Origin of the sequence: Serratia inhibens (assembly GCF_003591175.1) — a bacterium.
In the GTDB taxonomy this organism is placed as follows: domain Bacteria; phylum Pseudomonadota; class Gammaproteobacteria; order Enterobacterales; family Enterobacteriaceae; genus Serratia; species Serratia inhibens.
This window is the reverse complement of record NZ_QYYG01000011.1, coordinates 1-115,343: the sequence shown is the minus strand read 5'-3', so window position 1 is coordinate 115,343 and position 115,343 is coordinate 1. Positions and strand designations below refer to the sequence as shown.

At 55.7% G+C, this 115,343-nt stretch carries 103 protein-coding genes, 4 tRNA genes, 1 other RNA gene, 2 pseudogenes and 1 other annotated feature (1 of these 111 running past the window's edge); of the genes and pseudogenes, 68 read left to right on the top strand and 42 right to left on the bottom strand.

What is annotated here, in order from left to right:
• Window positions 1-1,192 carry the 5' portion of a glutamate-1-semialdehyde 2,1-aminomutase gene (gene hemL / locus D4100_RS23530; protein ID WP_006317635.1) on the bottom strand. The gene continues 98 nt to the left of window position 1, outside the view, so 1,192 of the gene's 1,290 nt are visible here — the first part of the coding sequence; it begins with the start codon at window positions 1,190-1,192; its stop codon lies off the left edge, out of view.
• A 108-nt stretch (window positions 1,193-1,300) separates the two neighbouring features.
• Between hemL and D4100_RS23525 the strand changes: the two are divergent.
• Together D4100_RS23525 and erpA are read left to right on the top strand one after the other, a co-directional pair.
• A pseudogene (locus D4100_RS23525) lies at window positions 1,301-1,549 on the top strand (chloride channel protein); the annotation flags it as partial.
• 89 nt (window positions 1,550-1,638) lie between these two features.
• Complete coding sequence (erpA, locus tag D4100_RS23520) at window positions 1,639-1,983, top strand: iron-sulfur cluster insertion protein ErpA (RefSeq protein WP_004950184.1); 345 nt, start codon at window positions 1,639-1,641, stop codon at window positions 1,981-1,983.
• 117 nt (window positions 1,984-2,100) lie between these two features.
• Here the strand turns inward: erpA and D4100_RS23515 are convergent, their stop codons facing one another.
• Genes D4100_RS23515 through mtnN form a run of 3 tightly spaced genes read right to left on the bottom strand, consistent with a single transcriptional unit; the run spans window position 2,101 to window position 4,224 of the window.
• Window positions 2,101-2,715, bottom strand: a complete 615-nt coding sequence (locus D4100_RS23515) for a TRIC cation channel family protein (protein ID WP_006317637.1) — start codon at window positions 2,713-2,715, stop codon at window positions 2,101-2,103.
• Window positions 2,715-3,521, bottom strand: a complete 807-nt coding sequence (btuF, locus tag D4100_RS23510) for a vitamin B12 ABC transporter substrate-binding protein BtuF (protein ID WP_006317638.1) — start codon at window positions 3,519-3,521, stop codon at window positions 2,715-2,717. The genes D4100_RS23515 and btuF overlap by 1 nt, the downstream gene beginning before the upstream one ends.
• Window position 3,522: 1 nt before the next feature.
• The gene (mtnN, locus tag D4100_RS23505; protein ID WP_006317639.1) at window positions 3,523-4,224 is read right to left on the bottom strand and encodes a 5'-methylthioadenosine/S-adenosylhomocysteine nucleosidase; all 702 of its coding nucleotides are present in this window, start codon (window positions 4,222-4,224) and stop codon (window positions 3,523-3,525) included.
• Between the two features lie 129 nt (window positions 4,225-4,353).
• On the opposite strand from mtnN, the gene dgt reads away from it, so the two are divergent.
• The 3 genes from dgt to D4100_RS23490 all read left to right on the top strand — a co-directional run bounded on the left by dgt (window position 4,354) and on the right by D4100_RS23490 (window position 8,831).
• Complete coding sequence (gene dgt / locus D4100_RS23500; RefSeq protein WP_006317640.1) at window positions 4,354-5,871, top strand: dGTPase; 1,518 nt, start codon at window positions 4,354-4,356, stop codon at window positions 5,869-5,871.
• Window positions 5,872-6,062: 191 nt separating this feature from the next.
• Window positions 6,063-7,493: a serine endoprotease DegP gene (degP, locus tag D4100_RS23495; protein WP_006317641.1), complete on the top strand. Its 1,431-nt coding sequence runs from the start codon at window positions 6,063-6,065 to the stop codon at window positions 7,491-7,493.
• Between the two features lie 180 nt (window positions 7,494-7,673).
• A complete protein-coding gene (locus D4100_RS23490; RefSeq protein ID WP_006317642.1) occupies window positions 7,674-8,831 on the top strand; it encodes a CdaR family transcriptional regulator in 1,158 nt (385 codons plus the stop codon).
• A gap of 1 nt (window position 8,832) precedes the next feature.
• Here the strand turns inward: D4100_RS23490 and garD are convergent, their stop codons facing one another.
• Window positions 8,833-10,389: a galactarate dehydratase gene (garD, locus tag D4100_RS23485; protein WP_119805369.1), complete on the bottom strand. Its 1,557-nt coding sequence runs from the start codon at window positions 10,387-10,389 to the stop codon at window positions 8,833-8,835.
• A gap of 596 nt (window positions 10,390-10,985) precedes the next feature.
• Here garD and D4100_RS23480 point away from each other — a divergent pair.
• The 6 genes from D4100_RS23480 (at window position 10,986) to D4100_RS23455 (ending at window position 18,010) form a co-directional block, all read left to right on the top strand.
• Entirely contained in the window at window positions 10,986-12,332 is a 1,347-nt protein-coding gene (locus tag D4100_RS23480; protein WP_006317644.1) for an MFS transporter, read from the top strand.
• A 10-nt stretch (window positions 12,333-12,342) separates the two neighbouring features.
• The gene (locus D4100_RS23475; RefSeq protein WP_119805368.1) at window positions 12,343-13,680 is read left to right on the top strand and encodes an enolase C-terminal domain-like protein; all 1,338 of its coding nucleotides are present in this window, start codon (window positions 12,343-12,345) and stop codon (window positions 13,678-13,680) included.
• 21 nt (window positions 13,681-13,701) lie between these two features.
• The gene (gene gudD / locus D4100_RS23470) at window positions 13,702-15,042 is read left to right on the top strand and encodes a glucarate dehydratase (protein ID WP_006317646.1); all 1,341 of its coding nucleotides are present in this window, start codon (window positions 13,702-13,704) and stop codon (window positions 15,040-15,042) included.
• Window positions 15,043-15,085: 43 nt separating this feature from the next.
• Window positions 15,086-15,856 (top strand): 2-dehydro-3-deoxyglucarate aldolase, encoded by a 771-nt coding sequence (gene garL / locus D4100_RS23465; RefSeq protein ID WP_006317647.1) that lies wholly within the window; start codon window positions 15,086-15,088, stop codon window positions 15,854-15,856.
• Entirely contained in the window at window positions 15,750-16,769 is a 1,020-nt protein-coding gene (garR, locus tag D4100_RS23460; RefSeq protein ID WP_276330841.1) for a 2-hydroxy-3-oxopropionate reductase, read from the top strand. Before garL ends, garR begins: the two co-directional genes overlap by 107 nt.
• Before the next feature lie 101 nt (window positions 16,770-16,870).
• Window positions 16,871-18,010: a glycerate kinase gene (locus D4100_RS23455; protein ID WP_006317655.1), complete on the top strand. Its 1,140-nt coding sequence runs from the start codon at window positions 16,871-16,873 to the stop codon at window positions 18,008-18,010.
• A gap of 29 nt (window positions 18,011-18,039) precedes the next feature.
• On the opposite strand, the gene barA is transcribed toward D4100_RS23455, so the two are convergent.
• Window positions 18,040-20,766, bottom strand: a complete 2,727-nt coding sequence (barA, locus tag D4100_RS23450; RefSeq protein WP_006317657.1) for a two-component sensor histidine kinase BarA — start codon at window positions 20,764-20,766, stop codon at window positions 18,040-18,042.
• 67 nt (window positions 20,767-20,833) lie between these two features.
• Here barA and rlmD point away from each other — a divergent pair, with 67 nt between their 5' ends.
• From rlmD to D4100_RS23405, 9 genes are all read left to right on the top strand, one after another.
• Entirely contained in the window at window positions 20,834-22,183 is a 1,350-nt protein-coding gene (gene rlmD, locus D4100_RS23445; protein WP_119805366.1) for a 23S rRNA (uracil(1939)-C(5))-methyltransferase RlmD, read from the top strand.
• 9 nt (window positions 22,184-22,192) lie between these two features.
• Window positions 22,193-24,424, top strand: a complete 2,232-nt coding sequence (gene relA / locus D4100_RS23440; RefSeq protein ID WP_006317661.1) for a GTP diphosphokinase — start codon at window positions 22,193-22,195, stop codon at window positions 24,422-24,424.
• Between the two features lie 127 nt (window positions 24,425-24,551).
• A complete protein-coding gene (gene mazG / locus D4100_RS23435; RefSeq protein WP_006317663.1) occupies window positions 24,552-25,346 on the top strand; it encodes a nucleoside triphosphate pyrophosphohydrolase in 795 nt (264 codons plus the stop codon).
• A gap of 375 nt (window positions 25,347-25,721) precedes the next feature.
• Entirely contained in the window at window positions 25,722-26,585 is an 864-nt protein-coding gene (locus D4100_RS23430) for a hypothetical protein (protein WP_119805365.1), read from the top strand.
• Window positions 26,586-27,065: 480 nt separating this feature from the next.
• Window positions 27,066-28,703 (top strand): glutamine hydrolyzing CTP synthase, encoded by a 1,638-nt coding sequence (gene pyrG, locus D4100_RS23425; RefSeq protein ID WP_006317667.1) that lies wholly within the window; start codon window positions 27,066-27,068, stop codon window positions 28,701-28,703.
• Window positions 28,704-28,784: 81 nt separating this feature from the next.
• Window positions 28,785-30,080, top strand: a complete 1,296-nt coding sequence (gene eno, locus D4100_RS23420) for a phosphopyruvate hydratase (RefSeq protein WP_006317669.1) — start codon at window positions 28,785-28,787, stop codon at window positions 30,078-30,080.
• 306 nt (window positions 30,081-30,386) lie between these two features.
• On the top strand, window positions 30,387-31,577 hold the full coding sequence (locus D4100_RS23415) for an NAD(P)/FAD-dependent oxidoreductase (protein WP_119805364.1): 1,191 nt from the start codon (window positions 30,387-30,389) through the stop codon (window positions 31,575-31,577).
• Window positions 31,574-31,957, top strand: a complete 384-nt coding sequence (locus D4100_RS23410) for a hypothetical protein (RefSeq protein WP_006317673.1) — start codon at window positions 31,574-31,576, stop codon at window positions 31,955-31,957. The genes D4100_RS23415 and D4100_RS23410 overlap by 4 nt, the downstream gene beginning before the upstream one ends.
• A gap of 36 nt (window positions 31,958-31,993) precedes the next feature.
• On the top strand, window positions 31,994-33,184 hold the full coding sequence (locus tag D4100_RS23405; protein WP_119805363.1) for a methionine gamma-lyase: 1,191 nt from the start codon (window positions 31,994-31,996) through the stop codon (window positions 33,182-33,184).
• Between the two features lie 30 nt (window positions 33,185-33,214).
• Here the strand turns inward: D4100_RS23405 and D4100_RS23400 are convergent, their stop codons facing one another.
• The 4 genes from D4100_RS23400 to D4100_RS23385 all read right to left on the bottom strand — a co-directional run bounded on the left by D4100_RS23400 (window position 33,215) and on the right by D4100_RS23385 (window position 39,656).
• Complete coding sequence (locus tag D4100_RS23400; RefSeq protein ID WP_006317677.1) at window positions 33,215-34,606, bottom strand: amino acid permease; 1,392 nt, start codon at window positions 34,604-34,606, stop codon at window positions 33,215-33,217.
• Window positions 34,607-34,706: 100 nt separating this feature from the next.
• Complete coding sequence (hutH, locus tag D4100_RS23395; protein ID WP_119805362.1) at window positions 34,707-36,242, bottom strand: histidine ammonia-lyase; 1,536 nt, start codon at window positions 36,240-36,242, stop codon at window positions 34,707-34,709.
• A complete protein-coding gene (hutU, locus tag D4100_RS23390; RefSeq protein ID WP_006317681.1) occupies window positions 36,239-37,930 on the bottom strand; it encodes a urocanate hydratase in 1,692 nt (563 codons plus the stop codon). The genes hutH and hutU overlap by 4 nt, the downstream gene beginning before the upstream one ends.
• A gap of 388 nt (window positions 37,931-38,318) precedes the next feature.
• Complete coding sequence (locus D4100_RS23385; protein ID WP_119805361.1) at window positions 38,319-39,656, bottom strand: MFS transporter; 1,338 nt, start codon at window positions 39,654-39,656, stop codon at window positions 38,319-38,321.
• A gap of 323 nt (window positions 39,657-39,979) precedes the next feature.
• Between D4100_RS23385 and queE the strand changes: the two genes are divergently transcribed.
• Together queE and D4100_RS25640 are read left to right on the top strand one after the other, a co-directional pair.
• Window positions 39,980-40,651 carry a 7-carboxy-7-deazaguanine synthase QueE gene (gene queE, locus D4100_RS23380; protein WP_006317683.1) on the top strand — a complete coding sequence of 224 codons (672 nt, stop codon included), beginning with the start codon at window positions 39,980-39,982 and terminating at the stop codon, window positions 40,649-40,651.
• Window positions 40,652-40,763: 112 nt separating this feature from the next.
• Window positions 40,764-41,195 carry a hypothetical protein gene (locus D4100_RS25640; RefSeq protein ID WP_147417767.1) on the top strand — a complete coding sequence of 144 codons (432 nt, stop codon included), beginning with the start codon at window positions 40,764-40,766 and terminating at the stop codon, window positions 41,193-41,195.
• 208 nt (window positions 41,196-41,403) lie between these two features.
• Here D4100_RS25640 and queD read toward each other — a convergent pair whose 3' ends face one another.
• Window positions 41,404-41,763 carry a 6-carboxytetrahydropterin synthase QueD gene (gene queD, locus D4100_RS23370; RefSeq protein ID WP_004950240.1) on the bottom strand — a complete coding sequence of 120 codons (360 nt, stop codon included), beginning with the start codon at window positions 41,761-41,763 and terminating at the stop codon, window positions 41,404-41,406.
• Window positions 41,764-42,322: 559 nt separating this feature from the next.
• Here queD and cysJ point away from each other — a divergent pair.
• The 3 genes from cysJ (at window position 42,323) to D4100_RS23355 (ending at window position 46,640) form a co-directional block, all read left to right on the top strand.
• Window positions 42,323-44,122 carry an NADPH-dependent assimilatory sulfite reductase flavoprotein subunit gene (gene cysJ, locus D4100_RS23365; protein WP_119805360.1) on the top strand — a complete coding sequence of 600 codons (1,800 nt, stop codon included), beginning with the start codon at window positions 42,323-42,325 and terminating at the stop codon, window positions 44,120-44,122.
• Window positions 44,122-45,837: an assimilatory sulfite reductase (NADPH) hemoprotein subunit gene (gene cysI, locus D4100_RS23360; protein WP_119805359.1), complete on the top strand. Its 1,716-nt coding sequence runs from the start codon at window positions 44,122-44,124 to the stop codon at window positions 45,835-45,837. The genes cysJ and cysI overlap by 1 nt, the downstream gene beginning before the upstream one ends.
• Before the next feature lie 68 nt (window positions 45,838-45,905).
• Window positions 45,906-46,640, top strand: a complete 735-nt coding sequence (locus D4100_RS23355) for a phosphoadenylyl-sulfate reductase (protein WP_006317694.1) — start codon at window positions 45,906-45,908, stop codon at window positions 46,638-46,640.
• Window positions 46,641-46,703: 63 nt separating this feature from the next.
• Here the strand turns inward: D4100_RS23355 and D4100_RS23350 are convergent, their stop codons facing one another.
• Entirely contained in the window at window positions 46,704-47,774 is a 1,071-nt protein-coding gene (locus D4100_RS23350) for an aminopeptidase (protein WP_119805391.1), read from the bottom strand.
• A 263-nt stretch (window positions 47,775-48,037) separates the two neighbouring features.
• On the opposite strand from D4100_RS23350, the gene cysG reads away from it, so the two are divergent.
• The 13 genes from cysG (at window position 48,038) to rpoS (ending at window position 59,876) form a co-directional block, all read left to right on the top strand.
• Window positions 48,038-49,468, top strand: a complete 1,431-nt coding sequence (gene cysG / locus D4100_RS23345) for a siroheme synthase CysG (protein ID WP_119805358.1) — start codon at window positions 48,038-48,040, stop codon at window positions 49,466-49,468.
• Between the two features lie 9 nt (window positions 49,469-49,477).
• The gene (gene cysD, locus D4100_RS23340; protein ID WP_004950261.1) at window positions 49,478-50,386 is read left to right on the top strand and encodes a sulfate adenylyltransferase subunit CysD; all 909 of its coding nucleotides are present in this window, start codon (window positions 49,478-49,480) and stop codon (window positions 50,384-50,386) included.
• A gap of 11 nt (window positions 50,387-50,397) precedes the next feature.
• Window positions 50,398-51,843 (top strand): sulfate adenylyltransferase subunit CysN, encoded by a 1,446-nt coding sequence (gene cysN, locus D4100_RS23335; protein WP_199685735.1) that lies wholly within the window; start codon window positions 50,398-50,400, stop codon window positions 51,841-51,843.
• A 1-nt stretch (window position 51,844) separates the two neighbouring features.
• Window positions 51,845-52,474: an adenylyl-sulfate kinase gene (gene cysC / locus D4100_RS23330; RefSeq protein WP_006317698.1), complete on the top strand. Its 630-nt coding sequence runs from the start codon at window positions 51,845-51,847 to the stop codon at window positions 52,472-52,474.
• Window positions 52,475-52,559: 85 nt separating this feature from the next.
• A complete protein-coding gene (locus tag D4100_RS23325) occupies window positions 52,560-52,877 on the top strand; it encodes a DUF3561 family protein (RefSeq protein ID WP_006317699.1) in 318 nt (105 codons plus the stop codon).
• Window positions 52,878-53,313: 436 nt separating this feature from the next.
• Complete coding sequence (gene ftsB, locus D4100_RS23320) at window positions 53,314-53,634, top strand: cell division protein FtsB (RefSeq protein WP_006317700.1); 321 nt, start codon at window positions 53,314-53,316, stop codon at window positions 53,632-53,634.
• Between the two features lie 3 nt (window positions 53,635-53,637).
• On the top strand, window positions 53,638-54,345 hold the full coding sequence (gene ispD, locus D4100_RS23315) for a 2-C-methyl-D-erythritol 4-phosphate cytidylyltransferase (protein WP_119805357.1): 708 nt from the start codon (window positions 53,638-53,640) through the stop codon (window positions 54,343-54,345).
• A 10-nt stretch (window positions 54,346-54,355) separates the two neighbouring features.
• Window positions 54,356-54,829 (top strand): 2-C-methyl-D-erythritol 2,4-cyclodiphosphate synthase, encoded by a 474-nt coding sequence (ispF, locus tag D4100_RS23310; protein ID WP_004950274.1) that lies wholly within the window; start codon window positions 54,356-54,358, stop codon window positions 54,827-54,829.
• Window positions 54,830-54,832: 3 nt separating this feature from the next.
• Window positions 54,833-55,879, top strand: a complete 1,047-nt coding sequence (gene truD / locus D4100_RS23305; protein ID WP_119805356.1) for a tRNA pseudouridine(13) synthase TruD — start codon at window positions 54,833-54,835, stop codon at window positions 55,877-55,879.
• Between the two features lie 250 nt (window positions 55,880-56,129).
• Complete coding sequence (gene surE / locus D4100_RS23300; protein ID WP_043912118.1) at window positions 56,130-56,891, top strand: 5'/3'-nucleotidase SurE; 762 nt, start codon at window positions 56,130-56,132, stop codon at window positions 56,889-56,891.
• Window positions 56,885-57,511 carry a protein-L-isoaspartate(D-aspartate) O-methyltransferase gene (locus tag D4100_RS23295; RefSeq protein WP_006317705.1) on the top strand — a complete coding sequence of 209 codons (627 nt, stop codon included), beginning with the start codon at window positions 56,885-56,887 and terminating at the stop codon, window positions 57,509-57,511. Before surE ends, D4100_RS23295 begins: the two co-directional genes overlap by 7 nt.
• Window positions 57,512-57,836: 325 nt before the next feature.
• Complete coding sequence (nlpD, locus tag D4100_RS23285) at window positions 57,837-58,823, top strand: murein hydrolase activator NlpD (RefSeq protein WP_043912121.1); 987 nt, start codon at window positions 57,837-57,839, stop codon at window positions 58,821-58,823.
• Between the two features lie 54 nt (window positions 58,824-58,877).
• A complete protein-coding gene (gene rpoS / locus D4100_RS23280; protein ID WP_119805355.1) occupies window positions 58,878-59,876 on the top strand; it encodes an RNA polymerase sigma factor RpoS in 999 nt (332 codons plus the stop codon).
• An 80-nt stretch (window positions 59,877-59,956) separates the two neighbouring features.
• Here rpoS and mutS read toward each other — a convergent pair whose 3' ends face one another.
• Complete coding sequence (mutS, locus tag D4100_RS23275; protein ID WP_006317707.1) at window positions 59,957-62,512, bottom strand: DNA mismatch repair protein MutS; 2,556 nt, start codon at window positions 62,510-62,512, stop codon at window positions 59,957-59,959.
• Window positions 62,513-63,400: 888 nt separating this feature from the next.
• On the opposite strand from mutS, the gene D4100_RS23265 reads away from it, so the two are divergent.
• From D4100_RS23265 to chbG, 5 genes are all read left to right on the top strand, one after another.
• Window positions 63,401-63,718, top strand: coding sequence for a PTS sugar transporter subunit IIB (locus D4100_RS23265; protein WP_006317708.1), 318 nt, complete (start codon window positions 63,401-63,403; stop codon window positions 63,716-63,718).
• An 11-nt stretch (window positions 63,719-63,729) separates the two neighbouring features.
• Window positions 63,730-65,091 carry a PTS N,N'-diacetylchitobiose transporter subunit IIC gene (gene chbC / locus D4100_RS23260; RefSeq protein WP_006317709.1) on the top strand — a complete coding sequence of 454 codons (1,362 nt, stop codon included), beginning with the start codon at window positions 63,730-63,732 and terminating at the stop codon, window positions 65,089-65,091.
• A gap of 48 nt (window positions 65,092-65,139) precedes the next feature.
• Complete coding sequence (locus tag D4100_RS23255; RefSeq protein WP_119805354.1) at window positions 65,140-66,525, top strand: glycoside hydrolase family 1 protein; 1,386 nt, start codon at window positions 65,140-65,142, stop codon at window positions 66,523-66,525.
• The gene (chbR, locus tag D4100_RS23250; protein ID WP_119805353.1) at window positions 66,525-67,388 is read left to right on the top strand and encodes a transcriptional regulator ChbR; all 864 of its coding nucleotides are present in this window, start codon (window positions 66,525-66,527) and stop codon (window positions 67,386-67,388) included. The genes D4100_RS23255 and chbR overlap by 1 nt, the downstream gene beginning before the upstream one ends.
• Before the next feature lie 153 nt (window positions 67,389-67,541).
• Complete coding sequence (chbG, locus tag D4100_RS23245) at window positions 67,542-68,303, top strand: chitin disaccharide deacetylase (protein ID WP_119805352.1); 762 nt, start codon at window positions 67,542-67,544, stop codon at window positions 68,301-68,303.
• 34 nt (window positions 68,304-68,337) lie between these two features.
• Here chbG and D4100_RS23240 read toward each other — a convergent pair whose 3' ends face one another.
• Window positions 68,338-69,723: an MFS transporter gene (locus tag D4100_RS23240; protein ID WP_006317713.1), complete on the bottom strand. Its 1,386-nt coding sequence runs from the start codon at window positions 69,721-69,723 to the stop codon at window positions 68,338-68,340.
• Window positions 69,724-69,972: 249 nt separating this feature from the next.
• Between D4100_RS23240 and pncC the strand changes: the two genes are divergently transcribed.
• The 14 genes from pncC (at window position 69,973) to luxS (ending at window position 79,801) form a co-directional block, all read left to right on the top strand.
• Window positions 69,973-70,461 (top strand): nicotinamide-nucleotide amidase, encoded by a 489-nt coding sequence (pncC, locus tag D4100_RS23235; protein WP_006317714.1) that lies wholly within the window; start codon window positions 69,973-69,975, stop codon window positions 70,459-70,461.
• A gap of 112 nt (window positions 70,462-70,573) precedes the next feature.
• Window positions 70,574-71,638 (top strand): recombinase RecA, encoded by a 1,065-nt coding sequence (recA, locus tag D4100_RS23230; RefSeq protein WP_004950320.1) that lies wholly within the window; start codon window positions 70,574-70,576, stop codon window positions 71,636-71,638.
• 64 nt (window positions 71,639-71,702) lie between these two features.
• Window positions 71,703-72,209, top strand: a complete 507-nt coding sequence (recX, locus tag D4100_RS23225) for a recombination regulator RecX (protein ID WP_006317715.1) — start codon at window positions 71,703-71,705, stop codon at window positions 72,207-72,209.
• A gap of 132 nt (window positions 72,210-72,341) precedes the next feature.
• A complete protein-coding gene (gene alaS / locus D4100_RS23220; protein WP_006317716.1) occupies window positions 72,342-74,969 on the top strand; it encodes an alanine--tRNA ligase in 2,628 nt (875 codons plus the stop codon).
• Window positions 74,970-75,221: 252 nt separating this feature from the next.
• Window positions 75,222-75,407 carry a carbon storage regulator CsrA gene (gene csrA, locus D4100_RS23215; protein WP_004950328.1) on the top strand — a complete coding sequence of 62 codons (186 nt, stop codon included), beginning with the start codon at window positions 75,222-75,224 and terminating at the stop codon, window positions 75,405-75,407.
• Between the two features lie 310 nt (window positions 75,408-75,717).
• Window positions 75,718-75,810 (top strand) — tRNA-Ser (locus D4100_RS23205).
• A gap of 3 nt (window positions 75,811-75,813) precedes the next feature.
• A tRNA-Arg gene (locus D4100_RS23200) sits at window positions 75,814-75,890 on the top strand.
• Window positions 75,891-75,951: 61 nt separating this feature from the next.
• Window positions 75,952-76,028, top strand: a tRNA-Arg gene (locus D4100_RS23195).
• Window positions 76,029-76,079: 51 nt separating this feature from the next.
• Window positions 76,080-76,156, top strand: a tRNA-Arg gene (locus D4100_RS23190).
• A gap of 28 nt (window positions 76,157-76,184) precedes the next feature.
• Window positions 76,185-76,307: non-coding RNA, RtT sRNA (locus D4100_RS23185), on the top strand.
• A gap of 175 nt (window positions 76,308-76,482) precedes the next feature.
• Window positions 76,483-77,049, top strand: a complete 567-nt coding sequence (yqaB, locus tag D4100_RS23180) for a fructose-1-phosphate/6-phosphogluconate phosphatase (protein WP_065505883.1) — start codon at window positions 76,483-76,485, stop codon at window positions 77,047-77,049.
• A complete protein-coding gene (locus D4100_RS23175; protein ID WP_065505884.1) occupies window positions 77,046-77,474 on the top strand; it encodes a YqaA family protein in 429 nt (142 codons plus the stop codon). Before yqaB ends, D4100_RS23175 begins: the two co-directional genes overlap by 4 nt.
• Window positions 77,475-77,556: 82 nt before the next feature.
• Window positions 77,557-79,119, top strand: coding sequence for a glutamate--cysteine ligase (gene gshA / locus D4100_RS23170; RefSeq protein ID WP_065505885.1), 1,563 nt, complete (start codon window positions 77,557-77,559; stop codon window positions 79,117-79,119).
• 166 nt (window positions 79,120-79,285) lie between these two features.
• Window positions 79,286-79,801, top strand: a complete 516-nt coding sequence (luxS, locus tag D4100_RS23165; protein WP_065505886.1) for an S-ribosylhomocysteine lyase — start codon at window positions 79,286-79,288, stop codon at window positions 79,799-79,801.
• A 67-nt stretch (window positions 79,802-79,868) separates the two neighbouring features.
• Here the strand turns inward: luxS and D4100_RS23160 are convergent, their stop codons facing one another.
• Together D4100_RS23160 and D4100_RS23155 are read right to left on the bottom strand one after the other, a co-directional pair.
• Complete coding sequence (locus D4100_RS23160) at window positions 79,869-81,158, bottom strand: HlyC/CorC family transporter (protein WP_065505887.1); 1,290 nt, start codon at window positions 81,156-81,158, stop codon at window positions 79,869-79,871.
• Between the two features lie 41 nt (window positions 81,159-81,199).
• Window positions 81,200-81,991 (bottom strand): cytochrome C assembly family protein, encoded by a 792-nt coding sequence (locus tag D4100_RS23155; protein ID WP_065505888.1) that lies wholly within the window; start codon window positions 81,989-81,991, stop codon window positions 81,200-81,202.
• 169 nt (window positions 81,992-82,160) lie between these two features.
• On the opposite strand from D4100_RS23155, the gene ffh reads away from it, so the two are divergent.
• The 5 genes from ffh to rplS all read left to right on the top strand — a co-directional run bounded on the left by ffh (window position 82,161) and on the right by rplS (window position 85,785).
• Window positions 82,161-83,522, top strand: a complete 1,362-nt coding sequence (gene ffh / locus D4100_RS23150; protein WP_062790301.1) for a signal recognition particle protein — start codon at window positions 82,161-82,163, stop codon at window positions 83,520-83,522.
• Window positions 83,523-83,738: 216 nt separating this feature from the next.
• The gene (rpsP, locus tag D4100_RS23145; protein ID WP_004932501.1) at window positions 83,739-83,987 is read left to right on the top strand and encodes a 30S ribosomal protein S16; all 249 of its coding nucleotides are present in this window, start codon (window positions 83,739-83,741) and stop codon (window positions 83,985-83,987) included.
• An 18-nt stretch (window positions 83,988-84,005) separates the two neighbouring features.
• Entirely contained in the window at window positions 84,006-84,554 is a 549-nt protein-coding gene (rimM, locus tag D4100_RS23140) for a ribosome maturation factor RimM (protein ID WP_065505889.1), read from the top strand.
• 52 nt (window positions 84,555-84,606) lie between these two features.
• Complete coding sequence (gene trmD, locus D4100_RS23135) at window positions 84,607-85,374, top strand: tRNA (guanosine(37)-N1)-methyltransferase TrmD (RefSeq protein ID WP_119805351.1); 768 nt, start codon at window positions 84,607-84,609, stop codon at window positions 85,372-85,374.
• 54 nt (window positions 85,375-85,428) lie between these two features.
• Window positions 85,429-85,785 carry a 50S ribosomal protein L19 gene (gene rplS, locus D4100_RS23130; RefSeq protein WP_004950372.1) on the top strand — a complete coding sequence of 119 codons (357 nt, stop codon included), beginning with the start codon at window positions 85,429-85,431 and terminating at the stop codon, window positions 85,783-85,785.
• Between the two features lie 165 nt (window positions 85,786-85,950).
• On the opposite strand, the gene D4100_RS23125 is transcribed toward rplS, so the two are convergent.
• From D4100_RS23125 to D4100_RS23025, 21 genes and pseudogenes are all read right to left on the bottom strand, one after another.
• Complete coding sequence (locus D4100_RS23125; RefSeq protein WP_065505891.1) at window positions 85,951-86,169, bottom strand: DNA-binding transcriptional regulator; 219 nt, start codon at window positions 86,167-86,169, stop codon at window positions 85,951-85,953.
• Window positions 86,170-86,258: 89 nt separating this feature from the next.
• Window positions 86,259-87,413: a contractile injection system protein, VgrG/Pvc8 family gene (locus D4100_RS23120; protein ID WP_065505892.1), complete on the bottom strand. Its 1,155-nt coding sequence runs from the start codon at window positions 87,411-87,413 to the stop codon at window positions 86,259-86,261.
• A complete protein-coding gene (locus D4100_RS23115) occupies window positions 87,410-87,871 on the bottom strand; it encodes a phage tail protein (protein ID WP_065505893.1) in 462 nt (153 codons plus the stop codon). Before D4100_RS23115 ends, D4100_RS23120 begins: the two co-directional genes overlap by 4 nt.
• 12 nt (window positions 87,872-87,883) lie before the next feature.
• Window positions 87,884-89,941: a phage tail tape measure protein gene (locus tag D4100_RS23110; RefSeq protein ID WP_119805350.1), complete on the bottom strand. Its 2,058-nt coding sequence runs from the start codon at window positions 89,939-89,941 to the stop codon at window positions 87,884-87,886.
• Window positions 89,934-90,068 (bottom strand): GpE family phage tail protein, encoded by a 135-nt coding sequence (locus D4100_RS23105; protein ID WP_013811556.1) that lies wholly within the window; start codon window positions 90,066-90,068, stop codon window positions 89,934-89,936. The genes D4100_RS23110 and D4100_RS23105 overlap by 8 nt, the downstream gene beginning before the upstream one ends.
• A gap of 20 nt (window positions 90,069-90,088) precedes the next feature.
• Entirely contained in the window at window positions 90,089-90,376 is a 288-nt protein-coding gene (locus D4100_RS23100) for a phage tail assembly protein (RefSeq protein ID WP_012005306.1), read from the bottom strand.
• 63 nt (window positions 90,377-90,439) lie between these two features.
• Window positions 90,440-90,949 (bottom strand): phage major tail tube protein, encoded by a 510-nt coding sequence (locus D4100_RS23095; protein WP_006323695.1) that lies wholly within the window; start codon window positions 90,947-90,949, stop codon window positions 90,440-90,442.
• A 13-nt stretch (window positions 90,950-90,962) separates the two neighbouring features.
• On the bottom strand, window positions 90,963-92,132 hold the full coding sequence (locus D4100_RS23090; RefSeq protein WP_065505895.1) for a phage tail sheath protein: 1,170 nt from the start codon (window positions 92,130-92,132) through the stop codon (window positions 90,963-90,965).
• 141 nt (window positions 92,133-92,273) lie between these two features.
• Window positions 92,274-92,828: a tail fiber assembly protein gene (locus D4100_RS23085; protein WP_065505896.1), complete on the bottom strand. Its 555-nt coding sequence runs from the start codon at window positions 92,826-92,828 to the stop codon at window positions 92,274-92,276.
• A gap of 1 nt (window position 92,829) precedes the next feature.
• Complete coding sequence (locus D4100_RS23080; protein WP_119805349.1) at window positions 92,830-94,494, bottom strand: phage tail protein; 1,665 nt, start codon at window positions 94,492-94,494, stop codon at window positions 92,830-92,832.
• A gap of 2,768 nt (window positions 94,495-97,262) precedes the next feature.
• A pseudogene (locus D4100_RS26040) lies at window positions 97,263-97,784 on the bottom strand (phage tail protein I); the annotation flags it as partial.
• Window positions 97,777-98,685, bottom strand: a complete 909-nt coding sequence (locus tag D4100_RS23070; protein ID WP_119805347.1) for a baseplate assembly protein — start codon at window positions 98,683-98,685, stop codon at window positions 97,777-97,779. The pseudogene D4100_RS26040 and the gene D4100_RS23070, both read right to left, overlap by 8 nt.
• A 4-nt stretch (window positions 98,686-98,689) precedes the next feature.
• Entirely contained in the window at window positions 98,690-99,040 is a 351-nt protein-coding gene (locus D4100_RS23065; RefSeq protein WP_065505900.1) for a GPW/gp25 family protein, read from the bottom strand.
• Window positions 99,037-99,672 carry a phage baseplate assembly protein V gene (locus D4100_RS23060; RefSeq protein ID WP_065505901.1) on the bottom strand — a complete coding sequence of 212 codons (636 nt, stop codon included), beginning with the start codon at window positions 99,670-99,672 and terminating at the stop codon, window positions 99,037-99,039. The genes D4100_RS23065 and D4100_RS23060 overlap by 4 nt, the downstream gene beginning before the upstream one ends.
• 89 nt (window positions 99,673-99,761) lie before the next feature.
• Window positions 99,762-100,226: a phage tail protein gene (locus D4100_RS23055; protein WP_065505902.1), complete on the bottom strand. Its 465-nt coding sequence runs from the start codon at window positions 100,224-100,226 to the stop codon at window positions 99,762-99,764.
• Window positions 100,227-100,295: 69 nt separating this feature from the next.
• Window positions 100,296-100,808: a lysozyme gene (locus D4100_RS23050; RefSeq protein WP_065505903.1), complete on the bottom strand. Its 513-nt coding sequence runs from the start codon at window positions 100,806-100,808 to the stop codon at window positions 100,296-100,298.
• A complete protein-coding gene (locus tag D4100_RS23045; protein ID WP_065505904.1) occupies window positions 100,792-101,010 on the bottom strand; it encodes an HP1 family phage holin in 219 nt (72 codons plus the stop codon). The genes D4100_RS23050 and D4100_RS23045 overlap by 17 nt, the downstream gene beginning before the upstream one ends.
• Window positions 101,011-101,013: 3 nt before the next feature.
• Window positions 101,014-101,220: a tail protein X gene (locus D4100_RS23040; protein WP_081303984.1), complete on the bottom strand. Its 207-nt coding sequence runs from the start codon at window positions 101,218-101,220 to the stop codon at window positions 101,014-101,016.
• Window positions 101,221-101,419: 199 nt separating this feature from the next.
• Complete coding sequence (locus D4100_RS23035) at window positions 101,420-101,605, bottom strand: hypothetical protein (protein WP_071919879.1); 186 nt, start codon at window positions 101,603-101,605, stop codon at window positions 101,420-101,422.
• Window positions 101,606-102,102: 497 nt separating this feature from the next.
• Window positions 102,103-102,324, bottom strand: coding sequence for a TraR/DksA C4-type zinc finger protein (locus tag D4100_RS23030; protein ID WP_065505907.1), 222 nt, complete (start codon window positions 102,322-102,324; stop codon window positions 102,103-102,105).
• Between the two features lie 75 nt (window positions 102,325-102,399).
• Window positions 102,400-102,705: a hypothetical protein gene (locus D4100_RS23025; protein ID WP_065505908.1), complete on the bottom strand. Its 306-nt coding sequence runs from the start codon at window positions 102,703-102,705 to the stop codon at window positions 102,400-102,402.
• A gap of 230 nt (window positions 102,706-102,935) precedes the next feature.
• On the opposite strand from D4100_RS23025, the gene D4100_RS23020 reads away from it, so the two are divergent.
• A complete protein-coding gene (locus D4100_RS23020; RefSeq protein ID WP_065505909.1) occupies window positions 102,936-103,832 on the top strand; it encodes a phage repressor protein CI in 897 nt (298 codons plus the stop codon).
• Between the two features lie 46 nt (window positions 103,833-103,878).
• Here D4100_RS23020 and D4100_RS23015 read toward each other — a convergent pair whose 3' ends face one another.
• Entirely contained in the window at window positions 103,879-104,643 is a 765-nt protein-coding gene (locus tag D4100_RS23015; RefSeq protein WP_004950379.1) for a DUF481 domain-containing protein, read from the bottom strand.
• A 565-nt stretch (window positions 104,644-105,208) separates the two neighbouring features.
• Between D4100_RS23015 and D4100_RS23010 the strand changes: the two genes are divergently transcribed.
• Window positions 105,209-106,282 carry a 3-deoxy-7-phosphoheptulonate synthase gene (locus D4100_RS23010; RefSeq protein WP_065505910.1) on the top strand — a complete coding sequence of 358 codons (1,074 nt, stop codon included), beginning with the start codon at window positions 105,209-105,211 and terminating at the stop codon, window positions 106,280-106,282.
• Window positions 106,283-106,288: 6 nt separating this feature from the next.
• The gene (tyrA, locus tag D4100_RS23005) at window positions 106,289-107,410 is read left to right on the top strand and encodes a bifunctional chorismate mutase/prephenate dehydrogenase (RefSeq protein ID WP_065505911.1); all 1,122 of its coding nucleotides are present in this window, start codon (window positions 106,289-106,291) and stop codon (window positions 107,408-107,410) included.
• Window positions 107,411-107,451: 41 nt separating this feature from the next.
• On the opposite strand, the gene pheA is transcribed toward tyrA, so the two are convergent.
• The 4 genes from pheA to bamD form a co-directional block, all read right to left on the bottom strand.
• Window positions 107,452-108,609, bottom strand: coding sequence for a bifunctional chorismate mutase/prephenate dehydratase (gene pheA, locus D4100_RS23000; RefSeq protein ID WP_065505912.1), 1,158 nt, complete (start codon window positions 108,607-108,609; stop codon window positions 107,452-107,454).
• Between the two features lie 41 nt (window positions 108,610-108,650).
• Window positions 108,651-108,776: a sequence feature (Phe leader region), on the bottom strand.
• Window positions 108,728-108,775, bottom strand: a complete 48-nt coding sequence (locus tag D4100_RS25830) for a hypothetical protein (protein ID WP_193378397.1) — start codon at window positions 108,773-108,775, stop codon at window positions 108,728-108,730. Its footprint overlaps the feature before it by 48 nt.
• A 124-nt stretch (window positions 108,777-108,900) precedes the next feature.
• Window positions 108,901-109,242: a ribosome-associated translation inhibitor RaiA gene (gene raiA, locus D4100_RS22990; RefSeq protein ID WP_004950387.1), complete on the bottom strand. Its 342-nt coding sequence runs from the start codon at window positions 109,240-109,242 to the stop codon at window positions 108,901-108,903.
• A 312-nt stretch (window positions 109,243-109,554) separates the two neighbouring features.
• The gene (bamD, locus tag D4100_RS22985; protein WP_065505913.1) at window positions 109,555-110,286 is read right to left on the bottom strand and encodes an outer membrane protein assembly factor BamD; all 732 of its coding nucleotides are present in this window, start codon (window positions 110,284-110,286) and stop codon (window positions 109,555-109,557) included.
• Window positions 110,287-110,417: 131 nt separating this feature from the next.
• On the opposite strand from bamD, the gene rluD reads away from it, so the two are divergent.
• The 3 genes from rluD (at window position 110,418) to clpB (ending at window position 114,830) form a co-directional block, all read left to right on the top strand.
• Window positions 110,418-111,395: a 23S rRNA pseudouridine(1911/1915/1917) synthase RluD gene (gene rluD, locus D4100_RS22975; protein WP_065505914.1), complete on the top strand. Its 978-nt coding sequence runs from the start codon at window positions 110,418-110,420 to the stop codon at window positions 111,393-111,395.
• Complete coding sequence (yfiH, locus tag D4100_RS22970) at window positions 111,395-112,126, top strand: purine nucleoside phosphorylase YfiH (protein ID WP_065505915.1); 732 nt, start codon at window positions 111,395-111,397, stop codon at window positions 112,124-112,126. The genes rluD and yfiH overlap by 1 nt, the downstream gene beginning before the upstream one ends.
• 130 nt (window positions 112,127-112,256) lie before the next feature.
• Entirely contained in the window at window positions 112,257-114,830 is a 2,574-nt protein-coding gene (gene clpB, locus D4100_RS22965; protein ID WP_006323719.1) for an ATP-dependent chaperone ClpB, read from the top strand.
• The last annotated feature ends 513 nt before the right edge of the window (window positions 114,831-115,343 follow it).

The following is a 115,343-nucleotide window of genomic DNA, read 5'->3' as shown; positions in this document are numbered from 1 at the left end:
GCGCCAGATAAACCCCCTCATCCAGCATCAGGTGGAAGAAGCGCTTAAAGCGTTCCACATCGCACTGCATCACGTCCTGGTAGCAGGTCACCGCCGGTGCATCGGTAAAGAACAGGCCGAACATGCCGCCGACATGGTTGACGACCAGCGCGACGTTTTCTTCTTTGGCTGCATCCAGCAGGCCTGCCGCCAGCATATCGGTCAATTCGGTCAGCGTCTGGTGGATACCGACCTGCGAAACCTCGGTCAGGCAGGCATAACCGGCCGCCATCGCAATCGGGTTACCGGACAGCGTCCCCGCCTGATAGACCGGGCCGGTTGGCGCCAATGCCGCCATCACTTCGCGACGGCCGCCGAACGCACCGACAGGCATGCCGCCGCCGATGATTTTGCCCAGGCAGGTAAGGTCGGGTTTCACATCGTAATAGGCCTGTGCCCCGGCCAGCGCGACGCGGAAGCCGGTCATCACTTCATCGATAATCAGCAGTGCGCCGTATTTGTCGCACAGCGTACGCAGGCCGGGCAGGAATTCCGGCAGCGGTGGCACACAGTTCATGTTGCCGGCGACCGGTTCGACGATGATGCAGGCGATCTCGGAAGGGTACTGCTCGAAAGCGGTACGGACCGACTCCAGATCGTTATAGGTGCAGGTCAGCGTGTGCTTGGCGAAATCGGCCGGCACGCCCGGCGAGTTCGGCTGGCCCAGAGTCAGCGCGCCGGAACCGGCTTTCACCAGCAGGCAGTCGGCATGGCCGTGGTAGCAGCCTTCGAACTTGATGATCTTATCGCGGTTGGTATAGCCGCGTGCCAGGCGGATGGCGCTCATGGTGGCTTCGGTGCCGGAATTCACCATCCGCACCATATCCATGGTTGGCACCAGTTCGGTCACCAACTCCGCCATTTTGACTTCCATCTCGGTGGGGGCGCCAAAACTCAGGCCGCGCTGTGCCGCTTCGATGACCGCGTTGCGGATCGCCGGGTGGTTGTGACCCAGCACCATTGGGCCCCAGGAACCGACGTAGTCGATATAGGCTTTGCCGTCGACGTCGAACAGGTAAGCCCCGTCCGCCCGCTCGATAAACAGCGGCACACCGCCAACGCCGCTGAATGCGCGCACCGGAGAGTTAACCCCACCTGGGATAACCTGTTGTGCCTGGGCATACAGACTTTCGGACTTGCTGTGTAAGCTCATAAATCGGCTCCTGGATTCTCTTTTGAATGATTCGACGGCGCTATTCTAGTGAAGTGTTCGCTGATATGAAACGATCACAGTCAGATACCTATTTTGGGATGGCACACCTTTGCCGCTACGTTGCCTGCACCCTTGACCGGGATCGTGCTGGTGTCGGAGATGACCGATAATTATCAGCTCATACTGCCAATGATCATTACCTGCCTTGGTGCTACGCTGGTGGCGCAGTTCCTCGGGGGTAAGCCGTTGTATTCGTCGATATTGGCCCGTACGTTGCAACGGCAGGAAGCGCTGCAGGCGCGTGAAGCGGCAGATAAAACAGGTAAAGAAAATACAACAAATGCGGTGAATACTTGAACGCAGCACTCAGGTATTGGATAATCAAAAACATTAATCAGGCTGCCATTGTAGCGGTCTGATGCAGAACAATGTTGGGAGTAAAGAGTATGAGTGATGAAACAGCACTGCCCCTGCAATTTACCGAGGCAGCAGCAAGCAAGGTTAAGGTCCTGATTGCTGACGAAGAAAATCCGAATCTGAAGTTGCGGGTTTACATTACCGGTGGCGGCTGCAGCGGATTCCAGTACGGCTTCACTTTTGACGACAAGGTCAACGACGGTGATATGACCATCGAGAAGCAGGGCGTTGCGCTGGTGGTTGACCCAATGAGCCTGCAATATCTGGTAGGCGGTTCGGTCGATTATACCGAAGGGCTGGAGGGTTCACGTTTCGTGGTGACCAACCCTAACGCCAAAACCACCTGCGGCTGCGGTTCTTCGTTCAGCGTCTGATCCCGCCGGCAGCAGCATAAAACCCGCCAACCTTACCGGTTTGCGGGTTTTTTTATGCCTGCCATTTTACTCTGGCCCGAGCCGGATCCGCTTGGTTTCGATTTCGGCCGGCAATCGCTACTGTTCGAGGATAAACGCCGGCAGTTTCAGGTGCCAGCGGATGGCCGCCAGCCGGATCGCCAGCGTGATGCCCATGCCAAGCATCATCGCCTGCTGCAACGGCATACCTAAGGTGGCGAATGCGGTAACGTGCACGATGCCGCCGACAATACAGGCGGTGGCATAAATCTCGGTTCGCAGGATCATCGGAATTTCCCGTGCCAGCACGTCACGGATAATGCCGCCGCCAACCCCGGTAATGACACCCATGCAGACCGCCACCAGCGGGCCGGTATCGGCGGCGAAGGCTTTATTGACGCCGATGCCGACGAACACCGCCAGCCCGACGGCATCCAGCACCGGCAGGATCCATTTCGGCAGGCGTCGCGGCTGGCGTACCAGCAGCAGCGTCAGCACGCAGGTGATCATCGCCACCACCAGATCGGTCGGGTCTTTCACCCAAAATACCGGGCCATTGGCCAGCGCCATATCGCGGATGGTGCCGCCGCCGACCGCAGTGACCACGCCGAGTACCAACACGCCGAACGGATCCATGCGCAGCTTGCCGGCCAGCAATACGCCGGAGATGGCGAAAACTGCGGTGCCGAGAATATCCAGCCAAAACACCAGCATTAATGTGTCTCCGCCAGTTGGCTGCACAGCTGCTGCGCGGCCAGCATGATACGTGGGCCAGCGCGGTTGAACCAGTCGCCGTTCAATGCAATCACCGGCACTTGCAGCTGTGGCGCCCAAAAGGCCTTCACGCTGGCAATCTCTTTTGCGTCGCCGGTAATCACTACGGCCTGAGGTTGGCGAGCCAGCACCTGCTCACGGCTGATTTGCGGCCATGGCATGCGGCTGTCGGCAAAGATATTCTCCGCTCCGCACAGCGACAGCACCTGGCTTTGCAGGGTAGCGCCGGAGCTGGTGAACAGCGGCTGGGTGCCAAACTGCAACAAGACCCGGCGCGGCTGGTTGTGCGGGTATTTTGCTTTCAGCGCGGCGATCTGTTGGCGCATGGTGCCCGCCGCCTGGTGCGCCTGCTCCGGATGTGGGCTGTATTTGGCCAGATCATCCAGCGACTGGGCGATGTCATCGAGCGTGGTGGCATCCGCATAAAAAATCGGGATGCCGAAGGCGGCGAGCTGATCCAGCACCCGCTGCGGATTGCCGCCGCGCCAGGCGAGGATCAGATCCGGCTTCAGCGCCAGCACCCGCTCCAGGTTGATCCCCTGCCAGGAAGCCACCTGTTCCAGCTTCTTGGCCGCCGGCGGGTAATCGGAAAAGGCACTGACTGCCAGCAGGGTATCGCCCATGCCGGCGGCATAGGCAAGCTCGGTGGCATTGGGTGCCAGGCTGATCACGCGTTGAGCGGCGCTGGCAGGCAGAGCGGCCCAGAGCGCGAGCAGCCACAGCAGGGCTGAAAAGCGGGGTTTCACATCAACCGCGCTTGGCCAGGGTTTGCAGCATCGCGTTGACCATCAGCGTTGATTGCTGGGCGGCCACCACAAGGAACTCGTCAAAGCTCATGTGCGATTCACTGTCGGCGACGTCAGAGATGGCGCGCACCACCACAAACGGCGTGCCGAACAGGTGGCAAACGTGGCCGACGGCGGCGGCTTCCATTTCAACCGCGGCAACGGTCGGGAAGGTGGTGCGGATGCGCTCCAGCGGTTCTGCGCCGTTAATGAAGGCGTCACCGCTGCAGATCAGGCCGCGCACCGCGTTAAGATCCAACTGCCTGATGCAGCTTTCCGCCAGCGCAATCAGTGCTTCGTCCGCCACGAAGGCCGCCGGGCAACCGGCCATCTGGCCTGGCTCGTAACCAAAGGCGGTGACGTCGGCATCGTGATAGCGCACTTCTTCGGACACCACGATATCACCCACTTTCAGCGTGGCGGCCAGGCCACCGGCGGAACCGGTATTGATCACCAGATCCGGCTTGCAGTGTTCCAGCAGCAGGGTGGTGCCCATTGCCGCAGAAACTTTACCGATACCGGATTTCAGCAACGCCACGTCAACGCCACCGATCTGGCCGGTATAGATTTCACAACCCGCGCGTTGAATGGTTTGACGGTTTTCAATTTGTTCGCGCAGCAGGGTAACTTCCTGCTCCATGGCGCCGATGATGCCTACTTTCATAAATAACACTCGCTGATTGGGTGTGGGAATTGCGCCATAGTCTATCATGGCTCTCATAGAGAGATAATCCGTTGCATATGCCGTCGGGAATTGTTATCACGGGGGCTGGGCGCAACGGGGGAGAAACAGATGTCCGGGATCGACTTTAAGCAAAAAATCAGCTTCCAGCGGCCTTTCAGTAAGCCTATCGAGGCTGAGGAAGAATATGACATCGTGCGGCAGTTTGAGAGCGATCGCGGGCGTATCGTCAATTCAGCCGCCATTCGCCGTCTGCAGCAAAAAACCCAGGTGTTCCCGCTGGAGCGCAACGCCGCGGTGCGTAGCCGCCTGACGCACTCGATGGAGGTGCAGCAGGTCGGGCGGCACATTGCCAAAGAGATCCTCAACCGTTTCAAACAGGAACGGCGGATCGACGCGCTCGGCCTGACCAAACTGCTCGATCCTTTTGAAAGCATAGTTGAGATGTCCTGCCTGATGCATGACATCGGCAACCCGCCGTTTGGGCATTTCGGCGAGTCGGCGATTAACGACTGGTTTTCCCAGCGGCTCGATCCCGCCAGCTGCGGGAGCGAGCCCGCCAGCAACGATCGTTGCCAGATCGGCGTGCTGCGCCTGCACGAAGGCGAAGGCGATCTCAACCGCCTGCGCAGCCGCATCCGCCACGATCTCAGCCATTTCGAGGGCAATGCCCAGGCGATTCGGCTGGTGCATACGTTACTGAAGCTCAACCTGACCTATGCGCAGGTGGGCTGCATTCTGAAATATACCCGTCCGGCATACTGGGCGAGCGAGATCCCCGCCAGCCACAGCTACCTGATGAAAAAACCGGGCTTTTATCTGGCGGAAGAGGCATTTGTCGATCGCTTGCGGCGCGAGCTGAATATGGGCGAGTTCGATCGCTTCCCGCTGACTTATATCATGGAGGCGGCTGACGATATTTCTTACTGCGTCGCCGATCTGGAAGACGCGGTGGAAAAAAACATTTTCACCGTTGAACAACTTTATCAGCATTTAACCCAGGAATGGGGCGAGGTATCGCCGGGCGATTTGTTTGATAAAACCGTGGCCAGCGCTTTTCGCAAGATCGACCGCGGCGGCGCGCGGCGCAGCAGCGAAGATCAGTTCTTCATGTATTTGCGGGTGTTCACCGTGGCGCGGCTGGTGCCGCATGCGGCGCAGCGTTTTATTGATAATCTGGATGCGGTTTATCGGGGCAACTTTAATCAGGCGTTGCTGGAAGACTCCAGCCCGGCGTACCAACTGCTGAAGATTTTCAAGAATGTGGCCTTCAAGCACGTGTTCAACCACCCCGAAGTGGAGCAGCTTGAGCTGCAGGGCTACCGGGTGATCAGTGGTTTGCTGGATATCTACAGCCCCTTGCTGGCGATGTCGCTGGCGGATTTTACCCGGCTGGTGCAGGAAGACAGCCATCGCGCTTACCCGATCGAAACGCGGCTGTTCCACAAGCTTTCCACCAAACATCGGTTGGCGTATGTCGAAGCGATTGAAGGGTTGCAGCACCTGTCGCCGGAGCAACTGGCGATCCGGGAATACTATTTTCGCGCACGTTTGCTGCAAGATTATATCAGCGGCATGACCGATCTTTATGCCTACGACGAATATAGAAAATTAATGGCAGCTGAATAATTAATTCAGTTAATAAATATTATTTGAACGCTTGCGTTGCAGGTTACAGTGAATATTTCGAGTTTTGTAAAGACGGACAATATTTGTTTACTATTACCAATAACCTGCGCCGGAACTTCGGGCTATTAATAAGCTCTGACTATCCACAAAGAACGCAATACTTTCTGAACGACTTTATAAGAGACACACAGATGAAAAAAACCGCATTAGTTCTTAGCGCCCTGGCTTTCAGTATTGGTATGGCAATGGGCCCGATGACGGCCGGCGCCGCAGAAACCGCCTCTTCAAGCACTCAACAACTGCCAAGCCTGGCGCCGATGCTGGAAAAAGTGATGCCCTCCGTGGTGAGCATTAACGTTGAAGGCAGCACCACCGTCAACGCGCAGAAGATGCCGCCGCAGTTCCAGCAGTTCTTCGGCGAAGATTCACCTTTCTGCCAGGACGGTTCGCCGTTCCAGGCTTCGCCGATGTGTCAAGGCGGCGGGCCGGGCGCACCTGGCCAGGGCACCCAGGAAAAATTCCAGGCTCTGGGCGCCGGTGTGGTGATTGACGCCGCCAAAGGCTATGTGGTGACCAATAACCACGTGGTGGATAACGCCAGTAAAATTCAGGTGCAACTGAGCGACGGCCGCAAGTTCGACGCCAAGGTGATAGGCAAGGATCCGCGTTCCGATATCGCGCTGATCCAACTGAAAGATTTTAAAAACCTGACGGCAATCAAGATGGCGGATTCCGAGCAACTGCGCGTCGGCGATTACACCGTGGCGATCGGCAACCCGTACGGATTAGGCGAGACCGCGACTTCCGGCATCGTTTCCGCGTTGGGCCGCAGCGGGTTGAATATCGAAAACTACGAGAACTTTATCCAGACCGATGCGGCGATTAACCGCGGTAACTCCGGTGGCGCGCTGGTTAACCTGAACGGTGAACTGATCGGCATTAACACCGCGATCCTGGCGCCGGACGGCGGCAACATCGGCATCGGTTTCGCCATCCCGAGCAACATGGTGAAAAACCTGACGGCGCAAATGGTTGAGTTCGGCCAGGTGAAACGTGGCGAGCTGGGCATTATGGGCACCGAGTTGAACTCCGAACTGGCGAAAGCGATGAAGGTGGACGCCCAGCGCGGTGCCTTTGTCAGCCAGGTAATGCCGAAATCCTCCGCCGCCAAGGCGGGCATCAAGGCCGGTGACGTTATCGTCACCATGAACGGTAAAGCCATCTCCAGCTTTGCCTCGTTCCGTGCGGAAATCGGCACGCTGCCGGTCGGCAGCAAAATGTCGCTGGGTATCATCCGCGATGGCAAACCGGTAACCGTGGACGTCACGCTGGAGCAAAGCGCCCAGACTCAGGTTGAATCCGGCAATATCTACACCGGTATTGAAGGGGCCGAGCTGAGCAATGCCCAGGTCGGCAGCCAGAAAGGCGTGAAGGTGGATAACGTCAAAGCCGGCAGTGCCGCTGCGCGTATCGGCCTGAAAAAAGGCGATATTATCCTCGGGGTTAACCAGCAGCCTATCCAGAACCTGGGCGAACTGCGCAAAATTCTCGACAGCAAGCCGTCGGTGCTGGCGTTGAACATCCAACGCGGCGATACCCAGCTGTATCTGTTGATGCAGTAATTTCTTCCCGGTCTCCGCTCTCCAGGCACGCCACGGCGTGCCTTTTTTACGTCGTGAAAACTGTGAACCTCGCCGCAACTTCAGCAATGGTCACCAAGCTTTGTGCAACTGCACAATGTGCCTGAGGATCGCCGTCGGTATGCTGAAGAATTGGCACCTTTCCGGGCAGGAGAAGACGGCATGTCGGAATACCATCTCGATGGCAAGCTGGCGCAAGAGATCGTTGCGCGCACCATGCAAATCATCGACAGCAATGTCAATGTGATGGATGCGCGCGGCAAGATTATCGGCAGCGGCGATCGTGAGCGGGTGGGGGAACTGCACGAAGGTGCGCTGCTGGTGCTGTCACAGGCGCGGGTGGTGGATATTGACGAAGCGGTGGCGCGTCACCTGCATGGCGTGCGGCCCGGCGTTAATCTGCCGCTGCGCATTGACGGGCGCATCGTCGGGGTCATCGGCCTGACCGGTAACCCTGGCCAACTGCGGCAGTATGGCGAGCTGGTTTGCATGACCGCCGAAATGATGCTGGAGCAGGCTCGGCTGCTGCATATGCTGGCGCAGGACAGCCGGCTGCGGGAGGAGTTGGTGCTGAACCTGATCCGTACCGACGAACTTACTCCGGCGCTGATGGAGTGGGCGCAGCGGCTGGGGATCGATCCCAACCAGCCACGGGTCGCGGCGGTGGTGGAGGTGGACAGCGGCCAGCTTGGCGTTGACAGCGCAATGGCCGAACTGCAGCAATTGCAGACGCTGCTGACCATGCCGGAGCGCGACAACCTGATCGCCATCGTTTCGTTGAGTGAAATGGTGGTGCTGAAACCTGCGCTCAATGGCCATGGGCGATGGGATGCGGAAGATCACCGGCGACGGGTGGATAATCTGTTGTCGAGGATGAATGAGAGCAGCCGACTGCGGGTGCGCATCGCGCTCGGCAATTACTTCACCGGGCCGGGCAGCATCGCCCGTTCCTATCGCACCGCGCGCACCACCATGATGGTCGGCAAGCAGCGGATGGGGGAGCAACGCACTTATTACTATCAGGATCTGATGTTGCCGGTATTGCTGGATAGCCTGCGCGGCGGCTGGCAGGCGGATGAGCTGGCCCGCCCGCTGATGAAGCTCAAGGCGATGGACGGCAACGGCCTGCTGCGCCGCACGCTGGCTGCCTGGTTTCTGCATAACGTACAACCGACCGTCACCGCCAAGGCACTGTATATTCACCGTAATACGCTGGAATACCGGCTCAACCGCATTGCTGAACTGACCGGGTTGAACCTCGCCAGTTTTGACGATCGCCTGCTGCTGTATATCGGGCTGCAACTGGATGCTGATGCCTGATCTAGGTCACCGGCGCCGGATTAAATACCGCCAGCGCGTTATGCAGCCCCCATTGATCCGACCAGGTTTTCTTGCGCCCGCTGGCGATATCCAGAATCAGTTCAAACAGCTGCCAGCCCACCTGTTCAATAGTGGCTTCGCCGGTGGCGATAGTACCGGCGTTGATGTCCATTAAATCGTACCAGCGATCCGCCAGTGCGCTGCGGGTCGCCATTTTAATCACCGGCACCGCCGTCAGGCCGTAGGGCGTACCGCGTCCGGTGGTGAACACCTGGATAGTGATGCCGGAGGCCAGTTGCTGGGTGCCGCAGACAAAGTCGCTGGCGGGCGTGGCGGCGTAGATCAGGCCGCGCTTGGTGGGGCGCTGGCCGGGGGACAGTACCTCTACAATAGCGCTGGTACCTGATTTGGCGATCGACCCCAATGCTTTTTCCACCACGTTGGCCAACCCGCCTTTTTTATTGCCGGGAGACGGATTGGCGCTGCGATCGCTTTGCCCGGCCTCGAGATAGGCATCGTACCAGGCCATCTCCTCCAGCAAGCGCTTGCCAACCTGTTCATCCGCCACTCTCGGCGTCAGCAGATGCACCGCATCGCGCACTTCAGTGACTTCAGAGAACATCACCGTCGCGCCGCAGCGCACCAGCAGATCGGAAGCGAAACCCACCGCCGGGTTGGCCGTCACGCCGGAAAACGCATCGCTGCCGCCGCACTGCATGCCGACCACCAATTCTGAGGCTGCGCAGCTTTCGCGCTGGCGGCGATTCAGGCGTTGGAGGTGGCGCTCGGCGAGCGTCAGGATGTCGTCAACCATCGATCTGAACCCCCGATGCTTCTCGTCTTGCAAACGGACAATCTGGCTCTCGTCGAGCGAGATCGCCTGCACGTCCGGTGTGCCTTGCAACAGGCGCTCCGGCTGCAGTTTTTCGCAGCCCAGGCCGACCACCATCACCTCGCCGCCAAAATTGGGATTCAGCGCCAGATTATGGATAGTGCGGATCGGCACCACCGCCGCCGGCGCGTTGATCGCCACTCCGCAACCGTAAAGATGGTTGAGGCCGACCACGCCATCCACATTGGGGTAGCGCGGCAGCAGATCGCGTTCAATGATTTTCACCACGTAGTCAACCACGCCGGCGACACATTGCACGCTGGTGGTAATGCCGAGCAAGTTTTTGGTGCCGACGCTGCCGTCGGCGTTGCGGTAGCCCTCGAAGCGGTAACCCTCGAGTGGCGGCAGCGGGGCGGGAACCTTATTGGCCAGTGGCAGGCACTGCAGCTCGGGGGCCTCCGGCAGTGATACCAGCGATTCATCGATCCAGCAGCCGCGCAAAATGGCACGTTGCGCATGACCGATGATCTCGCCGTAGCGGACAATCTCGCCGCCGGCGGCAATGTTTTTCAGCGCTACCTTGTGCCCCTGCGGTACATGTTCCAGTAATTGCAGCCCGCAGGAAAATAATGCGCCTTTCGGCAAGCCGCGATCGTTTACCACGATGGCGACGTTATCCGAGTCGTGAACCTTAATATAAAGCGGCGTCTCGTTTATATCGGACATGCTTATTATCCTGAGTCGATTTATTTTGGGTTGGCTGTAGGTAATAACCGGCACGGTTGCTCATTAAGCAGTATATGTGCGGTACGGCCGAGGGGCATTATGCAAATGACCGGGATTAGCGGGTATTCGGCATGGATTATTTGGCATCGGACCAGTCTGCTGTGAGGCGGCTCACGGATACCCCTTCACCTCCAGGTGGCGGCCGGGTTGCAGATTGAAAGCCAGAGGGCAGGAAAGCTTCGTGGGCGGCGTTTCGTGAGCCAGTCGCCACTGCATTGGGCAAATGCCATAAATTACCCGTGATATCCCCGTAATCCTTGTTGTATTGCCTGATGAGATATGAATTTACGGCGCATATACTTTTCTGCGTAGTGAAATTCATTGGATTTAAATATTGCCGCTGGCGTATTAACCGCACCGCTCATTGTTGGCGCAATCTAATTTAATCGATTTCGTTCTGAGATATTTACATGCCCGTTGTATTTCAATTGCATGGGATGTGCGAATGGGCCGATTGGCGGCCAATTGAAATCCATAGGGGATATATCTGTGGTTCAGGATGAATATAGCAAGCCGCTATCATTCAGGAGAACACAATGTCTACCATCAGCTCCGCAACGAGTTCGATTAAAAGAACCCATGCGCGTTACTGGATCGTGGTGATGCTGTTTATCGTTACCTCGTTCAACTACGGCGATCGCGCTACTCTGTCGATCGCCGGCTCGTCGATGGCCAAGGATATCGGTCTGGATCCCGTTGGGATGGGCTATATCTTCTCTGCTTTCTCATGGGCTTACGTAATCGGCCAGATCCCCGGCGGCTGGTTGCTCGACCGCTTCGGGTCGAAGCGCGTCTATTTCTGGAGCATCTTTATTTGGTCGCTGTTCACCCTGTTGCAGGGGTTCGTGGATATCTTCAGCGGTTTTGGCATCGTGGTGGCGCTGTTCGCCCTGCGTTTCCTGGTGGGGCTGGCGGAGGCGCCGTCCTTCCCCGGCAACAGCCGCATTGTCGCCGCCTGGTTTCCGGCGCACGAGCGCGGCACGGCGGTGTCGATCTTTAACTCGGCGCAATACTTCGCCACGGTGATCTTCGCGCCGATCATGGGCTGGCTGACTCACGCTGTGGGCTGGTCACACGTGTTCTTCTTTATGGGCGGGCTTGGCATCGTGCTCAGCTTCATCTGGCTGAAAGTGCTGCACAATCCCAAGGAGCATCCCGGCGTAAACCAGGCTGAGCTGGACTATATCGAGGCCGGCGGCGGTTTGATCAACATGGATCAACCGCGGTCGCAGCAGGTAAAAGTGAAAGGCGAGAAGTGGCACCAGATCAAACAGCTGCTGCAGTCGCGCATGATGGTCGGGGTGTATATCGGCCAATACTGCATTAACGCACTGACCTATTTTTTCATCACCTGGTTCCCGGTCTATCTGGTGCAGGCGCGCGGCATGTCGATCCTTAAGGCCGGGATGGTGGCTTCGGTGCCGGCCATCTGCGGTTTTGTCGGCGGCGTGCTCGGCGGCGTGATCTCCGACTACCTGATGCGCCGCACGCAGTCACTGACCTTCGCCCGCAAGGCGCCGATTGTGCTGGGCATGCTGTTGTCGATGTCGATGGTGTTCTGCAACTACGTCGACACCGAATGGATGGTGGTCGGCATTATGGCGCTGGCGTTCTTCGGCAAAGGGGTGGGGGCGCTCGGCTGGGCGGTCATGGCGGATACCGCGCCAAAAGAGATCAGTGGCCTGAGCGGCGGGCTGTTCAATATGTTCGGCAACGTTTCCGGCATCGTCACGCCGATCGCTATCGGCTACATCATCGGCACCACGGGATCCTTTAACGGCGCGTTGGTGTATGTGGGTATCCACGCCCTGCTGGCGGTGGCGAGCTACCTGTTCATTGTCGGTGAAATCAAACGCATCGAATTGAAACCGTTGCACGGGTGAGGAAATCAACATGATCAACACGCAAAGCACGCCGGTGATCACCGAGATGCGCGTGATCCCGGTGGCCGGGTACGACAGCATGCTGCTGAATATCGGTGGCGCGCACGGGGCCTGTTTCACCCGCAACGTGGTGGTGCTGACCGACAGCGCCGGGCATACCGGCGTCGGGGAGGCGCCGGGCGGCGAAGTGATTTATCGCACGCTGATGGAGGTTATTCCCCGGGTCATCGGCCAGCAGGTGGCGCGCATGAACCGGTTGATGCACGACATTCACAGCGGCAATCAGGAAGCCGATTTTAACGCCTTCGGCCGGGGGGCCTGGACCTTTGAGTTGCGGGTGAACGCGGTGGCGGCTTTGGAGGCCGCGCTGCTCGATCTGCTCGGCCAGTTCCTCGGCGTGCCGGTGGCGGAACTGCTCGGGCCCGGCAAGCAGCGTGAGGAGGTGGCGGTGCTTGGCTACCTGTTTTATATCGGCGACGCCGGGAAAACGGATTTGCCCTATCAACCCGCTCAACGCGGCCGGCACCCCTGGTACCAACTGCGACATCAGCAGGCAATGGACACGCCGGCGATCGTCGAACTGGCCGCAGCAGCCAGGGATCGTTACGGCTTCCGGGATTTCAAGCTGAAAGGCGGTGTGTTGCCGGGCGAACAGGAAATTGACGCGGTGTGCGCTCTGGCGAAGCATTTCCCGGATGCCCGCATTACCGTCGATCCCAATGGTGCCTGGCTGCTCGACGAGGCTATCGCCTTGTGCAAGGGCATGCAGGGCATTCTTAGCTATGCCGAGGATCCTTGCGGTGCCGAACAGGGGTTCTCCGGTCGTGAAGTGATGGCGGAGTTCCGCCGCGCCACCGGCTTGCCGGTCGCCACTAACATGATCGCCACCAACTGGCGCGAGATGTGTCATGCGGTGATGCTGCAAGCGGTGGATATCCCCCTGGCGGATCCGCATTTCTGGACCCTGCACGGCGCGGTGCGGGTAGCCCAGTTGTGCAACGACTGGGGGCTGACCTGGGGTTGCCATTCCAATAATCACTTCGATATCTCGCTGGCGATGTTTACCCATGTCGCCGCCGCCGCACCCGGTAATCCCACCGCCATCGACACCCATTGGATCTGGCAGGAAGGCCAGCATCTGACGAAAAACCCGCTGCAGATCGTCAACGGCCGCATTGCCGTGCCGGATCGACCGGGGCTGGGCGTTGATCTGGATTGGGCCGCATTGGAACAGGCGCATCGGTTGCACCAGCAGCTTCCGTCAGGCGCGCGCAACGACGCTGTTGCCATGCAGTACCTGGTTCCCGGCTGGCAGTTCGATGCCAAACGCCCGGCCTTTGGCCGCTGATTTTTCTTAAAGGATAACCTTATGACTTCACTCAGTTCCGCAGCCAAAATAACCGCCATGCAGATCGTGCCGGTCGCCGGCCATGACAGCATGCTGCTAAATCTGAGCGGCGCCCATGCGCCGTTTTTTACGCGTAATATCGTGATCCTGCAGGATAATGCCGGCCACACCGGCGTGGGCGAAGTGCCGGGCGGCGAGAAAATTCGCCACACGCTGGAAGAGGCCCGGTCGTTGGTGGTGGGTAAAACCCTGGGGGAATACAAAAACGTGATGGCGGCGGTACGCAGCCGCTTTGCCGAGCGTGATGCCGGTGGGCGCGGCCTGCAAACCTTCGATCTGCGCACCACCATTCACGTGGTGACCGGCATTGAAGCGGCGATGCTGGATTTGCTCGGACAGTTTCTCGACGTGCCGGTGGCGGCGCTGCTCGGAGACGGCCAGCAGCGTGACTCGGTGGAAATGCTCGGCTATCTGTTCTACCTCGGTGACCGCAACAAGACGCCGCTGGCGTATCGCAGCCAACTGGATGAGCGCTGCGACTGGTACCGACTGCGGCATGAAGAGGCGCTGACGCCGGCGAGTGTGGTGCGGCTGGCAGAGGCGGCCTATGAAAAATACGGTTTCAACGATTTCAAGCTCAAGGGCGGGGTGCTGGCCGGGGAAGAGGAAGCTGAGGCTGTGACCGCGCTGGCCGAGCGTTTTCCGCAGGCACGCATTACCCTTGATCCCAACGGTGCCTGGTCGCTGGACGAAGCGGTTTCCCTTGGCAGGCAACTGCGCAACGTGCTGGCTTATGCAGAAGATCCCTGCGGCGCCGAGCAAGGGTTCTCCGGCCGTGAGGTGATGGCGGAGTTTCGCCGCGCCACCGGCCTGCCGACCGCCACCAACATGATCGCTACCGACTGGCGGCAGATGGGCCATACGCTGCAATTGCAGTCGGTGGACATTCCGCTGGCGGACCCGCATTTTTGGACAATGCAAGGCTCGGTGAGGGTGGCGCAGATGTGCCACGAGTTCGGGCTGACCTGGGGTTCCCACTCCAATAATCACTTTGATATTTCGCTGGCGATGTTTACCCATGTCGCCGCCGCTGCGCCGGGCAACATCACCGCTATCGACACCCATTGGATCTGGCAGGAGGGTGATCAGCGCCTGACCCGCGAACCTTTGCAGATTGTCGGCGGCCGCATTGAGGTGCCGAAGAAACCGGGGCTGGGCATAGAGCTGGATCGCGATCGGTTGATGAAGGCCCATGAGCTGTACAAGGCCAACGGACTGGGTGCCCGAGACGATGCTCAGGGCATGCAGTATCTGGTGCCGGACTGGGTCTTTGATCCCAAGCGCCCGTGCCTGGTGCGTTAACGTCCCGGTGCATAACATTTCAATCTTAACCCAAGGAAACGCCATGAAGACTAGCCTTCTCCCCAACCGCTTCCGCCAGTCCCTGTTGCAGGGCGAAACCCTGATTGGCTGCTGGTCGGCGCTGGGCAACCCGATATCTACCGAGGTGCTGGGGCTGGCCGGTTTCGACTGGCTGGTGCTGGACGGCGAGCATGCGCCTAACGACATTACCACTTTCGTGCCGCAACTGATGGCGCTGAAAGACAGCGACAGCGCGGCGGTGGTGCGGCCGCCGTGCAACGAACCGGTGATTATCAAGCGCCTGCTGGATATCGGTTTTTACAACTTCCTGATCCCCTTTGTGGAAAACGCGGAACAGGCACGGCTGGCGGTAGCTTCCACCCGTTATCCGCCGGCGGGCATTCGCGGCGTATCGGTCTCTCATCGCAGCAACGGTTACGGCACGGTGGCGGATTATTTCACCACCATCAACGACAACATCAGCGTGCTGGTCCAGATAGAAAACCAGGCCGGGGTGGATAACCTGAATGAGATTGCCGCCGTGGACGGCGTTGACGGTATCTTTGTCGGCCCAAGCGATTTATCGGCGGCGCTGGGCTACCTCGGCCAGCCCAATCACCCGCAGGTACAGGCGGCGATCCGCCATATCTTTGATTGCGCCAAGGCGCACGGCAAACCGAGCGGCATACTGGCGCCGGCGGAGGCCGATGCGCGCCGCTACCTGGAGTGGGGGGCCACGTTTGTCGCGGTGGGGAGCGATCTTGGGGTGTTCCGCGCGGCCACCCAGGCGCTGTGCGATCGGTTTAAAAAATAACGTTCAACTTTGTAAAGAGGTTAACCGCATGAAAATTGGATTTATTGGCCTGGGTATCATGGGTAAACCCATGAGTAAAAATCTGCTGAAAGCCGGTTATTCGCTGGTGGTGCTCAATCATCATCCTCAGACCACCGCCGAGCTGGTTGCGCTGGGCGCCACCGCCGCCGAGACGCCGAAAGCGGTGGCGGCACAAAGCGATATCCTGATCACCATGCTGCCGAATTCGCCGCAGGTGCAAGAGGTTGCATTGGGCAAGGACGGCATTATCGAAGGCGCCAGACCGGGCAGCGTGCTTGTCGACATGAGTTCGATTGCGCCGCTTGCCAGCCGTGAAATCAGCGCCGCGCTGGCGGAAAAACAGATTGCCATGCTGGACGCGCCGGTCAGCGGCGGTGAACCGAAGGCCATCGATGCGACCTTGTCGGTCATGGTCGGCGGCGACAAGGCGGTATTTGAGCGCTGCCTGCCGGTCATGAAGGCGATGGCCGGCTCGGTCGTGCACACCGGGGAGATCGGGGCCGGCAATGTCACCAAGCTGGCGAATCAGGTGATTGTGGCGCTGAACATCGCCGCGATGTCCGAAGCTCTGGTGCTGGCAACCAAGGCGGGCGTCAACCCGGATCTGGTCTATCAGGCCATTCGCGGCGGGCTGGCCGGCAGCACGGTGCTGGACGCCAAAGCGCCGATGGTGATGGATCGTAATTTTAAGCCGGGCTTTCGCATTGAACTGCATATCAAGGATTTGGCCAACGCGCTGGATACCTCGCACGGCGTCGGCGCACAGCTGCCGCTCACCGCCGCAGTCATGGAAATGATGCAGGCGCTGCAAGCCGATGGGCTGGGGGCGGCGGATCACAGTGCGCTGGCCTGCTATTATGAGAAATTAGCCAAGGCGGAAGTGAGCCGATAAGGGGCCGTCTGGTCAGGTGAACAGGCTCAGCCTCTGCCGAGGGTGCCAATGCGCCGGTTGGCGAATCAAAGGACGAGTGCAGTCGAGGAAACGGACCGTATATGAAAATAGTGATCGCGCCGGACTCATACAAAGAAAGCCTGTCGGCACTGGAAGTGGCGACCCAGATTGAAGCGGGCTTTCGCGAGATATTTCCTGATGCCGAGTACATCAAACTGCCGGTAGCCGACGGCGGGGAAGGTACGGTGGAGGCGATGGTTGCCGCTACCGGCGGGCGTAAAGTGGATGTCGAAGTCACCGGGCCGCTGGGCGCAAAGGTGCAGGCCTTTTTCGGCCTGTCCGGCGATGAGCAGAGCGCCTTTATCGAGATGGCCGCCGCCAGCGGATTGGAACTGGTGCCGGGGCGGCAACGTAACCCGCTGAACACCACCTCTTATGGCACCGGCGAACTGATCCGCTCGGCGCTGGATCACGGCGTAAAACATTGCATTATCGGCATTGGCGGCAGCGCCACCAACGACGGCGGCGCCGGCATGGTGCAGGCGCTGGGGGCGAGGCTGCTGGATAAAAACGGTGATGACATTGGCTTTGGCGGTGCGCAGCTGGAACACCTTGTCGCCATCGACCTCAGCGAGCTGGATGCACGCATTGGCCAGTGCAAGTTTGAGGTAGCTTGTGATGTCACTAACCCGTTAACCGGCAAAGAGGGCGCTTCGGCGATTTTCGGCCCGCAGAAAGGGGCTACGCCGCAAATGGTGGCGCAGCTTGATCGCTGCCTGCTGCACTATGCGCAGGTGATCGCGCAGGATATGGCGATTGAGGTGGGCGGGGTGCCCGGTGCGGGTGCGGCCGGCGGCATGGGGGCGGCGCTGTTGGCGTTCTGCCATGCCGACCTGCGTCAGGGGATTGAGATCGTCACCGAAGCGTTGGGGCTGGACGCGTTGGTGCGCGACGCGACGCTGGTGATCACCGGCGAAGGGCGCATCGACAGTCAGAGTATCAACGGCAAGGTACCTATCGGCGTGGCGCGCGTCGCCAAACGCTACAACAAGCCGGTGATCGGCATTGCCGGCAGCCTGACGGCCGACGTCGGGGTGGTGCATCAGCACGGGCTGGATGCGGTGTTCAGCGTGCTGTACAGCATCTGCACGCTCGAGGAAGCGCTGGAGAATGCCGCCGACAACGTGCGCATGACCGCTCGCAATATTGCGGCGACCATCAGGCTGTCGCAGCAGATATAGGTTGCGCCAATCCTGCTGAGGGGCAACCCTCAGCTTGTCGCTGGGCGATCGCTCTCCAGATGGCTGCGGGCCGCCTGGCTCACCAGCTCGATTTCATCCAGCAGTTCCAGCCATTCCGGTTCCAGCTCCTCGTTGCCGACGCCCTTGCGCAACTGCTGTTCAAGATAGAAGCACAGCTGCTTCAGGCGCGGCACGCCACTGTAGCTGCAGCTGCCGTGCAATTTATGGATCAAATCGAGAATGCTGTCGTCTGGGGTGCCGTCCAGCACCGCCTGCACCCGTTCGCTGACTTGCGGCAGGAAGTCGAGCAGCATCTGCAGCAGATCGCGCGCCAAATCCTGTTTGTTCGCCGCCTGGCGCAGCGCCAGCGGCCAGTCTAACGACAGTAACGGCTCGGCGGCCGGTTCGCCGCTGTAATAACGGGCCAGCACGCGGGTAAGCATAGCTTCGTCAATCGGCTTGGCCAGATAATCATCCATTCCCGCTTGCAGCAAATGCTCGCGCTCGCCGCTCACCGCATGGGCGGTAACCGCGACGATCGGCGTAGAGTTGTGGTGCGGCAGTTGGCGGATCAGTTCGCTGGTGCGGATACCGTCGATATTCGGCATTTGAATATCCATCAGGATCAAATCCAGCACGTTATCGCGCGCCAGCGCCAGCGCCTCTTCCCCGCTTTCGCACAGCAGGGTCTTTTCCACCTGCTCGGCCAACAGGGTGCCTATCAGCTTCAGGTTGGCCGGGTTGTCGTCGACCGCCATCACCGTTAGCGGCAGGCGTTTGCGTTCCGGCGCAGCGAGCAGGCGCAATGGAGTTTCCATGCGCAGCAGCGGGAACAGACGGTTGCTGGTGATCGGTTTGATCAGGCAGCCAATAGCGCCCTGTTGCTTAAGCTGTTCGGCGTTGATCTGCGACTGGCAGGGCAGCGCCAGAATCACCCGACCGGCGATATCCAGCGCCGCTTTCAGCTTGCTTTCGTGCTGTGTCAGGTTATCGCGGAACGGGATCGGCACCCCTACCAGCAGGAAGTCGTAATTCTTTTTCGGTAACTGAGCCAGCGTAGGCGAATGGGTGATCACCAGCGAGGTCACGCTCAGCATGTTGAGCGTGGCTTCCGCCGCCATCGGGTTGGCCTCGATATACCCCAGCGTCTTGCCGCGCAGGTCCGGCAGGCTTGGCGGCAGCGACAGCATGCCTTCGTGCAACTCAAGCGTGATATGGAACCAGAAGGTCGAACCGCGGTTCAACTGGCTGTGGAAGCAGATATCGCCGCCCATCTCTTTCACCAGTTTTTGGGTGATCACCAGCCCCAGGCCGGTGCCGCCGTGGCGGCGTGAAATGCTGGCGTCCGCCTGACGGAACGCCTGGAACAGCTGCGACTGCTGCCGTTCGGAGATGCCGATGCCAGTGTCGTGGATTTGCACTTCAAGCTCGACCTGGTGATCTTGCAGGTCACGTAACTCGACGCGGATATCGATGTTGCCGGTTTCGGTAAATTTGATCGCGTTGCCCAGCAGATTGGTGATGATCTGTTGCAGCCGCAACGAGTCGCCGATCACTTGCTCCGGCACGTCGTTATGCACGTCCAGCGTCAGTTCCAGCCCTTTCTCGTGGGCGCTGGGCGCCAACAACACAATCACTTCGTCCAGCGTTTCACGCAGCGAGAACGGAATGTGTTCCAGCACCAGCTTGCCGGCTTCCAGCTTGGAGAAGTCCAGCACGTCGTTGATGATGGTCAACAGGTTGTTGGCCGAGCGTTCGATGGTTTGCAGATAATCGGTTTGGGTGACGCTCATCTCGGTTTTCAGCATCTGCCGCGTAAAGCCAATCACGCCGTTGAGCGGGGTACGCAGCTCATGCGACATGTTCGCCAGAAACTCGGATTTGATGCGCGCGGCTTCCTGAGCGCGTTTTTTCGCCAGATCCAGCTCGACGTTCTGGATCTCCATCTGCTCCAGCGTTTCACGCAGGTCTGAGGTAGCCTGATCGATATTCTGTTGCATCTCCTCGTGATAGGCGGTCAACGACATCGCCATCGAGTTGATGCCGTTCTTCAACATATGCAGTTCGCCGAGCATAAAGCCTTCGACGCGGCTGTCGAGCTGGCCGCGGCGAATGCGGTCGACGGTGTTCACCATATTGCGGATCGGGCCGGTAACGTCGCGCATCAGACGGTAAGCGAACAGGATGGCGATGCACATGCACAGCAACAGCAGCAGGGTGGAGATAAACACCTCTTTATACTGCTGCAACCGTACCGACTGCAGATCCAGTTCGATCGCCACATAACCCAGATTATTGTCCTGCGGAATCGGGTCGGTGGCATTTTGATCCGGGTACTGGCTTTCCGACAGGATCGGCGTGCGCAGGATCAATGAATTGCCGCGCCGCGTCAGCATCAGATCGGTGGGCATTGGCACACCTTTCGGCAGCTGCAACTGGGCAAAGTTGTGATGATAATTGGAGGTGACAAACAGATTATTCTGCGCATCGAACACCGTAATTGAACGCACAATATCTGAATGACGACGGTGCAACAGGCTGACCAACTGCCTGACCGACTCGCGGCTGCGGAATGTCATGCCGTACTCGCTGGCCACCGCCAGGGGTTCGATAATACTGGCACCGGCGTCAACCAACTGTTCTTGCAGCTCATTGTAACGGTGCACCACGAAGAAGGTGCTGAGCAGCAGACCAATCAACAGCGTTGGGGCCAGAATCAGGATCATCATGCGCGCACGCAAGCTGTATTTGGTCATGGGATTCCAATGTGGGAGAATTGCCGGACACTCACTACTTTAATGAACCAGCACTCAATCGACAAATATGGCGCAATTCTACTCTCCCAAACGCCGCGTGACGACCCGGCAAAGCCTACAAATATTCACCGTAACGGTGAGCGACCTCGATCCCTTTGGCCAGGGCGTGGCGCGCCACAACGGCAAAGCGGTGTTTGTGCCGGGAGTGTTGCCGGGCGAGCAGGCGGAAATCCAACTGACGGAAGAAAAAAGCAAGTTTGCCAAAGGCCGGTTGAAACGCCTGTTGAGCCGCAGCCCGCAACGTGTGGAGCCGCGTTGCCCGCACTTTGGCGTTTGCGGTGGTTGCCAGCAGCAGCATGCGGATGAAAGTCTGCAACAGCAAAGCAAATCTGCCGCACTGGTGCGCATGATCGCCCGCGAAACCGGCATTACGCCACAGCAGGAGCCGGTGATCGCCGGCCCGCAATACGGATACCGTCGCCGCGCCCGTCTGGGGTTGATGTGGCAACCCAAACAGCAACAATTGGTGATGGGGTTTCGCCAGGCGGCTTCCAGCGATCTGGTGCCGGTGACGCAGTGCCCGGTCCTTCATCCCGAGCTGGAACATTTGCTGACGCCGCTGCGCGCCTGCCTGAATGGGCTACACGCCGCCCGGCGTCTGGGGCATGCCGAGCTGGTGCAGGCGGACAATGGCCCGGTGTTGGTTTTGCGGCATCTGGACGCGTTGAAAGATGACGATCGCCAGGCATTGCAGGCCTTTGCGCAGCAAAAAAACGTAACTATTTATTTGGCGCCGGACAGCGACAGGGTCGAAAAACTGTGCGGCGAAACGCCGTATTATCAGGTCGACGGGCTACGCTTAGACTTCAGCCCGCGCGACTTTATTCAGGTCAATGACACAGTAAATCAACAAATGGTGGCGCAGGCCCTTGAATGGCTCGACATTCAGCCCAATGATCGGGTATTGGATCTGTTCTGCGGCATGGGCAATTTTACCCTGCCGCTGGCGCGACGCGCCGCTGCGGTGGTGGGGATAGAAGGTGTTGCCACGCTGGTAGCGAATGGGCAATATAATGCACATAAGAATAAACTGAATAATGCCGCCTTCTTCCATGAAAATCTGGAAGACGACGTTGAGCGGCAACCTTGGGCAGCACAAGGATTTGATAAAGTGATGCTGGATCCTGCCCGTGCGGGCGCGGCCGGCGTGATGTCACATATTGTAAAACTGGCGCCAGAGCGGGTGGTTTACGTTTCTTGTAACCCCACCACGCTGGCACGCGACAGCAAAATATTGCTGGATGCCGGTTATCGTCTTGCACGTGTGCGGATGTTGGATATGTTTCCGCATACGGGGCATCTTGAGTCAATGGCGCTGTTTATTAACGACAACACGCCTGGGGTCGCTGCAAAGTAGGGAGAGGGTATGGTTGCGGTAAGAAGTGCACATCTGAACACGGCTGGTGAATTTGCTCTCGACGAGTGGATTGCCAGCTTGGGGCTACCTAACCCGCAGTCATGTGAGCGATTAGCCGCAACCTGGCGCTACTGTGAGCAACAGACCCAGAACCACCCTGACGCGTCGCTGCTGTTGTGGCGCGGACTGGAAATGGTGGAAATCCTCTCCACGCTGAGCATGGACAACGACAGCATGCGCGCCGCGCTGCTGTTCCCGCTGGTGGACGCTGGCATCGTGCCGGAGGAAACCCTGACCGAAGAGTTTGGCAAGGGCATCACCTACCTGGTGCACGGCGTGCGCGATATGGACGCCATCCGCCAACTGAAAGCCACCCAGAATGACTCCATGGCCTCCGAACAGGTCGACAACGTGCGCCGCATGCTGTTGGCGATGGTGGAGGATTTCCGCTGCGTGGTGATCAAGCTGGCGGAGCGTATCGCCCACCTGCGTGAAGTGAAGGATGCGCCGGAAGACGAGCGCGTGCTGGCAGCAAAAGAGTGTTCGAATATCTATGCGCCGCTGGCCAACCGCCTCGGCATCGGGCAACTTAAATGGGAACTGGAGGATTTCTGCTTCCGTTACCTGCACCCGGATGAATACAAGCGTATCGCCAAGCTGCTGCACGAACGCCGCATCGATCGCGAACAGTTTATCGACGACTTCGTTGCCTCGCTGAGAAAAGCGATGGGCGACGAGGGCATCAAAGCGGATATCTACGGCCGCCCGAAACATATTTACAGCATCTGGCGCAAAATGCAGAAGAAGGCGTTGGCCTTCGACGAGCTGTTTGACGTGCGCGCGGTGCGTGTGGTGGTCGAGCGTTTGCAAGACTGCTATGCGGCGCTGGGGATTGTGCATACCCACTTCCGCCATCTGCCGGATGAGTTCGACGACTACGTCGCCAACCCGAAACCCAACGGCTATCAGTCGATCCACACCGTGGTGCTGGGCCCGCGCGGCAAAACGCTCGAAATCCAGATCCGTACCCGCCAGATGCATGAAGACGCGGAACTGGGCGTGGCCGCGCACTGGAAATACAAAGAAGGCGCGGTAGCGACGGTACGTTCAGGCTATGAAGAACGTATCGCCTGGCTGCGCAAGCTGATCGCCTGGCAGGAAGAGATGGCGGACTCCGGCGAGATGCTCGACGAGGTACGCAGCCAGGTATTCGACGATCGGGTGTACGTGTTTACCCCGAAAGGCGATGTGGTGGATCTGCCGGCCGGCTCCACGCCGCTCGACTTTGCCTATCATATTCACAGCGACGTCGGCCACCGCTGCATCGGCGCCAAGATTGGCGGGCGTATCGTGCCGTTTACCTATCAGCTGCGGATGGGCGATCAGATTGAAATCATCACCCAGAAGCAGCCGAACCCGAGCCGTGACTGGCTGAACCCGAACCTGGGCTATGTCACCACCAGCCGTGGCCGCTCCAAGATCCATAACTGGTTCCGCAAGCAGGATCGCGACAAGAACATCCTCGCTGGCCGCCAGATGCTGGACAGCGAGCTGGAGCACCTTGGCATCAGCCTGAAAGAAGCCGAGAAGCTGCTGATCCCGCGTTACAACATGAACTCGCTGGATGAAGTGCTGGCGGCGATTGGCGGCGGCGATATCCGTCTGAATCAGATGGTGAACTTCCTGCAAGGCAAGTTCAACAAGCCGAGCGCCGAGGAACAGGATCGCGAAGCGTTGCGCCAACTGGTGCAGCATAAAGCGCCGCCGGTGAGCCGCAGCAAGGACAACGGCCGGGTGGTGGTGGAAGGGGTCGGCAACCTGATGCACCACATTGCCCGCTGCTGTCAGCCGATCCCGGGCGACGACATTGTCGGCTTTATCACCCAGGGGCGCGGTATCTCCATCCACCGTGCGGACTGTGACCAACTGGTGGATTTGCAGTCGCACGCGCCGGAACGCATCGTTGACGCGGTGTGGGGCGAAAGCTATTCCAGCGGTTATTCGCTGGTGGTGCGAGTGATGGCCAACGATCGCAGCGGTCTGCTGCGCGACATCACCACCATTCTGGCCAATGAAAAGGTCAACGTGCTGGGCGTGGCCAGCCGGAGCGACACCAAAAAGCAACTGGCGACCATCGATATGGACATTGAAATTTACAACCAGCAGGTTCTCGGCCGGGTGCTGGCCAAACTTAATCAGCTGCCGGATGTGATTGACGCCAAACGCCTGCACGGCAGCTAAATCCCCTGCGTCTTTCAAACCGTATCGGTGTTGGTTGCAAGCGAACACCGATGCGGCCCGGAAATCCATTGGTGACTAATCCGGCGGACGCACAAATGCGCACCCATTCTTTCTCAGAGATCTTTTTATGACCCAATCCTCCCCACTGCAGCGCCTGCTGAACATCATGAAAACGCTGCGCGACCCGCAGAACGGTTGCCCATGGGACCGCAAGCAGACCTTCGCCACCATCGCGCCTTACACGCTGGAAGAAACCTACGAAGTGCTGGACGCCATTGAGCGTCAGGACTACGCCGATTTGCGCGATGAGTTGGGCGATCTGCTGTTCCAGGTGGTGTTTTACGCCCAAATGGGCCAGGAGCAGGGGCTGTTCGACTTCGATGAGGTGTGCAACGCCATCAGCGACAAACTGGAGCGCCGCCACCCGCATATCTTCGGCGATGCCGATGCAACAGACAGCAAAGCCGTTGCGGCGCGCTGGGAGCAGTTGAAGGCTGGCGAGCGAGCCGAAAAAGAGCTGCATTCTGCGCTGGACGATATCCCGCAGGCGCTGCCGGCGCTGATGAAGGCGCACAAAATCCAGAAGCGTTGCGCCTCGGTCGGCTTCGACTGGCATACCCTGGGGCCGGTATTGGACAAGGTGTATGAAGAGATCGACGAAGTGATGCATGAAGCCAGGCAAGCGGTGGTCGACGAACAGAAGCTGGAAGAGGAAATCGGCGATCTGCTGTTCGCTACGGTGAATTTATCGCGCCATCTCGGGCACAAGGCAGAAAACGCGCTGCAGGCGGCCAACCGCAAGTTCGAACGCCGTTTCCGGCAGGTGGAAGAGATTGTCAAACAGCGCGGGTTGCAGATGGAAGAGGCTACGCTGGAGCAGATGGAAGAGGCGTGGCAGCAGGTTAAAAAATCTGAAGTCTGAGTGGGCGGGGAGAACGACACTTTCGTTTTAACGCTGAGTTGGACCCTATGGCGACGATACGCTCAGAGTAACCAATGACCCTATATTTTCCCCATTGGGAATGTTCGATCTTTAACGCCCTCAGATACTCTTGCGTCATGGCAGATATGAAAGTATTTGGATGTGAATAATCATCTGTCAAACGTTTGTACTTACAGTATCAGGCAAAAGGCGTGCGGCGGTGGGCACTATATCCACGCTATTCAAAGGCTGATGATTTTAATCGTGAAACCGCATTTTGCCCTCGGTAAAAAAGAGCATGAGCCGTGCAGCCTCGCATTTGATTGAATCGGGAGTGTCGGAGGATATAATCATGAATAACTTAGAGGTTAAATCATGTTAAAACGACTCTTCTTGTTAGTCTTCCTGTTTCCTGGCATTAGCATGGCGAGCCTTCCTGGTGATTTTGGGCGGTTGAGATATGATGAGCGCGGGCTGCCATTAATCGATGTTCGGATCGGCAACCGGTTTCACTCATTAATGCTGGATACCGGCAGCGGGGAGGGCATGCATCTTTATCAGCATAATTTAGAAAGTCTGGTAGCCAACCCAAGCCTGAAAGCTGTCCAACAGGTGCCTCGTCGGCTTATCGATGTGTCCGGAGGCGAAAATAAAGTTTCTGCATGGAAGATTAGTCGATTATTCATTTCCAATGTTCGTTTTGACGATGTTGAAACCGTGAGCTTCAAGCCATGGGGGTTGAGTGTTGGAGACGACGTCCCTGTGAATGAAGTGATGGGGCTTGGGTTTTTTCGTGAGCGTCGGGTTCTGATGGACTTCAAAAACGATCGGTTACAGATGTTAGGGCATCTGCCTTCTGACATAGGTAAATGGTCATCCTATCCCATTGAGCGAACAGCATCTGGATTACGTGTTACAGCATCCGCCGGCAATACGCCTTTACATTTGATTGTCGACACTGCCGCCAGCCACTCTCTCTTGTTCTCCGACCGTTTGCTGGCAGGTATTCTTTTTTCTGGCTGCCGCGCCATTGAGCCTGAAGCATCCAACTTAGACTGTAGAGTGACTAAAATCACTTTTACCGATCGTGAAGGCAAAGTACGTGATGACCTGGCCGTTGTCACTAATGGTTCAACCCCTAAGGAGCTGGATTTTGACGGGCTGCTGGGCATGAAATTTATGCGGGGTCACCAGGTGATTATCGATATGCCTGAACGCATGCTTTATATCAGTCGCTAGCGCGAGGGGCAAAGAGAGCTCTTTTTTCGCCCTGAGGAGCCGCAGTATAATGCGCTCCAGGCAGGTTGCGTTTCTGTAGCCGCTAAAAGCCAGGAAAACTAATCCCGGGCGGCGTTGTCCTAAAGTTGTTCGATGAGGGTCGCTATGTTGATCGGCGACAAGTTTCGCTTAAGCTGAAACGGTTAAGCTGAGAGCCGTGGTTTGCTGAACGACGAGAGAACGGCAAGAAAATGCCAACAAACTGAAATTTAAGGCGTTTTATTGCCATGAAAGGGCGGTAAAAGAAAATTTATCATGCTAACTCATTGTTTTGAAAAGGCAGTAAGCAAGGTGTCGACGGATTAAACCCTGATGAACTCCCGGTGGTGACAGAGATGATGGACAGCAAAACGATCGTTTGTAGGTCTGAAGAGGTTCGGGTATACTACTTTCCCGTCTTGGTACTTCCATCGTCTTTAAACCTAAACTCTCAGGTTCAGCATGACAACTAATTATATTTTTGTGACCGGCGGGGTCGTATCCTCTCTGGGTAAAGGCATTGCCGCAGCCTCTCTGGCGGCTATTCTCGAAGCCCGTGGCCTCAACGTTACCATCATGAAACTGGACCCGTACATCAACGTGGATCCGGGCACCATGAGCCCGATTCAGCATGGGGAAGTTTTCGTCACCGAAGACGGGGCAGAAACCGATCTGGATTTGGGTCACTACGAGCGCTTCATCCGCACCAAAATGTCGCGCCGCAACAACTTCACCACGGGTCGCATTTACTCCGACGTTCTGCGTAAAGAACGCCGTGGCGACTATCTGGGCGCCACCGTACAGGTTATCCCGCACATCACCAACGCGATCAAAGAGCGCATCCTCGAAGGCGGCGAAGGCCACGACGTGGTGTTGGTGGAAGTCGGCGGTACCGTCGGCGATATCGAATCGCTGCCGTTCCTGGAAGCCATCCGCCAGATGGCGGTCGAAGTGGGCCGTGAGCACACCCTGTACATGCACCTGACGCTGGTGCCGTACCTGGCCGCCGCCGGTGAAGTGAAAACCAAACCTACCCAGCATTCCGTAAAAGAGCTGCTTTCTATCGGTATTCAGCCTGATGTGCTGATTTGCCGTTCTGATCGCACCGTTCCTGCTAACGAACGCGCGAAAATCGCACTTTTCTGCAACGTGCCGGAAAAAGCGGTTATCTCTCTGAAAGACGTTGATTCTATTTATAAAATCCCAGGCCTCTTGAAATCTCAGGGCTTGGACGATTATATTTGTAAACGATTCAGCCTCAACGCACCGGAAGCTAACCTGATCGAATGGGAACAGGTAATTTCCGAAGAAGCCAATCCGGGCGGTGAAGTGACCATCGGTATGGTGGGCAAATATGTCGAACTGCCGGATGCGTATAAGTCGGTGATTGAAGCCTTGAAACACGGCGGCCTGAAAAATCGTCTGACCGTGAACATCAAGCTGATCGACTCGCAGGATGTCGAAACCCGCGGTGTGGAAGTGCTGAAAGGTCTGGACGCGATTCTGATCCCAGGCGGTTTTGGTTACCGTGGCGTAGAAGGCAAGGTGATGACCGCGCGTTATGCGCGTGAAAACAACATCCCTTATCTGGGTATCTGCCTGGGTATGCAGGTGGCGCTGATGGAGTTCGCCCGCAACGTAGCGGGTATGGAGAACGCCAACTCAACCGAGTTTGTGCCAGACTGCAAGTATCCGGTAGTAGCGTTGATCACCGAATGGCGTGACGAAGACGGCAACGTTGAAGTGCGCACTGAAGAAAGCGATTTGGGCGGCACGATGCGTGTCGGTGGCCAGCAATGCCACCTGACCGACAATAGCCTGGTGCGCCAGATGTACGGCGAACCGACCATTGTTGAACGTCATCGCCACCGTTATGAAGTCAACAACATGCTGTTGAAGCAGATCGAAGCCGCCGGGCTGCGCGTTGCCGGCCGTTCTGCAGACAACAAGCTGGTTGAGATTATTGAACTGCCGAATCACCCGTGGTTTGTAGCTTGTCAGTTCCACCCGGAATTTACTTCAACGCCGCGTGATGGTCATCCGTTGTTCACCGGCTTTGTGAAGGCCGCCGGCGAGCACCAGAAGCGCCAGGTGAAATAAAATATTTGGTAAGCGGCGCGCGGTGAGAACCGCGCGTTGTTTGTCTGGAGTTTTAGTTTAACTTGTACTGAGGAAAACCTAATGTCCAAAATCGTTAAAGTCATCGGTCGTGAAATCATCGACTCCCGCGGTAACCCGACTGTTGAAGCTGAAGTGCATCTGGAAGGCGGTTTCGTAGGTCTGGCTGCTGCGCCGTCAGGTGCTTCTACCGGTTCCCGTGAAGCACTGGAACTGCGTGACGGTGACAAGTCTCGTTTCCTGGGTAAAGGCGTACTGAAAGCCGTTGCTGCAGTAAACGGCCCGATTGCTCAGGCAGTACTGGGTAAAGATGCCAAAGACCAGGCTAACATCGACAAGATCATGATCGACCTGGACGGCACTGAAAACAAATCCCAATTCGGTGCAAACGCCATTCTGGCGGTTTCCCTGGCTGCAGCCAAAGCGGCTGCTGCCTCCAAAGGCATGCCGCTGTATGAGCACATCGCTGAACTGAACGGCACCCCAGGCAAATTCTCTATGCCACTGCCTATGATGAACATCATCAACGGCGGCGAGCACGCTGACAACAACGTCGACATTCAGGAATTCATGATTCAGCCGGTTGGCGCGAAGACCCTGAAAGAAGCCGTTCGCATCGGTTCTGAAGTGTTCCATCACCTGGCGAAAGTGCTGAAGGCCAAAGGCCTGAACACCGCTGTCGGTGACGAAGGCGGCTACGCGCCAAACCTGGGTTCCAACGCCGAAGCGCTGGCTGTTATCGCTGAAGCGGTAAAAGCGGCAGGTTACGTGCTGGGCAAAGACGTGACCCTGGCGATGGACTGTGCAGCTTCCGAGTTCTACAAAGACGGTAAATACGTTCTGGCCGGCGAAGGCAACAAAGCCTTCACTTCCGAAGAGTTCACTCACTTCCTGGAAGACCTGACCAAACAGTACCCAATCGTATCTATCGAAGACGGTCTGGACGAATCTGACTGGGCTGGTTTCGCATACCAGACCAAAGTGCTGGGCGACAAAATCCAGCTGGTGGGCGACGACCTGTTCGTTACCAACACCAAGATCCTGAAAGAAGGCATCGATAAAGGCATCGCTAACTCCATCCTGATCAAATTCAACCAGATCGGTTCTCTGACCGAAACTCTGGCTGCTATCAAGATGGCGAAAGACGCAGGCTACACTGCGGTGATCTCTCACCGTTCAGGTGAAACCGAAGACGCAACCATCGCCGACCTGGCGGTAGGTACTGCGGCTGGCCAGATCAAAACCGGTTCCATGAGCCGTTCTGACCGCGTTGCCAAATACAACCAACTGATCCGTATCGAAGAAGCGCTGGGCGACCGCGCACCGTTCAACGGCCTGAAAGAAGTTAAAGGTCAGTAATAACGGCTTGGTTCGTTGTTAAATAAAACCCGCTACGGCGGGTTTTTTTATCGCCATTTTTCAGCATTCATTATTTACGTGATTTATAGTGTGTTATTTATTGGTATTGAATTAATATTTTAATGGCGGTTTTTAAATCTATAATTTAATTATAATAATAAAGTTCCTGCTTATAAATTCCATTTTTAATTGCTTTATATCTTTTAGTTACTAGACTGCCTGTAAGGCAGAGCTATTACCCGCTGTCCTGCCTCTTTGAGTTTCCTGACAGAATCGCTGCCCTGTGGGCGGCTGGAGGAGGGCTTGATGCGGAACAGGATTGTGATTGTCGGCGGTGGAACCGGTGGGACGATATTGGCCAATTTACTGGCTGCCAAATTACACCGGGAGATATTGAATAATAAAGTTGAGTTATTAATGATTTCGGACTCTCCGATTCATTATTATAAACCGGCATTTATGTACGTGGCATTTAACGCCTTTTTTAAACAGGAGTTAATGCGCCCACAACAAAATTTGCTGAGTCCGGAAATTAAGTTTGTTGTTGATAAAGCGGAGCGGTTCGATTTATCTCGACGGGTGATCCATACCCGTGGCGGCAAACAGTATGCGTACGATTTCCTGGTGTTTGCTACCGGTTGCGTGCCTTGGCCTGAGCGTATCGAGGGGTTGGCACAGGCGGGGGATCACTTCTATCAGTATCAGGCGGCCCGGCAGTTGGCACAAAAGCTGGCGACGATCGAAAAAGGCCGCATTTTTATTACCGTCTCCTTCCCTGAAACGCCCAACGTACCACACCAATGCGGCATTGCGCCGATTGAGACCACGCTGATGCTGGATGATTACCTGCGTCGGCGCGGCGTGCGTAAGGCGATTGAGATTGTCTATACCTATCCCAGCGTTTCACAGCTGCTGCGTAATTGCCTGTTTCTACAGCGCCCTACCGCCGAAGCCTTACCCGCGATTTTCGCGGCGCGAGATATTCGCCATCAACGTGGTTTTACCCTCAACCGGGTGGATACGCAGCGACAGGTGGCTTACTCCGCCGAGGGCGAGGAGCAACCTTTCGATATCCTGATGGCCACGCCACCGATCCGTGCGGTTGAAGCGGTACGCAATACCGGGCTGAGCGATATTAAAAATGGAGAAGGCTGGCTGCCGACCGATCACCAGACGCTGCAGGTGTACGGCCAGCAGGGGGTTTATGTGATCGGCGATACCGTGGATCTCCCGGTCAGCAAGGCCGGCGGCTCCTGCCACAATCAGGCGCCGGTGATTGCCGATAACATTGTGGCTGAACTGAGGCTGGGCCAGACCGTAAGCCACTACGACGGCAAGGTGCAGGCGATTGCCCAGATGGGGCTGCACGCCGGTATGCCGCTGGTTTATGACTACCGGCATGATGTGCTGCCGACGCCGCCGACCAAGATGGGCGGTATGCTGCGCAACGCGTTTAACCGCGGGCTCTACTGGGCCACGGTAAGGGGGCTGATATGAGCGATAACGCGACGAGCGCACTACCGCATGCGCTGTTGGACAAGCTGCAGCCGTTACTGGCCGGCGGCAGGCTGGATAACGTGGTCGATCTGCTGTCGCTGCTGTCGGACCTGGTGGATATTGCCGACAATGCGCTGGTGGAAAAGCTGGCTGGCGTATTTGAAGGGCTGGTCACGGTGGGGTGGGAGGGCGGCACGGCGTTGAAACTGGCGCATAGCGAACTGCAGCTGAACCCGCAGTCCGCCAACTTTCGCGCGTTGTACGCCCTGCTGCGGCAGCCGGATACTCTGTTGGGGCTGATGCTGGTGCTGCGCACCCTGCAAATCATCGGCGAGCGCACACGCAACAGCGCACTGCCGCCGGATACCCCCGACGAGTAATCGAATTGGCCGTATTCACTGAGATAAGGAGCTGCTATGTCTACCGCTTTTGACCACGCTTTTGCCACCCGTGCGATCCACCACGGTTACGATCCTCAGCAGCACCAGGGCGCACTTTGCCCGCCGGTGTATATGAGCTCTACCTTCACCTTCCCCACGGCGGAATACGGCGGGGCCTGTTTTGCCGGCAGTGAGCCGGGCTATTTCTATTCGCGTATCGCCAACCCGACGCTAAATCTGCTGGAACAGCGCATCGCCAACCTGGAGGGCGGTGAGGCGGCGGTGGCGTTTTCTTCCGGTATGGGGGCGATAACCGCCTGTTGCTGGACGTTGCTTAGCCCTGGCGATGAGCTGATCGTCGATGAAACCATTTATGGCTGCACCTTCAGCTATTTTCATCATGGTTTGGCGCGTTATGGCGTCAAGATTACGCACGTCGATCTGACACAGCCGGAAAAACTGGCCGCAGCCATAGGTCCACGTACCCGTTTGGTGTACTGCGAAACGCCGGCCAACCCCAATATGCGGTTGATCGATATCGCCGCCGTGGCGGAGATTACTCATCGGCAGCAGGCGTTGCTGCTGGTGGATAACACGTATTGCACGCCCTATCTGCAACAGCCGATGGCGCTCGGGGCTGACATCGTAGTGCATTCCGCGACCAAATATATCGGTGGCCACGGGGATTTGCTGGCCGGATTGGTGGTGACCACTCAGGATCTGGCGCAGGAGATCCGGCTGGTGGGGCTGAAGGACATGAACGGCGCGGTGCTGTCGGCGCAAGATGCGGCGTTGTTGCTGCGCGGCCTGAAGACGCTACCGCTTCGCATGGAGCGCCATTGCGACAATGCCCAGCGGCTGGCGGAGATGCTGGCGCAGCATCCGGCGGTGGAACGGGTTGACTATCCCGGCCTCGAAACCTTCCCGCAGTACGCATTGGCGCAGCGGCAAATGGCGCGGCCGGGCGGTATGCTGGCGTTCGAGCTTAAGGGGGGCATGGCGGCGGGCATCCGCTTCCTCAATGCGCTGCGGTTGATACTGCGAGCGGTCAGTCTGGGTGACTGTGAAAGCCTGGCGCAACACCCGGCCAGCATGACCCACTCGGCCTACAGCGCCGAAGAGCGGCAGCGCCATCATATCAGCGATGGGCTGATTCGGTTGTCGGCTGGCCTGGAAGACATAGAAGATTTGCGCGCCGATATCGAACAGGCGTTGGCGCAGGTGTGATAAAAAACCCGCCTGTGGCGGGTTTGAGCGTTAATACTGAGGCGAGCTTGTGACGGGTGAACCCCCGCCTTTTTTACGCACCCACAACCAGTATGCCAGGGTGAGGAAAGCGACCCACACCAGCCCGACGTACAGGGCGATGCGGCTATCCTCGAAGTAACCGAGCAGGCCGATGACGAACAGCATAAATACCGTCGCCAGCGCCGGCGCTATCGGCCACCAGGGAACAGGAAAACTCAGTTTGCTGACTTCCTGTGGCGTCAGCGTACGGCGCATGGCTGCCTGCGACAGCAGGATCATCAGCCACACCCAGACGGTAGCGAAGGTGGCGATGGAGGCGATGATCATAAACACCTGTTTTGGCATCAGGTAGTTAAGCACCACGCCCAGCAGCAGGGCGACAGACATCACCAGCACCGTCATCCAGGGCACGCCGTTGGCGGTCAGTTTGGAGAAGCTTCTCGGTGCCTGGCCATCCTGCGCCATGCCGTACATCATGCGGCCGGCGCCGAAGATATCGCTGTTGATGGCGGAAATGGCGGCGGTGATCACCACCACGTTCAGCACGTTGGCGGCGGAACTGATGCCCAGATTGCTGAAGATCTCCACAAACGGGCTGCCGTTCTGGCCGATGCTGTTCCACGGATAGATGGCCATCAGCACCAGCAGCGTCAGCACATAAAACAGCAGGATACGCACCGGCACCGCATTGATCGCTTTCGGCAACACCTTCGCAGGGTCTTTCGCCTCGCTGGCGGTGATGCCGATGATCTCAATGCCGCCGAAAGCGAACATCACTACCGCCAGCGAGGCGATCACGCCGCCGATGCCGTTTGGCATAAAGCCACCGTGCTGCCACAGATTGCTAAAGCCGGTGGCGTGCTGGGTCTGGCCGAAACCAAACAGCATCACCGCCGCGCCGCCGACGATCATCGCCACGATAGCCGCGACCTTGATCAGCGACAGCCAGAATTCCATTTCGCCGAACACCTTCACGCTGCACAGGTTGAGCGCGCCGATGAACATGATAATGCTGAGCACCCACACCCACTGGGCGACGTCCGGGAACCACAGCCCCATATAGATGCCGAAGGCGGTGACGTCCGCCAGAGCGACGATCACCATTTCGAAGGTATAGGTCCAGCCGGTGAGGAAACCGGCCAGTGGGCCAAGATAGTGGCTGGCGTAGTGGCCGAACGAACCGGAGACCGGTTGATGCACCGCCATTTCACCCAGCGCGCGCATCACCATAAACACCGCCGCGCCGCCGACCAGATAAGCCAGCAGCACGGCCGGGCCGGCCAGTTGGATCGCCCCGGCAGAGCCGTAGAACAGACCGGTACCTATGGCTGAGCCGAGCGCCATAAAGCGGATATGCCGCGCGTTTAATCCGCGTCTGAGTTGTGTTGTTTCGTTACGCATGTTGCTTCCCGTTGAGTTTTTATTGCCGAACAGGCACGCGCTATCCGCACCGGGTGGAACGCACCCGGTGGGACAGAACAAACTGCGTGGTAGGTTTTCTTTATGCCTGGCTAGGCAGCAGCGCTGCTGGCATCAGCGATGTCAGATGACCGGCCGCCAACAGCAGGCTGGCGGCTTCAATGTCGGGGGCGAAGAAACGATCCTTGTCGTAGTAACTGACATGTTCACGCAGCGTGCGGCGCGCCTGCTCCAGGGCTGCCGACGTTTTCAGGCCCTTGCGCAGATCCAGCCCCTGACAGGCGGCCAGCCACTCGACGGCTAAAATGCCGCGAACGTTATCCGCCATTTCCCACAGGCGGCGGCCTGCGGCAGGTGCCATGGAGACATGGTCTTCCTGGTTGGCGGAGGTAGGGATGCTGTCGACGCTGGCCGGATGGGCCAGCGCCTTGTTCTCGCTGGTCAGCGCCGCGGCGGTCACCTGGGCGATCATAAAGCCGGAGTTCACCCCGCCGTTATCCACCAGGAATGGCGGCAACTGCGACATGTGCTTATCCATCATCAGCGAGATACGGCGCTCGGACAGCGAGCCGATTTCGGCAAACGCCAGCGCCAGGTTGTCGGCGGCCATGGCTACCGGTTCGGCATGGAAGTTACCCCCGGACAGCACGTCGCCCTGCTCGGCGAACACCAGTGGGTTGTCGGACACCGCGTTGGCTTCGATCTCCAGCACTTCGCTGGCCTGGCGGATCTGCGTCAGGCAGGCGCCCATGACTTGCGGCTGGCAGCGCAGGGAGTAAGGATCCTGCACTTTCTCGCAGTTGCGATGCGAATCGGACACTTCGCTGCGTTCGCCGAGCAGGTGGCGGTAGGCGGCGGCGGCATCGATCTGGCCACGCTGGCCGCGCACCGCATGGATACGCGCGTCAAATGGGCTGCGTGAACCCAGAGCGGCTTCCACCGTCAGGCTGCCGGTGACCGTAGCCGCCGCGTACAGATCTTCCGCGTCGAACAGGCCGCGCAGGGCAAAGGCGGCGGAAACCTGGGTGCCGTTCAGCAGCGCCAGGCCTTCTTTGGCGGCCAGCGTCAGCGGCTTCAGGCCCGCTTTGGCCAGCGCCTCGGTGGCAGGTAGCCATTCGCCCTGATAACGGGCCTTGCCTTCACCCAGCAGCACAAGGCTCATGTGAGCCAGCGGCGCCAGGTCACCGGAGGCGCCAACGGAGCCTTTCAGTGGAATGTGCGGATAAACTTCTGCATTCACCAGCGCCATCAGCGCCTGGATCACTTCCAGACGGATGCCGGAAAAACCGCGCGACAGACTGTTGATTTTCAGCACCATGATCAGGCGCACCAGGTTGTCGTCGGTCGGGGCGCCCACACCGGCGGCGTGTGACAGCACGATCGAACGCTGCAGGTTTTCCAGATCTTCACGGGCGATGCGGGTGGACGCCAGCAGGCCGAAACCGGTATTGATGCCGTAAGTGGTACGGTTTTCTTCAACGATGCGCTCTACGCAGGCAACGCTTTGCTGAATGGCGGCATAGGCGCTGTCATCAAGCTGAAGGCTAACCGGATGTTGATAAACCTCACGCAGTTGCGCCAGTGTCAGTTGGCCTGGGCGAATAGTCAGCGCTTTCATGCTTTGCCTCCTTGGGTGGCGGCGACCATCGGCAGGTTCAGACCCTGCTCGCGGGCGCATTCGATGGCGATGTCGTAACCGGCATCGGCATGACGCATGACGCCGGTAGCCGGATCGTTATGCAATACGCGGGCGATGCGCTCGGCGGCTTCATCGGTGCCGTCGCAAACGATCACCATGCCGGAATGTTGCGAGAAGCCCATGCCGACGCCACCGCCGTGGTGCAAAGAAACCCAGGTCGCGCCACTGGCGGTATTCAGCAGGGCGTTGAGCAGCGGCCAGTCGGATACGGCGTCCGAGCCGTCTTTCATCGATTCGGTTTCGCGGTTCGGGCTGGATACCGAGCCGGAGTCCAGGTGGTCGCGGCCAATCACGATCGGCGCAGACAGTTCACCGCTGCGTACCATCTCGTTGAACGCCAGGCCCAGCTTGGCGCGCTGGCCCAGACCGACCCAGCAGATACGCGCCGGCAGCCCCTGGAAGCTGATGCGCTCGCGCGCCATATCCAGCCAGTGGTGCAGATGCTCATCATCCGGGATCAACTCTTTAACTTTAGCGTCGGTTTTGTAGATGTCCTGCGGATCGCCGGACAATGCAGCCCAGCGGAAGGGGCCGACACCGCGGCAGAACAGCGGGCGAATATAGGCTGGCACGAAGCCCGGGAAGTCGAAGGCGTTGCTGACGCCCATTTCTTTCGCCATCTGGCGGATGTTGTTGCCGTAGTCGAAGGTCGGCACGCCCATCTTCTGGAAGGCCAGCATGGCTTCCACGTGTTCGGCCATTGATTGCTTGGCGGCGATGACCACTTGAGCGGGTTCGGTCTGCGCGCGCTGGCGGTATTCTTCCCAGCTCCAGCCCTTCGGCAGGTAGCCGTTCAACGGGTCATGAGCGCTGGTCTGGTCGGTGACCATGTCAGGACGCACGCCACGGCGCACCAGTTCCGGCAGGATATCCGCTGCGTTGCCGCACAGGGCGATGGAGATGGCTTTGCCTTCGGCGGTGTATTTCTTGAGGCGTGCCAGCGCGTCGTCCAGATCCTTGGCCTGTTCATCGACGTAGCGGGTTTTCAGACGGAAATCGATGCGGCTCTGTTGGCATTCGATGTTCAGCGAGCTGGCACCGGCCAGCGTGGCAGCCAGCGGCTGAGCGCCGCCCATGCCGCCCAGACCGGCGGTCAGTACCCAGCGGCCTTTCAGGCTACCGTCGTAATGCTGGCGGCCGGCTTCCACGAAGGTCTCGTAAGTCCCCTGCACGATGCCCTGGCTGCCGATGTAGATCCAGCTGCCGGCGGTCATCTGGCCGTACATGGCCAGGCCTTTGGCATCCAGTTCGTTAAAGTGTTCCCAGGTGGCCCAATGCGGTACCAGGTTGGAGTTGGCGATCAGCACGCGCGGCGCGTTGCTGTGGGTTTTAAATACGCCGACCGGCTTGCCGGATTGCACCAGCAGCGTTTCGTCGTCTTCCAGCGTTTTCAGGGTGGCGACAATTTTGTCGTAGCAATCCCAGTCACGCGCGGCGCGGCCAATACCGCCGTACACCACCAGTTCATGCGGGTTTTCCGCTACTTCAGGATCGAGGTTGTTCATCAGCATGCGCAGCGGTGCTTCGGTCAGCCAGCTTTTTGCATTTAATTGTGTGCCGCGTGGCGCGCGTACATCGACATGGCGAACTTTGTTATTTGCAGTCACAGCATTTTCCTCAAACAGTATCGGTGCAGATTCCATAACGCGGTGGGGTCAATCACCACGCCATAACTATGCGTAGGGTTTATTAACATATACTTGTATGTACAAGCATATGCAACACTAACCAGTGAACGTCTTAAATGGCATAAGAGAAAGTTATTTGTGTTTATTATCAAATAGATAGTTTTATTTTTGGTGGTTGGATCATTAGGTTGGCGCAGGAGAATAGTGAGCTATTCGACAAAAATGAATTAAAAATGGGTCATTTTTGAGCGTTAAATCACAATAATTTTACATACCCATTACAAGTTGGCGGTGGTGATAAAAAAATCATATCGCTGACAGCAAAACGCCCGCCATGATGTGTACCCCATCATGGCGGGCGTTAGCCTTATGCTGCCGGTTGCAGCACCGTTTTCCGGGTCATTTTGAAGACCGTAGCGATGGCGGCGATCAGCGCCGGCACGCACAGGAACATCAGAATGCTTTGCACTTCCCAGTGTATGGCCAGCAATTGTGCGCCCATCATGGTGCCTGCCACACCCCCAAAGCGGCCGATGCCCTGCATCCAGGCGATACCGGTGGCGCGGCTATGGGTGGGGTAAAAGGTGGCGGCCAGCGTTTGCAGGCCCGACTGCGCGCCGTTCATGGTGATACCCATCAGGAAAATAAAGGTACCCAGCAGCACGATGTGGCTGTCCTCGGTCGCCATTGCCACAATCAGCAGGGCGGTAATGACAAAACCGCTCGACACCACTTTATGGGCGTTCCAGCGGTCCATCAGCCAGCCGGCCACCAGAATGCCGAGGGTGCCGCCGAAGGTGAACAGCGAGGTCAGAATGGCCGACTGTTCAAGTTGATAACCCAGCCCCTGCATCAGGATCGGCATCCAGCTCAGCAGCACGTAATAAATCACCAGCCCCATGAAGTAGGTCAGCCACAGCATCAGCGTGCCGGCCAGATAGGGACGGGTGAACAGCAGGCCGACGCTGGTTTTTGACTGCGCCAGCTTCTCTTCATACAGATAGAAACGCGTGACGTTATCAATATTCTGGCTGACGAAGCGCTGGGCGATGCGTCTGATTTTCATCGCGTCCTTGCCGCGGTTCACCAGGTACTTCACCGATTCCGGCAGGAACAGGATCAATAATACCGTCAAGATCAGCGGGGCGATCGCCCCCAGCAGCAGCACGCTGTGCCAGCCATAGGCCGGGATCAGCCACGAGGAGATGGCGCCACCACCGGCGGCACCCAGCGGGAAACCGCAGTACATGGTGTTAATCGCCATCGAACGGCAGCGCTGCGGCGCATATTCGGAAATGAGCGTGATGGCGTTCGGCATCGCCGCACCCAGGCCCAGCCCGGTCAGAAAGCGCCACAGCGTCAGGCTGTTGAGCGAGCCGGCATAGGCGGTGGCCAGGCTGGACAGGCCGAAGAACAGGCACGAAAATACCAGCACTCGCTTGCGGCCGATGCGATCGGAGATCGGCCCGGCCACCAGCGCGCCGAGTGACAACCCCAGCAGCGCGGCGCTCAGCACCGGACCGAGATCCTGTTTCACAATTCCCCAATCTTTGGCGACCGAAGGGGCGATATAACCCATTGCCGCAGTGTCAAAGCCATCAATGGCAAGGATCAGGAATCCCAAAATGATTAAGGTCCAATGAAACAGCGAGAATTTGCTGTCGTCGATGGCCTGCTGAATATTCAACTCGGTGGAATGAGCCATAGCACCCTCTAAACGCAGATGTGATGTTGGTGGATGCACTGTCGGAACTGATGCCCGACTTGTGCTTGCCTGTATATACATCTGCGTCGCGACGATTTATGTCAAATATATTTGTCTGATTTGTTATCTATATGTTGTTTTTGCGCCGCGGGATGCATCGCCAATGCGGCGCCTGACGCCGATAAATGTACTAAATGAAGCAGATAGACGGTGGGATAGGCTGGAGCATGGCCAGAAGATAAAATTTAATACACTTTAGCCGGTTTGGTTGCCGGGCCGTAATCTGAGATAATCGCTTTTTTCCTATCCTGATTGAGAAACCGATGCAGTACCCGATTAATGAAATGTTCCAAACCTTGCAGGGCGAAGGCTTTTTTACCGGCGTTCCGGCCATTTTTATCCGCCTGCAAGGCTGCCCGGTAGGATGCAGCTGGTGCGATACCAAACATACCTGGGAAAAGGAAGCCAATCGGGAAGTGGATATGCAGCGGATCCTGGTAAAAACCGAAGAGAGCGACGCCTGGGGCAGCGCCAGTGCGGAACAACTGCTCGCGGTTATCCGTCAGCAGGGCTATACCGCCCGTCACGTGGTGATCACCGGCGGCGAGCCGTGTATTTACGATTTGACCCCGCTGACCCAACTGCTGGAAGACAACGGTTATGGCTGCCAGATTGAAACCAGCGGTACCCATGAGGTCCTATGCTCGGCGAAAACCTGGGTGACGGTTTCCCCCAAGGTGAATATGCGCGGCGGCATGAAGGTGCTGGATCAGGCTTTGCAGCGTGCAGACGAGGTGAAGCATCCGGTTGGACGCGAGCGCGATATTGAAGCGCTGGATGCGCTATTGGCGACATTGCACGATGAAAAGCCGCGGATTATCGCGTTGCAGCCAATCAGTCAAAAGGAAGAGGCGACTCGGCTGTGCATTGAAACCTGCATTGCGCGCAACTGGCGCTTGTCGATGCAGACGCATAAGTATTTGAATATTGCATAATAATTAACCAAGGACGGTTGATGTTGAACAGAGAAATTGCTTGGGAAGAGCCTTTTAATGACAGTTATGGACCGGGATTTATTACCAGAATGTTTGTTGTAGGGTCTATGCGGTGGGTTTTGAGGCGATTTACAGCGATCAACAGTTGATAAATAAAGGTATTCGCATCAACGCGGATATACCTGATTTCCGCTTCCCTGATACGGGAATGTGGGCAGTGGCATTTGATCGGGTTGAAACCGTCGAAGCATGGGGTGGCTATAACCATGTTAATTTACCCGGACTATCGGCAGGTAAGGTACTGCTTAATGTTGCCAGGTCAATTATTGAGCATTGCTATGTATCAAATGCAGGCGCTTATGTCTTCACTGCAGCAGTGGACAGAGAGCACGAGAGAGAAGTGGATCTCGTCAATATTTATAATGGTTTCTTAGGGTTAGGGTATAAACGAACGAAACCATTAATCGCGCTGCCTAATATGAAATGCTATGGCAACCTGGGTGAAGGAGGGAGAGGATATGTCGTCACTACAGAAAGTTACTGATGCTCGGACCATGGAGCGGTTGTCTTTAGACTTAGGTTCCAAACTTCACGCCGCAGCCAGTGACATTATGAAGAAGAAACTGCAGACGGGTGAATACCAGGTGGTTAATGGTCGCATTGTTCAAGTTGGCCGGAAGACTAGCAAAAAACGGGTTGCTAAGGCTTGAACCAGTTCATTTTGTAGAAGGGCGCTATAAAGCGCCCTTTCTTCAACCTTTATAGACGCATCCCGCGCTGCAGGTTTCTTTCACCATGACCGCGCTCAGTTCCGGCAGCTGGGGTTTAAGCTGTTGCCAGATCCAGGCGGCGAGCACTTCGCTGGTGGGATTTTCCAATCCTGGAATATCGTTCAGATAATGGTGATCCAAGCGCTCCCAGATCGGGGAGAACACGGCTTTAAGCTCGGCGAAATCCATCACCCATCCGGTGTGTGCATCCACTTCACCGGTCACTTCCAGACGCACCATAAACGAATGCCCGTGCAGACGACCGCATTTATGGCCCTCCGGCACATGCGGCAAGCGGTGTGCGGCTTCAAACTGAAAATCTTTAAACAGCGTGGTTGCCATTATTACGGCCTCATTGACTCAAAAACCGCCGCATAGTACCGGAAAGCGCGCCTGCTTGCCATTTATACCGCTTTAGTCTACTGGCGCCCCCTTTAACCGGCGTTAACACTTTTTTTGTTTGGTCCGCGCAGCACCTATCGGATGGGCTAATCAGCGGTAAATGCGATTCATTCAAAAGTTGTCAAAAAAACGGATTTATTTTCAATAAGATAAAAAACTCCCTTTAGCGTTTTAACCGTTATCTCTTACCAGAAAAACCGCTTAGTCATTTTGGTTATTATTTATTGCTATCCCTTATTTAATCGTTGCTATTGTGCTCGGTAACCTTACAGAATCTCCTGATCTTTTCAGGATCCCGGAATGAACGAAAAGACAGCGACTGATACTGGCGAGCACCTGGCTGGATAGGTGCCATACCCGTTGCCTTTCAAACTGCAGCGTTGTTACCTGCACTCGCTCACCCCAGTGACTTACTAAAGTAAGTCACTGGGGTGAGCGAGTTGGCCGCCTGGCTGCAGCTTGAAATTCATAGGCTATAAGTAAGGAAATAAGTACCGCAATGACGACTCAGGCTCCTCCAACATCTTTGCTCCCGCTGACGCCCGAACAGCTGGCGCGCCTGCAGGCGGCGATTGGTGAATATTCACCGACGCAGCTGGCGTGGCTGTCAGGCTATTTCTGGGGAATGGTTAACCAACAACCTGGAGCCGTAGCCATTGCGCCGGCTGCATCCGCTGCCGCCAGCATCACGATAATTTCTGCGTCTCAGACCGGCAATGCGCGCCGCCTGGCGGAGCAACTGCGTGACGATCTGCTGGCCGCCAAACTGAGCGTCACTCTGGTGAATGCCGGCGACTACAAGTTCAAGCAGATCGCCCAGGAGCGTCTGCTGGTGATCGTCGCCTCCACGCAGGGGGAGGGCGAGCCGGCGGAAGAGGCGGTTGCGCTGCATAAATTCCTGTTCTCGAAGAAAGCACCCAAGCTCACCGAGACGGCGTTCGCAGTCTTCGGTTTGGGGGACACGTCTTACGAGAATTTCTGTCAGTCCGGTAAAGACTTCGACGGCAAGCTGGCCGAACTGGGCGCCGAACGCCTGGTGGAACGCATTGATGCCGATGTGGAATACCAGGAGCTGGCCACGGCCTGGCGCAAGCAGGTAGTGGATGTGCTGAAAGCGCGTGCGCCGGCGGAAAACGCCGCACCGGGCGTGCTGGCTAGTGGAGCGGTTGACCTGCTCGACAGCAGCCCGTACAGCAAGGAACAGCCGCTGATCGCGCAACTGGCTGTGAAGCAAAAAATCACCGGCCGCGGCTCCGATAAAGACGTACGCCACATCGAGATCGATCTGGGCGATTCCGGCCTGCGCTACAAACCGGGTGATGCACTGGGCGTATGGTTCGATAACGATCCCGCGTTGGTAGACGAACTGGTTCAGTTGCTGTGGCTGAAAGGCGATGAGCCAGTGGCGGTGGAAGGCAAAACCCTGCCGTTGGCCGAAGCGTTGCGCAGCCACTTCGAGCTGACGCAAAACACCACGCCGATTGTCGACAAATATGCCGCGCTGTCGCGTGACGAAAAATTGATTGGCCTGTTGGCGGATAAAGCCGCGTTGCAGCATTACGCGCACAATACGCCGATCGTCGACATGGTGCGCCAGGCCCCGGCGGATCTCAGCGCCGAGCAGTTGATCGGCCTGCTGCGCCCGTTGACGCCGCGTCTGTATTCCATCGCCTCCTCGCAGGCTGAGACCGAAAACGAAGTACACGTCACCGTTGGCGTCGTACGCTACGACATCGACGGCCGCGCCCGTGCCGGCGGGGCTTCCAGCTTCCTGGCCGATCGCCTGGAAGAAGATGGCGACGTACGGGTTTTCATTGAGCATAACGACAACTTCCGCCTGCCGGCCAACCCGGAAACCCCGGTGATCATGATTGGCCCTGGCACCGGTATCGCGCCGTTCCGCGCCTTTATGCAACAGCGTGACGTCGAGGGGGCCGGCGGCAAGAACTGGTTGTTCTTCGGCAATCCGCATTTCACCGAAGATTTCCTGTATCAGGTTGAATGGCAGCGCTATGTCAAAGAGGGTCTGCTGACCCGCATTGATCTGGCCTGGTCACGTGACCAGCAACATAAAGTCTACGTACAAGACAAACTGCGCGAACAGGGCGCGGAAGTGTGGCGCTGGATTCAGGAAGGCGCGCACATTTACGTCTGTGGCGATGCGAACCGCATGGCGAAAGACGTGGAAAACACATTACTGGAACTGGTGGCCGAGCACGGTGGCATGGATACCGAGCTGGCGGATGAATTTTTAAGCGAGCTGCGCCTTGAGCGCCGTTATCAGCGAGATGTTTACTGATGAGTGATAAACACCCGGGGCCTCTGGTGGTCGAAGGCAAACTGTCCGATGCCGAGCGTTTGAAGAAAGAAAGCAACTTCCTGCGCGGTACCATCGCCGAAGACTTGAAGGACGGCCTGACCGGCGGTTTCAACGGCGACAACTTCTTGCTGATCCGTTTCCACGGCATGTACCAGCAGGACGACCGTGATATCCGTGCCGAGCGCGCCGAGCAGAAGCTGGAACCGCGTCATGCGATGATGCTGCGCTGCCGTTTGCCGGGGGGAATTATTTCCCCGCAGCAATGGCTGGGCATCGATAAGTTCGCACAGGAAAGTACGCTGTACGGCAGCATTCGCATCACCAACCGTCAGACCTTCCAGTTCCACGGCATTGTGAAGGGCAACGTCAAGCCGGTGCACCAATTGCTGAACCGTCTGGGGTTGGACGCGCTGGCTACCGCCAATGACGTGAACCGTAACGTGCTCTGTACCTCGAACCCGGTGGAATCCGAGCTGCATCAGGAAGCCTACGAGTGGGCGAAGAAAATTTCCGAGCATCTGCTGCCGCGCACCCGCGCTTATGCGGAGGTATGGCTGGATCAGGAAAAAGTGGCGACCACCGACGAAGAGCCGATCCTCGGTGCCACCTATCTGCCGCGCAAGTTCAAGACTACGGTGGTGATCCCACCGCAGAATGACGTCGATCTGCACGCCAACGACATGAACTTTGTGGCGATCGCCAAGAATGGCAAACTGGTGGGCTTTAACCTGCTGGTGGGTGGTGGCCTGTCGATTGAACACGGCAACAAAAAAACCTATGCGCGTCAGGCCAGCGAGTTCGGTTACATCCCGCTGGAACATACGCTGGCGGTAGCCGAAGCGGTGGTGACTACCCAGCGTGACTGGGGTAATCGCACCGATCGCAAGAACGCCAAAACCAAATACACGCTGGAACGCGTCGGTGTGGATACCTTCCGCGCCGAAGTGGAAAAACGCGCCGGCATTACCTTTGAACCTATCCGCCCGTACGAATTCACCGGCCGTGGCGATCGTATCGGTTGGGTAAAAGGCATTGATAATCAATGGCACCTGACGCTGTTTATTGAAAATGGCCGCCTGCTGGACTATCCGGGCCGCCCGCTGAAAACCGGCATCGCCGAGATTGCCCGGATCCACAAGGGGGATTTCCGCCTGACCGCCAATCAGAACCTGATCGTTGCCGGCGTGCCGGAAAGCGAGAAGGCGAAGATCGAAGCCCTGGCGCGCGAGCATGGCCTGATCGATGATGGGATCAGCGAACAGCGTAAAAACTCGATGGCCTGCGTGTCGTACCCTACCTGCCCGCTGGCGATGGCGGAGGCCGAACGCTTCCTGCCGGAGTTTGTTACCAAGGTGGAAGGGATCATGCATCGGCACGGCGTGGGTGACGAACACATCGTGCTGCGTATCACCGGTTGCCCGAACGGTTGCGGCCGTGCGCTGCTGGCGGAACTGGGCCTGGTGGGCAAGGCAATTGGCCGTTATAACCTGCACCTGGGCGGCAACCGCGAAGGTACGCGCATTCCGCGCATGTACCGTGAAAATATTAATGAAGAAGAAATCCTCAAGGAGATCGACCAACTGGTTGGCCGCTGGGCGAAAGAACGCACTGCGGGCGAAGGCTTTGGCGATTTCACTATCCGCACCGGCATTGTCAGACCGGTAGTGGATCCGGCGCAGGATTTCTGGGACTGACGTTGTTTGGCCCCTCTGCGAAGGGGCCAAACAGCGCAGTAGAATTCAAGAATCAGGAGGCAGGCAACATGGCTGAATTCGATCTGGCGGCGCTGAATGCGTTGCCCAAGTCTGGACAGGCGCTGAAGCTGGGGGCCGTCAATGGTCAACTGGAAGCCCTTTCCGCCGAGCAACGCGTGGAATGGGCGCTGGAACATCTGCCCGGCGAGTTTGTGCTTTCTTCAAGCTTTGGCATTCAGGCGGCGGTGTGTCTGCATCTGGTCACCCGGATCAAGCCGGATATCCCGGTGATCCTCACCGACACCGGTTATCTGTTCCCGGAAACCTATCAGTTTATCGATCAACTGGTCGACAAGCTTAAGCTGAACCTGCAGGTGTTCCGTGCCGAGCAGTCGCCCGCCTGGCAGGAGGCGCGCTATGGCAAACTGTGGGAGCAGGGCGTTGAAGGTATCGAGAAATACAACCAGATCAACAAGGTTGAACCCATGAACCGTGCGCTGGAAACCCTCGGCGGGCAGACCTGGTTCGCCGGCCTGCGCCGCGAGCAATCCGGCAGCCGCGCCAATTTGCCAGTGCTGGCGGTGCAGCGTGGCGTATTCAAAATTCTGCCGATTATCGACTGGGATAACCGCAGGATTTATCAGTACCTGACCGATCACGGCCTGAGTTACCACCCGCTATGGGAGCAAGGCTACCTGTCGGTCGGGGATACCCATACCACGCAGAAATGGGAGCCGGGCATGAGCGAAGAAGAAACCCGTTTCTTCGGCCTCAAGCGCGAGTGCGGTCTGCACGAAGGGTAAGTTTGCGGTCAACTCGTTCAGGGCCCGGCAAAATTTGCCGGGCCCTGTTATTTCTGCAGGAAATTACTTTTTCTGCGCTTTAACCGGGTGCGCCTTCGCCAATTCTTTGATCAGCGGCAACAGGATCTGCACGCTCTCGCGGCTGCGCTTGTCGATCCGGCCCGGCAGATAACGCTCCAGATACTGCAGGTTGTCGTACTGCGGGCGGTGCCAGGTGATGCCCTGCGGGAAATGCGGGCTGAGCGCGCGCTGCTGGTAGCCGTTTTTATCACCCAGCGACCAGTTGGTGGCTTCGACCGAAAGCACCGGCATACCCGCGTTATCGAACACTTCTTGATCCGAGCAACAGCCGGTGCCTTTCGGCCATTGTTTGCTGCCAGGGTTAGTAGCGGCGGCGATGCCGTAACGATGGGCGATATCCAGGGCGCGATCGCGGCTCTGTTTGGCTATCTTCTTCGGCGTATTGCGGCCGGCATTGAAGTACAGGCGATCGCCGGTCACCAGGCTGTCCAGGTTAATCACCAGCACGGTATTGTTTTTTTCTTCCGCGCTCATGCGCTGCAGGTAGTTCTGCGCGCCCAGAGAGCCGATCTCCTCTGCGCTGGTGGCGACAAAACGCAGGCCGTAAGCGGTGGGGATGTTCTTTAGGCGTTCCGCCAACTCCAGCATCACGCCAACGCCTGAGGCGTTGTCGTCGACGCCTTGCAGCGTCAGCCCGCCGAGGTTGTTGTCCAGATCGGCATCGCTTTGCGGGGTGTAAGTATCAAAATGCGCCACGATCAAGATTTGTTGCGGGCCGCTGCCATTTTTTGCGGCGATCACCGAGCTGGCGGTGACGTTATTCCAGTTCTTTTTGCCGTCCTTGCTGGTGTAAAGATAGCGGGTGTTGAAGCTGCGGATATCGCTTTGATAGCCCATCTTGCCGAACTGCTGTTTGAGGTAGTCTGCGGTGAGCAGTTCCGCCGGGCTACCCGCCATACGACCGGGGAAATAGGTGGCGATATGGCGAATCTGGTCGGCGGCGAATTTACCCACAGGGGCTTCTTTCACTGCCGGGATAGCGGCCGAAACGCTGAAAACGCCGCCGAGCGCCGCCATCAGCAGGCTCGTCTTCAGGTAAACGCGGGAAAACATACCGAAAAATCCTTCTTTGATATCGGCGATACCGATGATTTTTTTGCGGTGTCCAGTATGAGACGACACGCGGCATTACACAATTTCTTCGGCTCCTAATTTTGGTGCCGGTGCGCAAACTTTCAGCCCGATTATCACCCCCCTGAACCCTGCAATGCGGCCTATATTCCATAAAGGAACTATTAATTCCTTTTCGTCATTTCAGAGGCCAAATCTCAGCCCGTATAGTCACCCTATCATTCTGCATATATAAAAAGGCTGTTGTGGACTATCTACCAATATTTGCCGACCTGAAACAACGCCCGGTGCTGGTCGTTGGCGGTGGCGAAGTGGCTGCGCGCAAAGTTGAACTTCTCACGCGTGCCGGGGCTGAAATACGGATAGTTGCGCAGTCGCTCTCACCGGAACTTGAACATCAGCGCCAGCAGGGGCATATCCGCTGGCTGGGGCAGGCTTTTGTCGCGCAACAGCTGGACGATGTTTTCCTGGTGATTGCCGCTACCGACGACGTCGCGCTGAATGCCGAGGTGTTTAGCGAGGCGGATAAACGCCGGGTGCTGGCCAACGTGGTCGACGATCAGCCGCGCTGTTCGTTTATCTTCCCGTCGATTATCGATCGCTCGCCGCTGGTGGTGGCTGTCTCTTCCAGCGGTCAGGCACCGGTATTGGCGCGCATGCTGCGCGAAAAGCTCGAAGCGCTGTTGCCTGCCAGTCTGGGGCAGATGGCAGAGGTGGCCGGGCGCTGGCGCGGCCAGGTGAAGCAACGGCTGAATTCGATCGGCGAACGTCGGCGCTTTTGGGAGAAAACCTTCGGCGGCCGCTTCTCAACGCTGGTGGCCAATGGCCAGCAGGCGCAGGCGGAGCGGCAGTTGGAACAGGATTTACAGCAGTTTGCACTGGGCAGCGAAGGCACCCAGGGTGAAATTGCGCTGGTGGGCGCCGGCCCTGGCGACGTCGGGCTGCTGACCCTGCGCGGGTTGCAGGTAATGCAGCAGGCCGATGTGGTGCTGTATGACCATCTGGTTAGCGATGAAATCCTGGATTTGGTGCGTCGCGACGCCGAACGCATCTGCGTGGGTAAACGCGCTGGGGCGCACTCGGTGATTCAGGAGGAAACCAACCGTCTGTTGGTGGAACTGGCGCAGCAGGGCAAACGCGTGGTGCGCTTGAAGGGGGGCGATCCCTTTATCTTTGGCCGCGGTGGCGAAGAGCTGCAGGTGGCAGCCGCCGCAGGCATTCCGTTCCAGGTCGTGCCGGGCGTAACCGCCGCTGCCGGAGCGACGGCCTATGCCGGCATCCCGCTGACGCACCGTGATCATGCGCAGAGCGTTACCTTTATTACCGGCCACTGTCGGCCCGATGGCGACGGGCTGGATTGGGCCGATCTGGCGCGTGCGCGCCAGACGCTGGCTATCTACATGGGCACCATGAAGGCGGCGGATATCAGCCAGCGCCTGATCGCCCACGGCCGCGCGGCCAGTACGCCGGTCGCGGTGATCAGCCGTGGCACGCGAGCGGACCAACAGGTGCAGATCGGTACCTTGCAACAACTCGAACAATTGGCTCAACAGGCACCGTTACCGGCGCTGCTGGTGATCGGCGAAGTGGTGGAACTGCATCACCAAATCGCCTGGTTTGGGCATCAACCGCAGACGGAAGGGGTATCACGCCCTGCCGTCGTGAATTTGGCTTAAGGATCTGTTATGGACGAAAAACGACTCACTCATTTGCGGCAATTGGAGGCGGAGAGTATCCATATCATCCGTGAAGTCGCCGCTGAATTCGGCAACCCGGTGATGCTCTATTCCATCGGTAAAGACTCTTCCGTGATGCTGCATCTGGCGCGTAAGGCGTTCTATCCGGGCACGCTGCCGTTCCCGCTGCTGCATGTGGATACCGGCTGGAAATTCCGCGAAATGTACGAATTCCGTGACCGCACGGCGAAAGAATACGGTTTTGAACTGCTGATACACAAAAACCCGGAAGGCGTGGCGATGGGCATCAACCCATTCGTGCACGGCAGCGCCAAGCACACCGATATCATGAAAACCGAAGGCCTGAAACAGGCGCTGAACAAGTACGGTTTTGACGCCGCCTTTGGCGGGGCGCGCCGTGACGAAGAGAAATCGCGCGCCAAAGAGCGCATCTATTCATTCCGTGATCGCTTCCACCGCTGGGATCCGAAAAACCAGCGTCCGGAGCTGTGGCACAACTACAACGGTCAGATCAACAAGGGTGAGAGCATTCGCGTGTTCCCGCTGTCGAACTGGACCGAGCTGGATATCTGGCAATATATCTTCCTGGAAAAAATCGACATAGTGCCGTTGTACCTGGCCGCACCGCGTCCTGTGGTAGAACGTGACGGCATGTTGCTGATGGTGGACGACGATCGTATCGATCTGCAGCCGGGCGAAGAGATCAGCCAGCGTATGGTGCGTTTCCGCACCCTGGGCTGCTGGCCGCTGACCGGCGCGGTGGAGTCGGAGGCGGAAACGCTGCCGGAGATCATCGAAGAGATGTTGGTATCCACCACCAGTGAGCGCCAGGGACGGATGATCGATCGCGATCAGTCCGGCTCGATGGAGCTGAAGAAGCGTCAAGGGTATTTCTAAGGAGCCGCCGGATGAAAACTATAGTTTCGCAAAACCAGGCAATTGCCAAACAAATCGCTGAGCAGGGCGGGGTGGAGTCTTACCTGCATGCGCAGCAACATAAAAGCCTGTTACGGTTCCTGACTTGCGGCAGCGTCGACGATGGCAAAAGCACCCTGATCGGCCGCCTGCTGCACGATACTCGCCAGATCTACGAAGATCAGCTGTCTACGCTGCACAGTGACAGCAAGCGTATCGGTACCCAGGGCGAGAAGCTCGATCTGGCGCTGTTGGTGGACGGCCTGCAGGCCGAGCGCGAGCAGGGCATCACCATCGACGTGGCCTATCGTTATTTCTCGACCGAAAAACGCAAATTTATTATCGCCGACACCCCGGGGCATGAGCAGTACACCCGCAATATGGCGACCGGCGCTTCCACCTGCGATCTGGCGATCCTGCTGATCGACGCGCGCAAAGGGGTATTGGATCAAACCCGCCGACACAGCTTTATCGCTACGCTGCTGGGGATTCGTCACCTGGTGGTGGCGGTCAACAAAATGGATCTGGTGGACTATAAAGAGTCGGTGTTCGAGCAGTTCAAACAGGATTACCTGACCTTTGCGCAACAGTTGCCGAACGATCTGGACATCAAATTTGTGCCGCTGTCGGCTCTCGACGGCGACAACGTCGCGACCGAAAGCGCGCATATGCCCTGGTACAGCGGCCCGACGCTGCTGCAGGTATTGGAAACCGTGGATGTGATCAGCGAGCGTGAAGCACAGCCGCTGCGCTTCCCGGTGCAATACGTCAACCGACCGAATCTGGATTTCCGTGGCTACGCGGGCACTCTGTCGGCCGGTGTGGTGCGTGTGGGCCAACGTGTGAAGGTACTGCCTTCCGGCGTGGAATCCACCGTAGCGCGCATCGTCACCTTTGATGGCGATTTGCAGGAGGCGGTACCGGGTGAAGCCATTACGCTGGTGCTGAAAGACGAAGTGGACATCAGCCGCGGCGATCTGCTGGTCGATGCCGGGGAAACCCTGCAGGCGGCGCAAAGTGCGCTGGTCGACGTGGTGTGGATGGCTGAAAAGCCACTTCTGCCGGGCCAGAGCTATGACATTAAAGTAGCGGGTAAAAAGACCCGTGCGCGTGTGGAAGGCATTCGCCACCAGGTAGAAATCAACTCGCTGGCGCAGCATCAGGCGGATACCCTGCCGTTGAACGGCATCGGTTTGGTGGAGCTGACCTTTGACGAGCCGCTGGTGCTGGACAGCTATCAGCGTAACCATGATACCGGTGGGCTGATCTTTATCGATCGCCTGAGCAACGTTACGGTCGGCGCCGGCCTGATCCGCGAAACCTTGCATGGCGCGCAGGCGTTGGCGGGAGAGCATAGCGCGTTCGAGCTGGAACTGAACGCCCTGGTGCGCAAGCACTTCCCGCATTGGGGTGCGCGCGACCTGCTTGGGGGCAAATAACGTGACCGAGGATCAACGACGGCCCACCGGGCCGGATGATGACAACGTGGTCTGGCATCCGCATGCGGTAGCGCGTGCGGATCGCGAAGCCCGCAATGGCCATAAAGGCGTGGTGCTGTGGTTTACCGGGCTGTCCGGTTCGGGTAAATCCACCGTTGCCGGCGCGCTGGAGCAGGCGCTGCACGCGCTTGGCGTCAGTACCTATTTGCTGGACGGCGATAACGTGCGTCACGGCCTGTGCCGCGATCTGGGCTTCTCCGATGACGATCGTCGTGAGAATATTCGCCGCGTTGGCGAAGTGGCGAAGCTGATGGTGGATGCCGGGTTGGTGGTGCTGACTGCGTTTATTTCCCCGCATCGCGCTGAACGGCAAATGGTGCGTGAACTGCTCGATAGCGATCGTTTTATCGAGGTGTTTGTCGATACCCCGCTGGCTATTTGCGAAGCGCGCGATCCGAAGGGATTATACAAAAAAGCGCGTGCCGGCGAGCTGCGTAATTTCACCGGGATCGACTCGGTTTACGAGGCACCGCAGCAGCCTGATATTCACCTTGATGGCCAACAATTGGTAACAAATTTGATTGCGCAATTGTTAGACGTGTTGCGTGGTCGGGCTATTATCAAACCCTGAATTCAAAAAAGCGTGTGGCGTTTTTGCGCCACACGCTTTTTACGCTAAGCCCGCCGCAGAGCGCGCCGAATAACCAGGGATTACTATGCAAAATGTCTCGCCCGTCTTGATCGACTCAACGCTTGAGAAAGAAGAACCCTCGTATTCTTTCCTGGGCGGCGTCTGCGGCTTTGTTTTTTACTGGCTGGCGTTCGCGGTGCCGTTTCTGGTTTACGGCTCTAACACTCTGTTTTTTCTGCTCTACACCTGGCCGTTCTTCCTGGCCCTGATGCCGGTTTCGGTGCTGATTGGCATTACGCTCAGCATGCTGCTGCGCGGCAGGCTCCTTCTGACGCTGTTGCTGACCTGCGCCATCGTGCTGTGTCTGTTCTGGCTGGTATTCAGTTTTCTGACCGGCTGGTGAATCTGTGTGCCCGAAACATTGCAAAGCGGTTCGGAAGGTTACAGAACTTTGCTTAACACGCTGGCATGCGCGGACTGGTCGGGCGGGTGAACATCTGTTGCGGCGAGCCTTTTTTGAATCACACTCCTTCGGTGAATTTAACTCCATCGGTATCATAAGGCTGTTTTCCAGCACCGCCACAGGTGCAAACAGCCTAAAGTTGCCGGCTGATTTTTCTTGCTGCATCCCTCTCAAAGACGGCACAAGAGAAAAAACTGTGCGGTCAGCAGGTTTTTTCTGAGATGAAAGTGGCTTTTTTTACCGCTTTCAGCGCGAATTTAGGTTATAAACTCAGTAAATTCTCATCCTTACTCTGAATTTGGCGGTGAATGCCGCTCTCAGTGTGGAGTCCAACGAAAAGTTGTGGGATGATTGGTCGGTTTTTCAGGGGGCGGAGATGGGAAAACTTACGCTGCTATTGCTGGCATTGCTCGGTTGGTTACAGTATTCACTGTGGCTGGGTAAAAATGGTGTTCACGATTACGTGCGGGTCAATGAAGACGTTGCGCTCCAACAGGGCAGCAATGCTAAATTGAAAGCGCGTAACGATCAGTTGTTTGCCGAAATAGACGATTTGAACGGTGGTCAGGAAGCGATCGAAGAGCGTGCGCGCAATGAACTGAGCATGATTAAGCCCGGTGAAACCTTCTATCGTCTGGTTCCGGATCAATCAAGACGCAACGCGACGTCCTCCTCGCAAAATAACGTACAAAAGTAACGAATGAATCACTCTGCAGGCACCTTTCCATCGGTGATTGCCGTCTTGCCCGCTGCCGGTGTCGGCAGCCGCATGCAGGCGGATTGCCCGAAACAATATCTCACCATCGGTAAGCAAACCATCCTCGAACACGCGATCCACGCGCTGCTGCGTCATCCGCGCATTCCACAGGTGATTGTGGCGATCGGCCCTGACGATCAACAGTTCCGCCAGTTACCTATTGCCCAGGATCCCCGTGTACGGGTGACCATTGGCGGCCGCCAACGCGCCGATTCGGTGATGGCCGGGTTGCAACTGGCCGGTGAGGCCGAGTGGGTATTGGTACATGACGCCGCACGCCCCTGCTTGCATGCAGAAGATCTCGATCGTCTGCTGGCGATCACCGCACACAGCAAAGTTGGCGGCATTCTGGCAGCACCGGTGCGCGACACCATGAAGCGTGGGGAGCCTGGCCGGGAAACTATCTCCCATACCGTTGAACGCCAGGACCTGTGGCATGCGCTTACGCCGCAACTCTTTCCGCTGCAATTGCTCAAACTCTGCTTGCAGCGCGCGCTGGACGATGACGCGGTGGTCACCGATGAAGCCTCTGCGCTGGAGCATTGCGGCTATCATCCGCTGCTGATCGCCGGGCGCTCGGACAATATTAAAGTCACGCGGCCGGAGGATTTGGCGCTGGCGGCGTTCTATTTAACCCAGTTGGACGATTAAGGAGCGCATCATGCGTATCGGTCACGGTTTTGACGTACATAAATTTGGCGGCGAAGGGCCGCTGGTGATCGGTGGTGTTCGCATCCCTTATGAGAAAGGTTTGCTGGCCCACTCGGACGGTGACGTGGCTTTGCATGCGGCGACCGATGCTCTGTTGGGGGCGGCGGCGCTTGGGGATATCGGCAAACTGTTCCCGGATACCGATCCGGCTTTCAAAGGCGCCGACAGCCGTGAACTGCTGCGTGAAGCCTGGAAACGCATTCGCGCCAAAGGCTACCGCCTGGGGAACCTGGATATCACCATTATTGCCCAGGCACCCAAAATGGCGCCGCATATTCCGCAGATGCGTATTTTCCTGGCGGAAGACCTGCAGTGTCATATGGATGACGTTAACGTTAAAGCCACTACCACCGAACAGCTTGGTTTTACCGGGCGTGGCGAGGGCATTGCCTGCGAAGCGGTTGCCTTGTTGATCAAGGAATAGCGCATGGATATGGCTAATCTGACCTGGCTGTATGGCCAACCGCAAAGCACCGGGATGCTGAAAGCCAGCCCGGAAGATTTCGTGGTGGTGGAAGATCTGGGCTTTGAACCGGACGGTGAAGGCGAACATGTGTTGGTGAACATCCGCAAGAGCGGGTGCAACACCCAGTTTGTCGCCGATTATCTGGCGCGTTTTGCCGGCATTCACGCCCGTTCGGTAAGCTATGCCGGCCTGAAAGATCGCCATGCGGTGACCGAACAATGGTTCTGTTTGCATCTGCCGGGCAAGGAAACGCCCGATTTCAGCCAGTTCGCGCTGGAGGGCTGCGAAGTGTTGGCCAGTGCCCGGCATCTGCGAAAAATGCGCATCGGCACGCTAAAAGGCAATGCTTTTACTCTGGTACTGCGTCAGATCTCCGATCGTCAGGATGTCGAACCGCGTCTGCAGGCCATTGCGGCGGGTGGCGTGCCGAACTACTTCGGCAGCCAGCGTTTTGGTCGTGGTGGCAATAACCTGGTCATGGCGCGCCGTTGGGCGAATGATGAGATCCGGGTTAAAGAACGCAGCAAGCGCAGTTTTTATCTCTCCGCCAGCCGCAGTGCGCTGTTTAATCTGATCGCCAGCCGACGCTTGGCCAATCAACAGCACCGTAGGGTACTGGAAGGGGATGCGCTGCAACTCCATGGCCGCGGCAGTTGGTTTGTCGCCAAACCGGATGAGCTGGCCGAGTTGCAACAGCGGCTGGATGCCGGCGAACTGCTGATTACCGCGCCGTTGCCGGGCGACGGCGAACCGGGTACCGCTGGGGAAGCGCTGGATTTTGAACGGCAGTGTTTAGTGGAACAGCCGGAGCTGATGGCGTTATTAACGCGTGAGCGCGTTGATCCGGCCCGTCGTGCGCTGCTGTTGCTGCCGCAAAAAATGCAGTGGAATTGGTGGGATGACGCGACCGTCGAATTGCGCTTTTGGTTGCCGGCCGGCAGTTTTGCCACCAGCGTAGTGCGCGAAATCATGCGGCAAGATAGCGGTGACGCGGACATTGGCGAGTAATCAAGAAAACCTGCATTTGCAGGTTTTTTTTCGTCTGGCAAATGACGGTAGAGGTTAAGCTTATTGTTTGTGGCGTGGTCAATGGCTGGCCGGAAAATTCGACTTTCCCTTGGTTACTGGACACGCCGGGGGGAGTAAACATAATATCTGCTGGTTAAGCGCCGCCTTTGGGGTGGTCATCCCGAGTATTTAATTGCCGGGCTGCGTTAAGCGCTGCCCGGTTGAGAGAGATAAAAGAAGACAACCTCTTATGCGGATATTGCTGAGTAATGACGACGGAGTTACCGCCCCAGGTATTCAGATGCTGGCGGCGGCGCTGCGAGAATTCGCTGAGGTGCAGGTTGTGGCGCCCGATCGTAACCGCAGCGGTTCTTCCAATGCATTGACGCTGGAGTCGCCGCTGCGCACCCTGACGTTGCCCAATGGTGACATTGCAGTGCAGCAGGGAACGCCGACCGACTGCGTGTATCTGGGGGTGAATGCCTTGATGCAGCCTGCGCCGGACATCGTGGTTTCCGGCATCAACGCCGGGCCCAATCTTGGCGATGACGTTATCTATTCCGGCACCGTAGCCGCCGCCATGGAGGGGCGCCATCTGGGCTTGCCCGCGTTGGCGGTGTCGTTGAACGGCCATCAGCACTACGCTACTGCTGCGGCGATCACCTGCCGCGTGCTGCGCGCTTTACAGCGTGAACCGTTGCGAACGGGGAAAATTCTGAATATTAACGTGCCGGATTTGCCGCTGGACCAGATCAAAGGCATTCGCGTGACTCGCTGCGGCAGCCGCCACCCGGCCGACAAAGTATTCTGCCAGCAGGATCCGCGTGGGCAAAACCTCTATTGGATCGGGCCACCGGGTGATAAGTTTGATGCCGGGCCGGACACCGATTTCGCTGCTGTGGAGCAAGGTTATGTGGCGATTACGCCCTTACAGGTGGATTTAACCGCCTATGCAGCCCAGGACGTGGTAAAAACGTGGTTAACCAAAGCAGGGGTTGGCGGGGAATGGTGAACAAGCGTATGCAAACATTGCTGACGCAGCTGCGTCAACAGGGGATCCAGGAAGAAAGGTTGCTGCAGGCGATAGAAGCGGTGCCGCGCGAACGCTTTGTTGACGAAGCGCTTGAACACAAAGCCTATGAAAATACTGCGCTGCCCATCGGTTCCGGTCAAACCATTTCTCAGCCTTATATGGTTGCGCGAATGACCGAGTTGCTAAATCTGACGCCAACTTCAAGAGTATTGGAAATCGGCACAGGTTCCGGTTATCAAACCGCTATTCTGGCGCATCTGGTACAACATGTCTGTTCCGTAGAACGTATTAAAGGGTTGCAATGGCAGGCCAAGCGCCGCTTGAAACAGCTCGATCTTCACAATGTATCTACACGGCATGGCGACGGCTGGCAGGGTTGGGCGTCGCGCGGTCCGTTTGATGCCATTATCGTTACGGCGGCGCCGCCAGAAATCCCGCCGGCGCTGATGGAACAGCTGGATGACGGCGGCATTCTCGTGCTGCCGGTGGGGGAGCAGGCCCAAACCCTCAAGCGGATTCAACGTCAGGGCAATGATTTTGTCATCGATACCGTCGAAGCGGTGCGTTTTGTACCGCTGGTGAAGGGCGAACTGGCCTAAGGATTGTCTGAATTTTAGGTGCAAAATGAAATCTGTTGCACTTTCATCGCCTCCGGTTAAGGTTTTAACGTTTCAATAAAGTTAATTTTCAATACAATTGCCTTTCTGCGTAGTTGTCTTATGGTGCGGCACCGCTAATGTGGTTAGCATTGGCGCGCTGTTTTGAGGCTCCGGCAGGAGATTTCCTGGCATTCAGGGATCGGCCGCGGGCACCTTTCATCGCAGAAACTGAGAGAGTGGTAAAAGCTCAGCTACGATGTAAAGGGTATTTTGGATATATCGCTGATATTGCTGTCATGGGGGAAGCATGAGCACGGGAAGCCCAATGATTACTTTACGCCGGGTTGCGGTGTGTACGATGGTAAGTTTGTGGTTGGCGGGTTGTACGAATGATGCATCGACATCAGCCCCTATCAGTAGTGTGGGCGGTGGCGGAGCCGCTGCATCCGGCAACGCCGGAGCAAATGCAAGCCCTGAAGGGCGCATCGTTTACAACCGCAGTTACAATTCAATTCCCAAAGGGAGCTACAGCGGTAATACCTACACGGTAAAAAGAGGCGATACGTTATTTTACATCGCGTGGATCACCGGGAACGATTTCCGTGACCTGGCGCAACGTAATAATATTCCTGAGCCTTACAGTTTGAATGTGGGTCAAAGCATTCAGCTTGGTAATGGTTCCGCCAACGGAAACGGTGGCATGCTGGCGGCGACAGACGCAACCAGCGGCGGTGTTCCGAAGCCGCCGTCAACTACGCAGATACAAACTGCAACGGTTGATTCTCCATCAACTAACGCGTATTCTGATAATTCGGGTAAACAGAATGTAGGTAAGATGTTACCTGCAGCAGGTGCAGTAGCGGCAACCACCGCAGCAGCGCCTGTTACCGCGCCGGTCGTTGCTCCACCAGTGAGCAGCACCGTCAGTAACAGCTCGCCAGTGAGTACCTGGAGATGGCCAACTGACGGTAAGATCATTGATAACTTTTCCTCATCAGAAGGTGGGAATAAAGGTGTCGATATCGCCGGTTCTCGTGGGCAGCCTATCTTCGCTACCGCCGATGGTCGCGTAGTGTATGCAGGCAACGCTTTACGGGGTTACGGTAATCTTATCATCATCAAACACAATGATGATTACCTGAGCGCCTACGCTCACAACGACACAATGCTGGTCCGGGAACAACAAGAAGTGAAGGCGGGTCAAAAAATAGCAACCATGGGTAGCACCGGAACCAGTTCAGTACGTTTGCATTTTGAAATTCGTTACAAGGGGAAATCCGTAAACCCGCTGCGTTTTCTTCCGCAGCGATAGATTGGGCAGAATACGCTGATATTCTGCTCGCGGTATCACGGGTAGGAGCAGCATATGAACCAAAATACGCTGAAAGTTAACGAGTTACAGGATGATGCGGATTTCGACGAGAACGCAACGGAAGCGGAATCATTCGACGAAAAAGCACTGGTCGAAGAAGAGGTCAGTGAGAGTGATCTGGCAGAAGAAGAGTTGTTGTCTCAAGGCGTTACCCAACGCGTATTGGATGCGACGCAGCTCTATCTGGGCGAAATCGGTTATTCTCCGCTGCTTACCGCAGAGGAAGAAGTTTATTTTGCGCGGCGAGCACTGCGCGGTGACGTGCCGTCCCGCCGCCGAATGATCGAAAGCAACCTGCGGCTGGTGGTGAAAATCGCCCGCCGCTACAGCAATCGCGGCCTGGCGCTGCTGGATCTGATTGAAGAGGGTAACCTCGGCCTGATCCGTGCAGTGGAAAAGTTTGACCCGGAACGCGGTTTCCGTTTCTCAACTTACGCAACCTGGTGGATCCGTCAGACGATTGAACGGGCGATAATGAACCAAACCCGAACCATTCGTTTGCCTATCCACATCGTTAAAGAACTGAATGTCTATTTGCGCACCGCGCGCGAGCTTTCTCATAAACTGGATCATGAACCGAGCGCTGAAGAGATTGCCGAGCAACTCGACAAGCCGGTCGATGACGTCAGCCGTATGCTGCGTCTGAACGAACGTATCACTTCTGTCGATACGCCGTTGGGCGGTGATTCAGAGAAAGCGCTGCTGGACATTCTGGCTGACGAGAAAGACAACGGCCCGGAAGACACCACGCAAGACGATGACATGAAACAGAGCATCGTTAAGTGGCTGTTCGAACTGAACGCCAAGCAGCGTGAAGTGCTGGCTCGTCGTTTCGGCCTGTTGGGCTATGAAGCGGCGACGCTCGAAGATGTGGGCCGTGAAATTGGCCTGACTCGCGAACGCGTTCGCCAGATCCAGGTTGAAGGTTTGCGTCGCCTGCGTGAAATTCTGCAGTTGCAGGGCCTGAGCATTGAGGCGCTGTTCCGCGAATAACGTCGGCAGTTGAATCGCATCAAAATAAAAACGGTGAGCATTATGCTCACCGTTTTTTTATGCCTGTAGCGCTGACGGATTTACACCATCTTCTTCAGGCGGTAAAGCCATTCCAGCGCCTGCCGTGGCGACAGAGAATCCGGATCAAGTGCTTCTAGCGCTTCTACCGCCGGTGACGTTTCCTCATTCAGCAGCGTCATCTGGGTGGCGTCAACGGTACCGGAGGCGGTATGGCTGGAGATGGCTTCCAGCTCACGCAGTTTCTGGCGCGCGCGTTTGATCACCTCTCGTGGCACGCCGGCCAGCGCCGCAACCGCCAGACCATAACTTTTACTTGCTGCTCCATCCTGCACGCTGTGCATGAAGGCGATGGTGTCACCATGTTCCAGCGCATCCAGGTGAACGTTGACCACGCCTTCCATTTTCTCCGGCAGGGTAGTCAGCTCGAAGTAATGGGTGGCGAACAGCGTCATGGCCTTAATGCGGCTGGCCAGATTCTCCGCGCAGGCCCAGGCCAGAGACAGGCCGTCGTAGGTTGACGTGCCACGACCGATTTCATCCATCAACACCAGGCTGTGTTCGGTGGCGTTATGCAGAATATTGGCGGTCTCGGTCATTTCCACCATGAAGGTGGAGCGGCCAGAGGCCAGGTCGTCCGCTGCACCGACGCGGGTAAAGATACGGTCCACCGGGCCGATAACGGCCTTGGCCGCCGGCACATAGCTGCCGATGTGCGCCATCAGAACGATCAGCGCCGTTTGACGCATATAGGTGCTTTTACCGCCCATATTGGGGCCGGTAATGATCAGCATTCGACGCTGAGGTGACAGCGATAGCGGGTTGGAAATAAATGGCTCGCTCAGCACCTGCTCCACCACCGGATGGCGGCCTTCGGTGATGCGCACACCCGGCTGCTCGCTCATGGTCGGGCAGGCATAGTTCAGCGTTTCCGCACGCTCCGCCAGGTTAGCCAGTACGTCCAGTTCAGCCAGCGCACCGGCGCTTTGCTGCAATTCCCCGAGATGCGGCAGCAGTAAATCGAACAGTTCTTCATACAGACCTTTCTCGATCGCCAGCGCTTTGCCTTTGGAGGTCAGGACCTTGTCTTCATACTCTTTCAGTTCGGGAATGATATAGCGTTCGGCGTTTTTCAGCGTCTGGCGGCGCACGTAGTGGATCGGTACCAGGTGGCTTTGTCCACGGCTGACCTGAATGTAATAACCGTGCACGCCGTTGAACCCCACCTTCAGCGTATCCAGCCCTAACTTTTCGCGTTCGCGGATCTCCAGACGGTCCAGGTAGTCGCTGGCGCCGTCGGCCAATGCGCGCCACTCATCCAGCTCGCTGTTGTAACCGGGGGCGATGACGCCGCCGTCACGCACCAGCACAGGCGGAGCTTCAACTACCGCTCGTTCCAGAAGATCCTGCAGTTCATTAAACTGGCCGACTTGCGACAACAGATGCTGCACATGCGGGGTTTCCGCACCCTGGAGCAGCGCGTGGATATCTGGCAACTGCTGGAATGCATGGCGCATGCGCGCCAAATCGCGCGGACGGGCGGTACGCAATGCCAGACGCGCCAGTATGCGTTCCAGATCGCCCACTTGCCGCAGCGAAGGCTGCAGATCGGCGTACAGATCCTGTAGAGCACCAATCGCCTGTTGGCGGTTGTTCAGTACCTTGATGTCGCGGGTCGGCATATGCAGCCAACGTTTGAGCATACGGCTACCCATCGCCGTTGCGGTGCAATCGAGAATGGCCGCCAGCGTATTTTCGCTGCCACCAGACAGGCTCTGGGTCAGTTCAAGGTTACGCCGCGTTGCGGCATCCATGATGATGCCGTCCTGCTGACGCTCCATGGTGATGCCACGGATATGCGGCAATGCCGTGCGCTGAGTATCCTTGACGTACTGCAACAGGCAGCCGGCGGCGCGCAATGCCTGATGGGCCTGTTCCACGCCAAAACCGGTGAGATCGCGGGTGCCGAACTGCAGGTTAAGCTGCTGGCGTGCGGTCTCGGGTTCAAACTCCCACAATGGACGACGACGCAGGCCGTGGCGCTTCTCGATAAGCGCCATGTGTTCAAAGGTTTCCGGATAAAGCAGCTCGGCGGGATTGGTGCGCTGCAACTCGGCCGCCATGGTTTCAACGTCTTCCGGTTCGGCGACGCGAAAACGGCCGGAGCTGATGTCCAGCGTGGCGTAGCCAAAGCCCCTTGCGTCCTGCCAGATAGCCGCCAACAGGTTATCCTGGCGTTCCTGTAGCAGCGCTTCGTCGGTAATGGTGCCGGGCGTGACGATACGCACGACCTTGCGCTCGACCGGGCCTTTGCTGGTTGCCGGATCGCCGATTTGTTCGCACAGGGCAACGGACTCGCCGAGCTGAACCAGCTTGGCAAGATAGTTTTCTACCGCGTGGTGCGGCACGCCGGCCATGGGAATGGGTTCACCCGCTGAAGCGCCGCGTTTGGTCAGCGAAATATCCAGCAGTTGGGAAGCGCGCTTGGCGTCATCGTAGAACAACTCATAGAAATCGCCCATGCGGTAGAACAGCAGGATTTCGGGATGCTGGGCCTTGAGGCGCAGGTACTGCTGCATCATCGGCGTGTGTGAATCGAGTTTATCGGTGCTGGTCATAACGTTACCGTTTCCAATCCATTGAATTTAAGGTTAATTGTGATTTTCATTGTCATCATTGGGTATCAGGCCGTTTCACAAAAAATCACTAAATCTGTGGGTTGCGAGCAAAATAGACGATAGCTCATGTAAATCAATCAGTTGGTCTAAAACGGAGCTTATAGGACAGGCAAACAGGCTGGCAAACTTTTGTCGCCTGAGTCATCAAGATGATGAGGCTTGCGTGTTACTTGAAGCGCTACGAATAGAGGACCTTTTTCCAACGCTATACTAGCCCAGTGGGCAATCCGCTGTCACAGGTAAAAATTGGAAGCTTTGCGCAAAGTTGGCTTGCAATGAAAGGATGAAGTTGCAGAGCAATCTGCCAGTCGGCACCAAAGTATCCTTATCTTTCCCATCGAGGTTTTATTTTCCCTTTCGGTTGGCGCACGCCAGACGCGTAATGCCAGGACATGCCCGTTCGGTCACAGACTTCCGGGTGCTTTCTGTACAGCGCCATAATCAACTGTGAACTATTTGATGCTTTTACCCTGAATGCTATAAGACAAAGCCACTGATAAGACGTATATATAGCGTGTGTATTTTCAACCTATTGTTTATAGATAACATTTAATGCTTTTATGCGTTTTTATTTCGTCACGTGCATTTATTTGTTAAGCCGATCACATAATTTTTTTGCCCGAAATGTGAAGAGGGTCAATCTGTCAGGTCAAGGAGAGACGGTTCTGTAGGGTGGTGAATTACTTATCCCTGCCTGCGGCTCCGTATACTGTTCGCAACCAGGGCAACATTCATGGAATCTTCACAAGGAAAGTGCGTAGGGCAATCGTCATTGCATCTGGCATACAAATGACATGTGGCTTTTTTGATTATCTCAAGGTGCTTGGTATGGAAAAGAAAAAAATCTATCTGTTTTGTTCTGCCGGTATGTCCACCTCTCTGCTGGTTTCAAAAATGAAAGCGCAAGCGGAGAAGTACGAGGTGCCGGTGATCATTGCCGCTTATCCCGAAGCTCTGGCTGCGGAGAAAGGCGCTGAGGCAGATGTGATCCTGCTGGGGCCACAGATTGCCTACACGCTTGCCGAAGTACAGAAACAGTTGCCGCATAAGCCGGTCGAAGTGATCGACTCCGTTTTGTACGGCAAACTCGATGGCCTTGGGGTGCTGAAGGCGGCGGTTGCCACAATAAAAAAAGCTAACCAATAAGGGGCGTTGCCGTGAATACGTTAATTGCCTCATTGGAAAAGGTCATTCTGCCTTTTGCCGTGAAAATTGGTAAGCAACCCCATGTTAATGCCATCAAAAACGGGTTTATCCGGTTAATGCCGCTGACGCTGACCGGGGCGATGTTCGTTCTGATCAACAACGTGTTTCTCAGTTTCGGTGAGGGCTCGTTCTTCTTCTCGCTGGGGGTGCGGCTGGATGCCTCCACCATTGAAACGCTGAATGGCCTGAAAAGCATCGGCGGCAGCGTTTATAACGGCACCCTGGGGATAATGTCCCTGATGACGCCCTTTTTTATCAGTATGGCTTTAGCGGAAGAACGCAAGGTTGACCCGCTGGCGGCTGCGCTGCTGGCGGTTGCCGCCTTTATGACGTTAACGCCGTTCAGCGTTGGTGAGGCTTATGCCGTCGGTGCTAACTGGCTTGGGGGAGCCAACATCATTTCCGGTATGGTGATCGGCCTGGTGGTGGCGGAGATGTTTGCCTTTGTGGTGCGCCGCAATTGGGTGATCAGCCTGCCGGACAGCGTGCCTTCCTCCGTGTCTCGCTCGTTCTCGGCACTGATCCCCGGTTTCCTGATTCTGTCGATTATGGGCGTGATTGCCTATTGCCTGACGTTGTGGGGCACCAACTTCCACCAAATCATCATGGACAGCATCTCGGCTCCGCTGGCGAAAATGGGCAGCGTAGTGGGTTGGGTGTATGTGATGTTCTCCTCGCTGCTGTGGTTCTTTGGGGTGCATGGCTCAATGGCGCTGGCGGCGCTGGACAGCGGCATCATGACGCCATTCGCGCTGGAGAACGTGGAGCTTTACAACAAGTACGGTTCCGTCGAAGCGGCGGTTGCTGCGGGCAAAGAGTTCCATATGTGGGCGAAACCCTTTGTGGACTCCTATATCTACCTGGGTGGGACCGGTTCGACGCTGGGGCTGATTATCGCCATCTTTATCGCCTCACGCCGTGAAGACTACCGTCAGGTTGCCAAGCTGGCTACTCCGTCGGGCATCTTCCAGATCAATGAACCTATCCTGTTTGGCCTGCCGGTGATTATGAACCCGGTGATGTTTATTCCGTTCATCCTGGTTCAACCGGTATTGACGATTATCACCACGGTGGCCTATTACACCGGGATGATCCCGCCAATCACCAACATTGCGCCATGGACCATGCCGGTCGGGCTGGGGGCGTTCTTCAACACCAACGGCAGTATCGTCGCCATGTTGCTGAGCTTCTTCAACCTGGGTGTGGCGACCTTGATTTACCTGCCGTTTGTGATGATTTCCAATAAGGCGCAAAGCCAGATCGATCAGGCGACCGAGAGCGAAGAAGATATCGCCAAGGCGCTGAAATTCTAACTGTCGGAACGGGGCAGCCTCTGCTGCCCCGGTTTTAGGGGCGTTTGGATGAAATATCAATTTGCTGACGATTTCTGGTGGGGAAGCGCCACGTCTGCGCCGCAGTCTGAAGGGGCCTCTGCGCGGGATGGCAAAAGCCGCAACATCTTCGACTACTGGCATGAAACCGTCCCCGAACGTTTTCATCATCAGGTTGGCCCCTCCGAGGCGTCCACGTTTTATGACAACTTCCAGCAAGATATCCTGCTGCTAAAAAAACTCGGGCATAACACCTTCAGAACCTCCATCTCCTGGTCCCGGCTGATCCCGGAGGGCGATAGCGAAGTGAACCCCAAAGCGGTTGCTTTCTATAACGCGCTTATTGATAGCCTGTTGGCCCAAGGCATCACGCCATTTATCAATCTCTACCACTTCGATATGCCGTTGTGCATGCAGCAGAAAGGCGGCTGGGAAAGCAGGGCGGTGGTCGAAGCCTATGCAAACTATGCCAAGACCTGCTTCACCCTGTTCGGCGACAGAGTCACCCACTGGTTCACGTTCAATGAGCCGATTGTGCCGGTGGAAGCGGGGTATCTGAACGACCTGCACTATCCGTGCGTGGTCGATTTCAAAAGGGCAGTCGTGGTGGCTTACCACAGCGTTCTGGCGCACGCCAAAGCGGTGAGCCATTTCAGAGCGCTGGGCAACGAGGGCACGATAGGCATTATTTTGAACCTGATCCCAACCTATCCCCGGTCGACCAGCCAGGAAGACCTCTTGGCGGCCAACTATGCGGATCTGTTGCTGAACAAGAGCTTCCTGGATCCAGTGACAAAAGGGCGTTATCCGCAAGAATTGGTGGATTTGCTGAAAGCGAATGGGCTGTTGCCACAGACGGCACCAGAGGACGCACAGCTGATCGCCAATGGGGTTGTGGATATCCTGGGCGTCAATTATTACCAGCCTCGCAGGGTTAAAGCGAAAGAAGACTTCCGGGCCACCGATAGGGTGACGATGCCGGAAGATCTGTTCAGCTACTATGAGATGCCGGACCGCAAGATCAACCCGCACCGAGGCTGGGAGATATATGAAAAAGGGCTGTATGACATTCTGACGGATCTGAAGGAAAACTACGGCAACATTCCCTGCTATATTTCAGAAAACGGCATGGGCGTAGAGGGTGAAGAGGCCTTTATCGGCGCCACTGGGCGGGTGGAGGACGATTATCGAATCGACTTTATCCGCGAGCATCTCAAATGGTTGCATCAGGCGTTGGCGGAGGGTTCCAACTGTAAAGGTTATCATTTGTGGACCTTTATTGACTGCTGGTCCTGGCTCAATGCCTACAAGAATCGCTACGGGCTGGTCAGACTGGATCGGGAAAGCCAACGGCGCACGCTTAAAAAGAGTGGCTACTGGTTTGCCGAAACGGCCAAACAAAACGGTTTTGACTAATGGGAGCGAGCGCGGTGACTGATAATCAGGTTTCGCTGAATGCGAACGACGTTAAGCTGATTCGGGAGCAGGATTTTTTTAACTGCAAAGACTTTCATCTGTTTATCTATAACAAGGTGGAGAGCGCGACCGGGCTGCATCAGCATGACTACTATGAGTTCACCATCGTCCTGAGCGGTAAATGCTATCAGGAGATCAACGGCAAGCGGGTGCTGCTCGAGCGGGGAGACTTTGTTTTTATCCCTATCGGCTCACACCACCAAAGCTTTTATGAGTTTGGCGCCGCGAAAATTTTCAACGTGGCGGTCGGCAAGGTCTTCTTTGAGGAGCATTACCTGCAGCTTCTGCCGCGCTGCTTTGTCGCCTCGCAGGCCTATAGCCTGAAGAACGAGTTTTTGGCCTATATCGAGTCGGTGGTCGGCTCGCCTCAGTTTCGCGAAGACGACTTTGCCGAGTTCCTGGAAACGCTGACTTTTTATATCGTCAGCCGCATCCGTCATTACAAGGAAGAGTGCGGCGAAGGCGATGATATTCCCCAATGGCTGAAGAACACGCTGGCGGGCATGCATGATAAAGCGATGTTTGGCGAAAAGGCTCTGCTGAATATGGTTGAGCTGTCGGGGAAAACTCAGGAATACCTGACCCGGGCGATGCGGCGCTACTACCATAAAACGCCGATGCAGGTGATTAATGAAATCCGCGTCAACTTCGCCAAAACGCAGCTTGAGGTGACGAATTATTCAGTGTCGGATATCGCCTTCGATTCAGGTTACGGCGACGTGAGCCTGTTTATTAAAAACTTTAAAAGACTCACCGAAGTCACGCCGGGTAATTACCGAAAAAAGTTCTACGGCCCTGTTTAGGGCCGCTCCCGATAAGTATTAACGCCGATATTCCGAATACCTTTCAGGCCACCCATAACCTGATGAAATAAGTTTTTTTGCATACGCGAAGGGGACCTGCCGTACCTGACGGACGGCTTTCCCTTGCCAAAAATTTGTCAAATGGATACCAAAATGGAAAAGTTACTGATAGTGAATGCCGACGACTTTGGCCTGAGCAAGGGCCAGAACTACGGGGTTATCGAGGCGTTTCATTACGGGGTGGTCTCTTCAACTACCGCCATGGTGAATGGCGAGGATGTGTACCACGCGGCGAAATTGAGCCAGGTTTTTACCGGGTTGCGGGTGGGGCTGCATTTTGTGTTGACTCATGGGCGCCCATTGACCCTGATGCCGTCATTGGTCAACGAGCGGGGGGAACTCGGTAAGTGGCTGTGGGAAAGGGCCGAGTCTGCGATGCTGGATTTGGACGAAATCTACAATGAGCTGGTGGGGCAATACGACAGGTTTGTGGCCGTTTTCGGCAAAGCGCCGACTCATATCGACAGCCACCATCATACGCATATGTTGCCGCAAATCTATCCGTTGGTGGAAGCCTTCGCTCAGTCCAAATCCATTCCGCTGCGTATTGACCGCCAGGTAGTGGCGCAACAAGACATTCCGCTGCGTTATGATCGTAGCACCGAGTGGTTTGATGCGGGCTTTTATGGCGAGGCCATATCTGAAGCGCTGTTTTTGCAGGTGCTTGAGCGGGCCGACGAACGCAGCGCCGGTTCAGTCGAGATGATGTGCCATCCGGCATTCCTGGATAAAACCCTTCTGGCGAGCAAATACTGCTACCCGCGGCTTGCCGAAGTGGATGTTTTAACCGCACCAGGCATTAAAAACGCGATTGCGGAGCGCGGTTACCGCCTGGGATCCTTCCTGGATCTGTGACGCTCGGATATCGCGCTCAAAGAGGGGCCAATGATTAAAGCATCGAGTGGGCCTTTTTCAACCCCGTATCTTCATCGGGATCTGCACCCTGCGGGATGGGTTCCTCCGCTGCCGGCGTTTCGCTGGGTTGATCATCTACCGGATCCGGTGCGGCCTCCGGAGGCGGCATGGTATCGTGGATGATCTGCTCATCGAAGGTTGGGTTCAGTGCCGGGGAAAGCGGCGAACTGGTCAGGCTGTCCGGCAGGGGAATATGCGGTAATGGCGCATCCTGCACAAACTGCGACTCGTCTTCTTTTACCGTACGGCTGAAGGCCACCAGCAATACGCCGCAAAGCGAGAAGAACGCATACAGAATGTTGCCGCCCAGCGGCTGAATCAGCGCCCCGACCGCCAGCGGACCGATACTGGCACCGACGCCGAACGCCATCAGCAAACAGGCTGCCAGCGATACGCGCCGCTCAGGCTCGATCAGATCGTTCGCCAATGCCACGACCAGTGGATACAGCGTGAATTGCAGCATGCTGACGATAAATCCCACCACCAGCAGCACAGGAAAATCAATGTGCGGTACCAGAGCCAGCGGCAATGCCGCCACTATCAGTAAAATGGCATTGATGCGCATCAACAGCGTACGATTATAGCGGTCTGACAGCCAACTGAGCGGGAACTGCGCCACCAGTCCGGCAAAGATGGCGATCGCCATAAACAGGCCGGTTTGTTGGGTAGTTAGTGTCTGCATGCTGGCGTAGACCGGAGCCAGCCCATAGAAAGAGCCTACTACCATGCCGATCACCAGCGTGGTCGCCAGCACCTTGGGAATAGCGCCGACAAAATAGCGTAGTTCCATTGGTGCCGGTGACATGTGACGCGCATTGGTACGAGTGGTGAGGGCGATAGGTACCAGGCAGAGTGCAAAACACAGCGCGATCAACAGCAACGTGGTGATGCCGAGATTGGTCTGCAGCATCAGCACCACCTGGCCCAGCGACATGCCCAGGTAGGTGGCCGCCATATAGAAACCGAAAACTATGCCGCGCTGATTGGATTCCGCCTGGTCGTTCAGCCAACTCTCCAGCACCATAAATTGGCACATCATGCACAGGCCGATAATCAGGCGCAGCACCACCCAGACAGGAATGTACTCCGTCAGGCCGTGCCCCAGCACCGCAGCGGTAATGATGCCGGCGCAGGAGACGTAAGCGCGGATATGGCCGACGCGGGCAATCAGGAAATGACCGACTTTACCGCCGATCACCAGGCCGATGTAGTTGGCGGCAATAATTGCGCCGATCAGCGCACCTGTTACATGGATTGAGGTTAAACGCAGGGAGATGTAAGTGGTGAGCAACCCTGACCCCAGCAGCATCAGCAGGGTGGTGGTATACAACGGAAAGAAGACGCCTAACGTTTTTTTCACTCTATCATCCTAATCTTTTGTCCTGGTTTGCCTGGGCCCGCCACGCCGGCAGCACAGACGGCCCTGTGAGATCCCTCATCCTGAAACGCCGTTCGTTAACCCGGGCGTTACATTTGATACTAGCAGTTTGACCCGCGGCTTAACACCGCCTCTCCTGCGAGGCGCTGCGCATTTCTGTCATCGCGGCGTCGGTCAGGCTTGATAAATGCTACTATCGGGCGCATATACCTGATTCGCTATGGAGGGGTTATGAGTGAAAATCAGCTGCGGGAACTCAGCATTGCCGTAGGGGAAAAACTGAAGGCCAAGGGGCTGTGGATCACCTGTGCGGAATCCTGCACCGGCGGCGGCATCGCCAAAGCCATCACTGACATTGCCGGCAGCTCTGCCTATTTCGATCGCGGGTTCGTCACTTACAGCAACGCGGCGAAACACGAGTTGCTGGGTGTGGCGGAATCGACCCTGACTGCCCACGGTGCCGTGAGCGAAGAAGTGGTGCGCGAGATGGCGCAGGGGGCGTTACATGCGGCGCAGGCTGGTCTGGCGCTGTCGGTCAGCGGCATTGCCGGGCCGGACGGCGGCAGTGCGGAAAAACCGGTAGGTACCGTATGGTTTGGTTTTGCCGAACGCTCTGGGCAGGTGCAGGCGCATAAAATGCAATTTGCCGGCGATCGTGATGCGGTGCGGCTTCAGGCGACGATTTTCGCGCTGCAAACCGCACTTGACGAATTTTTGTAAAATTAGGCTTGATACTGTATGAGCATACAGTATAATTAGCGACATTTCCTGCACAACATACATTCCGTTGCAGTGTGGGGTAACACCGGCATTGCGAAACGAAGGAGCAAAAATGGCTATTGATGAGAACAAGCAAAAGGCGTTAGCTGCGGCACTGGGCCAGATTGAGAAACAGTTCGGCAAAGGCTCCATCATGCGTCTGGGTGAAGACCGTTCTATGGATGTAGAAACGATCTCTACCGGCTCACTGTCACTCGATATCGCGCTGGGTGCGGGCGGCCTGCCAATGGGCCGTATCGTTGAAATTTATGGCCCGGAATCCTCCGGTAAAACCACTCTGACGCTGCAAGTTATCGCTGCCGCGCAGCGCGAAGGCAAAACCTGTGCATTCATCGATGCCGAGCACGCGCTGGATCCGATTTATGCCAAAAAACTGGGCGTCGATATCGACAACCTGCTGTGTTCCCAGCCGGACACCGGTGAGCAGGCTCTGGAAATTTGTGATGCTTTGACCCGCTCTGGCGCGGTTGACGTGATCATCGTTGACTCCGTCGCGGCGCTGACACCAAAAGCGGAAATTGAAGGTGAAATCGGTGACTCACACATGGGCCTTGCGGCGCGCATGATGAGCCAGGCGATGCGTAAGCTGGCCGGTAACCTGAAAAACGCCAACACGCTGCTGATCTTCATCAACCAGATCCGTATGAAAATTGGTGTCATGTTCGGCAACCCGGAAACCACTACCGGTGGTAACGCACTGAAATTCTATGCTTCTGTTCGTCTGGATATCCGCCGTATCGGTGCGGTTAAAGAAGGCGATGAAGTGGTGGGCAGTGAAACCCGCGTTAAAGTAGTGAAAAACAAAATTGCAGCGCCTTTCAAGCAGGCTGAGTTCCAAATTCTGTACGGTGAAGGCATCAACAGCCGCGGTGAACTGGTCGATCTGGGCGTTAAGCACAAGATGATCGAGAAAGCCGGCGCCTGGTACAGCTACAACGGCGATAAAATCGGTCAGGGTAAGGCAAATGCCTGCAACTTCCTGAAAGAAAACCCTGCGGTTGCCGCTGAACTGGACAAAAAACTGCGTGACCTGCTGCTGCACAGCAACGGTGAACTGGTTACCGCTACCAATGAAAGCTTCGATGATGGTGAAGCTGAAACCAGCGAAGAGTTTTAATCGCTGTTGAGGTTGGTGCATGCCATTTAGGTTGCACCAACATCGATTAAATCAGGCTTGAATAATGAATGATTTGCTAAGCCGCGCCATGCGCCTGCTGTCGCAACGCGATCATAGTGAAGCTGAACTGCGCCGCAAACTTGCGGCGCAGCCATTTATGGCGAAAACCAGATTTGGCTCCAAGACCCTCCCCACCTCTGCACCGTCCCCTGAAGAACCCGTAGATCCCGCCGTTATCGAGCAGGTTATTACCTATTGCTACCAGCACAACTGGTTGGACGATCAACGCTTTGCCCGCAGCTATATCGGCAGTCGCAGCCGTAAAGGTTACGGCGCGCAGCGCATCCGCTCGGAACTGATGCAAAAGGGTGTGGATAAAGAGCTGACTCAGACGGCGCTGGCGGACTGTGATATCGACTGGTGTGAACAAGCTAAGCAGGTGGCGCAGCGGAAATTTGGCGACGAGTTGCCAACGGACTGGAAAGAGAAAGCCAAAGTTCAGCGTTATCTGCTCTATCGAGGCTTCTTTCAGGAAGAAATTCAGTCAATTTACCGTGATTTTGCGCAATGAACGCACACGGGGTTTTACTTCCCTCTGAAGAAAATTTATCTTATCCCCACTTTTTGTTCGTGAGCTAGATGCCATCGTCAGGATGTCGCGCTCTTGCTCACGTGTCGTTATTCTAGCCTTTCCGGGAAAATTATGAGCAAGAGCACCGCTGAGATCCGTCAAGCGTTTCTCGATTTCTTTCATAGTAAAGGCCACCAGGTTGTAGCAAGCAGCTCCCTGGTACCTAACAATGATCCGACATTGCTGTTTACCAATGCCGGCATGAACCAATTTAAAGATGTTTTCCTGGGGCTGGACAAGCGTGCCTATTCCCGAGCCACTACCTCACAGCGTTGCGTGCGTGCGGGTGGTAAGCATAACGATCTGGAGAACGTCGGTTATACAGCACGTCACCATACGTTCTTTGAAATGCTGGGCAACTTCAGCTTCGGCGACTATTTCAAACACGATGCCATCAGCTACGCGTGGGAACTGTTGACCGGTGAAAACTGGTTTAACCTGCCGAAAGAAAGGCTGTGGGTGACCGTCTATGAAACCGATGACGAAGCCTTCGACATCTGGCAGAAACAGATTGGCGTACCGGCAGAACGCATTATCCGTATTGGCGACAATAAGGGGGCGGCCTTCGCGTCTGACAACTTCTGGCAAATGGGCGATACCGGCCCATGCGGCCCGTGCACCGAGATCTTCTACGATCACGGCGATCACATCTGGGGTGGCCCGCCAGGCAGCGCGGAAGAGGACGGCGATCGTTACATTGAGATCTGGAACATCGTTTTCATGCAGTTCAACCGTCAATCCGACGGCACTATGTTGCCACTGCCAAAACCTTCGGTAGATACCGGTATGGGCCTGGAGCGCATTGCCGCGGTGTTGCAGCATGTCAATTCCAACTATGAAATCGACCTGTTCAGCAAGCTGATTACCGCTGTGGCGAAAGTGACGGGTGCGGTTGATTTGGATAACAAATCCCTGCGTGTTATCGCCGACCATATCCGTTCCTGTGCCTTCCTGGTGTCAGACGGCGTAATGCCTTCAAGTGAAGGCCGTGGCTACGTGCTGCGTCGCATCATTCGTCGCGCTATCCGCCACGGCAATATGCTGGGCGCGAAAGAGAGCTTCTTCTATAAACTGGTTGCACCGTTGATAGAAGTGATGGGCCCGGCAGCCGAAGAACTGAAGCGTCAGCAATCGTTGGTTGAGCAAGTGCTGAAAACCGAAGAAGACCAGTTTGCCCGCACGTTGGAACGTGGCCTGGCCTTGCTGGACGAAGAGCTGGCCAAGCTGCAGGGCGATACTCTGGATGGCGAAGCGGCCTTCCGCCTGTATGACACTTACGGCTTCCCGGTCGATTTGACCGCAGACGTGTGCCGTGAACGCGGTTTGAAAGTGGATGAAGCTGGCTTCGAGCTGGCGATGGAAGCGCAGCGCCGCCGTGCGCGCGAGTCCAGCGGCTTCGGTGCCGACTACAACAGCATGATCCGCGTTGACGACGCCAGCCAGTTCAGCGGATATGACCGCGAAGAGCAGCAGGCTACAGTGACGGCATTGTTCCGCGACGGTCAGCCGGTGAATGAGATCCACGCAGGCGAAGAGGCTGTGGTGGTGCTGGATGAAACGCCATTCTACGGCGAATCCGGTGGCCAGGTTGGCGATAAAGGCGTGCTGAAAGCCGCTGGCGCTGATTTTGTGGTTAGCGATACTCAGAAATATGGCCAGGCCATCGGCCATCAGGGCAAATTGTCTCAGGGTTCGCTGAAGGTGAAGGATCGCGTTGATGCGCAGATCGATACCGCCCGCCGTAATCGCATTCGTCTGAACCACTCCGCTACCCACTTGCTGCATGCGGCTTTGCGTCAGACTCTGGGCGATCACGTAGCGCAGAAAGGCTCGTTGGTTAACGATAAATATCTGCGTTTCGACTTCTCGCATTTTGAAGCGATGAAGCCGGAGCAAATTCGCGTAGTGGAAGATTTGGTTAACCAGCAGATACGTCGCAACCTGCCGGTGCAAACCGACGTGATGGCGCTGGATGATGCCAAAGAGAAGGGCGCGATGGCGCTGTTTGGTGAGAAGTACGACGACAGCGTACGAGTACTGACCATGGGCGACTTCTCTACCGAACTGTGTGGCGGTACTCACGCCAGTCGTACCGGCGATATCGGCCTGTTCCGCATTCTGACCGAGTCAGGTACCGCCGCGGGCATTCGCCGTATTGAGGCCGTAACCGGCGAGGGCGCTATTGCTACCCTTCATCAGCAAAACGATCTGTTACAGGACGTAGCGCACCTGGTTAAAGGTGACAGTAACAACCTGACGGACAAGGTACGTGCGGTGCTGGATCGTACTCGCGCACTGGAGAAAGAGCTGCAGCAGCTGAAAGATCAGCAGGCGGCACAGGAAAGCGCTTCGTTGTCCAGCCAGGCAAAAATGGTCAATGGCGTGCAGCTGTTGGTCAGCCGGCTTGATAACGTTGAAGCGAAAATGCTGCGGACCATGGTTGACGATCTGAAAAATCAGCTGGGTTCTGCAATTATCGTGCTGGCCACTACGGCCGACGATAAGGTTAGCCTGATTGCCGGCGTGACCAAAGATTTGACCGACCGGGTGAAAGCCGGCGAGTTGATCGGTCAGGTAGCGCAGCAGGTTGGCGGCAAAGGGGGTGGGCGCCCCGATATGGCGCAGGCTGGGGGCACCGATGTCAGTGCTCTGCCGGCGGCATTAAACAGTGTAGAGGCCTGGGTGGCTTCGAAACTGTGAATATAAATAAATAGCACTTATAAACGCCATAAGTCATTGCTGATTATGGCGTTTTTAGCCTGTGCTAACACAATTTAGTTACAATTCCGGGAACAAAGTTTTTCAGGTCGGCTAAACTTATCATTATCTGAGGTGAGACCAAGCCTGCTTACACTTATTGTGGGTTACATGGCTTACGTTTTCGCAGCATATGATGGATAATGACGGGGAAACTGAGAGACCCGACTCTTTTAATCTTTCAAGGAGCAAAGAATGTTAATTCTGACTCGTCGAGTTGGTGAAACCCTCATGATTGGCGATGAGGTCACGGTCACAGTATTAGGGGTCAAGGGCAACCAGGTTCGTATTGGTGTGAATGCCCCTAAAGAGGTGTCAGTGCACCGCGAAGAAATCTATCAGCGCATTCAGGCAGAGAAGTCTCAACAGACGACCTTCTGATTTCGAAGCAGCGTCTCGTTGCTTAGCGAGACGCTACTGAGCTTTTTTGTGCCCATCATTATCCTTTCCGCTTTCCTCCTTACTCATTTCTTGTTTGAAGCCATTCACTTTGTTTGCGGTTTTACTGGAGTTGCCTGTTGATAAAACACTCTTTTTGCCGCGAAATCGCCCATGTTGAGCGTGAATTGTGCAAATGCGCGTGAGTTGGGAAAAATTGTTTGACTTAAAAGTCGGAGAAAGTAATATGTGCGCCACGCAGTGCCGATGAGCTTCTCCAAAGCAAGTTAGGCACAATTCGAAAGAAGCGTATGGTGAGGTGGCCGAGAGGCTGAAGGCGCTCCCCTGCTAAGGGAGTATGCGGTCAAAAGCTGCATCCGGGGTTCGAATCCCCGCCTCACCGCCATTTGCATCCATAGCTCAGCTGGATAGAGTACTCGGCTACGAACCGAGCGGTCGGAGGTTCGAATCCTCCTGGATGCACCATATTTTGCAGTATGGTGGGGTAGTAACAACGTACCATACGGTATCAAAAAAGAATTCCTGTGCATCCATAGCTCAGCTGGATAGAGTACTCGGCTACGAACCGAGCGGTCGGAGGTTCGAATCCTCCTGGATGCACCATTCTTTCTGTCAAACTTGTTTCTTCAAGCAGACAAACCAAAAAACAGTAATGCATCCATAGCTCAGCTGGATAGAGTACTCGGCTACGAACCGAGCGGTCGGAGGTTCGAATCCTCCTGGATGCACCATCTAAGAAAAACCCGCTTCGGCGGGTTTTTCGCTTTTCCGACCGCGAGGAGAGCGGTTGGAGGTTCGAGCCGAGCGAAGCGAGACAACGTTGCTTCAGCAACGGCCCATAGGGCGAAGCGTTTACGCTGAGTAATCCTCCTGGATGCACCATCTAAGAAAAACCCGCTTCGGCGGGTTTTTCGCTTTCCGGTCTTGGGAAAATACTTTCCGCACTACTCTTCTTACCGGGCTTTTCTCAGAGCACATTCCGCCATTACGCGATCAGCGACAACCTTCCGGCTTTACGCTAAAGTAGTTTTCTTTCCTCAACGATCATGGAGTAACGATGTACGACCGCTATCAGGGTCTGATCTTCGACATGGACGGCACTATTCTTGATACCGAGCCGACGCACCGCAAAGCGTGGCACGAGGTGCTGGCCCGTTACGGTATGACGTTTGATGAAGCGGCCATGGTGGCGTTGAACGGCTCTCCGAGCTGGCGTATTGCCCAGTCGATTATTACCCGCCATCAGGCCGATCTCGATCCCCATCAACTGGCTGCGGAGAAAACCCGCGCGGTGGAAACGATGCTGTTGGATACCGTGCGGCCCCTGCCGCTGATTGAGGTGGTCAAAGCCTATCAAGGTCGCCGCCCGATGGCGGTAGGTACTGGCAGTGAACATCGCATGGCGGAGTCTTTGTTGCGCCATTTGGGTCTGTTCCACTGTTTTGATGCGATCGTGGGTGCCGATGACGTACTGCGGCACAAGCCTGAACCCGATACTTTCCTGCGATGTGCCGAGCTGATTGGCGTGCCGCCGGAAAAATGCGTGGTATTTGAAGACGCAGATTTCGGTATTCAGGCGGCGAAAAGCGCCAATATGGCTGTCGTAGATGTCCGCACGCTTTGAGTAGTACGCTGGCGGTCATGTCGCTATTCGGCAGCAGCTTCCTCAGTGCGACGCTGTTGCCGGGAAATTCAGAGATTGTTTTGGTCGCCTTGCTGACTAACAGCCGCGTCTCACCGGAGTTACTGGTGTTGGCCGCGACGTTGGGGAATACGCTCGGCGGGGTGACCAATGTCATTATCGGGCGCTTGTTACCGGCGTTGAAACCGCAGCGGGGGCTGGAGACAGCGCTCGGGTGGATGCAACGCTTCGGCCCGGCTGCGCTGTTGCTCAGCTGGGTGCCGGTAGTGGGCGATTTGTTGTGCGTGTTGGCAGGTTGGCTGCGCATGCCCTGGGGCCCTGTAGCGCTGTTTCTGTGTATCGGAAAGGCGCTGCGTTACATCATTTTGACTATGATAACGTTACAGGGAATGGCCTGGTGGCATTAACGAAGTGAATATAACTCAATATTCACTCGGGTGCAGATTCAGTATGCTTACGAGTTATTGTTTTTAGAAGCGGGAGGTCAATTTGATCCCGGACGTATCACAGGCGCTTTCTTGGTTGGAAGCCCATCCCCATGCATTAAAAGGTATTCGTCGCGGCATCGAGCGTGAAACGCTGCGTGTCACCGCGGACGGAAAACTGGCGACAACCGGACATCCGGAGAAGTTGGGGGCGGCATTAACGCACCACTGGATTACCACAGACTTTGCCGAGGCGCTGTTAGAGTTTATTACGCCGGTTGACGATAACCTCGATCACCTGCTGACGTTCCTGCGTGATATCCACCGTCACGTGGCGCGTAATCTGGGTGATGAACGCATGTGGCCGCTCAGCATGCCGTGCTTTATTGAAGCCGAGCAGGACATTGAGCTGGCGCAGTTCGGTTCGTCGAATATTGGCCGCATGAAAACGCTGTACCGTGAAGGATTGAAAAATCGCTACGGTGCACTGATGCAGACCATTTCCGGCGTGCATTACAATTTCTCGCTGCCGTTGGAGTTCTGGCAGGCATGGGCCGGCGTTAAAGATGCAGAAAGCGGCAAAGAGCAGATTTCTGCGGGCTATTTCCGCTTGATCCGCAATTACTACCGTTTTGGCTGGGTGATCCCGTATTTGTTCGGCGCGTCACCGGCGATCTGTTCCTCGTTCCTGAAAGGGCGTGAAACCGCATTGCCGTTCGAGCGTACCGAGCAGGGTATGTGCTATCTGCCGTATGCCACTTCGCTGCGGTTGAGTGACCTGGGCTACACCAATAAATCTCAGAGCAATCTGGGCATTACCTTCAACGATCTGCAGAGTTATGTCGCCGGTCTGAAGCGGGCGATTGTCACGCCTTCCGAAGAGTTCGCCGAATTGGGTGTAAAGGACGGCGATCGTTACCTGCAATTGAACAGTAACGTGCTGCAGATTGAAAATGAACTGTATGCGCCGATCCGGCCGAAGCGTGTGACCAAAAGCGGTGAGACGCCATCAGATGCGCTGCTGCGCGGTGGTATCGAATACATCGAAGTTCGTTCGCTGGACATCAACCCGTTCTCGCCAATCGGCGTGGATGCGGTGCAGGCGCGTTTCCTGGACCTCTTCCTGGTGTGGTGTGTGCTGGCCGATGCGCCAGAGATGGACAGTGATGAACTGCTTTGCACGCGCAAGAACTGGAATCGTGTGATCCTCGAAGGACGCAAGCCTGGCCAGACCATCGGCATGGGCTGTGATGACAGCCGTAAGCCTTTGGAGAAAGTCGGTAAGGCGTTGTTTGACGATCTGCGACGCGTAGCGGAGGTGCTGGATAGCGAAGCCGGCGATCGGCAGTACCAGCAAGTTTGCGATGAGCTGGTTGCGGCGTTTGACGATCCGGAGCTGACGTTTTCTGCTCGTATCCTGAAAGCGATGAAGGAAGAGGGAACCGGCCGCGTGGGTCTGCAATTGGCTGAAAAGTACCGTCAGATGCTGATGGAGGAACCGTTGGAAATTCTGACCGAAGCCGATCTGGCGAAGGAACAGGAAGCCTCATGGCAGCGCCAACGCAACATAGAAGCCGGCGATACGCTAAGCTTTGAAGAGTTCCTGAAGCAACACGGCGGGGGCTGAAAAAGAAAAAGGCCACATCAATGTGGCCAAATATGCATCTCTGATGACAGGGATGATGATAACAAATGCGCGTCTTTCACATACTCAGACTCGCTGGGTTGGAAAAGGTTTCCTGGTTAGTTAAAAAAGTTTCGAAATAAATACTCTTTTACGAGGAGGTAACGAAATGCCACTGCTGGATAGCTTCACCGTAGACCATACCCGCATGGCAGCCCCGGCTGTCCGCGTTGCGAAAACCATGAAAACTCCTCATGGCGATACCATCACCGTGTTCGATCTGCGCTTCTGTCGGCCGAACCTGGAAGTGATGCCAGAACGCGGCATTCATACGCTGGAACACCTGTTTGCCGGCTTTATGCGCGATCATCTGAATGGTCAGGGCGTTGAGATTATCGATATCTCCCCGATGGGATGCCGCACGGGTTTCTATATGAGCCTGATTGGCGTGCCGGAAGAGCAGCGCGTTGCCGATGCGTGGAAAGCGGCGATGGCCGACGTGCTGAAAGTGACTGATCAGCGTAAAATTCCTGAGCTGAACGAGTTCCAGTGTGGCACCTATCACATGCACTCTTTGGAAGAAGCGCAGGAAATCGCCAAGCACATTCTCGACCACGACGTGGTAGTAAACCACAACGAAGAGCTGGCGCTGCCGGAAGAAAAGCTGCAGGAACTGCACATCTAGTTTGCCGCCTGGCTACAGCAATAAAAAAAGACGCGATGTTCGCGTCTTTTCTCTTTCTGGCGGGCAATCAGCGTTGTTGAACGCTGGATTGCAGCGACTTTATCGGCGTGACCCGCACCTGTTTGATCATGTTGTCCTGCACGTCGAGAATATCGACGTCGTAGTGACTAACGCGTACCCGGGTACCGATCTCGGGGATCTCTTCCAGCTCTTCCAGCAGCATGCCGTTAATGGTGCGCGCTTCGGTGGCCGGCAGCGTCCAGTTGAACGCCTTGTTTAACTCGCGCACGTTGGCAGTACCGTCTATCAATACGGAGCCGTCGCTCTGTGGATTAACTTCCTCCGCCAGCGTGGGTGACATGGAGGTCGTGAAATCGCCTACGATCTCCTCCAGAATATCCTCCACCGTTACCAGCCCCTGAATATCACCGTATTCGTCCACCACGATGCCGACTTTCTCTTTATTCCGCTGGAATTTCACCAGTTGAACATTGAGCGGCGTGCCTTCAGGCACGTAGTAAATTTCGTCAGCGGCGCGCAGCAGGTTCTCTTTGTTAAACTCTTTTTTCTCGGTCATCAGGCGGTAAGCTTCACGCACCCGCAGCATGCCGATGGCGTCATCCAACGAGCTGCGATACAGCACGATGCGGCCGTGCGGCGAGTGGGTAAGCTGGCGCATGATCGACTTCCAGTCGTCACTGACGTCGATGCCGACGATTTCGTTGCGCGGCACCATAATGTCATCGACCGTCACCTTTTCCAGATCCAGCACCGAGATCAGCATGTCCTGATTGCGGCGGGAAATCTGCGAGTGGGATTCGTTGACGATGGTACGCAGCTCATCCTTGCTCACCGCATCGCTGACGCGCACGTTGGTGCGGATACCGAACAGGCGCAATATCAGCGTGGTGATACCGTTGAGCAGCCACACCAGCGGGAACATCACCTTCTGCAGCGGCGCCAGTAAAAAGCTGCTGGGGAAGGCGATGCGCTCCGGATACAGCGCTGCGAAGGTTTTGGGCAACACTTCGGCAAACAACAGCACGGCGAGCGTCAATATGCCGGTGGCGATGGCTACGCCGAGGTCGCCATACAGTCGCATGCCGACGATGGTTCCCAGCGCCGAAGCGAGAATGTTTACCAGGTTATTGCCGATTAACACCAGACCAATCAGGCGATCCGGTTTTTGCAGCAGTTTCTCGACCCGGCGCGCAGAGCGGTTACCCTGCTTGGAGAGATGACGGAGACGATAGCGGTTGAGCGTCATCATGCCGGTTTCGGATGCTGAGAAGTAAGCGGAGACCACAATCATGATCACCAGGATAATGATCAGGGTCCCTGTCGAAACGTGCTCCAACGCGGTATTCCTTATATAGGGAAAAAGATGGCCTGAGGCGGTTAGCGCACCATGACTTGTTGAATCAGACGGCTACCGAAGTAGGCCAGCGTCAGCAAAAAGGCGCCGGCAAAGCTGAACCAAACGACGCGGCGGCCGCGCCAACCTTCATGATAATGGCCCCACAGCAGAACGATGTACACAAACCAGGCCATGATGGACAGCACGGCTTTGTGCACGTTCTCTTTGCTGAACAGGTTATCCATATAAAGCAGGCCGGTGCACAGGGTGAGCGTGAGCAACACTACGCCGATCTGGGTGATGTGGAACATTTTGCGTTCGATGCTCATCAAGGGCGGCATGTCAGCGCTGAAGGACAGCTTTTTGTTTTTTAGCAGGTAGTCCAGCCAGGCCAGTTGCAGCGCATACAATGCGGCAATAATCAGCGTAGCATAGGAGAACAGAGCCAGGCCGATATGCACCATCAGCTCCGGGCTGGCCTCCAGATGAGTGATGAACTCGCCCGGCATAAAGCTGGCGAAGGCCAGATTGATCATCGCAAAGCTGTAAACTATGGGCAGCAGGAACCAGCCGCGATTGCGCGAAGCGACAAAGGTCATGATCGAACAAATGATCAGGCTGACGATAGAACCGATGTTCAGCAGGCTGAGGTTTTGCCCGGTGTTGACGTCAAAGATGCGCTGCTGCAGTGCGATGGCATGGCAAATTAGCGCCACCACCGCCGAGACGATAGCAAGCCGACGGTATGCGCTGTTCTTCCGCAACAAGCTGGGAATAATCAGTCCAAGGCTGAGCAGGTAGGCGATCAAAGCCACAATGGAGAAAACTGGCATAGCGTTTAATTTTGCTTCGGCATGGTTAATTGGATTGCCAGTATAGCGTTGAGCGCGTCCCACTCCAACCGATCTCCAACGCTGAGGCAGAGATCCTGTGCGCTTCGTGTTATCATCGCCGCAATTGTGTCGCCAAAGCGGCCTGTCATTACACGTTGAGCATGAGACGATGTTTGAAAATTTAACCGATCGATTGTCGCGCACACTGCGCAATATCAGCGGCCGTGGGCGGCTGACCGAAGAGAATATCAAGGATACCCTGCGTGAAGTGCGCATGGCGTTGCTGGAAGCGGACGTTGCGCTGCCGGTGGTGCGCGACTTTATCAACCGCGTCAAAGAGAGCGCTGTGGGGCATGAGGTCAATAAAAGCCTGACGCCGGGGCAAGAATTCGTCAAGATCGTCAAGAGCGAGCTGATTGCCGCGATGGGCGAAGTGAATACCGAGCTGAACCTGGCTGCGCAACCGCCGGCCGTGGTGCTGATGGCGGGCCTGCAGGGTGCCGGTAAAACCACCAGCGTCGCCAAGCTCGGCAAATTCCTGAAAGAAAAACAGAAGAAAAAAGTGTTGGTGGTTTCTGCGGACGTTTACCGTCCGGCGGCGATCAGGCAGTTGGAGACGTTGGCGGAAGGTGTCGGCATCGATTTCTTCCCGTCGGATGTCAAAGAAAAGCCGATCGACATCGTTAACCGCGCATTGCAGCAGGCCAAGCTGAAATTCTACGACGTGCTGATCGTCGATACCGCCGGCCGTTTGCACGTAGACGAAGCGATGATGGACGAAATCAAACAGGTGCATGCGGCGATCAAGCCGGTGGAAACCCTGTTTGTGGTCGATGCCATGACCGGTCAGGACGCCGCCAATACGGCCAAGGCCTTTAACGAAGCGCTGCCGCTGACCGGCGTGGTGCTGACCAAGGTCGACGGCGACGCGCGTGGCGGTGCTGCGCTGTCGATCCGCCACATTACCGGCAAACCCATCAAGTTCCTCGGTGTGGGTGAGAAGACCGACGCGCTGGAGCCATTCCATCCGGACCGCGTGGCGTCACGTATTCTCGGCATGGGCGACGTACTGTCGCTGATCGAAGATATCGAAAGCAAAGTTGATCGCGAACAAGCGGAAAAACTGGCTAACAAGCTGAAGAAGGGCGACGGTTTCGATCTGACCGACTTCCTGGAGCAGTTGAAGCAGATGCGTAACATGGGCGGCATGGCCAACATGCTGAGCAAACTGCCCGGTGCCGGCCAACTGCCGGACAATGTGAAATCGCAGATGGACGATAAAGTGCTGGTGCGCATGGAGGCGATCATCAACTCGATGACGTTGAAAGAGCGCGCCAAGCCGGAAATCATCAAAGGTTCGCGTAAACGCCGCATCGCGATGGGTTCCGGCATGCAGGTGCAGGACGTCAACCGCTTGCTGAAGCAGTTCGACGAGATGCAACGCATGATGAAAAAGATGAAGAAAGGCGGAATGGCGAAGATGATGCGCGGCATGAAAGGTATGATGCCGCCTGGCTTCCCAGGCCGCTGACAGGCGCTTGCCCTCTGGGGTGAGCCTGTTTAAGCATTTGCCGTTCGCGGCAAAAACCGCCCGAAATATTGCTGGCCGCAAAAAGTTGTTGACGGTGATCTACGCTTTAGATTGCTTTTTGCGCCAAAATGAGTAAAATTTTCGGGCTTTTTATATTGCAACCGGGCCCCGTTCCCTCAATGGGGCCCGGCTGTTTTATTAACTAAAGAGGATGTTATGGTAACAATTCGTTTGGCACGTGGCGGCGCTAAAAAGCGTCCGTTCTATCAAGTAGTAGTGACCGACAGCCGCAATGCTCGTGATGGTCGCTTCATCGAGCGCGTAGGCTTCTTCAACCCGATCGCATCTGGTCAGGCTGAAGCACTGCGTCTGGACCTGGACCGCATCGAACATTGGGTCGGCCTGGGTGCAACCGTTTCTGATCGCGTTCACGCGCTGATCAAAGACGCTAAGAAAGCAGCTTAATCTGTCGCGGTGGTGGCAATGAGCAAGCAACTCAAACCGGTAGCACCGATCGCGCCGATTGTACTCGGTAAAATGGGGTCTACTTACGGCATCCGTGGTTGGCTCAGAATATTTTCATCCACCGAGAACGCCGAAAGCATTTTTGACTATCAGCCGTGGTTTATCCAGCAGGCGGGTCAATGGCAGCTTGTCGAGTTGGAAGACTGGAAGCGCCACAGTCAGGACCTGATCATCAAAGTCAAAGGCATTGACGATCGGGATGCTGCGAATCTACTGACCAATCGTGAGATTATCGTGGATTCGGAACAACTTCCCGAGCTGGAAGGTGATGATTACTACTGGAAAGACCTTATGGGCTGCCAGGTAGTCACTACCACCGGCTACGAACTGGGTAAAGTCGTCGATATGATGGAAACCGGTTCGAACGACGTGATGGTTGTGAAGGCTAACCTGAAGGATGCGTTCGGCATGAAGGAGCGGTTGGTCCCGTTTCTTCATGGGCAGGTTATCAAGAAAGTCGATCTCACTGCTCGCGTGATTGAAGCAGATTGGGATCCTGGTTTTTGACCTCCGAATTAAACGGTCGAAGCAAGTGGAATAACGGAATGGGGATTGGCTTGTGTTCATTGGTATTGTAAGCCTGTTTCCTGAGATGTTCCGCGCGATCACCGATTATGGGGTGACTGGCCGGGCAGTAAAAAATGGCCTGCTGAGCGTGCAGTGTTGGAGTCCGCGTGACTTCACCTACGACCGGCATCGTACCGTGGACGATCGCCCTTATGGCGGCGGCCCGGGAATGCTGATGATGGTGCAGCCCTTGCGGGAAGCCATTCATGCAGCAAAAGCAGCGGCAGGCGAGGGAGCAAAGGTGATTTATCTGTCACCTCAGGGGCGCAAGCTGGATCAAACCGGCGTGTGCGAACTGGCGGCCAACCCGAAGATGATTCTGGTTTGTGGCCGTTATGAAGGGATAGACGAGCGCGTAATCCAAACCGAAATTGATGAAGAATGGTCAATCGGCGATTACGTTCTCAGCGGCGGCGAACTGCCGGCAATGACCCTGATCGATTCTGTCGCCCGTTTTATACCGGGTGTACTGGGCCATCAGGCTTCAGCAGAAGAGGATTCTTTTGTCGATGGATTGCTGGACTGCCCGCACTATACCCGTCCTGAGGTGTTGGAAGGGATGGAGGTTCCGTCGGTTTTACTGTCGGGCAACCATGCCGAGATACGTCGCTGGCGCTTAAAGCAGTCGCTGGGCCGTACCTGGCTTAGAAGACCTGAACTTCTGGAAAGCCTAGCTCTGACTGACGAGCAAGCGGTGTTGCTGGCTGAGTTCCAACGGGAACATCAGGCCAAGCAGCAGGACTATGAAGGGAACGTCTGAGCATCTGGCTCGACGGGACCGATATATCAGTTTACCTAGGGTAAGAGACATATTATGAGCAACATTATTAAGCAAATTGAACAAGAGCAGATGAAGCAAGACGTACCTGCATTCCGTCCGGGTGATTCCGTGGAAGTTAAGGTATGGGTCGTTGAAGGTAGCAAAAAACGTCTGCAGGCATTCGAGGGCGTGGTTATCGCTATCCGTAACCGCGGTCTGCACTCTGCATTCACTGTTCGTAAGATTTCCAACGGCGAAGGTGTTGAGCGTGTATTCCAGACTCACTCCCCAGTAATCGACAGCATTACTGTTAAACGTCGTGGTGCCGTTCGTAAAGCCAAACTGTACTATCTGCGTGAGCGTACTGGTAAGTCTGCTCGTATCAAAGAGCGTCTGAACCGCGTAGGCTAACGCTGCATCCGAAAGTTAATAGCTATGAAGGGGTTGGCAATATGCCAACCCCTTTTTTTATGCTTATTGTTTTTTTGAGTTGTATATGCAAGATTTTGTTTCGTAAATACGATATTCAAGTTGTATTTGGAAGGCATAAAAAAGCCTGCTGTAGCAGGCTATGTATTAGAGTGCGGTAGCGCGCTGTTTGCCTTTCTCCGGGTGCGGCTGAGCCGGGATGATATCACCGGGCTTTACGATCACCCGCGCGACGGACTCATGCGTGGCAAAGGTACAGCTGCAGTTAATGTTCTGGCATTGATGATAGCGCTCCTTGGTCGACTCGCTCAGGTAGCGGCTGGAGCGAGTGTGGGCCACGTTACCGCATAGTGGACAGTGCATCATAGTTGAATCCCCCTTTCGACTGCATCAAGTTATGTGACTTATAATAGCCCATTAACTTGCAAAAGCAAGTTAATGTGATGAAAGAGAGGTCAGGTTTCTTTAGTGGCGATATCGATACCCTCAATGTAGACATTGAGCTCCAGATTGCTGAAGAAGCCACCGTTGCTTAAAGTGTGACTGACCTTATTGACCACCCAGAGCTGTTGGTCGATAGCCTCTTTGAAACCGTAAACTTTGATGGGCGTCTCCGGGAACAGATCGGGCTGGCCGGTAGCCAGAGTGATACTGAAGGTGGCGATCCCCCTTTGCAGTTGTTCGAACAACGATTTTGCCGCCCGCATAGCGGTTTCTTTATCACGGAAGATCTTGGCAATGTGATAGACCTGTTTTTCCTTGCCGACCATATAGCTGCCGCTTTGTTGCTGTTCGGTTGTGGCATGGTTACTTGGCCTGGCAGCGGGATGCTGGGTGACACTGGCATTTTCCAAGCGATTTGTTCGCTCAATTTGTACGCTGCTATTTGCTTGTTCGGGTTGTTTGGTATTCAGCCAGCTGGCGCTGACACCGGTGTAACTGCCGCGATCTTTCAGCTCAAAGCGATGGCTGTCTCCATCGTTACGGATCAAGGTTTTAAACGGGTTTGGTTCACCCCGCGGGTTGCGGCCGTATCCGGGGCGGATAAACTGCAGGCGTTGGTATTTGACGGTCACCCGGGCGCTGTTTGCCAGAGCCAGCCGAGAAAGGAACTGAACGTCAGTTTCATCCGTTTGGTCGACATGTGGGATTCGGGTTGCCGCCAGCTCATTGCTCAAATAGGGTTCGCGCAGCCCATTGCGGGCCGAGATTTGTTGCACGATTTCGCCAAAGGTTGCATCTGAATAGGACTGGGTGCGGGATTCGTTCAGTGAGCCGCGAAAATCGATGCTGCGTGCCGTGATCATGATCATGTCAGGGGCGCCTGAATGGACGATGGTATCGACGATGAATTTTCCTTGGCCAATCAGCGCCGAGTTCTCCCACCCCAGGAACAGTTCTAGAATGGCTCCCCTTCTGGGCAGGACCATCAGACCGTCGCTGTCGTCCAGGGAAATACTCAATTGATCTGCGCTCAGGCCGCCGTTATCCACCATATTCAGTGAAATCAGCCTGTTACGGATGTTGCTGGTAATATCTTTGTCAGCCAGCGTCAGGATGAAATCGGGAGCTGGCTTGGCTCCCATAGGTTGAAATACATCGGCGATCATAATGAAATCCCCGTCGCCTTTTGCGTTTTACTCAACAGATCTCCGGCTTGCTGACGTAGATCGCCGAACATGGCATACAGCGACTCATCCACACGCTTCAACGTAATGCTGAAGTTGATTTCGCGAGGCTGACCGTTGGCAAAAAACTGTTTGTTGTCCTGTGTGATTTTTTCGATCACAAACATGCCGTAAATAGTGCCGGTACCTTCGATAAGTGGCCAGGCCCGTCCTTGTTCTGCCATGGTTTGCAGAGCGAGCAACGACAGTCGACCGCCGGTCAGTTCAGGCAGCAATTGTCCGCTCAGGGTGATTGTTTCGGCGTCTACCCCCAGAAACTGAGCACTGGGCCGTTGGCCTACACGGCTCCCTGTCGGCCAACGATAGCTCAACTGACGGTTCATGCTTTGGTAGGGTAGGGTGCGTAACATAAATACGAACAACCCCAATGTTAGCATCATGAGTCTGGCTCCTTACGTAGGCGCATAAGCGCTGAGGTTTTGATTACGGCGGGTATTTTCGACGTCCATCATGGCGGTACGGACGATGTGCTCCATTTCCTCGCGCGTACTCCCCGCCGGTACGCTGATGGCGACGTTATTGGTCAGTACGCTGTGATCGGTAACGACAGGGCCACTCGTTGGGCGAACGGCTCGGTAGTTTTCGTTCCCCAGACTCAACACACCGCCGCTGGGAGAAAGGCTGCTGTCGTATTCTGCCGAGGTCGGATCCGCTTTTTCATTGCCAAACCAGCCAATGGCTTTATCGATAAACCCCCTTGCCTTACCTATTAAGCCGATTAATTGGTTAAGCGCATCGCCGGGCAACCTAAAGGCCCATAGCAGCCATTCACCCAGCTTCTTTCCGTAAGCAGCAGCGGTGTCCAGTTCTTCTTGCGTGCTTTTGATTGGTGTCAACAAGGCCTTGAACCAGTCGTATACTGGCCTTAACGTATCCATCACGCTGTTGAACGCGGCAATAACTGGAGAAAATGCATCGCTGATCGGCCCCATAGCCGCGCTGAAACTTTCTGCTATCCCCCCCATAAAGGCACTGATAGGCTCCCAATATTTATAAATTAAAGCGGCACCGCCGATAATGGCCGCCACTACGGCGACGATCGGCAGGCTGAGAGCGGCAAAGGCGCCGGCAATAACCGCACCAACGGAGGTAAATACGCTGCCCAGCAGGCCAGCACCGGCCATCAACATGTTGATGGCACTCAATGCCGGGACGATAAAGGTGCCAATAGTCGACAGGCCGCCAAGCAGTGCGGTAATGGCAATACCTACCGTCATTAAGCTGTTGGCCAATGCAGGATTTTCTGTCGACCATTGAGCGAGAGTGTTTAACCAGCCGGTCGCGGTCTGCGTCAGCTGACGCAGGGACGAGTCTTGGCCGGTAAACAGATCGATGCGGATACTGTCCCATGAGGTGAACAGCTTCTTGATATCGCCATCCAGATTGTCGCCCCTGACGGTGACGATAGCCTGAGCGGCACCCTCTACTTTCCCCAGGCTACGCCCCTGAGGTGCCAATTGCGCGGCGGTTTGCTCCAGCCCCATGCCGTTCTTTAGGGCTGCCGGAGCGGCGGCCTGCATTTTTTTATCGAGATCGGAAAGGCTCAACTGATAACTGCTGCTGGCCTTGGCCATCACATCAGCGATGTTTTCCGCCTGATCGGCAGGCAGCTGAAAAGCTTGCTGGATGCCCGACAGCGCTTTTACTGCCTCATCAATGCTGCTACCACTAGCCTTGGCCAGGTTCAGCGCGGCGGGAACGGCAGCCAGAACGTCTTGTGGGTTATAGCCTGCGCTCGCCAGAGCGGATTGAGCCTGAGTGACATCCTGTGCGGATTGCCCCTTGGCTGCCCTGCCAGTCGCCTGCTGACGCAGAGCGATCAGCCGTTGATCGCCGCTATCTAATCCCAGTTGCGCTTGTACTCCGGACATTTGTTGCTCAAACTTTATCCCTGGTGCCAGCAAATTTTTACCGGTGTCGAAGGCTTTGTTGGCCAGGCCAAATCCCTGAGAACTGACGTCGCGAATTTTTCCAATTCCATTCTGACGGGTTTGAAAATCATCAAGTACCTCAGAACGTCTTTGCTGACGCAGTTTTTGGCCGGTACCGCGATGATGGTTAATATAACCTTGAGTGACGTCTGGTTTTTTTTGGGCTTGTTGTTGGGCTCCGGCTAAATCCGCAGTATCTATTCCTTTTGCCTGTAGTTGTCGTTCAAGCCGGTTTTGTTGGAGTGAGGCGATGGCGCCACGGGCCTTTTGCACAACGTAATTCAGATTAACTTGTTGTGTTGTTTCGATATCCTCGGGCGAAGATATAAATTTTGGCAAAGCGTTACGGGTATTTTTAATCTCCTCGAATTTCTGGAATATATCCGCCTGGGCTTCTTTTATTTTCAGTAACTGGGTTAACTGAGAATAATTCGTCTGCTCTAACCTAAGCTGTTTGCTGAGGTTTCGGACGGCGGCGTCCTCTTTCGCCAACGCCTCTTTGCTGTCGGTATTACTCATCTGTATTTACTCCGCTGCGTTGCAGCGCCCTGTGGCGCCAGCCTATTAGCTCTGTCAGCGTCATGCCGCTCATCTCCGATGGCGGCCAATGAAAAATCACTGCGATGTCCGCCATCAGATCGTCCACGGTCAGAACGGGGTCGATGTTTACTCGGCCGATTTCGGCGACAAAAAACCGATCACCTGGCCGGCCAGCGCAATCAGGTCCGGCAGTTCCAGGCGCGCGCACTCTTCCTTGGTCAGATTCGGGTAGGTGACGCGCGGCAGGATGGTGATCAGGGCGTCAACGTCGGCGTTGGCCAGGGCCGCCAAACCGATGCCGCGCAGGCTGCCGGCATTCGGTTTGGTGACTTGCACTTCGCGGATTTCGCTGTCGCCACGTTTGATCGGGGTTTCCAATACAACGGTATTTTCTGGGGATGCATTCAGTTCCATGGGATTTCCAATTATCAGTCAGGTAAAGAAGGCCAGCGCATGGCTGGCCGTTAATGTTATGAATTACAGGCCAATGGCACGACGGTGAGCCGCCAGCAGATCCACGCCGTCGACTTTCTCGATCATGTTGACGGTATCGATCTCGATCAGCTCTTTGCCGTCGATGCTCAGCTTGAAGTAGGTACAGTCGGTAGAGACCTTGGTTTCGGTGTCTTCGCCTTGCTTGAAGTCGCCGCTGTCGATTTCCTTGTGACGGCCGCGCATCACCACTTCGAGTGCTGAAACTTCGCCGGTGTCATCACGCTGGAAAGAGCCGGTAAAGCGCAGCGGCACTGCATCTACGCGGCCCCACTGTTTCAGCACCAACTCATCGATGCCGCCCATGGTCCACTCAACAACCAGCGCATCGTCGTCCAGACCGAAGTCCACGGACGCTGCACCGCTCATACCGCCGCCGCGGAATTTTTCCAGCTTGCGGGTCAGTTTCGGCAGGGTCATGGCGGATACCACGCCCATGTAGTTGAAGCCGTCGTTAAACAGGTTCAGGTATTTCAATTTTTTTGGCAGTGCCATGATTCAGGTTTCCTTAGCTGTTCACGGACGCGGCGAAGTTCGCCAGGTAACGGTCGGTAATGCGTTGGCGCAGGGTCAAATCTTCCAGCGGCGGCACCGGGGTGTAGTCGTAATCAATAAACAGTTTGCCGGCCTTCAGGGTGTCCTTATCGTTGGCGTTTTCGTCATACCAGCAGTCGCCATCGATGATCAGCCCTGCGGATTTCAGTTCGCGGAACTTGGCTTTGATACCGTCGATCATGTCGCGGATCAGCGTTGGAGTGACCGGGCGGTCAACCGCCCACAGATGCGCTTCGGCCATGGTGTCTGCCAGTACTTGCGCGGTGCGGGTGTAGTTTTCGAACTGGAATAACGGATCGTCGGAGCAGGTGCGTGAGCCCCAGAACTTAAAGCCATCCTTACGGATCAAGGTGGTAACACAACCCTGGTTCAGCAGATCGGCGTCGGTACCCACGGTTTGCAGATCCCAGAACACGCTGGACGAAATGCCGCTCACTCCGTTCACACCGACGTTGGACAGGGTTTTGTGCCAGCCGGTTTCCTGGTCGATTTTGGCTCGCAGGCCGAGTGCGCGGGCTGTAGCGAAGGCGATGTCGCTGCTGTTGGTGGTGGTGTTCCAGTTGACAAAATCCGGCCAGATCAACATCAGTTCACGCTGGCTGAAGCCTGCACGGTACTTGATGGCGTCGGAAACGGTTTTGCAGCCGTAGGCGCTGATATAACCGAAGGCGCGGAGTTGTTGGCAGATACCGGCCAATGCGGTAGCCACTTCCAGGTTATCGTGGCCAGGTACGCCCAGGATACGAGGTTTCACGCCCAGTTCAGACTGTGCAGCCAGCAAGGCTTTCATGCCAGTGTACTTACCGTTCTCATCGGCGCCGCCAATGATATTGGAGGTGGTTTCGGCTTCGTCTTTGCCTTCCGCCACGCGCACGACGACGGTCACCGGTTTGGCCTGCTCGGCAATCGCCAGCAGCGAGCGTGCCAGAGTGCCTTCCTTTCCGGCCTTGCCGCTGGCGGCCAAAACGTCAGTGATCAGCACCGGGGTGTTGAGGGGAAACAAGGTTGCATCGGCATCTTCTGCGGTACAAACCATGCCGACAATTGCCGTCGAGACGGTGGAAATTACGCGGGTGCCTTCGTTGATTTCGAGGACACGCACGCCGTGGTGATAATCACCCATAGTATTACTCCGTTTGTGGTTGGTAGTAACAGGATGCCCTTCACGATGCGACGACGCACGTCATTGGGTTTGTATGGGATCTGGTACAACAGCAGGAAAAATAAAGATAAAAAAAACGCCCCGTGCGGGGCGTTGAGTGGATTACTGCGGTGACTGCGGCCAATCAATATCGGGGGCGGTGCCGGGATCCAGCCGGCTAAGCAGAACCCGGTAGGTTTTCCAGTCGGTCAGACGTCGTTGTTCTTCATCACTCGCCATTCCCAATTCGATGGCATCGGCAAGCGTTGCTATTTGCAGCGTGGCCTGTTTCATCAGATCCTGCTTTTTATTCATGGCTTGCTGTTGCAGTTCTGCGGATGAATACTCTCTGGGTTTAACCTGTATTCCATCAAAAAACCAGCGACCATCGATATCAGCCCCTTCTGGTAGTTGGTCTGTTTCTGCAACGCTCATGTTTTCCGGGAAAAAACCTGAAACGTCATAATGCCCCTCGGTATTCGATTTATTGGTAATTGAGCGAATTATTCCATTGTTGTCATACATTATTTTTATAGTGTCATTGCGGAATTTTTTTTGGCATTCATACCAATCATCACCACTTTCAGACCTTAAGAAAAGAACGCCATGTGACGCTGCCAACGATTTTTGATCCGCAGTTTCGGGTTCAATGAGAGTGAAGTTTTTTATGTTTTTCATATTAAGCGATCCAGACGGTAACCCAAGTACCGTTAATGAGTTTTTGTAACGGACGGCGAAAAATAACATCAATAAATTCGTCTTGATTGTTATTCGCCGCCCCGGTTAAAACATAGCCGGCACTGTCTGCGTAACCAGGGCCGTTCCAGGAAGCGGCACTTTCTACATTACCCAAGCGAACGTCGCGAACGAAGTTTTGGTTAAGGTAATTAGATAAGAAACCACCCCAAATGCTACCGTTGATATCACCATTGGTTTGAAAGGCGGCAGTGCCGGCATATAAAGTATTGCCTGCCCGACATTCCCCCGTGACATATAATGTGCGATCAATATAGGCATCAGCACCAACAGAAATGTTTTCATTAACCCGAACAACCTTAGCTCCCAGAGTGAGCTTTCCTGGATTTTCATTAATAATACGGACGTCATAATCTCCAGACGTATTGGCATAATGAAAATCTATATAAGGAGAGGCTCCAAATAATTCAATGCTGGCTTTGGCCGTCAACGAGCCTGAAATAACTGAGTTGCCATTCACAGTTAATGACGGCGTAGTCAGCCCCGATTTGGTTTCAATAGCGCCATTAACCGTTAGACCGCCGCTAATGGTATCGCCGCTCTGTTTAACAAACTTGCCGTCGGCCTCACCTTTGCTGTAAGCACCGACATCCGCCGCGGTGGGTTTATAGGCAGTGGTGTAAATTCGGTACCACGACAGCGGTTTCTCCGGTGTAGTGGAGCTACCGACATAAGCGGCTGCGCTATTTTGGACTGCCAGATAGCCGCTTGAAGGACCGCCATCGCATGGCAGGTTTATCACACCATAAATTCCTGAACCCGGTGCGTTTTTCGACGTGCCATTGACCCGATAGATTGCGCCAAGATTGCCGTAGGCATCTGCACGATGCGTTGAGCCCGAGCCGAGACCGAACGCGCCAACTTCCATCAAGTTTGCAGCTTCAGTCCCCACGTTACGAGTGGCCGCGCTGCCTAAGCCCAGATTGCTCCGCGCAGTGACTTTATCCGCCACATCTTTCAAGTTTGCGGCGATTTTTAGCGAGGCGTCATTCACCGCCTTCACCGCCTTCGGTGTTGCCGCCAGAGATTCGCTGTTGCTGTTGTTGTCATTGCTCAATTGGGTAAAGCCTTTGGCCAGCAGAGTTGCATCCGGGTGATTGCGTGAACGGGCATGTTCGGCGATTGCCGCATCCAGCGTGTCGCGGGAAACCAGCACGGCGGTTTTGTCCGCGACAATCATCGCGCTGGCGTCACCTTTGACCAGTAGCACCATGCGTACCACTTGAGTACGGCCAGCACCTTCGGCCAGCAGCGGTTTATAGGTGTCAGGGGTATTGGCGATCGCCACCAGCACACCGTTTTTATCGTATAACCCCAGCTCTCTGATCCACCAGCCGCCGACATCTTCCGGGATCACCTGCTCGGCGATCACCTGATTATTGCTGTTGGTGTTCACCTGCAGCGAGTTCAGCGCGGCACGACGTCTTTCGTTCACCAGTTTGGTCTGGCTTTCGCTCGGAATGGTGGCTGTACCGCCGCCGTCTCCGACCGCCATTTGGGTTATTTCCAGCTTTTGGCCGGTTGCTGTGGCGTTGGCCAGCAGCGCTTTGCCCTGTTCGGTGAGCAGGGCGCGGTATTTTGCTGTCATAGTGTTGCTCTCTTCTGTTCGTCGACCGGGTAGTTAAGGCCGCTCTTGTACATCACATACAGGCTCAATCCGCGCAGGATTTCACCCGACCAAAAACCGAAGAACATCCCATTGTCGGTACCGGGACGCGGTGCCGGCGACCATGCGCCATCCATCACGTCGCCAGTGGCCAGATAGTTCTTCTGTAACTCTGTTACGCATTGCTCAATAAAGTGATCTGTGCCGCTGACCGAGCAACCGGCCATTTTTGCCATTACTGCGCCGGCCAGCCACAGGCCGCACATATGGCCGGTGAAGTCGTGTTGATCGGGTTGCGGAACGCCGGCCATCGGGAAATCGGTCGGCGTGATGCCGCCGGAATCCTGGGTAAAACCGATCAGCCAGCGCAGCCAGTTTTCGACATAATCAACCAGTTTGGTTGGCGGCGTTTTACCCGCCAGTTTCAGTTCATACCAGGCACGGGTCGCACCAAAGAAAGCGCGCGGCTGATAGCCGGCCCATGCAGTCCCCTTACCCCAGTGGTACATGGTCCAACTGTCCGCACTGCCGTAGCTCAGGTTATCCCAGCGATTCCAGATATAGGCGGAAGCACCGGGACCTAATACGCCGAACTGCTGCTGATACCACTGCTGTGATTGCCACAGAAATTCGGCCATGTTGTTGAGCATCACGTCGTCGGGGTCGGCGTCGGCATTAACGAAAATAAAGGGGTACTGGTAACCCGGATAAGGCATGCCGTGCCAGCCGTCAAACTGTTGGCTGTCGGCCTGGTAGATATTGGAAAACGGAATCACGCCAGGTGTGCAGAACAGGCTGTCCTGACGATGACCCAGCATGGTGCAATCCCCCAGCAGGGCGGTATAAGGGTTTTCCGCTTGCAATGTGATGCGGTACTTGATGGTGTAACCGTCATCGGCGTTAAAGGTAGGTGGGATATCGTTCAATACGTAATAGCTGAAATTGGCGTCCGTCACGTTGCCATCTTGCAGGATGGTGATTTGTTCAACGCTGCTGAAGTTGGGGTGAGCAGGTTGCTCATCGCCCTCTTGATGATCAGGTTGGTAGCCGCTCAGCACCGCGGCTGCCGGGGCAAAGGTTGCCAACATCCATTTGCCGTCGGTCGCGGGCAGCATCCAGTACCAACGCCATTTATCGTCATCCTCCAGCCGCAGGTTAAAGTCGGCGTCGGCGCGGTAAACCAATTGGGTAACAGGGAAGCGTTCCCCATCGGTCAACCAGGCGCCAATGACCATGCCGGCATCATCATTGGGGAAGCGGGCGTTGATCACCATTGCGCTGCGGCTATCGTAAACCTGTTCTTCAAACAGACTGCCGATCACGCAACCACCGTAATCGGTCACCGCGCGTTGGTCGGCCAGCAGATAATCGCTGCCGTCTTCGCGGGTCAGCGCCGCCAGACTGCTGAGTGCGATATCGTAAGTTTTCACCTGTGCAAGGGTGGATTGCGGCAAACCTATGCCCCATTCGGTGGCCTGAGCAGCATTTTTTTCCGGTGCAATGGAAAGCTGCAGTTTGCAGGTAATGGGCTGATTCTGGTCATCAACACCGCCAAAACTGGTGCGAACTTTTGACTGGCTGTTGATACGGAACCACACCGCCTGCTGCTCCAGCGATTGCTGTGACGCGACATCCTTGCGAAGGGTGATCATGCCATCTGTATTGCGTGCATAGCTGACCGGTGCATCAGCGGGGTAGGACCAGTCGTAGGAGATGCCGTCGGTGAATGGCGTATTGGCATGCTGACTCTGACGGAAGAATTTATCCTGCGCATCAATGTCGGTATATTCCATGGCGGTGAATTCAACGCTTTTCCATGCCTTGAAATAGCGTTGTTCACCGGTGATTTTGTACAGCAGATAACAGGCGTCGGCGAACCACAGCTCGGCGTCTGCCGCATTGCCCATGTTGTTATGTGAGACCGGAACATGCAGCGGACGATTATGCTGGATCTGATTGCGCTCGATCATTACGCCACCCTTTTCGAGCGGCTGACGATTGGCAAAGTTCAGCTTATGGCTACCGCCGAGCGTGGCGTCTTCCAATTGCACGGTGCCGAACTGAGCGGCGGGTAACCCTTTGGCGAGAATGTCGCCGTCGGCATTAATCTGATAACCCTGCCAGTTGATGATCCACGCAACGTCATAGCGTTTGCCATCGCGATTCCAGTCAATGTTGCCGGCGGCGTTAACCGCGCGGACCTGGGCATTGATGGCATCCCACGCCAGAACACCGTCAAAGGCGAAGGTAGCGATATCCAGATACTCCCCCCAATAAGGAGCACCCTGAGGGATCTGCGTACGCCCTTTGTTAAAGGTCATCGACACGCCTTTGAAACCGCTGTGCGTTGGATCCTTGCTATCCACCGGCCAGTTGGCGAGTACCGGCTCTTTGGCGTTGACGATCCAATTGGCTACCCAACGCTGAGGGGTTTCCGGGATAGGGGCTCCATCGTAAAAATGAGTCACGTAAGCGTCGAAGCAGGCGATGGCTTGATCCAGATACTTCTGTTGTCGGGTCGCCTGATAGGCATGCGCATAACCGAGGATTTGCAACGCTTGCCCCTCGGTGGTGGCGTCATTGGGTAATCCGGCCATGCGAGAAAGCTCTCGTTCATGACGTGAGTCGGCCAGAACATGTTCTTCATTGAGAACAAAATGTTGTTTGGTCGAATCAAGAGTAGTGCCGGTATTGCGCTGTAAAAACTGGTAATGGCCTTCCAGCATCTGTCGGGCAAATTCAACATAGTCTGGATACAGGGTGGTGATCTCTGCGTCGTAATTGCCGCCGGCTACCTCGATGTTACCGGAGGCTTCCAGATTCAGGGCAAGGCTGCTCAGGTGGCGACTGACGGGTTTGGCATCGGCGATCATCCGTTCCATTTCCAGGTACATTTCTTCGGTAATACCGTTCTCCAGCACACCGATATCCAGCGAAAAAGTACCGGGTTCACCGTTGGTCTCCCACCATTCGCGCAGTTTAATCAGGTAACCCAATGGCTCAACCACGCGGCGGATAGCGCCGATGGTGCCTTTATGGCGGTGCACGAGGAAGGCGGAGGAGACGACCTCGCGCTTGACTTCTTCCGTCCAACTCTCGTCCCAATGATCCACCGAAAACGCCCAGGCCAAATAGGGCAACAGGTTGAGCGGGCAGGTAGCCGGGTCCCACAACTCACGCAGCGGTACCGGTATCGCGGCCAGCTCGGCACAGGCGGCCGCGGCGGCGACCTCCAGCGCTGATGAGCCAACCGGCAACAGGCGGTTACTCATCGGAACCCCCTACGATCAACTTATAGTCGGAGCAATATGAAGCCTGGGTTTTATCCAATACGATGTCGGCAGGAGGGCTTTTCAGCTCCACCCGCTGGACGCCTTCGGCATGCAGCGCCGCATAAATTGCCGACAGACGGATATCACGCCCGAGGCGGTGTTGGGCGCTGATGTAGCTTTTTAGCTTGGCTTCGGCGGCGCGCCGGATTGGTTCTGCTTCAGGGCCAGGGTAAAGGTAAAGCACCGCGTCAATACTGTAATTGACGATGGTGGCGGAGCGAACGCTGACGCGGTCCGCCACGGGACGCACATCTTCGTCATTCAAGGCTTTATCGACGATGGCTAGCAGCTCGGCGCTGGCGGTGCCATTCCCTTCACGCGACAGTACTGAGATCAGTACGTTAGCCGGGCTGGGGCTGGTAGCGGATACGTCGGCCACCCGGCCATCTGCGGAGCGGCCATGGTACTCGTAGGAGCCGCTGGAGCCGGCGACGCTCAGCCCTTCAAACGCCTGCTGGATACGTACGCGAAAATCGCTATCGGACTCCATAATCGCTGGAGTCGGCGGGATGATCGTGGTATCGGGCTGCTGCACCACCAGGCGCTGAACCTGGAAGTTGGCGCCAAGCTGATCGAGGTCGCTGCCGCTGGCGTAGCCGAGCATCACCGACTGTGCGGCTTCGTTAATGCGTTGACGCAGGATCAATTCGCGATAAGCGTTTTCCTGCAGCAGTTTGACGATCGGCTCCGATTCCAGCGTCAGCGTGCGTGCAATCGCTTCACGCTGCTCTTCCGGGTAGAGGGAAATCAGCGTGGCCTTGCGATCGGCCAGCAGCGACTCGTAATCGAGTGAGTCCACTACAGTGGGGGCGGGTAATAAGCTCAGGTCAATGGTTGGCATGGTGTCAGCTCACAGAAACAGAAAGAGAAAAGGTATCCGGCGTATCCGTGCGATTGCCGGTGATGTCGACCACCATTTTTCCGTCAAAGGTGGTGTTAAAGGTGATACCGCTTAGTTGAATACGCGGTTCCCACTGCAGCAGTGCGCTGTAACAGGCAGCCATTATCTGCAGCCGCAATACGTCGTTTTGCGGCTGATCCAGCAGTTCGGATAGCAGAGAGCCGTAGCTGCGGCGCATGGTGCGTGAGCCAATCGGGGTGATCAGAATGTCGCTCACCGATTGGCGAATATGTTCGAGGTCGGTGATCGTGCGGCCCGAGCCTCGGTTCATGCCGAGATATTTCGCGTTGTTCATGCTGGTTTGTCCGTTTGGCTTCCGCCGTTCTGCACGCCGCCGTGGGTGTGGGTGTGCACTACAATGCCGTTGGAGCTGATGCTACCGCCGGAGTGGTTGATATCGCCGGTCATCGAGCCGCCTTGACGGATGGCAATGGTGCCGGCAGTTAATAGCTGGGTGCATTCCACCTCAGGAGCATCCAATGTGATTTTGCTCGTTGCGTGGCAAACGATGGCCGGTGCGGCGACGTTCACCTGCTCAGTAGCATCGATCGTGGCGCTTTTGATGCCGACGGCCTTCAGCGCTCCCTCGGCCGGTTCATACTCGATCACCGCGCCGTCGGGAAAGGTAATGTGCGCTGCTTGCGCTGAGACCGACGGTGCCGGGTGGGCATCGGAAAAAATGCCGGGTAGCACGAACGCGGTATCGAGTTCGCCGCCCAGTGACAGCACTAACACTTGTTCTCCTACACTGGGTGCCCACCAGGTGCGGGCACCGCCAGCGCGGCCGGACAGCCAGTTAAGCCAGTCGGTGAGGTTGCCACCGGTGGCGATGCGGCAGAGGCCGCGGTCAAGATCGACCTCGCTGACGGTGCCAATGCGTATCAGGTTGCGCACCAGGCGCTGAATATCGAAGTTGTCTGTGTTCATCTCTCAAGAATGCCGTCGAGTGTGGGGGGCGACAACGCAGCGGTGTTTAGCTGACGCCAGCACAACCGAAGCCGTCCCCGCAGATAAATTTATGGTTGCTGAAAGTGGCTGATCAGCTCACCGTGCAAGTAAACCTGGGTAAATCGCATGACATTCTCCGGTTCCGGCGGCTCCGCCTGCGGGGTGATGTACAGCGCACCGTCGCGTTGTTCAACCAGGATGCGTTCGGTTAGCTGTAGCTGCAGATCGAGCTGACCGGTGGAGGTGACGCCGTGCTGGAATGCAAATCCGTTTTTACGTTTTTCCGGATTGACGAGAAGGTCCGGTTGATGGCTGCGCAACCAGGCCAGCACAGTGACCATCACCAGATCGTTATTGGCTGTCGGTTCGTCCAGCGTCAGGTTGAGCTGGTATTGGTACTCGAACGACAGTGAAGGGCCCAGCGTGGAAACCACGCGGCCGTTATCAATACTGAGGTGCAGCCTGTCGGGGAATTCCTGCAGAGCAGGCAGAGCGTTGACCAGCGCTGTGCGCAGTTGCTCGGGTTTTAACATGATAAGTCTCCTGGCAGGCGGAGCCTGCTTGGGTGGATGAATAGAAGAGAGCCACGTCAGAAGCCGCCGTCATAAACTGCTCCCCTGCAGGCAGAGCGTTCGCTCGGCATTGCGACGGCGTTCCAGTCCTTTGTTTTTGACGCCATTGACATAAACCCAGCGCGGCAATTGATCGCAGGCAGCCTGCCATTGCCGACGTTTAATAAAGGTGGCCAGGGTGGAATTGCAGGCGGCGTTGACGCCAACGTTAAAAGCAAAGGCGCTGACAGCGTCGTAAACAGGCTGTGGCATCGCCACGCTCATGCAGCGAGCTATGCCGTTTTCGACATTGCGGACATCGTCGAGCAGATTGGCGGCTGCCTGGCGTTCGTTGATGACGGTACCCGGTTTTACGCCAGCGGTATGGCCGATACCGTTGGTCCAGACACCTGCACTGCATTGATAGGGTGCGAGCTGGCAGCCTTCAAAATCGGCGATCAGGCGTAATCCTTGTTCGGACGTTTGCAGGTTATCGAACTGCGGCAGTAAGGCGGCGATCGCTAGAATAACGGCCACGCTGCAGCGTTTAGCGAGTGAGTTCATCGTAGACTCCGGGTTTCAGTCCGTTTTTTTTTAATGACTTCAACAGCTGATAGCTTTTGCGCCGGTAGTACCAATTCACCGCGAAGGTGCCGACACCGACCGCCGCGCCGACCAGAATGGCGATATCCTGCGCAGAGTGTCGCCCGAGCCAGGCCAGGCACGCCGCCACGATATAGGCAAAGGTTGATGTGAATTTTTCCATCGCTTAGTCCCAGAGTTTGACTGTTTCGCGTTGGGCCGCCGCCGGCAGCTCCGGTAGCTCGATCGGATGACCGTGCGGTAGCAACGGGCCAACGTCGGCCAAGCCGGCGTTGGCGAGATAGACCTGCTCTACCAGACGTTGTGTGCTGCCGTAATAGCGCCAGCAAATCGCGTCAATGGTGTCGCCTTGTTGTGCATAAATTTTCATCATTACCATCCTGCGATGTGAGTGGGTGGGGCATCAGGCCCCCGAGTGCTCATCAGTTTCCCGCGCGTGACGAGAACCGGCAATGTGATGGCGTTGTGGATGAGGTGGCACAACCAAAGGGAAAACGCCTGTGATAGAAACGAAAACACCCGCCGGTGGCGGGTGTTGGGAATAGGCGTTTGGATCGTCTGCAGGCTTTCGGTTAGCGCGGAACCTGGCTGTCGACAGGGTAAAATATTTCTTGATAATCATTGTCTGGCAGCACCTGACCGGCGAGATCGGAGATCAGCGACATGGCGATCAGCAATTCTGTAGCGCTGCATTGTGCAGCTTGTGAAACGTCGGCTATGAACTGAATTCGGGACAGTGTTACTTGTTGTTTATCCATAATATTCACTGTTTTTTGCCCTCTGTTAAATGCACTGTTTATTTATACAGTATTAAGCAAAACGCTAAAGGCGTCAATGGCCAGACTTATCATTTGTGCAGCAAAAATATGCCCGGTCATTGATTAGCAGAAATTGTATGAGAGGGGCGTTGAAGGTGATTTCCCCCCTCTGACCAGGACTTTCAATTACCAGCGTTGAAGAGTAATACCTCTTTGCTGCGCAGAGTGGGCAATACTCAGACAGCGTTGTTGTTGTGCCGGCGCCCGGTTAATTTGAGGCGATCCACAGTTATTGGCAGAACTCAAAGGTGTTGCGACGCCAGGATTTTTGGGGACTATGCGCCACTGTATGGTTCGTGTCCGATTTACCCGTTCAGAACCAGGATGGGGGAATAAGTGCCGATAACTTTTTGTACTTGTTTGTCATCGGCGTTCAGCGTTGGGGAGGCGGTGGCGTGGGTTGATCCTGTACCGGTGAGAGGGAACAGGGCATGACTTTAGCGCCGAATAAAATGACGTTGTTGAATCTCTGCGATTTCCTGACAGGCCACGCAGCGGCTTACGCCGGGAATAGCGATGCGTCGTGCTGTCGGGATCGCGGTTTCGCATTCAATGCAAAACAGGGCCGAGATTTGCGTTATTGCCGGTCTGGCGTGTTCAATTTGCTTCTCGAGCATCAATGCTTGGCGCTCCTGCGCCATATCAATGGTATCAGCCAAGGTGAGTTCTCCTGACAAGGTGGGGATTTGGGACGAGCGGCATCCGGCGGGTTGCACGCCTTGAATTGCCAACGGTTACTTTTTCTGAGTTAACAGGCAGTCTTCTTCGCTGATATAGCGTGGCAGAGACTTGCCCAGCGCAATAAACTCATTGAGCGTGGCGACAATTTTCTGTCGCTGGGAATAATTCATTTCGTGGAACAACAGCATTACGTGGCGTTCGGTCAACCCGGCGTGAAAACAGAACGTGTGGCGCAAATGCAGTGGTGCCGTGTTGTAGATCTCCTCGGCCTGGTTGGCCTGTTGGGCAAACAGCGTACGTCGAATTTCTGCGATGCGCCGTAGGCCGATAGCCCGTTGCTCTTCACTGGCCAGCAGCATGACAACCTCCTCTGCATGCAAATTGACGTTTTACTTGTAAAAGCAAGGTCAGGTCTTTACCGAGCATCCGCACTACAGATATGGTGAGTCTGATATCCGCAGACTTGCTATTGGCATGATGTCGTGTTTGCTTTTTCGTCAATCATGTCGCATCATCTTAACTAAAGTGGCATGAAAATCGTTTATCAAGCGATTTAATGGCATTCTAGATCGCAAAATGCGACTTGTAAATGCAAATTTTGATTTTAATCGGTGATGATATGCATGAAGAGACTGTGAGCGATAATGCCTCTGTAGGCGCAGTGATTGAAAGGCTCCTTTCATCTTATGGCGTTGGTACGCAAAAAGAACTAAGTGAAATCCTTGGGATAGCGCCAAATAACATCAGCAGCTGGCAACAACGCGGCAGCGTGCCTGGTTATGTGATCATCAGCTGCGCGTTAGCCACAGGTGCAGATTTGGCTTGGTTAATGAATGGGGAGCTTGCAAAAGCAAAATACTCCCGTAGGCCAGTACAGCCCGCTCAGGGTAAAGCGCTTTACGATAGGGTACTTGCTTCGGGCGGAAAGAGCGTGCTTCGCCGTATTCTCGACGCTTATGGTTTCAGTCTGCAAAAAGAACTGGGGGATCTGCTGGGGATTTCTTCTGGCACGATGAGCACCTGGGTGCGCCGCAACTATTTCCCAGGGGATATTGTAGTGACCTGTGCCCTGGATACCGGCGTGTCTCTATTATGGCTGGCGACAGGCCAGGGAGAGATGTGGGCTGATAAAGGAGCTGAAGCCGCGCCTGCAGGAGGGAGAGCGTTGCCAAAATATCGCTTGATCGCCGGGCAGTTGAAAGACGCGGGTGAATGGTTGGCGGACAGTTCGTTGATCCCGGTCAGCGTAGCGCAACCGGCCTATATCGACGGTGGACGCTTATCCTGGTTAGTGGATTTGTCGGTGACGCACATTGCCAATGGGCGTTGGCTGATCGATATCGACGGCAATCTGGACGTTTATGATATTGCGCGTCTGCCAGGTAATCAGGTGCAGGTGAGCGGGGGACATACCGACTTTCAGTGTTCTCCTGATGCTCTGAAAGCCTTGGGCATGGTCTGGCTGACGCTGTCTCCGCAAGCATAAAAAAAGCCCATCAATGATGGGCTTGGCAGGAGCGGGCTTGGCAGGATTACAGACCGTAAACCAGCGAGACCGAGGTAGTGGTGTCGGTGTTTTTCGGCGCAGACGCTGGTGGTTTGCTGTTGTAAGTTACTGTGTAAGCCAGGCGCAGCGAGAACTTGTCGTTAATCGCAACGCTCAATGCAGTCTCGGAGTTCAGCGTGGTTTCTTCGTTAGCCAGCGCCGAAACGCCTTCGGAGAACTTGGTGGTGTCGGTCAACTGGTATGAATAGTTGGCTGCGCCGTAAGCCAGCGCTTTCGTTGAGCGGCCACCGCCATGATATTCATCGTGACGCACGCCCGGACCAAATTCTACCCGTAAATCGCTGAGCGGCCCGTTGAGCACTTGGCGGCCGTAACCACCCGTTGCAGTGGAGCGAGAGTCGTAACCGTTGAAACGATCGCTCAACCAGCTTGCCTGGCCGAACAGATAGTTGCGATCGGACAGGTTATACCGGGTACGGCCGCCGGCCTGATACTTTTCCGATGAGCGCACGTTGGAAGACGTGGTGTTGTTGGCGGCTCCCCACAGGCTGTAGGCAGCATCGCTGTTAAACCAGGTCATGCTGGTATTGGCCAACAAGGTAGAGCTTTGCGAGTTGCCTGACTGGGAGTTGTACCCGGCCTGGACATTGCCTTCAAACGGTTTTTTAGCGGTGGCCGGATCGTCCATCGCGGTGAAAAGCGTATTGTCGGCAAAGGCTGAAACGCTGGTGAAGGCAGTCAAGCAGCTGATGACTAGCGGAATAGCGCGACGAGCGCGTAAAGAGAGCATTTTGGATCCAGTTGTTAAGAGTGATTATAGGTGATAACGGTCACATTATAGCGATTCCGCATTGCGACAAAAATAGCCGCGATTAGCTTAAGTTTTAAATTTTTCATCCTCACTTATTCATTTTTCTTCTACTTAATTAATCCCTTCCGCTGGCATATCATGCTAAGTGTCCTTAAGGTTTGATGGGTTTTTTTGTGAGATTGTCGCCTGCCGGCAACAAAACCCACAGCCATAGCTTTTGCGGAAGCTCCGTGCCTGCCTGCTTGGTGCTGTAATATTTTGTGTACAAAATAATTTACAGTTTTCAGCCTGGGCGTTCTTTGGAATGAGCCGCAAAATAGAGGGCGGTGATGTTGGGTTTTTTATTGTTTTTTAATTTAAATCAATTGGTTTGGTTGTTTTTATTGGTGTGGTTATGGTTGGTTTTTGATTTGACATTGCAGTGGTAATTTTTTATTTACGGATTTCGGATTGAAAACTTTACAGTTCGTGGTAGGGTAAGGTTCTGAAACGCTCAACGTTCTCTTCACGCTTACGCATAACGGCAAACGACAGGAATAGCATCATGCAAAAAGACGCGCTCAATAACGTACATATCAGTGCAGAACAAATTCTGATCACTCCGGAAGAATTGAAGAACCAGTTCCCGCTTAGCGCCAACGATGAAAATGAAATCGCCACTGCGCGCAAAACCATCGCCGATATTTTGCAGGGGCGCGATCACCGCCTGCTGGTGGTGTGCGGCCCTTGTTCTATCCACGATCCGGATGCGGCACTGGATTACGCCCGTCATTTGAAAACCCTGTCGGCTGAATTGAGCGATCAGCTATATATCGTTATGCGTGTCTATTTTGAGAAGCCGCGGACTACCGTCGGCTGGAAAGGTCTGATTAACGATCCGTACATGGATGGTTCGTTTGACGTTGAGGCAGGTTTGCACATCGCGCGTCGCCTGTTGCTTGACCTGGTCGGAATGGGGTTGCCGTTGGCGACTGAGGCGTTGGATCCGAATAGCCCGCAATACCTGGGGGATTTGTTCAGCTGGTCAGCGATTGGTGCCCGTACCACTGAATCACAAACTCACCGTGAAATGGCTTCAGGGTTGTCAATGCCGGTAGGTTTCAAAAACGGTACCGACGGCAGCCTGGGGACGGCAATTAACGCTATGCGTGCAGCGGCAATGCCGCACCGGTTTGTCGGTATCAATCAGGCGGGCCAGGTGTGCCTGCTGCAAACTCAGGGAAATCCGGATGGCCACGTGATCCTGCGAGGCGGCAAAACGCCAAACTACAGCGCCGAGCACGTTGCAGCCTGCGAAAAACAGATGCAGGACGCGGGACTCCACCCGTCCTTGATGATAGATTGCAGCCATGGCAATTCGAATAAAGACTATCGCCGTCAGCCGGCAGTTGCCGAATCCGTGGTTGAGCAGATCAAAGCGGGTAACCGTTCGATCACCGGCATCATGCTGGAAAGTCATCTGCATGAAGGCAGCCAGTCCTCCGAGCAACCGCGTGCAGATATGCGCTACGGGGTTTCTGTTACTGACGCCTGCATTAACTGGGAGAGTACAGAGACTCTGCTGCGTCATATGCACCAGGAACTCGGCGCTGCGCTGACGGCACGCACTGGAGAGTAGTAAGTTATGGTGGCTGAACTGACCGCGTTGCGCGATCAAATCGACGAAGTGGACAAGGCGCTGCTGCAGCTGCTGGCGAAACGCCTGCAACTGGTGGCAGATGTAGGCGAGGTTAAAAGCCACCACGGGTTACCGGTGTACGTTCCCGAGCGTGAGGCGGCGATGCTGGCCTCGCGCCGTAAAGAAGCTGAAAATCTTGGTGTACCGCCGGATCTGATCGAAGACGTACTGCGTCGCGTGATGCGAGAGTCTTACGTCAGTGAGAACGACAAAGGCTTTAAAACCCTGTGTCCGCAGTTGCGCCCGATTGTGATTATCGGCGGTAATGGTCAAATGGGACGGTTGTTCAATCGTCTGCTGACTCTGTCTGGCTACCGGGTCAAGGTGCTGGATCAGGAAGACTGGCCGCAGGCTGAAGCGTTGCTGGCAGACGCCGGTATGGTAATTGTCAGCGTGCCTATTCACGTGACCGAGCAGGTGATTGAGCGGCTGCCGCCGTTGCCGGCGGATTGTATTTTGGTCGATCTGGCCTCGGTGAAAAATCGTCCTCTGAATGCCATGCTTGCGGCGCACGGTGGCCCGGTGGTGGGGCTGCACCCGATGTTCGGTCCGGATGTGGGCAGCGTGGCCAAGCAGGTTGTGGTTTATTGCGATGGCCGCCAACCGGAAGCCTATCAGTGGCTGCTGGAGCAGTTGCAGGTGTGGGGCGCGCGTTTGCATCGCATCAGCGCGGTTGAGCACGATCAGAATATGGCGTTTATCCAGGCACTCCGTCATTTCGCGACCTTTGCCTATGGGCTGCATCTGGCGGAAGAGAACGTTCAACTGGAACAGTTGCTGGCGCTGTCTTCGCCAATCTACAGGCTGGAACTGGCGATGGTTGGGCGGCTCTTTGCTCAGGACCCGCAGTTATATGCGGATATCATCATGTCGTCGGAAGAGAATATTGCGCTGATTAAACGCTACTATCAGCGTTTTGGCGAGGCGATAAAGTTGCTGGAGCATGGGGATAAACAGGCGTTTATCCAGAGTTTCCGGAAGGTCGAGGACTGGTTTGGCGACTACGCCCAACGCTTCCTGGTAGAAAGCCGCTCGCTGCTGCGGCAGGCAAATGACAGCCGGCAATAAGTTATCAGGGTTCGGCTGTGCCGAACCCTGTTTTATCTCATTCAGGATGGATTGACAGGTACCACGTTGTCGCTGGGGTAACATCCCAGTACTTTCAGCGAACGGGTGATCGGCGTCAGATCTTTCAACGCTTTTTGCATCGCTTCAGAACGCAGGTTCGCTTGCACATCGATATAAAACATCTCTTCCCATGGATTACCGTTAATTGGGCGGGATTCCAGCTTGGTCATGATGATGCCATTGTCACGCAGCACCAGCAGCGCTTCAACCAGAGCGCCTGACTGCTGGCCGGTGGCCATAATCAGGGTGGTCTTGGCCGGTACCTGTTCTGACACCTCGATAGCCTTGCGCGCCAACACGATGAAACGGGTAATGTTCTGCTGTTGGTTCGCCAGATTGTGTTCCAGTACCTGCAGACCATACAGTGCGCCGCCAGCCTCGCTGCCCAATGCTGCCGCTTTAGGTGAGTTCAGTTTGGCGACTTTTTCCATTGCTGCCGCGGTGCTCTCGCAGTACTCGATTTTCCAGTGCGGGTAGCGGTTAATAAACTGGCTGCACTGCTGGAACGGCTGTGGGTGGCTGTACACGGTTTCGATTTGGTTCAGGTCGGTGTTATCGGCCACCAGGACGCAGTGATCGATTGGGTTGGTCAGTTCGCCAACGATCGACAGGCTGGTGTGCTGCAGCAGATCGTAGACGTCGTTGATCGAGCCGGAACTGGTATTTTCAATCGGCAAGATAGCGTAATCCGCCTGGCCGGTTTCGACCTGGGTGAAAATGTCCTGAAATTTTTGGCAACCGCATTCAATCAGTTGGTCGAAATGGCGAGCGGCATATTGGCGAGCGGCCAGGTGCGAATAGGAACCTTTAGGTCCAAGGAAGGCGATGCGGGCAGAATGCTGGCTGACTTGATTAAGCTGATGCTGCAACAGCGCTTGCTGGGTCAATACCGAGTCTTCGATAATCAGCTGGAACAGGCGGGTGACGTAAAAACCGTCGAGGTCGTAGGGTTTGGCGGCGGCGATTAACGCATCCAGCAGGTCTCGCTCGCGTTCTTTATCGCGGATGGGACGATGGGAATGCAACTTGGTTTTTCCCACCTCGACCGCCAGCTCACGGCGCTCTGCCAGCAGTGCCAGCAGTTTGAGATCCAGTGCGCTGATGCGTTCGCGCAGCACGAGTAACGGGTTGTCTGTCATAATCAGCTTCTGCCTTGTATTTTTATACGTCGTAAATAGCCATAAAAAAAGCCCCCTGTTTCAGGAGGCTTTGCTGTTCGTCTTCGCATTCTTTATCACACGACGAAACGCCTCCCAATCAGGGGAAGGTAAAAAAGAATGCGAAGAAAAACGGTTTACGGGCCATGTGTTATCCAAAAATGTGCGCGAGACAGGTTTTAAAGTAACCGCAGGCTTTTATCTCTGTCAATAAAAAAACCAGACAAAAAACGCGCCCTCAGGCGCGTTTGATGTGAAACAGCCGCTAAACGGTTATTCCTGTTCGGGCTCAACTTCTGGAACAATGTCTTTCACGCTGGCGGCGGCGCGGCGCGCTTCGCCTTTGTGCTGCACCTTATTCAACTGACGCTCCAGCTTGGCGATCAGATCGTTAACGGCGGTGTACATGTCTTCATGTTTTGCGCTGGCAACCAGCGGGCCGTTAGGGGTGGTAATGGTGGCATCGGCTACAAACCCTTTAGGTTCTTTGGATAAAACAATATGCGGGTTAATCAGCTGGGCCTGCCATTTTTCCAGTTTGGTGAGACGGTCTTCGACGTGACTGCGGATTGCGGGAGTGATATCCATTTGTTTGCTGGTAATGTTCAATGTCATATAACTTACCTCTCTGTCTTTCCGTCTTAGATGACCCCAGCATACCCCGCTTTTTGTTTAAATGCGTGATGATAATCACGTTTTTTTGTCACTTTTTGCAAAGTTAGTTCAATCTGTGATTCAGCATCTGAATCGGCCATCTAACGCTTGAGTCTTGAGAGTAGAACGCGCATTATTGAGAGGATAAGCGGTTGCGCAATTTTGCTAATGCCGTGTTTTTACTCGTGTATTTTTCAAGTCATGGTCAAATGTGCAGCAAATGAAAACGGCAGCCGAAGCTGCCGTTTTGTTTTTCTGCTAGCACTAATCCGCTTACGACGGATTGGCGGCGATCACTTTGGCTACTTTGTCGGCCTGGCCGTTCAACTGCAGCTGTTTGTAAGCGTTTTCCATCAGGGGTAAGGCGTCGCGCGTTGCCTGGGTATCCGGGTATTCACGCAACATCTGATCGGCACGATTAACGACCGCGACGTAAGCACCGCGTTTAGTGTAGTATTCCACCACCGAAAGCTCATATTTGGCCAGGCGGTCTTTCAGATACACCAGACGCTTGTTGGCATCGGTTACATACTGGCTGTTCGGGTATTGCTGAATCAGCTGGCTGAAATCGCGAAAAGCAGCGCGAGCATGCTGTGGATCGCGGTCTGAACGATCGACCCCGAAGAAGCCTTGCAACGCACTGTCATCCAGCGCCATATCGGTCAGACCACGCATGTACATCACGTAGTCGATGTTCGGGTGCGTTGGGTTCAAACGCATGAAACGATCGATAGACGCCTGAGCCAGTGGTAAATCGGCAGATTTATAATAGGCATAAATCAGGTCCAACTGAACCTGCTGGGAGTACGGCCCGAAAGGATAGCGGTTATCTAACGCTTCGAGTTGCGTAATCGCGCCCTTAAAGTTACCGTCCTGCAGTTTTTGCTGGGCAGTAGCATAGATTTCCGAAGGTGGGTTGTCGGGAACCGCATCCTTGGATGTGGAGCAACCTGCCAGCGCCAGGCTCAACGTGGCTGCCGCCACCAGATATTTCATACGCGTCATGACGTTTTGATTATCCTCAGGGTGTTATTCCGGGAGACTGTCCGTTAAGCTCCCGACAAAGACCAGGTACAATAGCACATTATATTAAACGGCATCGCCGTGAAAACCCAACGTTAACGAAGAAGCTGCATATGGCACAACAAGTACAACTCACCGCAACGGTGGCCGAATCTCAACTCGGACAACGTTTAGATCAGGCTTTGGCCGAATTGTTCCCTGATTATTCGCGATCTCGCATAAAAGAATGGATCCTGGACGATCGAGTACAGGTTAATGGCAAAACGACGAACAAACCGAAAGAGAAAGTGCTGGGGGGAGAGACGGTCGCCATTGATGCCCAGATAGAAGAAGAAGCCCGTTGGGAACCGCAGGATATCGCACTGAATATCGTCTACGAAGACAGTGACATTTTAGTGATCAACAAGCCGCGTGACCTGGTTGTGCATCCTGGTGCCGGTAATCCTGATGGTACGGTGCTCAACGCGCTGCTGTACTACTATCCGGAAATCGCGGACGTGCCGCGTGCCGGCATCGTACACCGTCTGGATAAAGACACCACAGGTCTGATGGTGGTGGCGAAAACCGTTCCGGCGCAAACCCGTCTGGTCGAGGCGTTGCAGGCACGTGAAATCACCCGTGAATACGAAGCGGTCGCTATTGGTACCATGACCGCCGGCGGTACCGTTGAAGAGCCGATTTCCCGCCACTCCACCAAACGCACGCATATGGCGGTGCACCCGATGGGCAAACCGGCGGTGACGCATTACCGCATTATGGAGCACTTCCGTGCGCATACCCGTTTGCGTTTGCGCCTGGAAACCGGTCGTACCCACCAGATCCGCGTGCATATGTCGCACATCAACCATCCACTGGTTGGCGATCAGCTGTACGGTGGCCGCCCACGTCCGCCGAAAGGTGCATCGGAGGCGTTTATTGCTACGCTGCGCGGTTTCGATCGCCAGGCGCTGCACGCTACCATGCTGCGTTTATATCATCCAATCAGCGGTATCCAGATGGAGTGGCATGCGCCGCTTCCGCAGGATATGGTCGATCTGATTAACGCGCTGAAGGTTGATACCGAAGAATTCAAAGATCAGATGAATTGGTAATGGATCCCTTTATCCTGCCTGATTGGTCGTTGCCTGCGGGGGTAAAAGCCTGCAGCACTACCCGCGGTGGCGGTATTAGCCTATCGCCGTATGATTCGCTCAACCTCGGTACCCATGTCGGGGATGTTGCGTCTGCGGTGGAACTTAACCGTGAACGGTTGGTGGCGGGTGCGAGTCTGCCGCAAATGCCGGTTTGGCTGGAACAGGTTCACGGTACCCGCGTAGTGCGGTTGGATGGGCAAACCCCAACTGACCTGCGCGCGGATGCTGTTTACAGCAACGTGCCGGGGCAGGTGTGTGCAGTAATGACGGCGGATTGCTTGCCTGTGTTGTTCTGCTCACGTGCAGGCGATGAAGTGGCTGCTGCCCACGCCGGTTGGCGCGGGCTTTGCAATGGCGTGCTGGAACAGACTTTGGCAGCGTTTGCCGCTGAACCGGGCCATATCAGCGCCTGGCTTGGTCCGGCAATCGGTCCGCAGCAGTTTGAAGTGGGGCCAGAGGTTCGTGCCGCATTTATGGCAGTGGATAGCGCTGCAGCGGCCGCTTTTATCCCGCACGGCGACAAGTTCCTGGCAGATATCTACCTGCTGGCTCGCCAGCGCCTGCAGCACGCCGGCGTAAAACTCATCTACGGCGGTGATCGCTGTACGGTTAGCGAAATCAGTCAATTTTTCTCCTATCGACGCGATGGAGTAACCGGACGTATGGCAAGTTTAATCTGGCTGATATAACCTATTGAATTAGGACGGTCCGCTGACGCATGACGTTGTACTGATAATATAGTGTCGAAATAACCTTGAAAATTTGAGGGATGACCTCATTTAATCTCCAGTAGCAATTTTGACCTACATTGGAGGTGTTATGCGTCTGGATCGTCTTACCAATAAATTCCAGCTTGCCCTCGCCGATGCCCAATCTTTAGCCCTTGGGCACGACAACCAGTTTATGGAACCGTTACATCTGATGAGCGCTCTGCTCACTCAGGAAGGGGGCACGGTTCGTCCACTATTAACTTCTGCCGGTATCGATAGCGGGCGCGTGCGCACCGAAATCGAACAGGCTTTGTCACGTCTGCCTCAGGTTGAAGGCACCGGCGGTGACGTTCAACCCTCCCATGAACTGGTGCGCGTTCTGAACCTGTGCGACAAGCTGGCGCAAAAGCGGGCGGACAAATTCATTTCTTCCGAACTGTTCGTCCTGGCGGTGCTTGAAGATCGCGGAACCTTGACCGATCTGCTGAAAGCCGCCGGAGCGACAGCCGATAAAATCAGTAAGGCCATTGAGCAAATGCGGGGTGGTGACAGCGTGGAAGATCAGGGTGCCGAAGATCAGCGTCAGGCGTTGAAGAAATACACTATCGATCTGACCGAGCGTGCCGAGCAGGGCAAACTTGACCCGGTTATCGGCCGTGACGAAGAGATCCGCCGTACCATTCAGGTGTTGCAACGCCGTACCAAGAATAACCCGGTGCTGATCGGTGAGCCTGGCGTGGGTAAAACCGCGATTGTCGAAGGTCTGGCGCAACGTATCATTAATGGTGAGGTGCCTGAAGGGCTGAAGCACAAACGCGTGTTGTCCCTCGATATGGGGGCGCTGATCGCCGGGGCCAAATACCGCGGTGAATTTGAAGAGCGACTCAAAGGCGTACTGAGCGATCTGTCAAAACAGGAAGGCAGTGTCATTCTGTTTATCGATGAGTTGCACACTATGGTCGGCGCGGGCAAGGCCGATGGTGCAATGGATGCCGGTAACATGCTGAAGCCTGCGTTGGCACGTGGGGAGCTGCACTGCGTCGGCGCGACCACCTTGAACGAGTACCGTCAGTATATAGAGAAGGATGCGGCGCTTGAACGTCGTTTCCAGAAGGTCTATGTGGCTGAGCCGAGCGTCGAAGATACCATTGCTATCCTGCGCGGCCTGAAAGAGCGTTATGAGCTGCACCACCACGTGCAGATCACCGACCCGGCGATCGTTGCGGCGGCTACGCTGTCACATCGCTATATCTCCGATCGTCAGTTGCCGGATAAGGCTATTGACCTGATCGATGAGGCGGCGTCAAGTATCCGCATGCAGATGGACTCCAAACCGGAATCGCTCGACAGACTGGAGCGTCGCATTATTCAGCTCAAGCTGGAACAGCAGGCGCTGAACAAAGAGTCGGATGACGCCAGCAAGAAACGCCTGGAAATGCTCAGCAGCGAGTTGGAGCAGAAAGAGCGCGAATATTCAGAGTTGGAAGAAGAGTGGAAAGCCGAGAAAGCCTCGCTCTCCGGCACCCAGAATATAAAAGCGGAACTGGAGCAGGCCAAGATCACCCTGGAGCAGGCGCGGCGCGTCGGCGATCTGGGGCGTATGTCGGAACTGCAGTACGGCAAGATCCCTGAGCTGGAAAAACAGCTCGCCGCCGCTACGCAGGCCGAAGGCAAGACCATGAAGCTATTGCGTAACCGGGTGACTGACGCGGAAATCGCTGAAGTACTGGCTCGTGCCACCGGTATTCCGGTAGCCAGGATGCTGGAAGGCGAGCGTGACAAACTGCTGCGTCTGGAGCAGGAGTTACATTCGCGGGTGATTGGTCAGGATGAAGCGGTCACTGCGGTATCCAATGCAATCCGCCGTAGCCGCGCGGGGTTATCTGACCCTAACCGGCCGATCGGTTCGTTCCTGTTCCTCGGCCCGACCGGGGTAGGTAAAACCGAGCTTTGCAAAGCGTTGGCGTCGTTCCTGTTCGACAGTGATGATGCGATGGTACGTATCGATATGTCCGAGTTTATGGAGAAACATTCGGTATCGCGGCTGGTGGGTGCGCCTCCGGGCTATGTTGGCTATGAAGAGGGCGGTTATCTGACCGAGGCCGTGCGTCGTCGACCTTATTCAGTGATCCTGCTGGATGAAGTGGAAAAAGCGCACCCGGATGTGTTCAACATCCTGCTGCAGGTATTGGATGACGGGCGTCTGACCGATGGTCAGGGCCGCACCGTTGATTTCCGCAATACCGTGGTGATCATGACCTCTAACCTTGGGTCTGATCTGATCCAGGAACACTTTGGTCAGATGAACTATGCACAGATGAAAGAATCGGTTATGGAAATGGTTACACATCACTTCCGTCCGGAATTCATCAACCGTATAGATGAGGTGGTAGTGTTCCATCCGCTCGGGCAGAAGCATATTGCGGAGATTGCCAAGATTCAGTTGGCGCGTCTGTACAAGCGTCTTGAAGAGCGTGGTTACGAAGTCACTATGACTGAACCGGCCTTGGCACTGTTGGGCCAAACCGGCTATGACCCTGTTTATGGTGCGCGCCCGCTGAAACGCGCTATTCAGCAGGAAATAGAGAACCCGCTGGCGCAGCAAATCCTTTCTGGCAAGCTGATCCCGGGCAAGCTGGTGACGCTGGATGTGGAAAACGAGCATATCGTCGCCAGGCAGTAACGGTTATTTAGAGCCATAAACAAAAAGGGAGCGGAGTATCGCTCCCTTTTTGTTATCTATTTTTGGCCTGACTTCTGGGGTTTGCATCTTCCGTAGCCTTAAAATCCCACTTTTTAGGCTAATAAATATCCTAAAAAGCTGTTATTGGTTAATGTTTGAACGGTTGGAAGGTTTTTTGCATTTAGGGGTTGCGGCCTTCTGAGAACTCCCTATAATGCGCCTCCACTGACCGGGAACAACGACTCCTCTAACGAGAACCAGTCGCCCAGCCAGGAAGAAGCAAGCCGGTGAAAACACCGTTTCTTAATAAGAAAAAAGCTTGACTCTTCAGCGGGAAAGCGTAATATGCACCTCCCGCGTTACCGAGAGTTATCTCAGTAACGAACGCTCTTTAACAATTTATCAGACAATCTGTGTGGGCACTCCACAAGACGATATCCAGTACCTTCGGGTACGAAAAAATATCAAGTCTTGAAGAGTGACTACTGAAGTAAAATTCATTTAGTAACCTTT

Bases quoted from the DNA above. Each gene is read 5' to 3' on its own strand.
- erpA (WP_004950184.1), top strand. From the start codon at position 1,639: ATGAGTGATGAAACAGCACTGCCCCTGCAATTTACCGAGGCAGCAGCA.
- D4100_RS23515 (WP_006317637.1), bottom strand. From the start codon at position 2,715: ATGCTGGTGTTTTGGCTGGATATTCTCGGCACCGCAGTTTTCGCCATC.
- mtnN (WP_006317639.1), bottom strand. From the start codon at position 4,224: ATGAAAGTAGGCATCATCGGCGCCATGGAGCAGGAAGTTACCCTGCTG.
- dgt (WP_006317640.1), top strand. From the start codon at position 4,354: ATGTCCGGGATCGACTTTAAGCAAAAAATCAGCTTCCAGCGGCCTTTC.
- degP (WP_006317641.1), top strand. From the start codon at position 6,063: ATGAAAAAAACCGCATTAGTTCTTAGCGCCCTGGCTTTCAGTATTGGT.
- D4100_RS23490 (WP_006317642.1), top strand. From the start codon at position 7,674: ATGTCGGAATACCATCTCGATGGCAAGCTGGCGCAAGAGATCGTTGCG.
- garD (WP_119805369.1), bottom strand. From the start codon at position 10,389: ATGTCCGATATAAACGAGACGCCGCTTTATATTAAGGTTCACGACTCG.
- D4100_RS23480 (WP_006317644.1), top strand. From the start codon at position 10,986: ATGTCTACCATCAGCTCCGCAACGAGTTCGATTAAAAGAACCCATGCG.
- D4100_RS23475 (WP_119805368.1), top strand. From the start codon at position 12,343: ATGATCAACACGCAAAGCACGCCGGTGATCACCGAGATGCGCGTGATC.
- gudD (WP_006317646.1), top strand. From the start codon at position 13,702: ATGACTTCACTCAGTTCCGCAGCCAAAATAACCGCCATGCAGATCGTG.
- garL (WP_006317647.1), top strand. From the start codon at position 15,086: ATGAAGACTAGCCTTCTCCCCAACCGCTTCCGCCAGTCCCTGTTGCAG.
- garR (WP_276330841.1), top strand. From the start codon at position 15,750: ATGCGCGCCGCTACCTGGAGTGGGGGGCCACGTTTGTCGCGGTGGGGA.
- D4100_RS23455 (WP_006317655.1), top strand. From the start codon at position 16,871: ATGAAAATAGTGATCGCGCCGGACTCATACAAAGAAAGCCTGTCGGCA.
- barA (WP_006317657.1), bottom strand. From the start codon at position 20,766: ATGACCAAATACAGCTTGCGTGCGCGCATGATGATCCTGATTCTGGCC.
- rlmD (WP_119805366.1), top strand. From the start codon at position 20,834: ATGGCGCAATTCTACTCTCCCAAACGCCGCGTGACGACCCGGCAAAGC.
- relA (WP_006317661.1), top strand. From the start codon at position 22,193: ATGGTTGCGGTAAGAAGTGCACATCTGAACACGGCTGGTGAATTTGCT.
- mazG (WP_006317663.1), top strand. From the start codon at position 24,552: ATGACCCAATCCTCCCCACTGCAGCGCCTGCTGAACATCATGAAAACG.
- D4100_RS23430 (WP_119805365.1), top strand. From the start codon at position 25,722: ATGTTAAAACGACTCTTCTTGTTAGTCTTCCTGTTTCCTGGCATTAGC.
- pyrG (WP_006317667.1), top strand. From the start codon at position 27,066: ATGACAACTAATTATATTTTTGTGACCGGCGGGGTCGTATCCTCTCTG.
- eno (WP_006317669.1), top strand. From the start codon at position 28,785: ATGTCCAAAATCGTTAAAGTCATCGGTCGTGAAATCATCGACTCCCGC.
- D4100_RS23415 (WP_119805364.1), top strand. From the start codon at position 30,387: ATGCGGAACAGGATTGTGATTGTCGGCGGTGGAACCGGTGGGACGATA.
- D4100_RS23410 (WP_006317673.1), top strand. From the start codon at position 31,574: ATGAGCGATAACGCGACGAGCGCACTACCGCATGCGCTGTTGGACAAG.
- D4100_RS23405 (WP_119805363.1), top strand. From the start codon at position 31,994: ATGTCTACCGCTTTTGACCACGCTTTTGCCACCCGTGCGATCCACCAC.
- D4100_RS23400 (WP_006317677.1), bottom strand. From the start codon at position 34,606: ATGCGTAACGAAACAACACAACTCAGACGCGGATTAAACGCGCGGCAT.
- hutH (WP_119805362.1), bottom strand. From the start codon at position 36,242: ATGAAAGCGCTGACTATTCGCCCAGGCCAACTGACACTGGCGCAACTG.
- D4100_RS23385 (WP_119805361.1), bottom strand. From the start codon at position 39,656: ATGGCTCATTCCACCGAGTTGAATATTCAGCAGGCCATCGACGACAGC.
- queE (WP_006317683.1), top strand. From the start codon at position 39,980: ATGCAGTACCCGATTAATGAAATGTTCCAAACCTTGCAGGGCGAAGGC.
- queD (WP_004950240.1), bottom strand. From the start codon at position 41,763: ATGGCAACCACGCTGTTTAAAGATTTTCAGTTTGAAGCCGCACACCGC.
- cysJ (WP_119805360.1), top strand. From the start codon at position 42,323: ATGACGACTCAGGCTCCTCCAACATCTTTGCTCCCGCTGACGCCCGAA.
- cysI (WP_119805359.1), top strand. From the start codon at position 44,122: ATGAGTGATAAACACCCGGGGCCTCTGGTGGTCGAAGGCAAACTGTCC.
- D4100_RS23355 (WP_006317694.1), top strand. From the start codon at position 45,906: ATGGCTGAATTCGATCTGGCGGCGCTGAATGCGTTGCCCAAGTCTGGA.
- D4100_RS23350 (WP_119805391.1), bottom strand. From the start codon at position 47,774: ATGTTTTCCCGCGTTTACCTGAAGACGAGCCTGCTGATGGCGGCGCTC.
- cysD (WP_004950261.1), top strand. From the start codon at position 49,478: ATGGACGAAAAACGACTCACTCATTTGCGGCAATTGGAGGCGGAGAGT.
- cysN (WP_199685735.1), top strand. From the start codon at position 50,398: ATGAAAACTATAGTTTCGCAAAACCAGGCAATTGCCAAACAAATCGCT.
- D4100_RS23325 (WP_006317699.1), top strand. From the start codon at position 52,560: ATGCAAAATGTCTCGCCCGTCTTGATCGACTCAACGCTTGAGAAAGAA.
- ftsB (WP_006317700.1), top strand. From the start codon at position 53,314: ATGGGAAAACTTACGCTGCTATTGCTGGCATTGCTCGGTTGGTTACAG.
- ispD (WP_119805357.1), top strand. From the start codon at position 53,638: ATGAATCACTCTGCAGGCACCTTTCCATCGGTGATTGCCGTCTTGCCC.
- ispF (WP_004950274.1), top strand. From the start codon at position 54,356: ATGCGTATCGGTCACGGTTTTGACGTACATAAATTTGGCGGCGAAGGG.
- truD (WP_119805356.1), top strand. From the start codon at position 54,833: ATGGATATGGCTAATCTGACCTGGCTGTATGGCCAACCGCAAAGCACC.
- surE (WP_043912118.1), top strand. From the start codon at position 56,130: ATGCGGATATTGCTGAGTAATGACGACGGAGTTACCGCCCCAGGTATT.
- D4100_RS23295 (WP_006317705.1), top strand. From the start codon at position 56,885: ATGGTGAACAAGCGTATGCAAACATTGCTGACGCAGCTGCGTCAACAG.
- nlpD (WP_043912121.1), top strand. From the start codon at position 57,837: ATGATTACTTTACGCCGGGTTGCGGTGTGTACGATGGTAAGTTTGTGG.
- rpoS (WP_119805355.1), top strand. From the start codon at position 58,878: ATGAACCAAAATACGCTGAAAGTTAACGAGTTACAGGATGATGCGGAT.
- mutS (WP_006317707.1), bottom strand. From the start codon at position 62,512: ATGACCAGCACCGATAAACTCGATTCACACACGCCGATGATGCAGCAG.
- D4100_RS23265 (WP_006317708.1), top strand. From the start codon at position 63,401: ATGGAAAAGAAAAAAATCTATCTGTTTTGTTCTGCCGGTATGTCCACC.
- D4100_RS23255 (WP_119805354.1), top strand. From the start codon at position 65,140: ATGAAATATCAATTTGCTGACGATTTCTGGTGGGGAAGCGCCACGTCT.
- chbR (WP_119805353.1), top strand. From the start codon at position 66,525: ATGGGAGCGAGCGCGGTGACTGATAATCAGGTTTCGCTGAATGCGAAC.
- chbG (WP_119805352.1), top strand. From the start codon at position 67,542: ATGGAAAAGTTACTGATAGTGAATGCCGACGACTTTGGCCTGAGCAAG.
- pncC (WP_006317714.1), top strand. From the start codon at position 69,973: ATGAGTGAAAATCAGCTGCGGGAACTCAGCATTGCCGTAGGGGAAAAA.
- recA (WP_004950320.1), top strand. From the start codon at position 70,574: ATGGCTATTGATGAGAACAAGCAAAAGGCGTTAGCTGCGGCACTGGGC.
- recX (WP_006317715.1), top strand. From the start codon at position 71,703: ATGAATGATTTGCTAAGCCGCGCCATGCGCCTGCTGTCGCAACGCGAT.
- alaS (WP_006317716.1), top strand. From the start codon at position 72,342: ATGAGCAAGAGCACCGCTGAGATCCGTCAAGCGTTTCTCGATTTCTTT.
- csrA (WP_004950328.1), top strand. From the start codon at position 75,222: ATGTTAATTCTGACTCGTCGAGTTGGTGAAACCCTCATGATTGGCGAT.
- yqaB (WP_065505883.1), top strand. From the start codon at position 76,483: ATGTACGACCGCTATCAGGGTCTGATCTTCGACATGGACGGCACTATT.
- luxS (WP_065505886.1), top strand. From the start codon at position 79,286: ATGCCACTGCTGGATAGCTTCACCGTAGACCATACCCGCATGGCAGCC.
- D4100_RS23155 (WP_065505888.1), bottom strand. From the start codon at position 81,991: ATGCCAGTTTTCTCCATTGTGGCTTTGATCGCCTACCTGCTCAGCCTT.
- ffh (WP_062790301.1), top strand. From the start codon at position 82,161: ATGTTTGAAAATTTAACCGATCGATTGTCGCGCACACTGCGCAATATC.
- rpsP (WP_004932501.1), top strand. From the start codon at position 83,739: ATGGTAACAATTCGTTTGGCACGTGGCGGCGCTAAAAAGCGTCCGTTC.
- rimM (WP_065505889.1), top strand. From the start codon at position 84,006: ATGAGCAAGCAACTCAAACCGGTAGCACCGATCGCGCCGATTGTACTC.
- rplS (WP_004950372.1), top strand. From the start codon at position 85,429: ATGAGCAACATTATTAAGCAAATTGAACAAGAGCAGATGAAGCAAGAC.
- D4100_RS23125 (WP_065505891.1), bottom strand. From the start codon at position 86,169: ATGATGCACTGTCCACTATGCGGTAACGTGGCCCACACTCGCTCCAGC.
- D4100_RS23120 (WP_065505892.1), bottom strand. From the start codon at position 87,413: ATGATCGCCGATGTATTTCAACCTATGGGAGCCAAGCCAGCTCCCGAT.
- D4100_RS23115 (WP_065505893.1), bottom strand. From the start codon at position 87,871: ATGATGCTAACATTGGGGTTGTTCGTATTTATGTTACGCACCCTACCC.
- D4100_RS23110 (WP_119805350.1), bottom strand. From the start codon at position 89,941: ATGAGTAATACCGACAGCAAAGAGGCGTTGGCGAAAGAGGACGCCGCC.
- D4100_RS23100 (WP_012005306.1), bottom strand. From the start codon at position 90,376: ATGGAACTGAATGCATCCCCAGAAAATACCGTTGTATTGGAAACCCCG.
- D4100_RS23095 (WP_006323695.1), bottom strand. From the start codon at position 90,949: ATGGCACTGCCAAAAAAATTGAAATACCTGAACCTGTTTAACGACGGC.
- D4100_RS23090 (WP_065505895.1), bottom strand. From the start codon at position 92,132: ATGGGTGATTATCACCACGGCGTGCGTGTCCTCGAAATCAACGAAGGC.
- D4100_RS23085 (WP_065505896.1), bottom strand. From the start codon at position 92,828: ATGAAAAACATAAAAAACTTCACTCTCATTGAACCCGAAACTGCGGAT.
- D4100_RS23080 (WP_119805349.1), bottom strand. From the start codon at position 94,494: ATGACAGCAAAATACCGCGCCCTGCTCACCGAACAGGGCAAAGCGCTG.
- D4100_RS23070 (WP_119805347.1), bottom strand. From the start codon at position 98,685: ATGCCAACCATTGACCTGAGCTTATTACCCGCCCCCACTGTAGTGGAC.
- D4100_RS23065 (WP_065505900.1), bottom strand. From the start codon at position 99,040: ATGAACAACGCGAAATATCTCGGCATGAACCGAGGCTCGGGCCGCACG.
- D4100_RS23060 (WP_065505901.1), bottom strand. From the start codon at position 99,672: ATGAACACAGACAACTTCGATATTCAGCGCCTGGTGCGCAACCTGATA.
- D4100_RS23055 (WP_065505902.1), bottom strand. From the start codon at position 100,226: ATGTTAAAACCCGAGCAACTGCGCACAGCGCTGGTCAACGCTCTGCCT.
- D4100_RS23050 (WP_065505903.1), bottom strand. From the start codon at position 100,808: ATGAACTCACTCGCTAAACGCTGCAGCGTGGCCGTTATTCTAGCGATC.
- D4100_RS23045 (WP_065505904.1), bottom strand. From the start codon at position 101,010: ATGGAAAAATTCACATCAACCTTTGCCTATATCGTGGCGGCGTGCCTG.
- D4100_RS23040 (WP_081303984.1), bottom strand. From the start codon at position 101,220: ATGATGAAAATTTATGCACAACAAGGCGACACCATTGACGCGATTTGC.
- D4100_RS23035 (WP_071919879.1), bottom strand. From the start codon at position 101,605: ATGGATAAACAACAAGTAACACTGTCCCGAATTCAGTTCATAGCCGAC.
- D4100_RS23025 (WP_065505908.1), bottom strand. From the start codon at position 102,705: ATGCTGCTGGCCAGTGAAGAGCAACGGGCTATCGGCCTACGGCGCATC.
- D4100_RS23020 (WP_065505909.1), top strand. From the start codon at position 102,936: ATGCAAATTTTGATTTTAATCGGTGATGATATGCATGAAGAGACTGTG.
- D4100_RS23015 (WP_004950379.1), bottom strand. From the start codon at position 104,643: ATGCTCTCTTTACGCGCTCGTCGCGCTATTCCGCTAGTCATCAGCTGC.
- D4100_RS23010 (WP_065505910.1), top strand. From the start codon at position 105,209: ATGCAAAAAGACGCGCTCAATAACGTACATATCAGTGCAGAACAAATT.
- tyrA (WP_065505911.1), top strand. From the start codon at position 106,289: ATGGTGGCTGAACTGACCGCGTTGCGCGATCAAATCGACGAAGTGGAC.
- pheA (WP_065505912.1), bottom strand. From the start codon at position 108,609: ATGACAGACAACCCGTTACTCGTGCTGCGCGAACGCATCAGCGCACTG.
- raiA (WP_004950387.1), bottom strand. From the start codon at position 109,242: ATGACATTGAACATTACCAGCAAACAAATGGATATCACTCCCGCAATC.
- bamD (WP_065505913.1), bottom strand. From the start codon at position 110,286: ATGACGCGTATGAAATATCTGGTGGCGGCAGCCACGTTGAGCCTGGCG.
- rluD (WP_065505914.1), top strand. From the start codon at position 110,418: ATGGCACAACAAGTACAACTCACCGCAACGGTGGCCGAATCTCAACTC.
- yfiH (WP_065505915.1), top strand. From the start codon at position 111,395: ATGGATCCCTTTATCCTGCCTGATTGGTCGTTGCCTGCGGGGGTAAAA.
- clpB (WP_006323719.1), top strand. From the start codon at position 112,257: ATGCGTCTGGATCGTCTTACCAATAAATTCCAGCTTGCCCTCGCCGAT.